Source organism: Amycolatopsis sp. NPDC004368 (genome assembly GCF_053602515.1).
On record NZ_JBSGDT010000012.1, the window covers coordinates 1 to 115343 of the forward strand.

The following is a 115343-nucleotide window of genomic DNA, read 5'->3' on the forward strand; positions in this document are numbered from 1 at the left end:
AGCAGGCCAAACTGGCCTGGATCGCCGCCACCAGCCCTCGCCTGCACCGCGCCTACCTGCTCAAAGAAGGCCTCCGCTACATTTTCACCGTCAAGAGCGAGGCCGGCAAACAGGCCCTGGAACGCTGGTGCGCCTGGGCCCAGCGCTGCCGCATCCCCGCCTTCGTCGACCTCGGCCGCAAGATCAAACGCCACAAACCCGCCATCGACGCCGCCCTGGACCACGGTCTATCCAACGCCCTCATCGAATCGGTCAACACCAAAATCAGACTCATCACCAGGATCGCCTTCGGCTTCCACCACCCCCACGCCCTCATCGCCCTCGCCATGCTCGCCCTCGGCGGCCACCGACCCCCACTCCCCGGCCGCTAACCCACGGACACGACACAAGAGCCTTTTTTGTCGGGGGTCGTCGCTAGGGTTCTGGCATGAGTTCGGGGGAACACGCCTTCGGCGAACACACGTCTTCGGAAGACACCAGCGGGGGGAACGCCATGCAGGACACAGTGAACGAGGTCGCGGCCGAAGATCTCACGCAGGGCCAGTGGTTCTGGCACGAACCGGTCCCGGGCCTGGCGGGGTGGCCGCTGCAGGTCGCCACGGCGGAGCTGCTGGACGACGCCGTGCGCATCATCACCACGGACGAGGTGCGGGAACTGGTTTCCTACCGCCGCACCCGTCGGGTACGACTGGCGGCGGCTTCCTGACGCGCGCCGGACGCCTGCCGGGGTGAAGGCCCTGGCTACCAGGGGTTCCAGTGCGAAACCCCGCAGGCAGGCGGTCCACGGGAGCGGTTCCGGTGGGCCCGGGCTGTTCGACGCCGCGCTGGTCGGGACCGTGCTTGGTCGGGCCTGTGTTCGATCGAGACCGTGGTTGGTCGAGACCGTGCTTGGTCGAGGCCGTGCTTGGTCGGGGGCGTGCTTGGTCGGGGGCGCTGTCTGATCGACGCCCGCCTGACCAGGCCATCGAGACGGTGCTTGATCGACCGGTGCTTGATCGGGGCCGCAGTTGGTCGGGGCCGCAGTCGATCGATGCCTGGCTTGGTCGAGCCCGTCGCTGACCAAAGCCGTACTCAGTCGAGCAAGTGCAGGTCCGAAGCCAACCTCACCAGCTCAGCCCGCCGATGCACATCGTGGCGCCTCAGCAGCGACGCGATGTGGTACTTCACCGTGTGCGGACTGATGTGCAGCTGCTCCCCGATCTCGTGGTTGTTCTCGCCCCGGCTGATGCCGCGCACGATGTCGAGTTCGCGGGCGCTGAACGCGGGCGTCGCCGGGGCGCCGTGGGAGCGGCGGTGCAGCAGCTCGCTCGCGATGCGCGGTTCGAACCAGCTGCCACTCGCGGTGATCTCGCGCAGGATGGCCGGCACGCGGCTCACCGACGTCTCCTTGAGCAGGTATCCTGCGGCGCCCGCGTCGATGGCCTGGGCGAGCAGCTCACCGTTGCCGTAAGCGCTGAACAGCACCACCGACAGGCGCGGATACCGCCCGGTGAAAACCCGGCACAGGTTGATCCCATTGCCGCCGTCGTGTTCCCCGATGCGCAGATCGAGGAACACCACCGACGGCTGCACGGCGTCGACCAGCTCCTCGCCGGCCCGGACCGACGTGGCTCCACCGGCGAATTCGAGGTCGGGTTCGCGGTCGGCCATGGCGCGGAGGCCGTCGTGGATCACCTCGTGGTCGTCGACGACGCAGAAGCGGATCACGACGGCACCGCCCAGACCGGGATCGTCGCGTGGACCACCGTGCCGCCGCCGTCGGCGGGGTGCACGACCAGCGAGCCGCCCAGCTGCGAAACGGCCGAACGCATCGCGCGCATGCCGAAGTGCCCGGCCGCAACACCACGCGCGGCCTCGTCGAAGGTGCCGTTGTCCGTGACCTGCAAGCTCACCACCCCCGCAGTATCGGTCACCACGCGAACCGCCAGCCGGTCACCGCCCGAGTGCTGCTCGGCGTTCGCCACGGCCTCCTGCCCGACCCGTACCAGCGCGTCCGCGACACCCCGCACCACGTCGACGTCGTCGCCCTCCAGCTCCAAGCTGCGCGGCACGCCGCGGTCCGGCAGGGCGTCGATGCGGTCCAGCACCTCCGAAGCCCGCATCCCCCGGCCCGCGACGACCAGCGCCCCCAGCTCACCCCGCAGCCGCGCCAAGCAAGCCTCGGCCGCGTGCGCGATCGCCGCGAGCCGCGTGGCCGTGTCGGGGTCCGTGGCCGAGAACCCGGCCTGCTCGGCTTCGAACCCGATCGTCACGAGCCCCCGCACCACGGAATCGTGCAGGTCGTACGCCACGCGCTCGCGCACCGACCGCTCCACGACCTCCGCCCGGTGCCGCTCGCTCAGCCGCCGCCGCAACCCCAGCGACGCGTGTCCCGCGAATTCCTCCAGCAGGTCTTCGTCGACGGGCGTGAACGCGCGCATCCGCCGGTCACCGACGTACAGCACCGCCGCGGTCTCCCGCCCCACCAGCACCGGCACCGCCATCGCCGAGACGATCCCCTCGTCGCGCGTCTCGCTCACGGGCGCCGCCTGCAGCCGCACGTCCGCCGCGTAGTTGGCCGAGCGGACGGGTTTGCCCAGCTCCCGCGCGAGGCCCCCGAGGCCCTGCCCGAGCTGCACGCGCAGGCTCCGGAACGCCGGCGTCCGGATCCCCAGCACCTGGTCGAACACGAACGTCCCCGCCCCACCGTCCGGCACGGCAAGGTACGCGACCTCCGACCGCAGCAGGTCCCGCGCCGAGGTGAGCACCGCCGACAGCACCGCGGGCACGTTCGGCCCGTCGACCGCGGCCTCCGCCACCAGCCGAGCCGCGCCCCGCAACGAGCGGTTCAGCTGCACCGAACCCGATTGCCGCGCCTGCCGCAACGCGCGCGCGATCGTCGCGCGGTAGTGCTTGCGCAGCCCTTCGTCGGCCAGCGTGGCCGGATCACGCACCGGCGAACCCGACGTGCCGACGAGCACCGCCCCGGCACCGAACGCGTCCCGCCACGGCACCACCATGCACACGCCGAGCCGCACGGCGTGGCGACGCAACTTCGACCGGATTTCCAGCTCGACCAGCGAAGCCGGCTCGTGCCGCGGCAGTGCCTGGTTCACGACCACGGGCTCGTTGTGCAGGAACCACTCCGCGGTTCCCGACAGCACGACGTGCGGCGGACCGCTGCGCCGGGCCTCGTACACGACCAGCGCGACGTCGGCCGCGAGCAGCTCACGGATCTCGTCGAGGATCGGGCGCAGGGCGTCGTCGATCGCCTGCAGGCCACCACCGTCGACGAGGTAGTCCACGAGCGCCCGTCCTCTCTGCTCGCCCGCCAGCGTCCCACACCCGCCGGGGTCCGTCACGGCCACGACCGCGCGGAAACGGCTCGGACCGGCCCTTTCACCCGGTCCGAGCCACTCACGAGCCACTCACGAAATCAGGCCTGCCGCGCCCAGCTCGAGTCCGCCGGCGCCGCCTCGACACCGCGCACGTCCGGCAGCGCCATCAGCCGCGCGTCCTCCTCGTCGTCCACCCACGCGCGCGCGATCTCGTCGCAGGTCGCGAACCACACGCCGTCGCGCGAGACGATGTGCTCGATCAGCTTCTCGTACCACATCATGTTGTGCGCCTGGCCGATGATCTGCGGGTGCACGCACGAGGCGAACACGGGGTTCGGCACGCGCTCGTAGGCGTAGTCGAAGATGTCGCGCCAGCGCCGGAAGATCGTCTCCGTGTCCTGCATGCCGGTGGACACGCCGGTGTAGGCCAGCGGCGGGAAGTCGTCGAGGTACCAGTTCACCGGGATCTCGAGCACGGAGCTGGCGGGGCCCGCGACGTTGCCCTTCTCCCAGTTGATCTGCCAGCGCTGCGGGTGGTACGGCACGAGGTCGCGCGCCATCAGGCTGGTGTCGTAGCGGAAGCCGCACTGTTCGATGATGTCGAGCGTGTTCTCGCTGTAGTCCCAGTACGGCGAGCGGTAGCCCGTGGTCCGGATGCCGAGCACGTTCTCGTACGTGGCGAACGCGAGGTCCACCAGCCGCAGCTCGGTGTCCCGCTCGATGCCCGGCGGGATCTCGTGGTAGTAGCCGTGGTGGCCGAACTCGTGGCCGGCTTCCAGCACCGCCTTGCACTGCTCGGGGAACGTGTCCACGGAGTGACCCGGCGTGAACCACGTGGTGGTGATGTCGAAGCGCTTGTACAGCTCCAGCAGCCGCGGCACGCCGACCTCGGCGCCGAACTGGCCGCGGGACATGAACGACGGGCTCGGCCGGTTGAACCCGCCCAGCCACAGCGACTGCGCGTCGAAGTCGGTGCCGAGGTTCACGGCGATCTTCTTGCCGGGTGGGAGTTGCAGGTGACCCATGGGTGCTCCTTCGTCTCGAAAGCGGGTTTCAGGCGGGCGGGTTCAGCTGGATCACGGTCTCGGCTTCCGCGTCGATCCGCTCCCGGCTGTAGAGCAGGGGGAACGCCTCCCCGCGTGCCCACGGGGCGAACAGGTCGGTCAGGTGCGGGTCGTCGAGCCGGCCTGATTGGCCGGGCGCGTTCATCGCGAGGGACGAGTCCCACTCGCCGACGTCGACGACGATCCGGAACGTGGCGCCGGCCGACTGCACGAAGTTCGGCCCGTACTCGGTGTTCCCGACGGTGTCGCCGCTGCCGCCGCGCGGAAGCGGTTGCGTGGCCAGCCGGTCTTGCGGCAGGTTGGGGAGCAACGCTTTCAGCGGGTGCTGCGCGCGGGCCACGTGCAGCCGGCCCCACGCCCACGCACTCCGGTCGGTGCCCAGCAGTTCTTCGAGGTCGGCGACGGCGGCGGGCAGGGTTTTGGCGACGAGTTCGGCGAGCGCGTCGAGCGAGGTGGAGTTCTCGACCAGCTCCAGGTCGATCCGCGCGTCGGCGAGGAGGTCTTCGGCCGGTGAGACCCGCGTGGCCGTGGCGGCGGCCTCGGCCAAGCCCACCAACGGTTCCAGTGCCTGGGCCAGCAACGCGGGCCGCAGGTGCCGGCGGTACCAGACCTCGAACAGCGCGGCGGCCGCGGAATCCGGGGCGAGCACGGCGTCCCAGCTCGTGAGCAGCTCCAGCCCGTCGACGTCGACGCTCAGCTCCCGCAGCCGCGCCACGATCCGCCGCGCGGGCACGGACAGGAAGTCGCTCTGCAGGTCGACCATGCTCTGCGGCGTGGCGTCGGTGGTCTGCGCGAGGACCTCGTCGATGCGGTGCTTGCGGTAGGGCGCGTACCAGTCGTAGGTGATGTGGCGGTCGGGCGGGTAGCCGTCGGGGAGGTTCATTTCGTTGGCAGTGGCCAGAAATCCGGCCTCGGGATCGACGGCGCCGGGCAGCTGGTCGGTGTCGTAGAAGCCCGCCCACTCGTAGCGGCCGTCGCCGGGCACGGGCAGGGTGCCGTCCCAGTTGGGGCGGATCGGTGTGAGACCGCCGGTCTGCCAGGCGATGCGGCCCGACGGGTCGGCGTAGACCTGGTTCTCCGGCGGCGCGCCCCAGCGGTTCATGGCGGCCGAGAACTCGTCCCAGTCGCCGGCGCGCATGTAGTCCATGCTGCCGAGGTAGGGCGCCATGCCGGCTTCGAGCCAGGCCGCGCGCACCGCGAAGGCGGTGTGTTTCTCCGGGTCCTGGTAGACGACCGGGCCGTGGCGGGTGAAGAGCAGCTCGGCCTCCACCGGGTCGCCGTCGCGCACGGCGATCGTCTCGGTGACGCGCCGCATCGGTTCCCAGCGGCCGTCGTAGCGGTAGCTCAGCGGGTCGGCCGGGTCGGTCTCGTAGACGTAGAGGTCTTCCTGGTCGATCGCGAAGATCGTGAGACCGAACGCGATCCGTCCATTGTGGCCGATGGAGATGCCCGGCAACGCCGGCTCGCCACCGCCGATCACGTCGAAACCCGGCGCGTTGAGGTGCGCGATGTAACGCAGCCCCGGCAGCGCGGCGGCCGCGCGGTGCGGGTCGTTGGCCAGCAACGGCCGGCCCGAGCGCGTGCGCGACCCGGCGAGGACCCAGTTGTTGCTGCCCTCCGGCAACCCGTCGCCCTGCGGGTCGTCCGGCGCCGGCGGCGCGAACACGGGCGCGGTCGTGGCGAGGTCGTACACGCGCAGCACGTCGTCAGGGATCGCGGCGAGGTCGAGACCATCCGGGACCTCGACGGGCCGCCACGGCTCGCGCCGCCGCCGCAGCTCCTCGACGTCCGCCGGCAGGTCCCGCAGCGTGCGAGCGCGGGCGACCTCCTCGCGGACGTTGTAGAACAGCCCGTGACTGCGGATGCGCGCCACGTCTTCGGGCTCCCACAACGCCGGCTCGTACCCCAGCTCCCGGAACTCGGCCGGCAACAGCTCCGGGTCCTGCCGCGTGAGCTCGACGAACGCGTTCACGCCCTCCACGAACGCGGTCGTCGCGCGCTTGGTGTCCGAGCCGTACGCGAGCCACTCGCGGTGCATGTCGCCCCGGTAGAGGAACAGCCGCGCCGCGCGGTCCCGCTCGGCGTGCTCGGCGCCGAACACCTCCGCCAGCCGGCCGAGCCCGCGGCGCCGCCAGAAGTCGATCTGCCACAACCGATCGCGGGCGGCGTTGAAGCCCTGCACCCGGAACGCGTCGTACGTGCTGGCCGCGTAGATGTGCGGCACACCCCAGCGGTCCACCACGATCTCCGCGGGCGCCGTCAGCCCCGGCAGCGTGTGGGAGGTTCGGTCAGGTACCACCACGGTTTCTCCCGTCTCGTCATCGAGTGGGAGCAGTCAAACAGCCCGGCGGGTGGCCGCGTCGGCAAAACTTCGCAGCCACCCGGGTAGGTGATGGCTAGCCGTTCGGGTAAGTCAGGCCCGGCTGACCTCTTCAATGCCTCCGGAGCCGGACGAGCCCGCACCGGAGGAGGCGGACGAGCCGGCGGCCGGGCCGCCACCGGTGCTCGAACCCGCGCCGCCACCGAGGTCGCTCGGGCCGGCTTCCGCGTTCGCGCCGCTGCGCGGCGGCAGCGGCTGCCAGTCGAGTTTGTCCGCGCCCGGAATGGATTCGACTTTGCCCGGCCCGATTTTGAAGTCCGGGTGACTCTGGATCGACTTCAGCGGAACGGACCCGACGACCGCATCCGCGGGGATGCCTGGCCGGCTGCCATCCGCGGCCTTCTCGCCCTCGAAGAGCCATTCCCTCTGCTCGGGGTACGGACGATTGACACCGATACCGTCGAAATGAGCGTTGACGTCGTGGAACTGGCCACCGGCCTTGCTCGGGTCGATGCGGTAAACCTGATAGTCGCCCGGCCGGCCGTTCAACGTGGGGTCGTGCAGCACTCTGTAGTCACCCGTCGACACGAACTGGCTGTCGTGCTTCGCGGCCAGCCCCGTGTCGGCATGTGCGTTGTTGACGTGCTCTTCCACCTTGAGCGAACCGTCCGGCTTCCAGGGCTGGAACCCGTCGTTCGCGATGGTCTGGGGCGGCCGTTCGTCGATGCGGTACACGTATTCCGGCGTCTGCTTGCCGTTGATCTTCCGGCCCAGCTTGCGCTTGAGCCGCGCGGCCGAGTCCAGCATCGGGTTCGGCTTGCCCTTGCCGTTGCGCGCCGTCTTGCCACCCAGACAACCCGGCGCCAACCCCAACGGGTCGAGCAGCAGCAGCGGATTGTCCACATAGGCGTGGTTGTTCGGCGAAGGGTTGAGCCCCAACGGGTCCGGCGTCAGGTAAGCCCCGACCGACGGGTTGTAGTACCGGTTGAGGTTGTAGTTCAGCCCGCTCTCCGCATCGTGGTACTGCCCGGGGAACCGCAGCGGGAACCCGGCCTCCTCGCCGGGCGTGACCACCGACGTACCCCACAGCGTCGTCGTGGCCGCCCACGGGATCCGCCCCTCGGCGTCGACGAGTTCCGTCGGCGTACCGGCGGCATCGGTGACCACGGTGTGGAAACTCGACTTCACCGGCGCCGCGCCGGAAAGTTGCCGCTTGGTCTGCGCCAGAACCCGGTGTGAACCAGGTGCCCAGTCCCACGTGACAACGTCGGTCACCCCGTCGTGCACCACGCTCTGCTCGGCGAGCCGCATGCCGTCCCACGAGAACCGCATCTCGGACACCGCCGCGCCGTCCTCGGCGAGCCGGCGTTTGGCGATGCGCCGGCCGAACGGGTCGTAGCTGTAGGCCCACGTCTCGCCGTCCGGGGTGGTGAGCCGGACGAGCCGGTCCTCGGCGTTCCAGGTGTAGCGCCACTCCAGCGCCTGGCCCGTCGTGGTGCGGCTGACTCGCCGGACGACCCGGCCGTGGCAGTCGTAGTCGTAGGAGGTGCGGCCGGCGCTGCGCACCAAGGTGCCCGTGCGCACGCGTTCGCCCTGCACGTCGTCGTCGCCCGGCAGCACCGCCAGCGCCAGGTTGCCCTGCGCGTCGTAGCCGTAGTGCTCGGTCCAGTTCGCCGCGTGCACGGTCTTGACCCGGCCGGCCGCGTCGAGGTCGTAGGAGCGCGCGCCACGCAGGTTGTCGGTCGTGCGGAGCACGAAACCGTCGGCACGGTAAGCGAAAGTGCGGTGCTGCCGCTCCCGCCCACCGGCCCGCACCACCTGCTGGGTCACCTGCCCGATGGTGTTGTAACCCTGCTGCAGCACAGCACCGGCGTCCGTCGTCCGCGCGATTTCCCGGCCGACCGGGTCGTAGCTGAACTTCAGCCCACCGCCGGCCGCTTCGAGCGCCAGCGGGAGGCCGTTGTCCCGGTAGCTCCACCGGGATGTCGCGCCACTCGGCGTCACGCGACCGGTCACGCGCCCGGCCTCGTCGTAGTCGAACTTCGTGGTGGCCCCGTTCACGGTCTCGGTCAGCACCTGGCCGATCCGGTCGTAGGTGTACTCGACCACGCTCTCGGGGCTGCGGGCCGACACGAGCCGGCCGGCGACGTCGTAGGTCAGCTGGTGGTCGACACCATCGCCGACCCGGCGGATCACTCGGCCGAGCTTGTCGTAGGTGTAGGCGATGCGCTGCCCGGCGCCGTTCGTCCGCTCGATCGTGTTGCCCGCCTGGTCGTGGACGTACGTGGTGGTCGAGCCGTTGAAGTCGGTCTCCGACACCAGGTTGCCCACGGCGTCGTACGCGTAGTGCCAGGTCATCCCCTGAGGACCGGTGACCGTCGTGAGCCGCAGTTCGGTGTCGTAGGCGAACTCGTACCGCACTCCCGACGGGTCGGTCCGTGCCGTGATCTCGTCGAACGGCCCGTACTCGAACACCGTTTGCGCGCCCGTGCGGTCGCGGTGGTGCACGAGGTTGTCCTCGCCGTCGTAGTGCCACTCCTCACGGCCACCGTCGGGCAGGATCTCCCACGCTTTGAGCCCCGAGACGGTCCAGCCGGTCCGCGCGACCGCGCCGAGCGGGTCGGTGACGGCAACGATCCGGCCGAACGCGTCGCGCTCGATCGAGACCCGCGCGCCGGACGGGTCGATCACCGCGGTCGTGAGGCCCGCGGCGTTCGTCTCGTAGCGCGTCGTGCCGGCGGCGTCGCGCACCGCCAGCAGTTCGCCGTGCTCGCCGTAGTCGTATGCGGTGGTCGAACCATCCGGGTCGATGTCCGCGACGACGTTGCCGCGGTTGTCGTACTCGCGATGGGACTCCGAGCCGTCGGGGCCGACCGACTTGGTGGGCCGGCTGCCCGGGGTCTCCGACACGAGCTGCACGGACGAGCCGTCCGGCCGCACCACGCTCACCCGGCCGTCTTCCTGCTCGGCGCGAACCACGTCGCCCAGCGGATCGGTGATCGCGAGAACACCACCGCGTCCGTCGTACTGGGTCTCGGTGACGCCGCCGCGCGCGTCGACGAACTTCACGACCTGGTTGAGCTCGTTGAAGTGGTATTCGGTGACGTGGCCGAGCGAGTCGGTCATCCTCGTCACGCGGGTTTCGCGGTCGTAGGCGAACTCGGAGGCGAGGAAACCGCCGGTGCCCTCGGTGCGGACCACGCGGCCGTCGGGGCCGTACACGTACCGGTAGCCGTGACCGTTGCGGTCGACCCAGCCGGTGACGCGGTCTTCGGCGTCGTAGGTGAGCAGCATCGGCCGGCCCTGGGGGTCGCGGACCTCGGTCAGCCGCCCGCCGTCGTCGTAGCCGAACGACACCACGGTGATCTCGGTGCCGTGCGCGGCGTCCTCGAGGCGCAGGTCCGCGATCCGCGGGCCCGCGAACGTCTCGACCGAGCCGACGAGCACCCGGTACCCGCCGGAGTGGCGGATCTCGGTGGGCACACCGCGTTCGTCGTAGGAGAACGTGATCCGGTTGTCCTGGAGGTCAGCCAGCACGGCGAGCGGCCGCACACCGGTCGGGTGCTGCGGGAACGCCAGCGTCCGGCCGCTTTCCGGCTGGCCGATCAGGACGACGTCGGTCTCGCGGTCCCACAGCAGTGGCCATTCGGTGCCCAGGCTCGGCAGCACGCGTTCGTTCGAATCGGCCGGTTTGGGGTAGTGCAGGACAACACCGTCGGCCGCCGCGTAGTGGATGCCGTCGTCGTCGATCTCCACGCGCTGGTCGAGCGTCGCCGCCCACCTGCGGCCGAAGAGGCGGCCCTTGGCGTAACCGGACACGTGCACGCGCTCCAGGACGAGCGAAAGGACGCCGGGCAGCTCCAGGTCCGTCTGCGCCATGACCATCTCGCCGGTGACCAGGTCGACCGGGTCACCGCCGACGCACCGCTGGGTCGCGGGCGTCGACTCGTCGACGGACTTGCCGCCCGAGCCCAGCGAGTCGGGTCCCTTCGAGCGCGGCGCGGGGGTGGTGTCGGTGCCCTTGGGCGTTCCGCCGCCGGCACCCGACGTCACCGTCGACTCGTCGCCGGTCTCCTTGGCCGGCGGGGCGTCGTTCGTCTTGGTGGGTGGCGGGATTTCGCCACCGCCCTTGCCACCGCCGGCGCTGGACGCGTGCGTCGAGTCGTCGCCCGATTTGCCCGCCTTGCCGGCCGACGACCCGAAGTCCGTACCCGAGCCGGAGTAGCCGGAGCCACCGGAGCCGCCTTCGTCGGCACCTTTCGCGCCGGCCGGCGGGGTGTAGTCCTTGCCGCCGGCACCCGAGTAGCCCGAGGTGTGCGTGCCGTCGTCGGCACCCTTCGAACCCGGCGGAGGGGTGTAGTCCTTCGGCGTGCCCTGGTAACCCGACGCCTTCGTGCCCCCGCTGTCCGCACCACCCGACTTCACCGGCGGTGCCTCCGGCGTGCCGCTGAGGCCCTTCGTCTTCGGCGGCGGCGCGACCTTCCCGCCCTTGAGCCCCTTCAAGCCCTTGCCGACGTCCTCGAACAGCGCGCCGGTCTTCTTCAACAGCGGGGCCAGCGCCTTGAGCGCCTTGACCAGTCCCGTCACCAGCTTGGTGATGTGCGCCGCGGTGTCCGCCACGGTGGTGGCGATCTGCCCGAGGACGAAGGGGGTGGCGAGCCCGAGCGAGGCCACCTCCTCCAGCGCCCAGTCGATGAGGTGGCCGATGATCTGCGCGATGGTGTCACGCACCAACGTCCGCACGGCGGCGACGATCTCGCCACCCTTCGCCACGCCCGAAGCCGCGCCTTCGCAGCCCTTTGCCGCGGCCTGCAGCGAGTTGCTCAGGTCCTGCGCCCGCGCCCGGTACGCATCGGCCGCGGCGCCCGTCCAGGACTGCAGGTCGGCGTTCACCGAGTCGGTCAGGTCCGTGGCGACCGCGCCGAGCTCCTTCGAGACGTTCTGCAGCGTCTCCGACTGTGCCTTGATCTGGTCCGCGTTGCCGGTCAGGCCGTCGAGCGCCTCCTTCAACGGCCCCACGTGCTCCAGCAGCCACCCCACACCGGCCGCCAGGGCCGCGCCGAACGGGTCCATCGCGACCGACAGCATGTCCAGACCGGTGCCCACGGCCCCCATCGCCGTCGCGGCCCAATCGCCCGACTCGATCCCCTGGGCCAGTCCGTTCGCCGACTCCAGCAGCGAAATGCCCGAATACGCCTTTGTCGAATCCTGCGTCTGGACGACCAGAGGATTGCTCACCGTGCGACCGCCTTTTCCCGGAACTCCCCGTTCTCAACCAGTATCAACGGCAGCACGAAAGGATCGGTTCACCCGGCCCGTTTTTACCTTCGAAAGGGTTCGCCCACGGTCACTCAAACCCAGCTCAGGATCCTCCGGGCAGGAATCGTGGGTACGATCGTGAACCGCGTATCCCCGTACCCCGGCCCACTTTCCCCGCTGATCCGCTCTAGAAAATGTCCGATTTCTCCCACCGGCGCAGTCATGAAGGTTGACGACCTGTGGCGGTTTTCCCACTCCGCGCGATCGGCCACGAACAGCCCCGATCGATCACTTTCGGACCGGCCGCGGCTCGCCACCCCTGAGGTCTCGCCTCGAGCAGTGCCCGCCCGCGCCTGTTGCCGCCGGGCGAGGTTCGCGGCTAATGTTCGATTATCAACATCGACTGACTCCACACCCCGGGTCGGCGAGTGCGGCCCGGAGGAGCGGCGTGCCCCCTGAGCCCGTCCGGGAGAGGCGCAGCCGGCTCCGCCAGACCGATGTTGGTTTACTGACAGCACCCACCCCGCCACTTATGTTCGCTGCACAGCACCAACGCGAGCCCGACAGTGACGTCAAGGGGCGTGGTCCGTCGTGAGCGATCAGCCGGCGAAGCAGCTTTCCGAGATCCTGTCCGGAGCCCCGACCAACTGGGGCCGCTGGGGTGCCGAGGACGAGATCGGCGCCCTGAACCTGTTGGGCCCCAGGCACCGGCACCATCGGCAACGAGGTCCAGCACCGTTGAAGGTGGTGGGCGGAACGGGTTCGCCGGTGAACCCGATCGTGGTCAAGTAGGTCGAGAAGTCAGCCCATCAGTTCCGGGTTGCGCACCTTCACCATGCGCTCGAGGCCCTCGCGCCAGGTCACCGTGGTCGGCTCACCGACGAGCGACGTCAGCTTGCGCACGTCGGCCACGGTGCCCTCGATCGCGTTGGGGTCCACGGTGAAGGTCGGCGTCTTGCCGATCAGCTCGCCGAGGTAGGTGACCCACTCCTCGATCGTGACGCGCTCGGAGCCCGCCAGGTTGACCGTCGTCGCGGGTACCCCGGCGGCGTCGAGCAGCGCGGGCAGCAGGCGGACGATGTCGTCCTCGTGGATCAGCCGGTAGGCGCCACCGTCGGCCGGCACGGGGATCGGGTGGCCGCCGGCGAGCATCAGCAGGTGGTACCAGGGCCAGCCACCGTTGTCGCCATAGGGCACGTTGAGGCGCGTGATCACGGTCGGCAGGTCGAGCGTGCGCGCGTACGTCCGGGCGACGGCTTCGGCCGCCACCCGTGTGAGCACGTAGTTCGGCATCATCTTGGTGTGCTTGTTGTCGCCGAGGAGCGCGTCCTCGGCCAGCTCGCCCCCGTCCGCCGCGGGCGCGTAGACAGCGGTCGACGAACAGTGCAAAAAGGACTTGGCGTCCCGGAACCGCGTCATGAGCAGCCCGACGGCCTCCGCGTTCGCGACCAGGTCGGCCTCGCTGTCCGCCGTCCGCGCCACCAGGAAGTTCAGCACGTGATCCACCGTCTCCGGCAGATCCCCGAAGCCCTCCCCGCTCGCCACATCCACGACGACGCACTTCACGCCCGCCGCTTCGAGCCGCGCCTTGACCTCGGGGTTCGTGAACCGCGCCGCCGCCCAGACCTGGTTCCCCAGCCCCTCGGCGGCCAAAGCGAGAGCAACCGGCAGCCCGACCTGACCCGTCGCGCCGGTGATGACGACGTTCGCGTTCTTCAGCACACCGCGATGCTTTCACGGCGTGCGCTGGGCCAGAAGGGGCGAGTGCGCCCTTTCTGGTGCCCGAAGGGGCAGGTTACCCGGCCGCACTCCCCCTGAGCTCGTCCGACGGCGGCACGAACACCGTGCTCTGGGGTCGGGCAGAGGAAGAGGAGACGATGAACCGAGTTTCCTCTTGATATCGCGCTCCCGCTGTTATTGCAAGAGTTTTCGAAAACCATGTGGTTGTTGACTTGCACCTGTTCTCTACGGGGTCGTGGCACGGTCCCGAAATTTTCAGATTTCTTCTGCGGTAGCATTCCTGCGCCAAGTCGTCACGCTGCCCTAGGTGTCCGGGAGTGTTGCGGCGTTGCTTTGTCGTTTGCTGCCAGCGCTTTTGCCGAGTCCTGGTCAGGAAGGACCTGATGTCTGATCAGCGTGTACCTGGACGCGAGCCAGTCCCGACGAGCGCCGAGGTGACGGGCCCCATCCGGGCGATCGGTCAGCCGATGCCCGCCGCTGCTGTCGCGGCGGTGGTGTGTTCCGGGATTGCCCTTGCCGTTTCGGCCGTGGTCGCCGCGCGAGTGAGCTGGGGCCTCTGGCTGTGCCTCGCGGTGATCGTGGTCGTCGTCGCGGGTGCCTTGATCCACCTCGGCCGGACCAGATCGGCGATCGCTGCGGCACGGCGAACCGTGGCGGCGGGCGCGGCGCCGAGTCCCGGCCCGCAGCAGCCGGCGACGCCGCCGGTCCTGTTCACCCACGCTCCTCGGCCGGAGCAGGTCCTCGGGAAGCTTTCCCATCGGCTGCTCGCGCTGATCGGCCGCATGATCGCGCACATCGACAACCTCGAGCACGAGACGGAAGACCCCGATCAGCTGGCGGGGCTCTTCAAGCTCGACCACCTGGCGACCCAGCTGCGGCGCCAGGTCGAGAACATCGAGGTGATGCGCGGCGAAGGCGGGCTCCTCAGCCGCGAGGAGTCGCCGCTGACGGTCAGGGAGGTCCTGATGTCGGCGTGCGCCGAGATCGAGGATTTCCCGCACGTCGATGTGCTTCCCAGCCCGGACGTCCAGGTCCACGGACGCGCGGTCGCCGAAGTCATCCACCTGCTCGCGGAACTGATCGAGAACGCCACGCAGTTCCAGAACCCGTCGGCACCGGCCGTCGAGGTGCGTGCGTTCGACGTGCAAGCCGGATTGCACGTCCAGATCCGCGACCGGGGCGTGGGGATCCCGGACAAGGAGCGCGAGCACTACAACCACTTGCTCGCGCCCTCCACCGCCATCGACCTCGACACGATCCTGACCAACGACCAGATCGGCCTGGCCGTGGTCAAGGGCCTGTCCCAGCGGTTCGGCATCGCCGTCCAGCTCAACAGGAACATCTTCGGCGGCACCGACGCCGACGTCGTCCTGCCGCACGACCTGATCCTCGCCCTGCACGCCGACCGCGCGGTCCCGGTCCCCGTCCCGGTCGCGAGCTCGAGCCAACCGCCTTCCCCGGAGCCACGGCCTTCTCCCGAACCGCGGCCTTCTCCTGAGCCACGGCCGCACCCCGCTGCCGGCAGCGCAGGTCCCGCCCTTCCCCAACGCCGCCCCGTCGCCGCCGAGCCGCGCCACGCGACTGGTCCGGACACGGCCACCGAGGCCGCTGCTCCGAGCTGGCCGGTCGACGAATTGCCGGTGCGCGATCCTTTCGCGGCACTGCCGTCCGCCGAGCTACCGCCCTTGCCTCGCCGCAGCGCGTCGGAGAGTCACCTGCCACCGCAGCTTCGCTCCGTCTCACCGCAACCGCAGGTGTACACCGGGCACAGCCCGAGCCTGCTCGCGGATGCCCGCGCCGGCCTGGCCGAGGGCATCGCCGGCGACGACACAGACACGAACGACCAAGGCCTCGCAGGCACAGTGCACGAGACCAACCCCGCTCAATCGCAAGGAGACCGTTCGTGGAACACAATGAAATGAGGTTCCTGCTCCAGCGCCTCGTGGACAAGGTTCCCGGTGCGCAGAGCGCAGTACTGCTGTCCACGGACGGGATCCGCAAGAGCTGGTACGGCATCGGCGACGACGACGCGGACAAACTCGCGGCGCTGGCCGGCAGCCTGTGCTCGCTCTCGCAGGCCTTCGGGTCCGTGTTCAGCCCGGTCGCAGACGACGGATTGCGCCAGATGGTCATCGAGCTCACGGGGTTCGTCATGTTCGTCACCGCGCCCGCCGAACGAACCGTCCTGGCCGTCCTGGCCAACCCCCAGGTCGACGCCAAAGCCGTTTCCTACGAAATGGGTCGCCTCTCGACGCAGCTGAGCCAGCAGCTCGCCACTCCCGCGCGACACGACGGCGCGGCCCAGATGGGAACGCGGTAAGGCGTGCAGAGCAGTGGTGATCACCCTGTGCCGCAACCCAGCCATCGCGCCCGCCCGTACATGCTCACCGGCGGGCGTACCGTCCCGTCCGTCGAGCTCGACCTGGAGTCGAGGGTGGCCACGACCGGCAACGTCGACCCGGAGAAGCTGAACCAGGAACACGCCAGCGCGTGGCGGCTGTGCCAGTACCCGACCGCGGTCGCCGAGATCGCCGGCAAGCTGGGCCGGCCGGTCGCGGTCACCAAGATCCTGCTCGGCGACCTGATCAAGGTGGGGGCTGCCACCACGTTCGCCGCCAACCTGATCGAACCTTCCTCAGACTATGCCTTGCTGGAAAGGGTGCTGCGTGAACTCAAGAAGCTTTGACGTGCTCCCCTCGCAGATGAAGATCCTCATCGCCGGCGGGTTCGGCGCGGGCAAGACCACTTTCGTCCGCTCCATCAGCGAGATCACGCCTCTCTCGACCGAGGAGACCCTGACCCAGGCCAGCATCGCCGTCGACAGTCTGGACGGTGTCGCCAACAAGAAGACGACGACGGTCGCCCTGGACTTCGGCCGTCGCACGATCGCGGAGGACCTGAGGCTCCTGCTGTTCGGGACACCCGGGCAGGACCGGTTCTGGTTCATGTGGAACGAGCTGTCCCGCGGGGCGTTCGGCGCCATCGTGCTCGTCGACACCCGCCGCATCACCGACAGCTTCGGCCCGATCGAATTCTTCGAGTCGCGGGGTATCCGCTTCCTCGTGGCCGTCAACCAGTTCCAGGGCACGCCGATGTACCCGGAAAGTGACGTGCGCGCCGCGCTCGAGTTGCGGCCACACGTCCCGCTCATCCGGTGCGACGCCCGAATTTTCCAGTCCACCAGGGATGTTCTGATCCGACTGGTGGAGCACATCGTCAACATGCGACGGGACGAAGACGCGGCACGCGGTGCCGCGCCGGTGCCGTCCGGATCTGGAGCTCGCCATGACGTATAACCCGCCGGCCAACCTTCGTCGCCTCGCCCCGCAGCCCGACTCCGGCGTTCTGGCCCGGATGGAGCGCTTGCGCGAGCTGGGCATCGGCTCGCTCCCGGATCCGGAGTTCGACGCGATCGCCGCCAAGGCCGCGCAGATGACCGACACGCCGTACGCGATGGTCAACTTCCTCAGCGATCAGCAGCAGTACTTCGCAGGCCTGTACTACCCACCGAGCCACCAGCAGCAGAGCGCGGCACTGCAGGCGTCCCCGTCCGCCGCGCACCCGCCGGTGAGCCGGACCATGGACCTCGACCACGGTTGGTGCCCCTACGTGGTCACGCGGAAGAAGGCGCTGCCGCTCAACGACGTCCTCGAATACCCCCGGTGGAAGGGAAACCCGGTCATCACCAAGCTGGGCATCCGCTCCTACCTCGGAGCCCCGCTGGTCGAGAGGCGTGAGACCGAGTTCGGAGTGAGCGAGGTCGTGCTGGGCACGGTGTGCGTCATCGACACGGCCAAGCACTCGTGGGGCCAGTCGGGGGTGGAGCTCATCAAGGGGCTGGCCGAGGAACTGGTGTCGCTGATCCACCAGCGCGAACGCCAGGGTGTTACCCCGCCGCTCTGAGCCCCTGCTCCGGAGCGGCGCTGCTCAAGCGAAGCTCCGCGGCGAAACGCTGTGACCACTCCGGACGCGATTCCCCCAGCGCCACCTCGGCCAACCGCACCCGCTGGATGTCGGAGGTGCCCGCTGGGGGTTCGATGTGCGGGACGTCGCGGTACAGGCGCGACACCTCGTGCGCGCCGACAAGCCCATACGCGGCGTGAATCTCCATGGCGAGATCCACCGAGCGCTTGGACAGTTTGACGTTCTCCAACTTGGCGTTCATCAGCTCCGCATCGCACGCCAGCCCACGGTCGAGCGAATCCGCGGCGTGGTAGGCCAAGATCCGCGCCGTCATCAGGTTCGACTGCATCTCGGCGATCTTGTTCCGGACCGTTTCCTTCATGCTCAACGGGTTGCCGTAGCGGCGGACTTCGCTGGTGTACCGGTCAGTGGTCTCGACCGCGGCCTGGTGGATGCCGAGCGAAACCGCGGTGAGGTTGGGCCGGCCGTAGAGGACGCTGGAGGAAAACGCCACCGCCAGCCCGTCACCTTCGGCGCCGATCCGGTTCGCCGCAGGGACCCGGCAGTCGTCGAAGCGGATCTCGCCGAAGCTGAAACCGTGCAGGCCCAGCATTTCCGGGTGCGGCGCGAGCGTGCAGCCCGGCCGCGTGGCCTCGACCAGGAAGGCGGTCAGTCCGCGCGAGCCCGGGCCCGTGCGGACGATGACTCCGTGGAGGTCGCCGACGTGCGAGTTGCCGACCCAGACCTTGCTGCCGTTGAGCACGTACTCGTCGCCGTCCCGGGCCGCGCTCGTCTCGATCGCTCCGACCTGGCCGCCGGATCCCGTCTCGGTGGTCGCGATCGTCGGAAGGCAGTCCCCCGCCGCGATCGCCGGTAGCCAACGCTGTTTTTGCTCGTCAGTGCCCCAGTGCAGGATCTTGGCCGTACCGAGCTGGGATGCCTGGACCATTGCACCCATGGCACCGCTGACCCGCGCGAGCTCCTCGATGATGATGGTCTTGGCCAGGTGCCCGAGCCCCATGCCCCCGTACTCGGGCGGAATGGTCGCGCCGAGCCAACCCTGCCTCGCGATCGCTCGTGACAGCTCGACGTCGACTCTGCGGGAGGACTCCATGTGAGGGACACGGGGGGCAACGTGGTTTTCCGCCCACCGGCGGACATCGGCGCGCAACTCGTCGTGCTCCGGCGAGGTGAAGTACAGCCCTCGCTGCGATGGGTGACTCACGCACCAACTCCCCGGGTGAGCTGCCGCACGCTGATGATGCCTCTGCTCGTCACGGCTGCCGACTCTGGCACAGCGGCCGCCGCGGCGGTACCGCCTACTTGGTGCATCACATTCCTCACGCGCGTAGCGAAGCGCCCGGGAGTCCGAGGCGCCCCAGCGACCGAGCCACGGCTTCTCCGCTGGTCGGTGCCCGTCTCCCCGGGGACGGACCCGCCCGCGAATCCGGGACCGGCGCTGTTGTCGCTGCGTGCACGAGTTGCTCCCGCCGCACGCGGCCACACGTCACAAAGATATAGTGTGCTCGCCTGACTCAGGCACTGCCGGCATAGCTCAGTTGGTAGAGCAACCGCCTTGTAAGCGGTAGGTCAGGGGTTCAAGTCCCCTTGCCGGCTCCTCCGCCTCGGTGATCGACGCAGCGATCACGAAGAGCCACTCTTTTCCCAGACAGAATCTCCCTTCGCTGGAACTCACTGCGCGCGTACCGGTGGTATCAGCCCGCCGGCACCCGGACGGCAACCTCGCCACCCGGGTGCCGTCAGCGGTCAGATGCGGCTGGCGTTGTGGAACGGCATCGACGCCAGCGGCGACAGCTTCACCGGCTGCCCGGACGTGCTGGCGTGCAGAACCTTGCCCCCGCCGGCGTAGATGCCGACGTGGCTCACGGGGTTGTAGAAGAACACCAGGTCGCCGGGCTGGAGGGCGGCCTTGGCGACGGCCGTGCCGCGAGTCGACTGGAGCCGGGAGCTGTGGGGCAGGGCCACGCCGACCTGCTTGAAGGCCCAGACGACCAGCCCGGAGCAGTCGTAGGCGTTGGGACCCGCCGCACCCCAGGCGTAGGGCTTGCCCAGCTGGGTCATGGCGCGGGCGAGGGCGGCGGCGCCGGGGCGAGCGGCAACGGCCGTGCTCGACGCGGCGGACGCCGGGGTCGCCAGGACCGGGCCGGCGGTGGCCGTCATGGCCGCGGCGATCGCGGTGGCCGCGAGGGCGGTGCGGACGAAGCGCCGGGACGTTGCCATTCGGTGGTGTGCCATTTCGGGTGGAGCTCCTTCCGGTGGGGGCGGAATTGCAAACAGGGGCACATTACGAAGCCGAAATCAGAAATGCACCAAACCGTGATAAGCGGCACAGATCAACAAATAACGTTGCCGGCAACCCCGGAAAGCAATCCGGGTCGCCGGCGGTAAAAGCCGACCCGACCAGGCAAAACGACCGCGAACCGAGCCATTTAATTCACCCCCTGAAAATCAGGAAAAGAATTTTCCGGAATCGGTTTCACGCAGCATTCCCACCGCGCGCCCGCATCCGCCACCGGCACGAACCGACACTCACCGGCTCACGTCCGCCACAGCGGTTCGGACCCCAGCTCCAGGCCGAAAACGCGCGCCCCGCCCGACCCTGCGGGACGATCGACAACGGACGTGGTGCACACCACTGCAACGGCCGGGACGCGCGGGCCGATGCTCCCCGGGAACGTCGGGCAACCCGACTCCAGCACGACGAGGAGGTGGGATCGATCATGAAGATCAACGAGCACGCCGACCAGGGGGTTCACCGCAGAAGGTGGCCGGTCCTGGAGCCTCCTCGGCCGAGCTCGAACCAGCGGCACCGCCCGAACCTCCTGCGGCGCCGCGCGTGGCACATCCTGGAGGCGCCGACGGCGGAGCAGCCGGCCGTCGACACCGGTGAAACGCTCGGGCCGCAGCCGCCCGACGACGCGACGGTGAACTTCGTGCTCGACCTCACGCTGCGCATCGGCGAGGTGCAGATGGCGAGCGGCGCGGGCGCGTCCGACGTCACCGCCACGATCCTCGCGCTGACTTCGGCACTCGGGCTGCCCCACTGCGAGGTCGACGTGATCTTCACGTCGATCACCGTCACCTGCCACCGCGGCACGGACCTCGCGCCGGTCACGGCGTTGCGCGTGGTGCGCAGCCGCAGCCTGGACTACACGCGCCTGACCGAGGCGGAAATCCTCGTGCGCAAGATCGTGCGCGGGAACATGGGCGCCGAGGAAGCGCACACCGAACTGCAGCGCATCACCTCCGCGCCGCACCCGTACCCGCGCTGGGTCGCGACGATCGCCTGGGGTGGGCTGGCCGCGTTCATCACGCTGCTGCTCGGCGGCGGCCCCGACGTGGCCGTGGTGGCGTTCGTGATCTCGTCGGTCATCGACCGGCTCGGGCGGCTGCTCAACCGCTACCACCTGCCGTTCTTCTTCCAGCAGGTCGTGGGCGGGCTCGTCGCGACGCTGTCGGCCATGGCGATCGTGAGCAGCAACGTCCTCACCACCGACCGGCCGACGCTCGTCGTCGCCGCGGCCGTCACGGTGCTGCTGTCGGGGCTGTCCACCGTCTCGGCGGTGCAGGACGCGATCACCGGCTACAACGTCACCGCCGCCGGGCGCACGATGGAAACGGCGCTGATGTCGGCCGGCCTGATCACCGGTGTGGTGCTGGCGCTGAAGATCGCCCTGATGCTCCACCTGCCGAGCACGCCGTTGCCGGAGGTCATCACCTCGACGCCGCAGCAGCTGCCCATCGTGGTCGTCACCGGCGCCGGCGCGGCCGCGTGCTTCGCGCTCGCCTCCTACTCCACGATGCGCGCGATGCTCGTCGCCGCGGCGGCCGGCGCGATCGGCGCGCTGGTCTACGGCGCGCTGATGCTCACGCAGTTCGACGCGGTCAGCTCCTCGGCGATCGCGGCGACGCTCGTCGGTTTCTGCGGCGGCCTGCTCGCGCGCCGGCTGCGAGTCACGCCGCTCGTGGTCGCCGTGTCCGGAATCACCCCTCTGCTCCCCGGTCTCTCGACCTATCGCGGTCTGTACCAATTGGCGGTGGAGCCCGGCGGCAACATCGCCACCCTGATGACCGCCGTCGCCATCGGGCTCGCGCTCGCCGCGGGCGTTGTCCTGGGTGAATACCTCGCGCAACCCGTGCGGATGCGGCTCGGCCGGCTCGAACGCAAGCTCGCCGGACCGCGGCTGGCGGGGCCGCTGGAGCCCTCGGAGCGCCGCCTGGAGTAACCGGTTGCTCACCGGCCCGTCACCCGACGTCGCGCTAGGGTTTCACTGGGGCCGCGACCCGCGGAAGACGAGGGAGCAGCTGTAGTGACGACTGAGCAGAAGACCGCACCGTCCGCCGATTTCGTCGTGGTGGCCAACCGGCTGCCCGTGGACCTGGAGCGCACCGCGGACGGCGGCCGGCGCTGGACGGCGAGCCCCGGCGGGCTCGTCTCCGCGCTCGAACCGTTCCTGCGCTCGCGCAAGGGCGCGTGGGTCGGGTGGCCCGGCGTCCCCGACGTCGACGTCGACGAGTTCGACGACGACGGCCTGGTCCTGCACCCCGTCACGCTCACCTCCGCCGAGGTCCGCGACTACTACGAGGGCTTCTCCAACGCCACGCTCTGGCCGCTCTACCACGACGTCGTCGCGCCGCCGGTGTTCGACCGCGCGTGGTGGGACAGCTACGTGAAGGTCAACCGCCGCTTCGCCGAGGCCAGCGCCGAGGTCGCGGCCCACGGCGCGACCGTGTGGATCCAGGACTACCAGCTGCAGCTCGTGCCCACGATGCTGCGCGAACTGCGCCCCGACCTGCGCATCGGCTTCTTCCTGCACATCCCGTTCCCGCCGGTCGAGCTGTTCATGCAGCTGCCGTGGCGCGCGGAGATCGTGCGCGGGCTCATCGGCGCCGACCTCATCGGCTTCCACCGGCCCGGCGGCGCGCAGAACTTCCTCTGGCTGGCCCGCCAGCTCGTCGGCCTCGAACCCACGCGCGGCGCGGTCGGCGTGCGGTCGCGGCCCGGCATGGTGCAAGTCGGCGACCGCACCGTGCGCGTCGGCGCGTTCCCGATCTCGATCGACGCCGCCGGACTCGACAACCTCGCGCGCAGCAAGGGCGTGATCGAGCGCGCCAAGCAGATCCGCCGCGACCTCGGCAACCCGAAGGCCGTGCTGCTCGGCGTCGACCGGCTCGACTACACCAAGGGCATCGACCTGCGGCTGCAGGCGCTGCACGAGCTGCTGCACGAGGGGCGCCTGCAGCCGGAAGACGTCGCCTTCATCCAGCTCGCCACGCCGAGCCGCGAACGCGTGGAGCACTACCAGCGCATGCGCGGCGAGATCGAGCAGATGGTGGGCCGGATCAACGGTGAGTTCGCCCGCGTGGGCCACCCGGTCGTGCACTACCTGCACCAGTCCGTGAACCGCACCGAGCTGGCCGCGTTCTTCTCCGCCGCCGACGCCATGGTGGTGACGCCGCTGCGCGACGGGATGAACCTCGTCTGCAAGGAGTACGTCGCGTGCCGCCACGATCTCGGGGGCGCGCTCGTGCTGAGCGAGTTCGCCGGCGCGGCGGCCGAACTGACCAGCGCGTTCCTGGTCAACCCGCATGATCTGGACGGGGTGAAGAACGCGTTGGTGGCTGCCATTACGCTCGACCCCGCAGAGGGCCGACGCAGGATGCGCGCCATGCGTCGACAGGTCCTCACCCACGACGTCGACCGGTGGGCGCGCTCGTTCCTGCAGGCGCTGGGTGCGGAGCCGGTCGACTGACCTCCCCCGTACCGCGCTGGACCTCCTGAGGAGGAGTGTTGACCGCCGAGGCGTTGCCCGCGGAGCTACGGCGCGCGATCGTGCAGATCGCCCGTACTCCGCGCCTGCTGGTCGCCTGCGACTACGACGGAACGTTGGCCCCCATCACCGCCAACCCCGACGAGGCCCGGCCGCTGCCGGAGTCCGTCGGCGCACTCAGATCCCTGGCCGGCCTGCACGAGACCACCACAGCCGTCATCTCGGGTCGCGCGCTGCGTGACCTGGCGACGCTGTCGCGCCTGCCCGCCGAGGTGAACCTCGTGGGCAGCCACGGCTCCGAGTTCGACATCGGGTTCATCCACGCCCTCGACGAGAAGGCGCGTGCGCTGCACCGCCGGCTCGAGTCGGAGCTGGAGAACCTGGTGCTCGACGTGCCGGGCGTGTCGCTCGAGGTCAAGCCCGCGAGCATCGCGGTGCACGTGCGCCGGGCCGAGCACGAGGCCGGCCGCCGCGTGCTCGCCGACGTGCACGAAGGCCCTTCGAAGTGGGAGGGCGTGTCGACCACCGACGGCAAGGAGGTGGTGGAGCTCGCGGTGGTCCAGACGGACAAGGGCCGCGCGCTCGACACCCTGCGCCACCAGGTGGGCGCCACCGCCGCCATCTTCCTGGGCGACGACGTGACCGACGAGAAGGCGTTCGCGCGCCTGTCGGGGCCGGACCTGGGCATCAAGGTGGGCGAGGGCGAGACGCTCGCGACCTACCGCGTGCCCGACACCGTCGACGTCGCGCTGGTGCTCGGCTTCCTGCTGGAAGAGCGGCGCAACTGGCTCTACGGCGAGTCGGCGCCGCCCATCGAGCGGCTGTCGATGCTGGCCAACGAGCGCTCCGTGGCCCTCGTGACGCCGGACGCCACGGTCACCTGGCTGTGCCACCCGGGCCCCGACGCGCCGGCCGTGTTCGCCGACCTGCTCGGCGGTCCCGCCGCCGGCCGCTTCTCGATCAAGCCGCACCGCAACGGCCTGCCGCTGGGCCAGCGTTACCTGCCGAACACGATGACGGTGGAGACGCGCTGGTCCCGGCTGCTCGTCACCGACTACCTGGAGCCGGAAAGCGCACCGCACCGCACGGACATCGTGCGGGTGATCTCGGGTGAGGCGGCGGCCGACGTGGTGTTCGCGCCGCGGCCGGAGTTCGGCGGCGTGCCCGTGAAGCTGGTCGCCGAGGGCGACGGGCTGCGGGTGCTGGGCACGTCGGAGCCGTTCGTGCTGCGCTCGCCCGGCGTGGCGTGGACCATCACGTCCGACGGCCTGCACGACACGGCCACCGCGCTCGTGCAGCCGACGCCGGAGAACCCGGTGGTGCTCGAACTCCGTTGCGGCACCACGGATCTGAGCGGCCATGAACTGTCCGAAATAGACCGTCGCGACCGCGCGGGCCGCTACTGGAGCGACTGGGCGGCCAAGCTCAAGCTGCCCACGGTGCAGTCGGAGCTGGTGCGCCGCTCCGCGCTCACGCTGCGCGGGCTGGTCAACACCGACACCGGCGGCGTGCTGGCGGCGGCGACGTCTTCGCTGCCCGAGGAGATCGGCGGGGTCCGCAACTGGGACTACCGCTACTGCTGGATCCGCGACGCGTCGATGACCGTGCGCGAGCTGGTGCACCTCGGGTCCAACGAGGAGGCCGAGGGTTACCTGGAGTGGCTGCACGGCGTGCTGTCGACGCTGGCCGGCCCGGAACGCCTGCACCCGCTGTACACACTGGCTGGCAGCGTGATCGGCGCCGAGGCCGTGATCGAGTCGCTGCCCGGGTACGCCGGTTCGCGGCCCGTGCGCGTCGGCAATCTGGCCAACCACCAGGTGCAGCTCGACGTGTTCGGCCCGGTCGTGGAGCTCGTGGTCACCTTGGCCGAGGCGCGCGGCGAGCTGCGCGACGAGGACTGGCAGATGGTGCGCGCGATGGCCGAGGCCGTCACGCGGCGCTGGAACGAGCCGGACCACGGCATCTGGGAAGAGCGGCACGTGCCGCGCCACCGGGTGTACTCGCGGGTGATGTGCTGGGTCACGATCGACCGCGCGGTGAAACTCGGCTACGAGTACGGCCGCGACGTGCCGGGAGCGTGGCCGGAGCTGCGCGAGCGCATCAAGGCCGACGTGCTGGAGCACGGCTGGAACGACGAGGTCCAGGCCTTCACCACGGCGTACGACGGCACCGACCTCGACGCCGCGTCGCTGTTCGTCGGCCTCACGGGCCTGATCGACCCGGCCGACGAGCGCTTCCAGCACACGGTCACCGCCATCGAGGCCGAGCTGCGCAGCGGGTCCACCGTCTACCGCTATCGCCGCGACGACGGCCTGCCCGGCGGCGAGGGCGGCTTCCACATCTGCGCCGCGTGGCTGATCGAGGCCTACCTCATCACCGGCCGGCGCAACGAGGCCGAGGAGCTGTTCACGCAGATCGTCGCCTCGGCGGGCCCCACGGGCCTGCTGCCGGAGCAGTACGACCCGATCGCCGAGCGCTCGCTGGGCAACCACCCGCAGGCGTACTCGCACATCGGGCTCATCCGGTGCGCGAACCTCCTCGCCGAAAAGTTGTGAACACCTGTCACCGGCCTAAGGCGTTAGCACAGGTCGGTGACAAGTGCCGTGAAGGTCACCTTGAGAGACGCACTGTCCCTTAAGGTGACCTTCACGAGCATTTGCACGTTCATTCGGCGCTCGAACGCAGGCCGGAGCGGAGGTGACGGGATGAAGCAGTACTACGGCGAAGCCACCGACTTCGCCCCGCTGCCCCCGCTGTTCGCCCGCCGCGTGCGCTCGGGTTCGGTGGTCACCGGCATCGCGCTGCTCTTCGGCACGGTGTTCGTGTTCGGTCTCACAGCATTCGTCAACCGCCCCCTGCACGGCCACAGCCTGCCCGACGCGCCGGTCGGCGTGATCGGCCTGTTGCTGCCGACGCTCGCGGTGGTCATGACCGCCATCGTCGTGTTGTCCTGCCGCAGCTGCCTGCGCGGCGACTACCTCGTGGTCGCGCGCGCCCGCGCCGCGCGCACGGCCCTGGTCGCCTGCTTCACGGCCACCGTCGTCACCTGCCTGCTCGCCCTCACGGCGTCCGCGCTCATCGACCTCTGGAGCGACCACGACCGCTTCGGTGCGACCGACGTGCTGGCCACCTTCGCGAACTTCGCCCTGGGAGCCCTCGGCTACGCCGCGGGCCTCTTCTACGTCCGCCCTTCGGTGACGACGCTGGAGAAGTTCAGCGACCACCCGATCTGGTGATCAGGACCACGTGAACGCTCCGGAGCTCTGCAGGCAACAAAGGGCATGCAGGTGATCCACGACGGTCCCCAGCCGGCGTTGCCGGACTCGTTCGACCGTCCTGACCTGGGCGTTCCCGATCCGGCGCCCGTGTTCGGACGGCTCTTCGACGCACATTCACGCCAGTTGCACCGCTACCTCGCGCGCCGCGCCGGCGACGACGTGGCCCACGACCTCGTGGCCGAGACGTTCCTCGTGGCGCTGCGGCGGCGGGAGTCGTACCGGCCGGACCTGGGCACGGCGCGCTCGTGGCTGTACGGGATCGCGACGAACCTGCTGCGCCACCACATCCGCAGCGAGACGCGGGCCCTGAAGGCGACCGCGCGGCTCGCGGCCACCGGCGAGCACACCACGGCCGGCCACGACGGCCGTGTCGCCGAGCAGGTCGACGCTCAGGTCCGGGCGGGGCAGCTCGCCGGCGCGCTGGCCAAGCTCAACGCCGCCGACCGCGACACGCTGCTGCTCGTGTCGTGGGCGGGGCTCGAGCCGACGGAGGTGGCCGAGGCCCTCGGCGTGCCACCTGGCACGATCCGCTCGCGGCTGCACCGCATCCGGCGCTGGCTGCGCGCCAACGCCGCTTCCACCGCGATCGTCGAGGAGGCGAACGAACTGTGAACGACGACAACGTGCGTCACCTCTGGTCCGACGCCGAGCTCGACGAAGCTCTCGACGCGCTCAACCCCCACGTCCGCACCGACCCGGCCGAGCTGGACCGCGCCCGCGCGACGCTGCTGCGAGCGGCGTCCGCCGAAGCCGGGCACCTGCCGGCCGCGCCGTCGAAATCCAAGCGCACCAAGGGAACCTGGCGCTGGATCGCCGTGGCCGCGGCTGTGGCGCTGGTGACGGGCGGGGTGGCCGTGGGCCGCGAGGTGCTGACTCCGGACACCACGGTCGCCCCGGCGGCCACCGCGACCGCGGACGTCGTGCCCGGCCCTGGCCAGTACACGCACGTGACCAACACCTACATCGACGTCGAGTGGGTGGGCGGCCTCAAGAGCGCGTTCTCGGTGCGGCAGACCGTCGAGTACTGGATCCCGGCCGATCGCTCGGGTGTGTGGAAGCGAAAGTGGACCCGGCCCATCGACGCGGCGATCCTCACCGGCCAGCCCGACGACCAGGCGTCGCTACCCGGGCCGAACACGGTGACGCAGGTCGCGGCGGGCGGCGACTTCAGGCAGCCCTTCCCCTACGCCAGCGGTGGCACCGCCGACATTCCCGAGGGCTGGGACCGGCCGACGCCGCATTTCGTCGCCTCCCTGCCCGCCGACCCCTCGACGCTCCTGAACCTCGCGCGGTCCGAGACGGGCAGCAAACCGAACTCGGCAAACTCGCCGCTGGTCCCGTTCTCCGTCTACCCCGACCCCACGTTGCCAGGCGGTTTCGACTTGTCCCACGCCCCGTTCACGGCGCCGTACGTCGGTCCAGGCGAGACCGAGACGCACCTGCTCACCCTGCTCGCCTCGGGGCTCGCGTCCCGGTCGGTGCGCGCCGCGGCCATCGGTGCGCTGGCCACGAGCGCACACTCGACCATCAAGGGCGACACGGCCGTCTACACGTTTGACTACGGCATTCACAAGCTGATCGTGAACGTGAACCTCGCGACCTCGGAACTGGTCAGCGCCGCCAACGTCGCCACCCAGAACACCTACGGGATCCGCGCCGGCACGTCCCTCAGCTCCGCCGAGCTCAGCTTCGAGGTCACCACCGACTTCGGGTCGTGATCACTTCGCGTGGTTGGCGGCGTTGAGCGCACTGGCGACGTCGCCGACCTCGAGGGTGCGGATCCCGGCGGGCATCTTGCCGGAGTCGGGTGGCACGAGGGCGTGGGTGAAGCCGAGCCGCGCGGCTTCGGCGAGGCGGCGCGCGACGTTCGGCACCCGGCGCACCTCGCCGGCCAGCCCGACCTCGCCCACGGCCACCAGCCGCGACGACAGCGCGACGTCGTGCATCGACGACGTGAGCGCCAGCACCAGGGCGAGGTCGATCGCGGGTTCGGTGATCTTCATCCCACCGACCGTGGCGACGTAGACGTCCTTGTCGCCCAGTTTCAGCCGGCCGCGTTTCTCCAGCACGGCGAGCACCATCGCCACGCGCGACGAGTCGAGGCCGCTCACCGCGCGCCTCGGCTGCGGCATGCTCGTGCTCGACACCAGGGCCTGCACCTCGCCCAGCAGCGGCCGTTTTCCCTCGACGGTGACCGTGATGGCCGTGCCCGGCACCGGGTCGGCGGTGTGGCTCATGAACAGCCCGGACGGGTCGGGCACGCCGACGATGCCGCCCTCGGTGAGCTCGAAGCAGCCGATCTCGTCGGCCGCGCCGAAGCGGTTCTTGATGCCGCGCACCATGCGCAGCGTGGAGTGCTTGTCGCCCTCGAACTGGAGCACGACGTCGACCAGGTGCTCCAGCACGCGCGGGCCGGCGACCGAGCCGTCTTTCGTGACATGGCCCACCAGCACCACGGGCAGGCCGCGCTCCTTGGCGAGCGCCACGAGCCCCGCCGCGACCGCCCGCACCTGCGTGACCCCGCCTGGCGAGCCTTCGACCTGCGGTGACGCCATCGTCTGCACCGAGTCGACGATCAGCACACCGGGCTTCACGGCGTCGACGTGGCCCAGCACCGACGACAGATCGCTCTCGGCCGCGAGGAACATCTCGTCGTGGACGTTGCCGGTGCGCTCGGCCCGCAACCGCACCTGACCTGCGGACTCCTCACCCGTGACGTAGAGGGAGCGCCCGGCCGTTCTGGCCCACTGGTAGGCCACTTCGAGCAGCAGGGTCGACTTGCCGACGCCGGGTTCGCCGGCCAGCAGCACCACAGCACCGGGCACGAGGCCGCCACCGAGCACCCGATCGAGTTCCGACACGCCGGTCGCCTTGGCCCGCGCCGTCTCGACGTCGACCTCGCCGATCGGCCTCGCGGGCGCGCTCGGCGCACCCGCGGCCACCCGCGTGATCGCCGGTTTGACCCCGCCCCGCTCTTCGAGCGAGCCCCAGGCCTGGCACTCCGGGCAGCGGCCGAGCCACTTCGCGGCTTCGTGTCCGCACTCCGCGCACCGGTAGACGGTGCTGGTCTTCTTCACCACGCGCCGAGGTTATCGGCGCGCACCGACAAAATCGGTCAGGGCTCCACGTGCGCCGGTGCGGCGACCGGGACCTCGACCGTGATCGGGCCCGCGTTGCGGAAGGTGAACGTGACGTTGATCGTCATGCCCGGCCACAGCGGCTGCTTGAGCCCCTGCAGCACGGCCGTGCCCTCGTTCAGCGCGGTGGCCGTCGCGCCGCCGTCGCCCGGGGAGGCGCTGCTGGTGGCCGTCGGTGTCGTCGAGGAGGTCGACGACGTGCCGGTCGCCGGGGCCTCGGCGGAGCTCGACGTGGTCGGCGGGGCCTGCTCGTTGGTCGACTCGACCGCGTCGTCCGGACCGATCACCAGCGTGTGACCGGCGACGACGTCGCGCGCGCCGCCGAGCTGCGCCGGCGAGTCGGTGCCGGTCGAGCTGACCGAGAGCAGCTGGTCGTCCTGGGTGCCCTGGTTGGCGATCGTGAGCGTGAGGGGCGCGGACTGGCCGGCCGAGTAGGCGGCGCCCTGCGCGGGGTACTGGATCGCGACGTTGCGCAGCGCCAGCGTCTTCACGGTCGCGTACGTGCCGTTGACCGCCGGCTGCTGCGTGTCGGTCTGGGTGATCTGACCGGCCCCGCAACCGGCGAGCACGAGCACGGCACCGAGCGCCGACACGCCTGCGCCGAACACGCGGCGATTCTGCAGCCTCACGTCGGAGTCCTTCCATCTCACGGCCTCGTCGCCCCGAAGACTAGCCGGGCGCCGTCGCGCGCGCGGAACCGGTGGGGCCAACCGGTGCACCACCGCCCAAGATCAACCGTCCAATTAGGATTTCATTACCGCTGATCAACGCCTTCCCCATCACCTGCATGAGCACGGGCCGTTGAAGTTTGTCAACCCCCGCCAAGCCGCTGACCTGCGACGACGATCCCGGGTCACTAGGTGGCCATCTGAAGACCGTGCTAAGATGGATTCAGCGAAAGGGGCAGAGGACACATGGTTTTCAAGGTCGGAGAGACCGTCGTCTACCCGCACCACGGTGCCGCACTCATCGAAGCCATCGAAACCCGCGTGATCAAGGGCGAGGAGAAGAAGTACCTCGTCCTCAAAGTCGCGCAAGGGGATCTCACGGTTCGCGTGCCCGCTGACAACGCCGAGATCGTCGGCGTGCGTGATGTCGTCGGGCAAGAGGGACTGGACAAGGTTTTCGACGTACTGCGTGCTCCCCACACCGAAGAGCCCACGAACTGGTCTCGTCGGTACAAGGCCAACCTGGAGAAGCTCGCCTCGGGCGATGTGAACAAGGTGGCCGAAGTGGTGCGCGACCTCTGGCGGCGAGAGAAGGACCGCGGGCTTTCAGCCGGCGAGAAGCGCATGCTGGCGAAGGCGCGGCAAATTCTGGTCAGCGAGCTCGCGCTCGCGGAAGGCACCGACGAGGACAAGGCGGAAACACTCCTCGACGAAGTTCTGGAAACCGCGACGGTCTGACCCCCGAGGTCATGCGGCTCCCGGCGGAGGCACCGGGCAGCCCGTTCTCTACGATCACGACCCGATGAACCAGCAGGTGCAGAGCGTCGCGTTCGTGACTGTCGCACACCACACCGCCGATGAAGAGCGTGCTCTCACGTCGGTGAACGGTGAAGTTCTTCTCAAGCACACCGTGCGGGGGCTGCTCGGCACACCTGAGCTCGATCTGGTGGTCGTGTCGGCCCCTTCGCGGTGTGCTGAGTCGTTTTCGGAGGCTCTTTCCGGGCTTTCGCGCTGCCGCGTCGTTCCCGGCGCTTCGCTCCAGCAGGTTTTCACCGCCGTCGAGCCCCTGCTGTCGCCGAATGCGGTGATTCTGGTTCACGACGCACTCCGGGCGTTCACTCCACAGCGGACTGTCCGTGAGGTACTGACCACGATCCGTGAAGGCGCGCCGGTCGTCGTTCCCGTCCTGCCGATGTCCGACACCGTGAAGACGACCCACGAGGGCCTGATCACCGCCACCGTCGACCGCGACGGCCTGCGCACCGCGCAAACACCGATCGGCTTCACCCTCACGGCGTTCCGCGCGGCTCTGGTTTCGAACTCCGACCCCAGCCTCGCCTCGGTGTCCGGCGCCGTGGCTGTGCCGGGGGACCCCGACGCCATGCGCGTCGCCGGCACCTTCGAACTCACCCTCGCCGAAGCCCTCGTGACCGGCGGCGACCAGGAGGCTCCCCTGTGACCGACTTGCGCGTGGGCAACGGCGTCGACGTCCACCCCGTCGAACCCGGCCGCGAGTGCTGGATGGCCGGCCTCCTCTGGCCCGGCGTCGACGGCTGCGCCGGCCACTCCGACGGCGACGTCGCCTCCCACGCCCTCTGCGACGCCCTGCTGTCCGCCGCCGGCCTCGGCGACCTCGGCGCCGTCTTCGGCACCGGCGACCCCCGCATGCACGGCGCCCACGGCACCGACATGCTCACCGAAGTCCACGGCTTGCTCACAGCGAACGGCTGGCGCGTCGCCAACGCCACCGTCCAGGTCATCGGCAACCACCCCCGCATCGGCAAACGCCGCGACGAAGCCCAGGCCGCGCTGTCCACCGCCCTCTCCGCCCCGGTCTCCGTCACCGGCACCACCACCGACGGCCTGGGCCTGACCGGCCGCGGCGAAGGCATCGCCGCGATCGCCACGGCGCTGCTGATCCGGGACTAGCGTTTTTTCGGGCCGGTCGTGGGGCTGGCCGGCGGGCACTCACCCCGCCCACGCCCTGGCCGCGGCCGCATCACACGCGCCGCCCGCTTCCAACACCACACCCACCGCCCGGCTTGAGTGCTCAAGCCAACAGCCCCGGCCCCGGACGCCAGCTCACGCCACACCTCCACCGCCTCCACCCACCGCGAGGCCCCACCACACCCCAACGCAAGGGACCACCACGTCCAAAAGGCGAGGAACCACCAACGCGAGACGCCACCCCGTCCAAACGTGAGGGACCACCACCCGACCAACGCACCGGGCCGTACCAACGCAGGGCCGCATGAACCCAGGCCCCTCCCCGCACCCCGATCCGAAGCCTTCTTGCGGCCGACGAGCCGTTGTCAAGGCACGCTTTCCCGCCTTGACAACGGCTCAGCGGCCGTCAACACAATCCAGCTTCGGGGTGCACGCCCAGCGCAAGTCGCCCCGCGAGGCCAACACCACCCAACCGCCGCCCGCCCCACGAGAACCAGAACACAACCCGCCCTCCCTCACTAAACTCCCCCCGTGCCCATAACCTCCCTCCTCTTCGACTTCTCCGGCACCCTCTTCCGCCTACAACAAGACCCCACCTGGCTAACCCACCTCACAACCCCCACCGGCACCCCGCTGGACCTGGAAGCCCAAACCGAACTCATGCGCCGCATGACCGCCCCAGTCGGCCAAGTCGTCGACCTCGACGAAGACCACCAACACGCCTGGCACAACCGCGACCTCGACCCCACCCTCCACCGCAAGGTCTACCTCGAAGTCCTCCGCCGCTCCGGCGTCCCCGACCAGGCCCAGGCCGAAGCCCTCTACAACCGCCTCATCACCCCGTCCGAGTGGACCCCCTACCCCGACACCGAAGCCGCCCTCAAACTCGGCGCCTCGGCCGGCCGCAAGGTGGGCGTCCTGAGCAACATCGCCTTCGACATCCGCCCCGCCTTCACCCAACGCGGCTGGGACGCCCACATCACGAGTTTCGTCCTGTCTTTCGAGGTAGGCGCCGTCAAACCCGACCGGGCGATCTTCGAAACCGCCCTCGACCGGCTGGGCGCCAGGCCGGAAGAAACCCTCATGATCGGCGACAGCGAGGAAGCCGACGGCGGCGCCCGCGCGCTGGGCTGCGCGTTCGAGCTCGTCGACCCGCTCCCGACCGCCGAACGGCCGGATGCACTTCTGCGAGCCCTGCGCAAGCACGACGTCTTTTGACGTCTTGCGACATCGCCCACACCGACCCCGTACCCTTTCAGAGTGGCCCTACACCTGTTCGACACCCTGACCCGAGCCCCGCGGGAGTTCGTTCCCGTCCGCAGCGGAACGGCGTCCATCTACCTGTGCGGGGCCACCGTGCAGGGCGTGCCGCACATCGGGCACGTGCGGGGCGTGCTGAACTACGACGTGCTGCGCCGTTGGCTGCTCCACAGTGGACTCGACGTGCTGCTGGTCCGCAACGTCACGGACATCGACGACAAGATCCTCACCAAGGCCGCCGAAGCGGACCGGCCGTGGTGGGAGTGGGCGACCACGCACGAGCGCGCGTTCGAGAAGGCCTACGACGACCTGGGCTGCCTGCCGCCGTCGGTCAACCCGCGCGCGACCGGGCACATCACGCAGATGATCACGCTCATGCAGCGGCTCATCGACAGCGGGCACGCGTACGCGGCCGATGGTGACGTCTACTTCTCGGTGAAGTCGTTCGACGGGTACGGCAAGCTGTCCGGCCAGCAGCTCGACGAGGTGCAGCAGGGCGAGACCCCCACCCGCGGCAAGCTCGACGCGCGGGACTTCACGCTGTGGAAGAGCGCGAAGCCGGGTGAGCCGTCGTGGCCGACGCCGTGGGGCGACGGGCGGCCGGGCTGGCACCTCGAGTGCTCGGCGATGTCAACGGCCTACCTCGGCCCGGAGTTCGACATCCACGGCGGCGGCGTCGACCTGGTGTTCCCGCACCACGAGAACGAGCGCGCCCAGTCCAACGCGGTCGGCGACGGGTTCGCGCGCTACTGGCTGCACAACGCGTGGGTGACGATGTCGGGCGAGAAGATGTCGAAGTCGCTCGGCAACACCGTGTCCATCCCGGCGATGTTGGAGCGCTACCGCGCGCCCGAGCTGCGGTACTACCTCGTGCAGCCGCACTACCGCTCCACCGTCGAGTACTCCGACGGCGCGGTCGCGGAGGCCGCGCAGGGTTACCGGCGCATCGAGGCGTTCCTGCGCCGCGCGGCGGCTTCCGGCGAGGTGCTCTCGGGCGCCGTGCACCCGGACTTCGCCGCCGCGCTGGACGACGACCTGGCCACGCCGGCCGCGTTCGCCGTGGTGCACAACACGGTGCGTGACGGTAACGCCGCCCTCGACGCAGGCGACACCCCCAAGGCACTCGAGCTCGCTTCCTCGGTGCGCGCGATGACCGGCGTGCTCGGCATCGACCCGCTCTCGGACCGCTGGGCCGAAAGCGGCAGCGAGACACCCGTCCGCGAGGCGCTGGGCGAGCTCGTACAAGGCCTGCTGGCCGAACGCCAGGAGGCGCGCGCCGCGAAGGACTTCGCGCGCGCGGACATCGCCCGTGACCGCCTCACTCAGGCGGGCATCGTGGTTGAGGACACCCCGAACGGTCCGCAGTGGACGGTCAGGAACTCCTGACCCGTTCCACCGCGGTGGATTAAGGACTCGGTTACACATGGCAGGGAACTCACGGCGTCAGGGCGCCGTCCGCAAGACCGGCACCAAGAAGGGCCAGGTCGTCGGCTCCGGCGGGCAGCGGCGCAAGGCGCTCGAGGGCAAGGGCCCCACGCCGAAGGCCGAGGACCGGCCCGGGCACAAGGCGTACCGCGCCGCCAACGCCGCGAAGACGCGCGAGCAGTCGCGGCAGAAGAAGGCCGACCGGCCGGAGCTGATCGCCGGGCGCAACCCGGTCGTCGAGGCGCTGCGCGCCGACGTGCCGGGCACCGCGCTGTACGTCGCCCTGAACATCGAGATCGACGACCGCGTGAACGAGGCCGTCCGCCTGGCGGCCGACAAGGGCATCTCCATTCTCGAGATCCCGCGCGAGGAGCTCGACCGCAAGACCAACCGCGCCATGCACCAGGGCCTGGGCCTGCAGGTGCCGCCCTTCGAGTACGCCCACCCGGACGACCTCATGCAGGCCGCCCGCGACTCCGGCAGCACTCCGCTGTTCGTCGCGCTGGACGGGGTGACGGACCCGCGCAACCTCGGCGCCGTCATCCGCTCCTCCGCCGCCTTCGGCGCCCAGGGCGTGCTCCTGCCGGAACGCCGCAGCGCCGGCATGACGGCTGTCGCGTGGCGCACGAGCGCCGGCACCGCCGCGAAGCTCCCCATCGCCGTCGCGACGAACCTCACGCGCCAGCTGAAGGCCTGGGCCGCCGACGGCCTGATGATCGTCGGCCTCGACGCCGACGGCTCCGTGGACATCGACGCCCTGGAACTCGCGGCCGACCCGCTGGTCATCGTCCTGGGCTCCGAGGGCCGCGGCCTCTCCCGCCTGGTCCGCGAAACCTGCGACGCCACGGTCTCCATCCCGATGGCCGCCGGCGTGGAATCCCTGAACGCCTCGGTGGCGGCGGGGGTTCTGCTGGCGGAGGTGGCTCGCCGTCGCCGAGTGGCGGGCCGGCTGAGCTGAGGTTCGTTTTCGGCTGCTGCCGGGTCGACCCGTGTTGCGGGCGGCCCGGCGGTGTCGTTTCCGGGGTGGTCTGAACCCCCGCACGACCGGTCCCACTGCCCCTTCAGCCACCACCCTCAGTGATTCCCGCCAGGATCCGCCGGGCTTCACTCCACTGCGCCACCCACTCGGGCTAAGGTCAGCTCCGGAACCGAGGGGGCCCATCACCGATGTCGTTCGTTTCGCCGCTGTTCTTGTGGTACTTCATGCCCGCGGTGCTGGTCGCGGTGCTGGTGTGCCCGCGCAGCTGGCGCAACGGCATCGTCGCGGTGGCGAGCCTGCTGTTCTACACCATCGGCGCCGGGCCGTACGTGTTCCTGCTGCTGGGGTGCATGGCGGTCAACTTCCTCGCCGGGCGGGCGCTCGAGCCGAGCCCGTGGGACGTGAACGGCAAGCGGCGCAAGCGGCTGCTCATCGGGCTGGTCACCCTCGACGTGCTGGTGCTCGTGATCTGGAAGTACGCGGGTTTTGCGACGCAGCAGATCGCGGCCGTCGCGCATTGGTTCGGGGGTGACGTCGGGGTCGCGAGCATCGTGGTGCCGATCGGGATCTCGTTCTACACGTTCCACCACATTTCGTACGTCGTGGACATTTACCGCGGAGAACGGCGCGCGTTGCGCAACCCGGTGTCGTTCGCGGCGTACATCGCGATGTTCCCGCAGCTGATCGCGGGGCCGATCGTGCGGTACCGCGAGATCGCGGACCAGTTGCCGCAGCAGCGGTCGCACCGGCTGGACGACATCGCGGCGGGCTTTCCGCGGTTCGCGCTGGGGCTGTGCAAGAAGTCGATCGTCGCCGATTCGCTCAGCCCGATGGTCGAGGCGTGCTTCTCGACGCCCCCCGACCAGATGACCTTCGCGACGGCCTGGCTCGGCGCCATCGGCTACACGCTGCAGCTGTTCTTCGATTTCTCCGGCTACTCGGACATGGCCATCGGCCTCGGGCGCATGCTCGGCTTCCGCCTGCCGGAGAACTTCGCGCGGCCGTACTCGTCGGTGACCATCACGGAGTTCTGGCGCCGCTGGCACATGTCCCTGTCCCGCTGGTTCCGCGACTACGTCTACATCCCCCTCGGCGGCAACCGCTCCGGCGCCGGCAAGACCTACCGCAACCTCTGCATCGTCTTCGTCCTCACGGGCTTCTGGCACGGCGCGCAGTGGACGTTCCTGGTCTGGGGCTGCTACCACGGCGCCCTGCTGGTCATCGAACGTCGCTTCAACTGGGGCACCACCCCCGCACGCCCGGCCGCCCGCATCGCCCGCCGCGTGCTCACCCTGGTGCTCGTGGTGTTCGGCTGGGTGCTCTTCCGCTCCACCGACCTGCCCCACGCGCTCAGCATGATCGGCCACATGCTCCTCCCGGACTTCGGCGGCCTCGGCGACGTGGTCTCCAGCGCCCTGACGAACCAGCGGCTGGTGATCTTGCTCCTGGCGCTGACCGTGTTCGTGCTCCCGGCGCACCCGGTCACGGGCCCGCTGCTGGAGGCCTCCCGCACCCGCCCGGCCACGGCCCTGCGCGTCGGCGTGATGACCGCGGGCCTGGTCTACGCGGCGATCCTGGTGGCGACGGGGACGTTCAGTCCGTTCTTGTACTACCAATTCTGATCGCGGATGGCGCCCGAACAGGAACGGTTTCGCGACCACGGCCTGACCGATCGGGACTTCGAGGTCGCAAAGCTGCCACCGTGGCTCAAAGCCCCGAAAAACCGCGCACGCATTCTCCGCGGCATCAAACAACTGCGTCACACCCTATGATTCACCGCTGCCCATAACCCCTCAACTTCTCCACCACCACCCCGATCTCCTCCGCCGGCAAAAGGCGCGGTGTTCCGACGGAACGGGCCAGCAACCACACCTGGCAAAGCCACTCCAGCTGCCGCGCGCGGTCGTAAGCCGCAGCGAGCGTTGTGCCGTAAGTGATGGTGCCGTGGTTGGCCAGCAGGCAGCCGCGGCGGGCGGACAGCGCCGTGAGCATGTGCGAGGCCAACGCGGTGGTCCCGTAGGTCGCATAGGGGGCGACGCGGATGGTCGGGCCGATGGTGGCCGTCATGTAGTGAATCGCCGGGAGTTCGTCCACCAGGGTGGACGCGGCGGTGGCGTGGCCGGAGTGCGTGTGGACGACCGCACCCACCTCAGCACCGTCGGGATCTTCCGCGCTGCGGTAGATCGCCAGGTGCATCGGGAGTTCGCTGGTCGGCTTCAGCTCGCCCTCGACGGCCGCCCCGGTCAGGTCCACGACGGGGATGTCGGCGGGACGCAGGGTGTCGTACGGGACGCCGGTGGGGGTGACGGCGATCAGGGCACCGTCGCGGATGGAGAGGTTGCCGGAGGTGCCGACGACCAGGCCGTCGGAGGCCATGCGGCGGGCGTGGTCGCAGAGGGCCGAGCGTTCTTCCTCGAGGATCATGGGGTGAGCCTGCGCGAAATCGGGCCGGTGGACAACAAGAAAAGGCGGGCCCACCGAAATCGGGTGGGCCCGCGAAAATGGACAGGGAATCAGCGAGTGGCGGGAGCCGAGTCCTCGGCCTCGGCGGATTCGAGGAAGGGCTCCGTCGCCGCCTGGTCGGCCGGGTTGAGGAGCCGGAGGGCTTCCTGCACGGCGACGTTGGTGGCGGCGAGCCGGTCCGCAACCTTGGCGCGCAGGTCGAGGGCCAGGGTGCGGGCCTCGGTGGCCTCGGTCTGCTTCCGGAGGGCGTCGGCGAGCGCGAGGTCCGTCTGCGACTGCTTGGCGGCGATCGCCTCGGACGCGGCGCGGTCGGCTTCGGCGCGGGCGGCGGCAGACGCAGCCTCGGCGGCGGCGTCGGCCTCGGTGCGGGCGCGCGTGGCGGCCTCGTCGGCTTCGGTACGGGCGCGGAGAGCGGCTTCGTCGGCCTCCGTGCGGGCGCGGTCGGCGGCCTCCGTGCGCGTCGCGATGTCCTCGTTCGCCGCCGCGGTGCGCGTGGCGATGTCCTCGTCGCAAGCGGCCGTGCGCGTCGCGATGTCTTCATCCGCAGCCGCGGTACGCGTGGCGATGTCCTCGTTGGCCGCGGCCGTCCGGGAAGCGATGTCCTCGTCCGCAGCGACGGTGCGGCGCTCGATGTCGGCGTCCGCCGCCGCCGTGCGGGCGTCGATGTCGGCCTCGGCGGCGGCGATGCGCGACGCGATGTCCGCCTGAGCCTCGGACATGAGCCGTTCGCGTTCGGCTTCCGCTTCCTTGCCGAGGCGTTCGAGGGTGCGCTGGGATTCGTGGGCGTACTTGTCGGCCTCGGCGCGGGTGGCTTCGGCGTCGGCCTCGGCGGCGGCGCGGAGGTCGGCGATCTCCTCCTCGGCGAGCTGCATCATCATGCGCACGCGCTCGGCCATGGCACCCGCGCCCGACGGGCTCGAGCTCAGGCGCACGAGGGCGGCCTTCGTCTCGGAAAGCTCGTTCTGAGTGGTGGTGAGGGCCTTGGACAGCTCGCCGGCCGTCGCGATGGCCTCGTCGCGGCTGTGGGAAGTTTCCCTCAGCTCGCGGCCGAGCGCGGTGAGCCGCTCGTCGACTTGGCGCTTGTCATAACCCCTGACCGCGACTGCGAACGGGGCGCTCTTGGGAGTGGCATCGGACTTCTCAGGCGCGACCATCGGGCCACCTTAGTGAGGGCAGGTCCGTCCTTACGTACCGCCAAACGGCTGCATTACCAAACGCGCAACGCCCGGTCACTCATGGCATTGCCGCCGAGCGGCGACAACCGGGCGAACACCGCGGAAACGCTCGGAGACCAGAGTGGACAGTCACCGGATCGATCTTCGGTCGAAAAGGCGCCCACCCGTCGAATAAAAGGCACCGCTCCGCCACGGCCGTCGATCTTCAGCCGAACCGCCCCGGACCGGGTGAACGTCCGACGCGGCTCCCCGGCAAACCGGCCGTCGGCCGCTACCGTGCGCCTAGCGCGACACGGGGAGGACGGCGCGGTGCACCACTGGCAGGTCTACGCCACGACGCCGTTCGTCGCCGCCCTGATCGGCTACGTCACCAAGCGCGCGGCGATCGAGATGATGTTCCGGCCGGTCGAATTCGTGGGTGTCAAACCGTTTCTCGGGTGGCAGGGCGTGCTGCCGGCCAACGCGGTGCGCATGGCGACCACGGCCACCACCATGCTCACCACGAACCTCGTCGACCCGAAGGAGATCTTCGCGCGCCTCGATCCCGAGCAGGTCGCCAAGGAGATCGAGGAGCCGCTCCTCGACGTCGTGGAAGACGTCACGCGCGAGGTGATGGAGACCTACCAGCCGCGGCTGTGGGAGGTGCTGCCCACCACCGCGCAGCAGCTGCTGCTCAAGCGCGTGCAGGCCGAAGCGCCGCGCGCCATCACGAAGATCATGCGTGAAATCGCCGCGAACATCGAAGACGTGCTCGACCTCCAGCACATGGTCGTTGAAAATCTCGTGCGCGACAAAGCGCTCCTCAACCGCCTGATCCGGGACATCTCGAAGCCGGAAATGCAGTTCATCGCCCGCTCGGGAATCGTGTTCGGCTTTGTTCTCGGCTGTGTGCAGCTGCTCGTGTGGACGGTCACGAAATCACCGATCGTGCTGCCGCTGTTCGGTCTCGGCATCGGCTGGTTCACCGACTGGCTCGCGCTCAAGATGATCTTCCTGCCCCGCGAGCCGAAACGTTTCTTCGGCCTCTACACCTGGCAGGGCGTGTTCCAGAAACGGCGCGACCAGGTCGCCGCCGACTACGGCGACATGATCGCGCGCGAGATCATCACCGTGCCCAACCTGCTCGAAGCCGTGCTGCGCGGCCCGAAGTCCGATCGGCTGTTCACCATGATCACGCGCGAAGTGCAGAAGACGATCGACGCGCAGGCGAGCGTGGTGAAACCGTTCGTCGCGATCGCGGTGGGCACGAGACGGTTCCAGGAAATGAAGCAGGCCGCCGCGACGCAAGCCGCGCGGCGCGTGCCGGAGACGATCCGCCACGCCGAGGACTACGCGGTGAACGCGCTCGACGTGCGCAACACGATCGTGGACCGGATGCGCCGGCTCACGCCGCTGGAATTCGAACAGCTGCTGCGCCCGGCGTTCCGGCAGGACGAATGGAAGCTGATCGCCGTCGGCGCCGTCATCGGCGGCTTGGTCGGCGAACTGCAGGCACTGGCCCTGCTGCACTGAATCCCGAGCGCCCGGCAACTGCGATACCGTTCAGCCCTGAGCGGGAGGAGCCGGGTTTGGACGCTGTCCTCGACGACCTCGCGCGGCACTGGCCGGTCTACGCCACGATGCCGTTCATCGCCGCGCTCATCGGCTACGTGACCAAGCGCGTGGCGATCGAGATGATGTTCCGCCCGCTGGAGTTCGTCGGGATCAAACCGTTCCTCGGCTGGCAGGGCGTGGTGCCCAAGCACGGGGGCCGCATGGCCGCGATCGCCACCGACCTGCTCACCACGAACCTGCTCGACCTCAAGGAGATCTTCGGGAAGATCGACCCGGTCATCGTCACACGCCGGCTCGAACAGCCGCTGTTGCGAGCCGTCGACGCCATCGCCCGCGACGTGCTGCGCGAGCACCACCCGCGCCTGTGGGAGGTGCTGCCGACGCTCGCGCAGGAAATGCTGATCAAGCAGGTGCAGGCCAATGCACCGCGGCTCGTGCGCGAGTTCCTCGAGGACGTGCGCGACAACCTCGACGAAGTGCTCGACGTGCGGCACATGACCGTCGAAAGCCTCACCCGCGACAAAGCCCTGCTCGTGCGGCTGATCCGCGAGACCTCCCGTCCCGAGATGGCGTTCATCGCCCGCGCCGGCATCTTCTTCGGCTTCGGCCTCGGCGTGGTGCAAGCGATCGTGTGGGCGTTGACGCGCCAGCCGCTCGTGCTGCCGATCTTCGGCGGCTGCATCGGCCTGTTCACCGACTGGCTCGCGATCAAGATGATCTTCCTGCCCCGCGAGCCCGTGCGGGTGGGCCGCGTGATCCTGCAGGGAAAGTTCCAGCGCCGCCGAGCCGAGGTGGCGCGCCAGTACGGCGAGCTGATCGCCGACGAGGTCCTGACCACGGCCAACCTGCTCGACGCCCTGCTGCGCGGCCCGAAGTCCGACCGGCTGGTCGCGATGGTCGAACGCGCGGTGGGCCACGCCGTCGACGAGCAGGCCAGCCTCGCGAAACCCGTGCTCACCCTGGCCGTGGGCGGGCGCCGGCTGCAGGAGATGAAGCGCGAGGCCGCGCAGCGGGCGCTGGCCGAGCTGCCGCGAACCGTCCGCCACGCCGAGGGTTACCTCACGGAGGCGATGGACGTCGCCAAGGTCATCGAGCAACGCATGCTCGCGCTGACGCCGGTCGAGTTCGAAGGCCTGCTGCGCCCGGCGTTCCGCCAGGACGAGTGGAAGCTCATCGCCGTGGGTGGTGTGATCGGATTCATCGTCGGTGAGCTGCAGGTCCTGCTCATGCTCGGCTGACTTTTCGGTGGTTGCCCACACCTCGTTCACCCGAAGTGGCTACCGTGATCCAGTGGCGTTCGAATCCTCTCAGCTGCCGGCCGTCCACGAGGCGTACCTGCCCCGTGAGCACGCACTGCACCGTCCGCGGCACGGCAAGCGCCAGCTCACGGCGCTGGTCTGCGCGCTGTTGTTCTTCACCACGCCCACGCTGCTGTGGGTGTTCGGGGTGCGCCCGACCGAGATCGAGAACCACAAGCTCGCGGGTTTCCCCAGCATCGGAGACGGTTTTGGCTTCTTCACCAGCCTGCCCACGTGGGCCGTCGACCAGCTGTCGTTCCGCGCGAGCGCCATCAACGCGGCCGACGGCATCAGCCGCGGGGTCTTCGGCGAGGACGCCCCGCTCGACCAGGGTTCGTCGTCGAACTCGGGCCCGATCCCCGCGCCGCCACTGCAGCAGCCGGGCGCGCCCAACGCGGGCACCACCGCGCCGAGCCTGCCCGGCAGCAACCAGGCCGGCTACCGCAAGGTCGTGCAGGGCCTCGACGGCTGGCTGTACTTCGGCTACGACGCCGAGGCGAAGTGCACGCCCACGCAGGACCTCGACACCACGCTCAAGAAGATCGACGAGCTGCGCACCGCCGTCGAGGCGTCCGGGCGCAAGTTCGTCTTCGTGGTCACGCCGGACAAGACGACGATGGTGCCCCAGTTCCTCCCCGACAGCTTCCCGGGCAAGGACTGCTCCGAGGCCGCCGCGCCGAACGACTGGGCCAAGATGACCACCGCCGGCCACTCGCTCGACCTGCGTCCGGCCCTCGCCGCGTCCGCCGCCCGCGTCGGCCACCCGATCTACGCCTCGAACGACACGCACTGGCGCGACGAAGGCGGCCTCGTCCTCACGCGCGCGCTCGCCGAGGCGGTGCAGCCCGGCGTCACCACGGGCTGGCAGTCCACTCCGGACGGCGAGTACGACGGCGTCGCCGACCTGCCGCTGCTGCTCGGCAAATCGGGCACCAAGTCGAACACGCAGTACACCCTCGAGCCCGACGGCGTCACCGACCGCGCGGCCGGCTTCATCTCCAACATCGACACTCCGGTGCACCGCACCTCGGCGCCCCTGCCCGGCACGATCGCCCAGCCCACGCTGATCTACGGCGACTCGTTCAGCCTCGCGTCCTCGCGTTACCTCTCCGCGGCGTTCACGAACCTGACCTACCTCGCCTACTCCACCGACAAGACCCCGCAGACGGCCGCGGTCAACGAGCTCGTGAGCTCGCGGGTGGTCGTGCTGCAGGCCGTGGAACGCAACGTCGTCGGCGGCCTCGTGCCGTTCACGAACGACGGCTTCATCGCGTCGGTGAAGACGGCGATGGCCGCCCACCCGGTGAGCTGATCACCCGGGCCGACGTCGGAACTCAGCCGACGGGCGCGGGCTTCGACACCGGCGGCGTGGTCGCGCGCACGCCCGTCCGCCGTTCGCGCACCCAGGAGATCACGCGGCACACGAGGTAGATCAGGAACGAGATCGCCGTGACGAAGGCGCTCACCGGTTTGCCCGGGGCGAGCGACAGCACGATGCCGCCGAGTGCCGAGACCTCCGCGAAGATCACCGACAGCACCGTCGCGCGCAGCGGGCTGGCCGTCACGCGGGCGGCGGCCGCGGCGGGCGTGACCATCAGTGCGACCACCAGCAGCGACCCGACGATCTGCACGCTCAACGCCGTGGCCACGCCGACCAGCAGCGCGAACACCACGGTCAACGACTTCACCGGCACCCCGCGCGCGACGGCGACGTTGCGGTCCACGCTCGCGAACAGCAGCGGCCGGTACACGCACGCGAGCACGGCCAGCACGGCGACCGCGGAGATGACCAACGCCGTGAGGTTGGTCGAGTCCACCGTGATGATCTGGCCGGTGAGGATGCCGAACTTGTTGGCCGACCGTCCCTTGTAGAACGACAGCAGCAGCACCCCCATGCCGAGGCCGAACGACAGGATCACGCCGATCACGGAATCGCGGTCCGCGTCGCGGGTGCCGAGGATGCCGAGCAGCAGCGCGGCGGCCACGGCGCCCAGCAGGGCGCCGTACTCGACGCCGATGCCGAGCAGCAGGGCGCCGGCCGCGCCGGTGAAGGCGAGTTCCGACGTGCCGTGCACGGCGAAGGACATTCGGCGCATCACGATCAGCGGGCCGAGGATCCCGGCGACCAGGCCCAGCACGGCGGCGGCGATGAGCGCTGTCTGCACTCCCGGCAGCTCGGTGATCAGCTCCCACGTCTTGGCGAAGTCGAACATGCCGTCCAAGGCTCAGCCCACTGCTTCCTGCTCGTGGTGGTGCGGTTGGTCTTCGCACAAGTGGCTCTGCGCACCCGCGATGTGGATCTGCCCGCCGACACGCAGCACCTCGACACGCGTGCCGTACAGCTCGGACAGCGTCTCGGAGTTCATCACCTCGTCGGGCTTGCCGATGCGGAACGAGCCGTTGACCAGGTACACCACCCGGTCGACGAACGGCAGCACCGGGTTGATCTCGTGCGTCACGAACAGCACGGCGGTGTCGGCCGTGCGGCGGCGCCGGTCGATCAGCTCGCTCACGGCGCGCTGGTGCGCGAGGTCGAGCGAAAGGAGCGGTTCGTCGCACAGCAGCACCGACGGGTCACCGACCAGCGACTGCGCCACCCGGAGGCGTTGCTGCTCACCGCCGGAAAGCCGCCCGATCGGCTGCTTCGCGTACGCGGTGCCACCGACGGCCTCGATCGCTTCCGCGACCCGGCGCCGGCGTTCCCGGCCGCCGAACAGGCCCGGGCCCCAGCGGTGGCCGTCGAGACCGAGGCCCACCAGGTCGACGCCGCGCAGGGTGAGGCCGTCGTCGATCGCGCGCTGCTGCGGGATGTAACCGACCTTGCGGTTGGCGCCGCCCGGGCGGCCGCCGGCGATCTCGACCGTGCCGGCCGAGAGGCTCTGCATGCCGAGCAACGCCTTGAGGAGGCTGCTCTTCCCGGAACCGTTGGGGCCGAGGATCGCGAGGAACTCGCCCTGCTCGACGTCGAGGTCGAGACCGGACCACAAGGTGCGGCTGCCGAACGCCAGGCCCGCCCCGCGGACGCGAACCGCGGGGCGAACCGTCGAGAGCGCGGCGGACATCAGCTGTTCAGAGCCCCGGACAGCGAGTCCACTTCCTTGGTCATCCAGTCAATGTAACCCGTGACGTCGGCGGGCAGCGTCTCGGCCACGTCGACCACCGCGACCCCGGACGACTTCGCGTCCGACACCACCTGCTGGGTCAGCGGCGTCACCGTCTGCACGTTGTTGATCAGCGCCTTGACCTGCTTGGACTTGATGAGCTGGGTGAAGTCGCTGACGGCGGCGGCGGGCACGTCGGTGTCGTTCTCGACCGCGTCGGAGAAGGCCTTCGGCGTCGAGTCGGTGATCTTCGCGGTTTCGAGCAGGTAGTGCGCCACGGGCTCGGTCACCACGACCTTGGTGCCCGGGTGCGCGGCGCCGAGGTCGGTCACCTTCTTCACCAGCGCGTCGACCTGGCCCTTGAACGCCTTGGCGTTGTCGTCGAAGGTCTGCTTCGACGCCGGCTGGATCGCGCCGAGCGCGGCCGCGACCTGGTCGGCAACCTTGTCGACGCCCGGCAGGTCGAACCACACGTGCTCGTTCTCGTCGCCGGTCGCGGCGATGTCGTAGGCCACCAGCTTCTTCGCGTTCGACGCCTGGTCGGCGAGCTTGCCGAAGAACTCGTCGTAACCGCCGCCGTTGGCGAGGGTGAGCTGCGCGTTCTTGGCCGCCAGCGCGTCGTCCGCAGTGGACTCGTACGAGTGCGGATCGGCGCTCGGGTCGTGGATGATCGACTTGACAGCCACCTTGTCCCCACCGACGGCCGACACGACGCTGCCCCACACGTCCGTGGCGGCGACGACGTTGATCTGCCCCGTGGACCCCGTGCCGGAACCGGTGCCGGAGCCGCCCGAGTCGGTGCCCGAACACGCGCTGAGCGCGAACACGGTCAGAACCGAGGCGGCGGCGAGCACGCTGCGGGTGCGGCGGGTACTCAGGCGGGAACTCATCGAAGACTCTCCTGGGTCGAACCGATCAGCTAATGGAAATCGTTGTCAGTTTCACCTTACCCCATCCGAAGGACAAGGGGTGCTCGACCGGGTGGCAGAGGCCCTCTCCGTCACTCAGCGGATCGAGACACTCACCACAGGGGTGTTGCTTCAGGAAAACGATCTGAACCGTTACGGTTTGCGGATGGGCCGTCCTATTCGCACCCGGAGGCAGGCGACACTGGCGTCGCTGGCGGCGGAGCTCGGGGTGTCCAGGACCACCGTGTCCAACGCCTACAACCGCCCCGACCAGCTGTCTCCCGAATTGCGCCGGCGCATTCTCGAGACTGCGCGCCGCCTCGGTTACCCCGGCCCGGACCCCGTCGCCCGCTCGCTGCGCACCCGCAGAGCCGGGGCCGTCGGGCTGCTGCTGACCGAGAACCTGTCGTACGCGTTCCGTGACCCGGCCGCGGTCGGTGTGCTCGAAGGCCTCGCCCTCGCCTGCGAGGACGCGGGGGTCGGCCTGCACCTGGTGCCCGCGAGCCCCGGTCGCGAAGACGTCGCCGCCGTGCACCGCGCGGGCGTCGACGGTTTTGTCGTCTACTCCGTGCCCGACGACGACCCGCACCTGGCCGCCGTGATGGAACGACCGGTCCCCACGGTGATCATCGATCAGCCGCGCCTGGAAGGCGTGGACCGCGTGGGCCCGGACGACGCGGCCGCCGTCACGCGCCTGGCCGAGCACCTCGTCTCCCTCGGCCACCGCCAGGTCGGCGTGCTGTGCATGCGGCTGGCGCGCGAACGCAACGACGACTTCGTGACGGCGCAGCGCCAGAGCAGCGCCCACTTCCACGTGCAGCGCATCCGCCTCGAAGCGCTGGCCACGGCGTTCTCCGCCGCGGGTGTCGACTGGGCCACCGTGCCCGTGGTCGAGCGCTTCGACCACACCGTCGACGACGGCGCTTCGGCCGCGCGCCAGCTGCTCGACGCGTATCCGCAGGTCACGGCCGTGATCTGCACGTCGGACATCCTCGCGCTCGGCGCGCTGGCCGAGGCCGAACGCCGGGGCCTTCGGGTGCCGCTCGACCTCACCGTGACCGGCTTCGACGGCATTGCCGAAGCCGAACGCCTCGGGCTCACGACCGTGCACCAGCCCGTGCTGGAAAAGGGCAAGGTCGCCGGTCGGCTGCTGCTCGGCTCGGCCGAGCGCGTGGGCCCGAAGGTGATCACGCTGCCGACCGAGCTGCGGATCGGACGCACGTCGGCGCCGCCGCGGACCGTCGAGGAGCCGTGGTTTGGGGGCTGAGCCGGCTTTCGGCGGCACTGTTTCCCGTGACTTCGCCCCCATCGCGTTGTGAGCCGCGCCGCGAGCGGGTTGCATGGGAGGGACCGCCCGCGTAGCCGGGGAAGCGTGGCCGAAAGGTGACCATGACCTCCGCTGACGAGTTGTTCCAGCGCCACACCAGCCGCGGCCCCGTGCCGCCGCCCGAGGGCGCGACGGCCGTCCCGACCCTGAAGGCCGCCGTGCTGACCTGCATGGACGCGCGCATCGACGTCTACTCGCTGCTCGGCCTCGAGCCCGGCGAGGTGCACGTGCTGCGCAACGGCGGCGGCGTGGTCACCGACGACGTGATCCGCTCGCTCGCGCTTTCCCAGCACAAGCTCGGCACCGAAGAGGTGCTGGTCGTGCAGCACACCTCGTGCGGGGTCTCCACCGTGACCGAGGACGGCTTCAAGGACGAGCTCGAACAGGCTTCCGGCGTGCGGCCGACGTGGTCGGTAGAGGCGTTCGACGACGTCGAGGCCAGCGTGCGCCGGGGCGTGGAACGCGTGCGGCGCAGCGACTTCCTGCCGCACCGCGACAAGGTGCGCGGGTACGTGCTCGACATCGACAAGGGAAGCCTGACCGAGGTCGTCTGACGCGCGTCGGTTTCAATGGTCGGCGTGGCTGTGGACGCGGACGTTCTGATCGACTGGTTCGACACGCACGGGCGGGACCTGCCGTGGCGGGAACCGGACTGCTCCGCGTGGGGCGTGCTGGTGAGCGAGATCATGCTGCAGCAGACGCCGGTCGCGCGGGTGCAGCCGATCTGGCTGGAGTGGATGGCGCGCTGGCCTGTGCCCTCGGCGCTGGCCGCCCAGACGACCGGCGAGGTGGTGCGGGCGTGGGGCAAGCTCGGCTATCCGCGCCGCGCCCTGCGGCTGCACGCCGCGGCCACGGTGATCGCGGCCGAGCACGGTGACGTCGTGCCGTCCGATGTGGACACCTTGCTCGCATTGCCGGGCATCGGCGCTTACACCGCGCGGGCCGTGGCGGCTTTCGCGTACGGCAAGCGGGCGCCGGTCGTGGACACGAACGTGCGGCGTGTGGTCGCGCGGGCCGTGCACGGCGCCGGGGACGCGGGCCCGGCGTCGAACACCCGTGACATGGCCGACGTCGAGGCGCTGTTGCCGGCCGAAGACGGGCCGGCGGCGAAGATGTCGGCCGCGTTGATGGAGCTCGGGGCGCTGATCTGCGTCGCGCGGGGGCCGCGTTGTGCCGACTGTCCCGTGTTCGACACGTGCGCTTGGCAGCACAACGGCCGACCGGAGTACGCCGGGCCGGCCAAGCCCGTGCAGAAGTTCGCGGGCACCGACCGCCAGGTGCGGGGCCTGCTGCTCGACGTGCTGCGCGGCAGCGAAGGACCGGTCGAGAAGGCGCGGCTGGACATCGTGTGGCACGAGGCCGGGCAGCGCGACCGGTGCCTCGACTCGCTGCTCGTCGACGGGTTGCTGGAGCAGACAGACAGTGGGCTGTTCGCCCTGCCGGGTGAAGACTGACTCCGCCGGGTTCTCACCCGGTACGACGAAAGTCGGCAAAATGTTGTCTTGAGCTCCGCGGCGGGTTAGCTTTCCCCCGACGTGCGCTGTTGCGGCGCTGTTCCGGCGGAGGAGATTCGCATGGGGGAAGCCACTCGCCGTGCCGTGCTCAAGAGCGGGCTCACGGTCACCGCGGCCGGCGCGTTGGGCCTGGTCGCGGCCCGTTCCGCGGCGGCCGTGACGGCACCGAAGATCCACCCGACGTCCGAGTGGAACGCGCGGCCCGCCACGGGCGCCATCGTGGTGGAGAACCACAAGCCGACGTACATCGTGGTGCACCACACCGTCGACCCGGGCAACAACACCGACTACTCGCTGGCACACGCGTTGCAGATCTCGCGCGACATCCAGAACTTCCACATGGACACCCGCGGCTGGATCGACACGGGCCAGCAGTTCACGAACAGCCGCGGCGGCTACGTGACCGAGGGGCGCCACCGGAGCCTGGAAATCCTGCGGGGCGGCCGGCAGCACGTGCAGGGCGCGAACGTGGGCAACCACAACAGCGAGTGCATCGGCATCGAGAACGAGGGCCTGTACAGCACGGTGGACGTGCCGGCGGCGTTGTGGACTTCGCTGGTGTCGATGGTGGCCTACATCGCCGACCAGTACGGCATTTCGCCGAGTTTCATCAAGGGGCACCGGGATTTCAACTCGACCGAGTGCTGCGGGCAGGTGCTCTACGACCGGCTTCCCGAGCTGCGGACGGCCGTCGGGCAGGTGCTCGGCGTGGCGGCGGCGCGGGCGGACGTGCCGGAGTGGCCGCTGCTGAAGCCGGGCGCGGTGGGGCCTCAGGTGCTGACGGCGCAACGGTTCCTGCGTTCGTCGGGGTACGACGTGCCGACCGACGGGGTGTTCGGCGCGTCCACAAAGGACGCTGTGGCGAAGCTGGCTTCGGCACACGGATTGTCGCGCGACAGCTGCACGGCGGCCCGGGCTGTGGACGAGACGGGGTTTCTCGGGTCGGACGTGTGGCCGCTCATCGTGCCGCCGGGCCGGTCCGCGGCCGCGTGGCGGGTGGCGCTCGCGCGCTGACCCCCGGCAGGTCACGCGCACCAGCGAGGGCGGTGCACGTGACCTGTCGGCCTCGCTACAGCCCCGCGAGGAACGCTTCCACGGCGCCGCGGTAGATCAGCGGCGCCTCGGCGTGGGGCAGGTGCGCTGAACGGGGCACGACCAGGTGTTTCGCGCCGGGCACCCGCTTCGCCACTTGGGCCTGCTGGCCCGCCGGCATGGCCGTGTGCTCGCCTTCGACGAGCAGCAGCGGGCAGGTGATTTCGTCCACAAAGGACCAATAGGCGCGACGGCCCCATTCGGCGGCGATCTCGTAGAGGTTCTCCAGGTCCGCGATGAGGTGGTAGCCGTCTTCGCGTTCCTCGACGCATTCGGTGAAGTAGTCGCCGGCCGTGCCGAAGAACGCGCGCACGTGGGCGAGCGATTCGAACGGCACGGGCCAGCTGTCGAAGTACCCGCGCCACGTCTCCACGGTGCGGCCGCGCTGGTCGGGCGCGAAGTCCTCGCTCACGACGGCGCGGACCAGGTCGGGGTGCTTCGCCGCGGTGGCCCACGCGTGGAGGCCGCCCATCGAGTGGCCGATCAGGACGGAAGGGCCGATTTCGGTCAGCACCTCGGCGATGTCGTCGGTGAACTGCTCGGTGGTCCACGGGCCGCGGTGCGGGGCCCGGCCGTGGCCGCGGGCGTCGAGGGCGTGGACCGAGCCGTAGCGCTTGAGCCACTGGGCGACCGGCCACCACGTGCGGGCGCGGCCCATGAGGCCGTGCAGCAACAGGATCGACACGCCCGTGGTGTCGTCGCCGCCGAAGTGGATCAAGCCTGGTCGCACTGGGTCTCCTGGAAAGTTGCCGGTCTCCTCAGTAGACACGAACACATAGGGTGAAGGGATGCACAGCCACCGACCGCTCGTCCCCCTCCTCGCCGGTGTGCTGATGCTGTCCGCGTGCACGGCTCCCGTGGCTCCGCCGCCACCACTGCACCCGTCCGCGGGCGCGAGCGGCGCGGGCGACCCGTACTACCCCGACGACGGCAACGGCGGTTACGACGCGCTCGATTACCACGTCGACGTCGGTTACGACCCCGCGAGCGGCCACCTCGACGGCGACACCACTGTGACGGCGAAGGCCACGCAGGACCTCAGCCGCTTCGACCTTGACCTGCGGGGGCTCGGCGTGGCCTCGGTCGAGGTGGACGGGAAGCCGGCGAAGTTCAGCCGGGAGAAGGGTTTCGAGCTGGTCGTCACGCCGGCGCAGCCGCTGCCCGCGGGCTCCACCTACCGCACGCGCGTGCGCTACTCCGGCGACCCGGCCAAGACGGCCCACGACGGCGGCAGCGAGATCGGCTGGAGCCACTCGGCCGACGGCGGCGCGTTCATGGTGGGTGAGCCGCATTCGGCCGCGTTCTGGTACCCGGTGAACGAAACCCCGCGTGACAAGGCGACGTTCACCGTCACCGCGCACGTGCCCGACGGCTGGACGGTGATCTCCAACGGCCGTGAGCAGGGCAGCTCCTCGGCGGGCGGCAAGACGACCACGACGTGGACCGAGCCCAACCCGATCGCGAGCTACCTCACCACCATCGCGATCGACGAGTTCTCCGTGAAGCGCTCCACCCTGCCCGACGGCACCCCGGTCGTGTCCGCGTACGCCCCGGGCGCGGAGGGCCAGCAGCCCAGCGGCGACCGGCTGCGCGACATCCTGGCCTTCCTGAGCAGCAAGTTCGGCCCGTACCCCCAAAGCGCCGCGGGCGGCATCTACCTCGCCGAGGACATCCACTTCTCGCTGGAGACGCAGACGCGCCCCACGTACGCCAATTGGGCCAATGTCCTCACCCTCGTCCACGAAAACGCCCACCAGTGGTTCGGCGACTCCGTGACCCTCAACTCGTGGGCCGACACCTGCCTCAACGAGTGCTTCGCGTCCTACGCCCAGTGGCTCTGGTCCGAGCACGAAGGCGACAACCTCGACAACCGCTACCGGGCGGCCCTCGAGATCACGCACGCCAACACCCAGTTCTGGAACCGCAAACTCGTGGACCCCGGCGTCGGCCATGAATTCGAAGCCGCGTACGACAAGGGCATCCTCGCCCTGCACGCCCTGCGCCGCCGCATGGGCGACGCCCCGTTCTCCACCCTGCTCCACGACTGGACCACCCAGCACCGCCACGCCAACGCGTCGTGGTCCGACTTCACCCACCTCGTGAACCACCTGGCGGGGCAGGACCTCACGCCTTTCCTGGACGACTGGTTCCGGACGGCGAAGCTGCCTTCGGATGCGGATCTTTATCCGGGCTCGTTGCGGGCTTGAGTCGCCATGACAACAGCTGTCCAATGCGGAATTCGCTTGATCTTTGAACTATCTGGACCAAAAAACCAGCCCGTGCGGTTGAGACTGTCACCTAGCGTCATGCATCAACTGCGCAAATAGGGTGAGAAGGTCAGCGGTGCCCAATCTTCGACGTCGAACCGTCGTGTGGGTTTGCAGCGTCGGACTGGTGGTGGCTGCCGGCCTCCTAGTGGTCTCAGGCACCCCCACGGTGCGGTTCGGCCGGACGGCCACCTCCCCGCGAGCCCTGCCGGTGCCGACGCGCGCCGAGGCAGAGGGGCTGCTCGGTCGGGCGGTCGGGTTCGTCCGGGGGCGCGACTTCGACGGCTTGTGCCGCGCGGGCGCACAGGACGAGGGGATGTGCCGGAAGCTGCTCGAGCGGGCGGATGTCTCGCACGCCGCGCCGTCGTCGGTGGCGCCGGCCGTGGAGGGCGCGACCAGCAGGCCCGACGCGGGCAACGCGCAGGGCGCCGAGGTGCTGAGCATCCGCGGTACGCGCGCGGACGGCAGCACCTACACCAGCGCCTTCTCCGCCGTGCGGGCGGTCGACGGGCAAGTCCGGAGCCAGAACACCGTCTACTGGTTCAGCACCTTCGCCGAGTCGTCGAGCTGAACCTCGACAACCGCCACCCAGGTGTGAGGGACGGCCACCTCGTACTGGGCCGCCCGGCACCCGGGACGGAAGTAGGGTGGAGTCATGGCAGTCGTGAAGATCAACGCGATCGAGGTTCCCGAAGGCGCCGGCCCCGAGCTGGAGAAGCGGTTCGCCGCGCGGTTGCACGCGGTGGACAACCAGGCCGGGTTCCTCGGCTTCGAGCTGCTCCGCCCGGTTTCCGGCGAGACGCGCTACTTCGTCTACACGAAGTGGGAGTCGGAGGAGGCCTACCAGGCGTGGGCGGCCGGGCCGGCGCGCGAGGCGCACGCGGGCGAGCGCGCCAAGCCGGTGTCCACCGGGGCCAGCCTGCTCGAGTTCGAGGTCGTGCAGGCTTCGAAGCCGGGTGAATGACGAACTCTGCAGGGCCGCTGAGCTGATCCACGGCGCCGGCGCACTGCTCGTGTGCGCCGGCGCCGGGATGGGCGTCGACTCCGGGCTGCCCGATTTCCGAGGTGACGAAGGGTTCTGGCGCGCGTACCCGCCGTACGCGAAACTCGGCCTGAGCTTTGAGGAGCTGGCCGACCCGCGCCACTTCGCCGACGACCCCGAGCTGGCCTGGGGTTTTTACGGCCACCGGCTCGACCTCTACCGCGCCACCGTGCCGCACCAGGGGTTCGCGCTGCTCAAGGAGTGGGGCGAGCGCACGCCGGGCGGAGTCCGGGTTTTCACGTCCAATGTGGATGGTCAGTTCCAGAAGGCGGGCTACCCGCACGTCGCCGAGGCGCACGGTTCCATCCACCACCTGCAGTGCCTGGGCAACTGCACCGACGAGATCTGGTCGGCCGGCGAAACGCGCGTGGACCTCGACGAAGCCACCATGCGCGCCCGCCCGCCGCTGCCGAGCTGTCCGCGCTGCGGCGGCCTCGCGCGGCCCAACATCCTGATGTTCGGCGACTACGAGTGGGTGCCCACGCGCAGTCATGCCCAGCTCGACGAGCTCACGGCGTGGCGCCGCGAACAACGCGAGCTCACCGTGGTCGAGCTCGGTGCCGGACAGGCCGTGCCGACCGTCCGCCGCTACGCCGAGCTGGCGAGCGCCGCGTCGGGCGCGCTGGTGCGCATCAACCCGCGTGAGCCGCAGGTCCGCCACGGCCGCGGCGTGTCGATCGCGGCCGGTGCGCTGCAGTCGTTGCTCAAGCTCGCCTGAGGTGCAGCAACGGGAACGGCAGGCCCTCGGAGTCCGTCGCCGAGCGGCCGACGACCTCGAACCCGTGGTGCAGGTAGAACCCGACCGCCTGCGGGTTCTGCTCGTTCACGTCGACGGTGAGCACGGGAAATTCCTCGAACGCCTTGTGCAGCAGCGTGGAACCGATTCCGGCACCGCGGTGATCGGCGTGCACGAACAGCATTTCCAGGCTGCCTTCGGAAACGCCCGAGAACCCGGCCGCGACACCGTCCACAGTGGCCACCGTGATCTCGACTCCCGGGAAGTACCCGGGCACCCGTTCGGCGAAGAACGAGACGTCCGCCGGCGTGAGGAAATCGTGCGTCGCCTCGACCGAGCTGCGCCAGATCGCCAGCAGCGCGGGGTACTCGCCGGCACCGGAAACCGGCCGCAGGGACACCGTCACGGCAACCGCACCTCCGCATACACAGCCCGGTGGTCCGTGCCGGGCACGTCCAGCACCCGATAGTCCTCGACGGCCGCCCGCTTGTCCACCAGCACGTGGTCCAGGGTGACCACCGGCACGGCGTCCACGGGCCACGTGGGCCGCAAGCCGGCGCCGCGTTCGTCGGCGGCGTCGTGGTAGCCGCGCGAGAGCACGGTCTGCAGGGCCGCGTGGTCCAGCGTCGCGTTGAAGTCGCCGGCCAGGATGCGCAGGCCGTGTTCGCCGACGGCGCGCGAGAGGTCCTTCATCTCGCGATCCCACTGGCCGGCGCTGGTGTCGGGCGACTGCGGGTGCACCGCGACCAGCTCCACCACCGTGCCGCCACCGAGATCGGCCTCGGCGCCCGGCTGCTTCTCCGCGGAGTCGCCCGTGTAGTTCTCCTCGGTGAGCGGGAAGCGCGACACGATGCCCGAACCGTCCGCGCCCGGTGCAGGGTGCAGCACCCGGTTCGGCAGCAGCCCGAACAGCCCCGCTTTGTCCAAAGCGGACACTTCCGCCGGCGTCAGCTCCACCAGGTTCAGCACGTCGACCTGGTTGTCGCGCACCACCTTCACCACGGTGGCCGCGTCGGCCCGGCCCAGGTAGAGGTTCGTCGACATCACGCGCAGCGACTTCCCCGACACGGCCGGTTGCCCGTCGGCCATCACGCGCGGCGCCACGAACACGGCCAGCAGGACCGCCATCACCAGCGCGATCGCGCCCGCCCACCATCGGCGCAGCACCAGCGCGATGCCACCCAGCAGCGCTCCGTAGATGACCGCATACGGAGTGAGCGCGAGCAGCACCAGGGTGAACCAACCGCCGTCGAACCCGACCGTGCGCAGGGCCGTGATGGCGAGCAGCGGCACCTCGAACACCAGCACCACGCCCGTGACCAGGCGGTTTCGGGGCCGGCCGCGCACCTGGCCGTTGATCACCATGGCCCGAGTATGCCGACTCGACCCCGTTTCGCGCGCCCCAGGACACCGCACCTCCACAACACCTCCACACGCCCTGACAGCGGCGGACAGGCCTGTGACAGGCGCTGTCAGCCTGCTGTGCGCGCCCTGACAGGTCGCCCGTCCACTGTGTTCTCCAGACGGCGACAGCAGGAGGAGGACCACGATGTCGTTCGCGATCAAGGCCGAGGGCCTGGTCAAGCAGTTCGGGGAAACGAGGGCGCTGGACGGGGTCGACGTGGAGGTGCCGTTCGGCAAGGTGGTGGGGGTGCTCGGGCCCAACGGCGCGGGCAAGACCACGGCGGTGCGCATCCTGGCCACGCTCATCAAGCCCGACGCCGGGCACGCCACCGTCGGGGGTTACGACGTGGTGCGCGACCCGGTGCGGGTGCGGTCGCTGATCGGGCTCACCGGCCAGTACGCGTCAGTCGACGAGGACCTCAACGGCACCGAGAACCTGGTGCTGATCGGGCGCCTGCTCGACCTGTCCCGCGCCGATGCGAGGGCTCGTGCGAAAGAGCTGCTCGAACGTTTCGAGCTGTCCGACGCCGCGAAGCGCCCGATCCGCACGTACTCCGGCGGCATGCGCCGGCGGCTCGACCTGGCGGCGAGCCTCGTCGGCCGACCCGAGGTGCTCTACCTCGACGAGCCGACCACCGGGCTCGACCCGCACGCCCGCAACGAGGTGTGGGCCGTGGTCCGCGGCCTCGTCGCCGAGGGCGCGACGGTGCTGCTCACCACGCAGTACCTGGAGGAAGCCGACCAGCTGGCCGACAAGATCACCGTGATCGACCACGGCCGCGTGGTCGCCGACGGCCGGGCCGACGAGCTCAAGCGCCGCGTCGGCGGCCAGACACTGCAGGTGCGCCCGACGTCGCTCGCCGACCTCGACGCCGTCGCCCGCATCCTGGGCGAGCTCACCGGCGTGCGACCGGCTCGCGACAACGACACGGGTCTGCTCACCGCGCCGGTGTCCGACCCGGTACTGCTGTCCACGCTCGTGCGCAAGCTCGACGAGGCCGGCATCACCTCCGACGAGCTCGCGCTGCGGCTGCCGAGCCTCGACGAGGTGTTCCTGGCCCTCACCGGCCGCGCGGGCGAACCGTCCACTGCGGACGAACAGCTCGAAGGGAGCCCCGCATGACCACGCTCGCGCTCGAACCGCCCCGCCACATCAGCCCGGTGAAAGGCGTGCAACACGCGCTTTCCCTGGCCTGGCGCGGAGTTCTGAAAATCCGCAAGAACCCTGACCAGCTGGCCGATGTCACGCTGATGCCGATCATCTTCCTGCTGATGTTCACCTACCTGTTCGGCAACGCGCTCAGCGGCTCGATCGAAAACTACCTTCAGGCCCTGGTGCCGGGGCTGATCGTGATGAACATCCTGCAGGCGAGCCTGACGGTGGGCGTGCAGCTCAACACCGACGTGACCAAGGGCGTGTTCGACCGCTTCCGCAGCATGCCGATCGCCCGCTCGGCGCCACTGGTCGGCGCGGTGCTGGCCGACCTCGTGCGCTACGTCGTGTGCCTGGCCGTGTTGATGGTCGTGGCCACGGTGATGGGCTACCGCGTGGAGACCGGCCCCGCGCAGTTCCTGGTCGCGATCCTGCTGGTGCTGGCGTTCGGGCTGTGCTTCTGCTGGGGCTCGGTGTTCGTCGGGATGCTGATGAAGTCGCCGGGTGCGGCGCAGGGGCTGATGTTCGTGTTCATCATGCCGCTCACCTTCGGCAGCAACGTGTTCGTGTCGCCCGCCACCATGCCGTCGTGGCTGCGGGCCTGGGCCGACATCAGCCCGGTGAGCCTGATGGCCAACGCGTTGCGCGGCTTGATGAACGGCGGCGCGGTCGCCGGCCCACTCGGCGGCGCACTGGCGTGGATGGTCGGCGCCGTGGTGGTGTTCTTCCCGCTGGCGACGTGGGCGTACCGCCGCCGGGTCTGAACGGCTGCACCGAAAATGGGGGCGCACGGTCCCCTTCACCACGGGGGTGGTGGAGGGGACCGTTTCGCGTTCAGGTCCCGATTTCCTCGACGAGCCAGGCAATTCCGTCGACCCGGTCCATCGCCCGCCCCTCGGCAATGAGGTCGTCGTACCGCTGCGCACCCAGCTTTTCGCGCAGCCCCGAGATCAACGCGAGCACCTCCGGGCTGCCGAGGTCGAACTCGCCGCGGATCAGGGCGCTCAGTGCCAGCACGCGCGCCGCCGCCTCGAAGCGGCCCTGCGCGTAGCGGATCTCCGCGACGACCTCGACGATCCGCGCGAGGTCGGGCATGTCCATGCGCACGCTCACCGAGCGGATGGCCGCCGCCGCGTGGGGCAGTGCCTCGTCGGGTTTGCCGTCGGCCAGGGCGATCCTGGCGTGGACCATGCCGAACCACTCGTCCTCGAAATTGCCGGGGAACGGCCAGTCGTCGCGGCTGCGCGCGATGATGTCGCCGACCGTGCGGGCTTCGGCCAGCCGGCCCTCGCGGATGAGCAGTTCCAACCGGCCGAACAGCAGGATCGTCGTGAGCTCCCGGTTTCCGGTCTTCTCGGCGAACCGCTCGGCCGCTGTCAGCTCGCGCCAGGCGCCCTCGTGGTCACCGCCGCGCGAGCGCTCCACGGCCAGGCGCCACCACTGCTGCACGACATCGTCCTGCGAACGCAGCTCCAGGGCCAGCCGCAGCCCTTCGGTGTAAGCAGCGATCGCCCCGGCGCGGTCACCGCGCTGAGACAGGCTCGTGGCGCGGAAGCTGAACGTCATCGCCAGGCCCCAGCGGTCGCCGATCTCGAGGAACCCGGCGTGGGCCTCTTCACGGGCGCGGGCGGACCCGTCCAGGTCACCTTCGTCGGCGAGCAGGAAGCTCTCGGCCCAGCGCGCCGCGGCCCGGCTCCACGGGTCGCCGCCGCCCATGGCGCGGGTGATCTCGCGCCGGGCCAGTTCGCGGTGGCCGCTGAGGAACGCGACCATCGGCAGCGCGAGCGAGAGCCACGGGTTGCCCTTCGCCGCGCCGGTGCGCACGCAGTCCTCGATCAGCTCCACGGCGCCGGCCATCGCCTGCGGCCCGTTCATCATGTTCATCATCAGCTGGCTCAGCCGCAGGGCCGCCGCGACGTCGGGCGGCAGGCGGTCGCCGAAGGCCAGCACATCGACCACGAACCGCTTGGCGCGCTCGCTCTGGCCGAGGATCGAGAGGTACCAGAAGTTGCCGTAGAGCAGGCGGGCCGCCGAGTCCACGTCCTCGGACTCGATGGCTGCCCGCAACGCGGCGGTGACGTTGTCGTTTTCGAGCTCGAAGACCGTGATCGCCGTGAGCTGATCGCGGGTGCGCAGCAGCGGCTCGGTGCGTTCGGCGAGGTCCACGAAGTAGTGGATCATCGCCACCCGCAGGCGCTCGGTCTCGCCCGAGGCGGTGAGCTGCTCGGTGGCGTACACCCGCAGCGTCTCCAGCATGCGGTACCGTCCACCAACGGCGTCCACGATGGACTTCTCGACCAGCGAGCCCAGCACGTACACCACGTCATCGGCGGGCAGCAGGTCCTCGTCGGCGCAGACGGCCGTCACGGCTTCCTCGTCGAACGTCGCGGCGAACACCGCGAGCCGCCGCGCCAGCGCGCGCTCCGCGTCGGTGAGCAGGTCCCAGCTCCACTCGACGACGGCTCGCAGGGTCCGTTGCCGCGGCAGGGCCGTGCGGCTGCCGGAGGTGAGCAGGCGGAAGCGGTCGTCGAGGCGTTCGGCGATGCTCGTGACCGGCATCGACCGCAGGCGCGCGGCGGCCAGCTCCAGGGCCAGCGGCATGCCGTCGAGCCGGCGGCAGATCTGCGTCACGGCGTCCACTGTGGACGCGTCGAGCGTGAAATCGGGCCGCACGGCGATGGCCCGGTCGAGGAACAGCCGCGCCGAGTCGAGCGCGCCCACCTCACCCGGCGGCGTGGACTCGGCCGGCACGGGCAGCGGGCCGAGCGGGCACAGCGCCTCACCCGTGATCGCGAGCGGCTCGCGACTGGTGGCCAGCACACGCAGCGCGGGCACGCGACGCAGCAGGTCGTCGGCCAGCTGCGCGGCGACCTCGATCACGTGCTCGCAGTTGTCCAGCACCAGCAGGGCTTCACTGCCGCTCAGCGCTTCGACGGCGTGCTCGAACAAGTCGGTCGGTCGCCACCGCACCTCGGTCTCGCTCGCGCGCATGTCCCGGACCGCCAACGCGGTGAACAGCGCGCCGAGCACGTCGTCGGCGTCGCGGACACCGGCCAGCGGTACGAACCACACGCGCCCGGCGGCGTGCGCGGGGTGGCGGGCGGCGGCCTCGGTCGCGAGCCGCGTCTTGCCCGCACCGCCCGGGCCGACGAGCGTGACGAGCCGGGAGCCGTCGAGCAGCTCGGCGAGCCGTTTCAGTTCTTCTCCCCGCCCGACGAAGCTGGTGAGCCGCACCGGCAGCCGATCGGTCACCGCCACGGCCGGGGCGAGCTCGCCGCGCAGCGCCTGCAGGTGGATCTCCTGCAGCTCGGCCGACGGGTCCACACCCAGCTCCTCGGCCAGCGTCGTGCGGATCGCGCCGTAGGCCGCGAGCGCGTCGGCCTGCCGCCCGGCCGAGCACAGCGCGCGGATGAGCAGACCCGCCAGCCGTTCGCGCAGCGGGTGGGCCTCGGCGGCCGCGGTCAGGTCGGCCAGCACATCGGCGTGGCGGCCCAGGCGCAGCTCGGCGTCGAAGCGGTCCTCGGCGGCCTCCGTGCGCAGTTCCTCGAGCCGGGTCGCGGGAGCGGCCGCGAACGGAGCGTCGAGCACGTCGGCCAGCGCGGCGCCGTGCCAGAGGTCCAGAGCACCGCGCAGCAGCTCGGCCGCGCGGGCGTCGCGGCCGGCCGACAGCTCACGCCGGCCCTCGGCGGCGAGGCGTTCGAAGCGGTGCGCGTCGACGGTGTCCGCGAGCAGCGCGAGCCGGTAACCGCCGGCGCCGGACTCGAGCTCGACCCCGGCCGGACGCAGCGCGCGGCGCAGGCGCGAGACGAGCGACTGCAGTGCGTTGGCGGCGTCGGCCGGTGGCTCGGTGCCCCACAGTCCGTCGATGAGCACCTCGGCGGGGACGGCCCGGCCGGCGTCGAGCGCGAGCCGCGCCAGGAGCATGCGAAGGCGCGCACCGCCGATGTCCACCGGGGTGCCGTCGTCGCAGGCCGCCCGCAGCGGACCCAGAAGCGCCACGCGCATGCCCCCAGCTTTCCAGACGGAAGCTGAGCACGGGTCCGAACGGCCCCACGGGTAACCGACGTAAGTGTGGATTTTCCGGACAAATCACCATGACTGGGCATCAAGGGCCCGACTCGGCGATACGTTGCAAACGGTTTCCGAGCAGCAAAGGAGCGTTCATGAGACTGCAGCACCGCTGGCGCCGCCCGGCAGTGACGGTCGTCGCCACTCTGGCCGCGCTGAGCCTGGGCGGCGGCGTCGCCTCCGCGGGACAGGACGGGTTCGGCTGGGGCACACCGGGCGCCGACGGCGCCGGCGACAGCTACTACCCGCAGGACGGCAACGGCGGTTACGACGTCGCCGACTACGACCTCGCCGTGACCTACGCACCGGACAGCCACCAGCTCACCGGCGTGCAGACGATCAGCGCCCGGGCCACCCAGACGCTGAGCTCGTTCAACCTCGACCTCAAGGGCCTCACCGTCGACTCGGTGAAGGTCAACGGACTCAAGGCCGAGTTCACCCGCAGCGGCGACCACGAGCTCACGGTCACCCCGCTGCTGCCGCTGCTGCGCGGCTTGCCGTTCCGCACCGTGATCACCTACCACGGCGTGCCCGCGCCGATCGACGATCCGCTCCTGGGCGAGAACGGCTGGCAGTACGCGAAGACCGGCGGTGCGTTCGTGGCCGGCGAACCGAAGTCGGCCAGCACCTGGTACCCGGTCAACGACACCCCGCGCGACAAGGCGACCTTCCACCTCGCCATCACCGTCCCGAGCGAGTGGGGCGTGATCGCGAACGGCCGTGAGCTCGGCTCGCACAAGACAGCACACGGCACCACGCACCGGTGGGCCGAGAACACGCCCGCCGCGCCGTACATGACCACGGTCGCCATCGACAAGTGGACGTTCGACAAGCGCAAGCGCAAGGACGGCACCCCGATCGTCAGCGCGTTCGCCCCGGGCACCCCCGACTCCACCAAGCAGGCCGACGCCCGCCTGCCGGAGATCCTCGACTTCCTGGAGTCGAAGTTCGGCAAGTACCCCGTGGACGCCGCCGGCGGCATCTACCTCGCCGAGCCCATCGGGTTCTCCCTGGAGACCCTGAGCCGGCCGATCTACTCGGGCCGCGCGGGCAACGTCGACACGATCGTGCACGAGAACGCCCACCAGTGGTACGGCGACACCGTGGCCGTGGACCACTGGAAGGACGTCTGCCTCAACGAGTGCTTCGCCTCCTACGCCACCTGGCTCTGGGACGAGGCCAAGAACGGCGTGAACCTCGACGACCAGTACCGGCAGCAGGTGGCCACCGCCTCCGACCGCTTCTGGAACGGCAAGCTCTACGACATGGGCCCGGGCAACGAGTTCACCTACGTGTACTCCAAGGGCCCGGTCGCGCTGCACGCCCTGAGCAAGTACCTGGGCCAGTCGTCGTTCGACAAGGTGCTCAAGACGTGGAACTCGTTGCACCGCAACGGCAACGCGAGCATGCAGGAGTTCCAGAAGTACTGCGAGTCCGTGTCCCACAAGGATTTGCAGGGCTTCTTCGACGCCTGGATCTACGGCTCGGGCAAGCCCTCCGACCAGTACCTCTACCCGGGTGATCTCAAGCCCACTGCGTGATCTGTACCTTCGGTGAAGGCCTCCCCGGTCCGCCCGGGGAGGCCTTCACCGCGTCACGAGGGGAATTCCGGCGAACAGCACCGCCGATCTCCACCGGGGTGCCGTCGTCGCGGGCCGCCGCAGCGGACCCGGAAGCGCCACGCGCATGCCACCAGCTTTCCGGACAACAGGACCCACAGTTCGGTGCGAACCCCCGGCGCCCAGACCATCAGCGCACGAGCCACCCAGACACTGAGCTCCTTCAACCTCGACCTCAACGGCCTCACCGTCGACTCGGTCAAAGTCAACGGACTCAAAGCCGAGTTCACCCGCAGCGGCAACCACGAACTCACCATCACCCCACCGCTGCCACTCCTGCGCGGCCTGCCATTCCAAGCCAAGATCACCTACCACCTCTACCCGGGCGACCTCAAAACCACTGCGTGATCTGTACCTTCTGTGAAGGCCTCCCCGATCTGCCCGGGGAGGCCCTCACCGCGTCACGAGGAGAGTTCGGCATGGCGGTCTTGCTCACGGGGTTCGCGCCCTTCGGTGGTTCGGCGACGAATCCGTCGTGGGCGGCGGTGTCGGCGGTGGCCGCGCGGCGGCACGACGTGGTCGCGGTGGAGCTGCCGGTGGAATTCACTGCGTCGTTGCCGGCGTTGCGAGCAGCGATCGAGCACCACCGCCCGAGCCTGGTCGTGTGCGTGGGAGAAGCGGGCGGACGCAGCTCAGTCACGCCGGAACGCGTGGCGATCAACCTCGTCGACGCGCGGATTCCCGACAACGCGGGCGACCAGCCCGTCGACGTGCCGGTGATCGCGGACGGTCCGGCCGCGTACTTCACGGCGCTGCCGGTCAAGGCGGCCGTGGCGGCGATCCAGGCGAAGGGCGTGCCCGCGGCCGTGTCGTACACGGCGGGCACGTATGTCTGCAACCAGGTGTTCTACGGCCTCATGCACCTCATCACCACGGACTTCCCTGGCCTGCGGGGCGGGTTCGTGCACGTGCCGTCGGCGCCGGAGCAGAGCGGGCGCAGCGGGCCCGCGCTGGCGGTGGAGCAGTCGGCCGACGCGGTCGAGGCCGTGATCGACACGGCGCTGACCATGCGGGAAGATCTGAAAGAGTCCGCCGGCACGCTCAACTAGGCACGTTCGGGACAAGCACATTCGGGACAAGCACATTCGGGATAGGCAACTTCGGGAACGGCGCCTCGTGGTCCTCCCGCAGCCGGTCGTAGAAGTCGGTGAACACCACCGCCCGCTTCACGTGCCGCGCGACCACCGACGCCACGGGTTCCGGCAGCGGCAGGTCGCCCGCGGCCGCGCGGCGCATGGCCGCCATCCGCGCGGGCCGGTCCCAGGTGCCGCACACCTCCGTGATCAGCCACTGCGTCGCGAACATGGCCAGGTAGGCCTCGTCGTGCTCCACGTTCGCCTCGGCGAACGCGCGCTCGTCGGCGCTGAGGTCGAAGCGGGTCGCGAGCGCCAGGCCGAAGTCGGTCAGGTAGATCCGCGAGCCGTCGGTGAGGTAGTTGCCGAAGTGGGTGTCGAAGTGCAGAACGCCTTGCGCCCGAAGGAAGGCAGCCGCCTCGAACAGCTGCTGCTCGACGCGTTCCGACTCGTCGAGATGCTCCTTGAGCCACAGGTGCAGCGTCGTCGGGAAGTACTCGCAGAACAGGACCACGCTCGACTCGGCGGCTTCCAGTTCTTCCAGCCGCCGGCGCACGGCTGGGGAGCCGCCCCAGTACTCGACGTCCTCTTCGAGCGGCCGGTCCGGCACGCGGCCGGCCCGCACCGGCAGCACGCGCCAGTGGTGCAGCAGCGGAAAGTACTCACACTCGCCGCCGAGCACCCAGTTCGTGGCCATGACGTGCACCGCCAGCTCCCGCCACGCCGAGCCCTCGGGTGAGCCGCCGAAGCTGTAGTGGCAGTACAGCGGCAGGTCGTAGAGGTTGGCGGTGGAGTGCGGGTACCGCCGTTCGAGCTCGGTGAGCGGCAGGTGCTTCGCGAACACCGGGACGCCGTCGATGTCGAGCCGCACACCCGTGCCGCCGATGCCCCGGGACACGACTTCGGCCGTTTTGAGGCGTTCGGCGAGCTGCCGGTCGCTCAGCAGCGACAGAGCCGTGGCCACGCGCAAGTGATTGGTCAGCCGGGAATCCCCCATGGCTTCGACAATACGGAGAAGGGCGGCTCCCCGGTGGGGAACCGCCCTTCTCGAACCGTCAAGCGATCAGTCGTTCTCGGTGTCGTGCTCCGAGGCACCGATGCTGACCGGCGGCGCGTCCGGGACCGAGGACGGGCGCTTCTCACCGCGGAAGGTGAAGTGCGCTTCGTCGTCGCGGTCCTCGGGGTTGCCGCTCCAGCCCTCGACGTCGACCAGGATGATCTGACCCGGCTCGACCTCGCCGAACAGGATCTTCTCGGACAGCTGGTCCTCGATCTCGCGCTGGATCGTGCGACGCAGCGGCCGGGCACCGAGCACGGGGTCGAAGCCACGCTTGGCCAGCAGAGCCTTGGCCTTCTCCGTGAGCTCCAGCTCCATGTCCTTGGCCTTGAGCTGCGTTTCCACACGCCCGATCATGAGGTCGACCATCTGGATGATCTGTTCCTGAGTGAGCTGGTGGAACACGATGATGTCGTCGATGCGGTTCAGGAACTCGGGCCGGAAATGCTTCTTCATTTCCTCGTTGACCTTCTGCTTCATCTTCTCGTAGCGGTTGGTGACATCCGCTCCGGAGGAGAAGCCGAGGCTCACGGACTTGGAGATGTCCGAGGTGCCCAGGTTCGAGGTGAAGATCAGGACCGTGTTCTTGAAGTCGACCGTGCGACCCTGGCCGTCGGTGAGGCGGCCGTCTTCGAGCACCTGCAGGAGCGTGTTGTAGATCTCCTGGTGCGCCTTCTCGATCTCGTCGAAGAGCACCACCGAGAACGGCTTGCGCCGCACCTTCTCGGTCAGCTGCCCGCCCTCTTCGTAGCCGACGTAGCCCGGAGGGGCACCGAAGAGCCGCGAAGCGGTATAGCGGTCGTGGAACTCACCCATGTCGATCTGGATGAGCGCGTCGTCCTCGCCGAACAGGAAGGCCGCGAGCGCCTTGGACAGCTCGGTCTTACCGACACCGGACGGGCCGGCGAAGATGAACGAGCCCGACGGGCGCTTCGGGTCCTTCAGACCGGCACGCGTACGGCGGATCGCCTGGGAGACAGCCTTGACCGCGTCCTCCTGGCCGATGATGCGCTTGTGGAGCTCTTCCTCCATGCGCAGCAGCCGGGTGGTCTCCTCCTCGGTGAGCTTGAACACCGGGATACCGGTCCAGTTGGCCAGCACCTCCGCGATCTGCTCGTCGTCCACCTCGGCGACGACGTCGAGGTCGCCGTCCTTCCACTGCTTCTCGCGCTCGCCCTTCTGGCCGAGGAGGGTCTTCTCCTCGTCACGCAGGCGGGCGGCCCGCTCGAAGTCCTGCGCGTCGATCGCGGACTCCTTGTCGCGGCGGACGTCGGCGATCTTCTCGTCGAACTCGCGCAGGTCCGGCGGCGCGGTCATGCGGCGGATGCGCATGCGGGCGCCGGCCTCGTCGATGAGGTCGATGGCCTTGTCCGGCAGGAACCGGTCGTTGATGTAGCGGTCGGCCAGCGTGGCGGCCGCGACCAGCGCCGAGTCGGTGATGGAGACACGGTGGTGCGCCTCGTACCGGTCGCGCAGGCCCTTGAGGATCTCGATCGTGTGCTCGAGCGACGGCTCGCCGACCTGGATCGGCTGGAAGCGGCGCTCCAGCGCGGCGTCCTTCTCGATGTACTTGCGGTACTCCTCGAGCGTGGTCGCACCGATCGTCTGCAGCTCACCGCGGGCCAGCATCGGCTTCAGGATCGAAGCCGCGTCGATGGCGCCCTCGGCGGCACCCGCACCGACGAGCGTGTGCAGCTCGTCGATGAACAGGATGATGTCGCCGCGGGTCTTGATCTCCTTGAGCACCTTCTTCAGGCGCTCTTCGAAGTCACCGCGGTAGCGGGAGCCGGCGACCAGGGAGCCCAGGTCCAGCGTGTAGAGCTGCTTGTCCTTGAGCGTCTCGGGCACCTCGCCCTTGACGATGCTCTGCGCGAGGCCCTCGACGACGGCGGTCTTGCCGACGCCCGGCTCGCCGATGAGCACCGGGTTGTTCTTGGTACGGCGGGACAGCACCTGCATGACCCGCTCGATCTCCTTGCCGCGCCCGATGACCGGGTCGAGCTTGCCCTCGCGGGCGAGCACGGTCATGTTGCGGCCGAACTGGTCGAGCACCAGCGACGACGACGGGGTGCCCTCGCCGCGGCCGGAACCGCTCTCGGTGGACTTCTCGCCGGTCTGGTAGCCGGACAGGAGCTGGAGCACCTGCTGGCGCACCCGGTTGAGGTCCGCACCGAGCTTCACGAGGACCTGGGCGGCGACGCCCTCGCCCTCGCGGATCAGGCCGAGCAGGATGTGCTCGGTACCGATGTAGTTGTGGCCGAGCTGAAGCGCTTCGCGCAGCGACAGCTCAAGCACCTTCTTGGCCCGCGGCGTGAACGGGATGTGCCCGCTCGGCGCCTGCTGGCCCTGGCCGATGATCTCTTCGACCTGCTGGCGCACTCCCTCGAGGGCAATGCCCAGCGACTCGAGCGCCTTGGCGGCGACACCCTCACCCTCGTGGATCAGACCCAGGAGGATGTGCTCGGTGCCGATGTAGTTGTGGTTGAGCATCCGGGCCTCTTCCTGGGCCAGGACGACCACCCGCCTCGCGCGGTCGGTGAACCTCTCAAACATGCGCACTCCCTCGACTGCTGCGTCGGCGGCCCGTTGCCGGCACGGATTCACACCCGCGTCGGACAGCACCGTGAGACCACTGTAGTAGCCATGCGGTCGCGCTTGCGTACCACTACGGCTTGCGGTGGCCCTTCAACACCCGGCCGGCGACCCTTCCGGTCACCGTCGAACATCCGGTTGCCCTGCACTTTTACTCCTTGTCGAACGTACGGCCCCTCGTTCGGATTCCGCGCCCGCCCCCCTGTCCGCTCAGCGCGAACACGTCCGGGAGCTGCCGGTTTCCACCAGGTGGGCACCCGATTGGCGCAACTGCCCCACTTCTGTAAGGTTAGGCACGCCTAATGAATCCGGCCGGTGAGGAGGGCCGCGGTGAACCAGCAGCGGTCGTTCCAGGACCGGCCGGACGCGAGTGCCGTCGGTGACTGCCTCGGGTCGTCGCTCCTGAGGGTCGGGGGGCTCCAGGAACGCGGTGAGCTGCGCCGAGACGTCCCGACCGGGTGGTTGCACTGCGCCGAGCTGCTGGAACACCCCGAGCTTTTCACCGAATGGCGTGAACGGCTCGAAAAGTGGCTGCTGCACAACCACGGCGCCGCGCCCGAGCGCACGGCCGCGAGCTACGTGATGTCGTGGTACCTGCACGTGCCGGCGTATGTCGGAGCGCTCCTGCTGCACCACGAGCGCCGCGTGCCGTCGCTCAAGCCCGAGCAGCTCGCCTTCGGCCTCGGCGACGACCGCCCGCACCCCGACGGCATGGCCGTACTGGGCGACAGCTTCTACTGCCTGCCCACCGACCCCGGCTCGGCCCGCCCGGAAGCCACGGTCGTGGCCGACGAACGCGCCCTGGCCGGCGTGCTGCGCGCCCAGTTCGTGGCGCACGCCACACGGTTCGTCCGCGCCTACGCGCCCGGCAGCCGCCTCGGCCGCCGCATGCTGTGGGCCGCGGCCACTGACGCGCTCGACAACTCACTGTGGTGGGTCGGCCGGCAAGGCGGGACCCCGGATGCGGAAGGCGCCGGGGTGGCCGATGCGGCGTTGGTGCTGGACGACCGGTACCGCCCGCTGACCTCGGCTTCCACCCTGCGGATGGCCGTGGACGCCGACGGGCACCGCGCGTGGGAACGGCGTCGCGAAAGCTGCTGTTTCTCCTACCTGCTGCCAGGCGAGGCGGAGTGCGAGGAATGCCCTCGCGTCTGTTCACGGTAAGCGCAGGTCACGCACGCCAGCCCGGGTTGCGCCCCGACGCGCCCAGCGCGCGGTCGAGTGCCGGGGCATCGGCCGGAACCGCTACCTCGGGTCCGTAGACGCCCATCGAGCGCGCCTGCTCGCCCATGGCGACGGCGGAGGCGCGCACGGCTTCGGCGGCCTCGTCCGGACAGCTCAGCGGCGTGCCGGCGGCGCGGGCGAGGTCCCAACCGTGGATCACGAACTCGCCCAGCACCATGTCGCCGACGATCGCCGCGGGCACCGTGGCCGAGCCGAGCGTCGCCAGGCCTTCCCACGCCGCTGCGGGCGTAAAGGCGTCGACGAGGGCTTCGGTCTGCTTCTCCAGCGTTGCGAACCAGTCGTCGCGCACGAGGGGGGCCTCGGCTTCGGAACCGGTCGCCGTATACGTCTCGCGCCGCCCGGCGGCGGCGAGCCAGGGGCCCCAGTAGAGCAGGTGGTTGAGCAGGCCGCGCACATCGTAGTCCGCGCACGGGGTCGCGGCGGTGAGCGGCGGCAGGGCCGCGACGCGCAGGAACTCGGTGGCGGCCGGACGCAGCAGGGCGGAGTGGTCGGTCATGCGCGAAGCCAAGCACGGCGTGCGACAACCCGTCTTGAACGAACGCGACGCACTAGCGTGAGCCCATGCGCCGGATCCCGCGCGGCATCGTCGACGAGCACGTGGCCCGCACGAAGTTCACGCTGGCGCGCCACGCGCCGGCGCCCGCGCTGACCGAGTTCGTCGACTACCACTGGGTGCTGCACTGGGACCTCGACGGACACCACGACCAGCACGTGCTGCCCAACATCGCGGTGCACGTGACCTTCTTCCCCGGTGCGTGCGGCGTCTACGGCCCTGGCCACACGTTGTTCACCCACCGGCTGGAAGGCCGCGCCCACGGCCTCGGGGTGCGGTTCCGCCCTGGCTGCTTCCGGCCGTTCCTCGGCGCGCCCGTGCGGACGCTCGCGGACCGATCGGTGCCGCTGGAGGCCGTGTTCGGCGACTCCGGCGCCGAAACCGCCGAATCGGTGCGAAATGCGAGTGGCGACGAGGAAATGATCGCTGCAGTCGACAACTTGCTGATCGCAAAGCAGGCACCGCTTCCGCCCGCCGCGCGCACGGCCGCCGCCGCGGTGGAAACAATCGCGGACGATCCGGAAATCACCCGCGCGGATCACCTCGCCGCGGCCGCCGGCTTGTCCGCACGTGCACTTCAACGGCTCTTTGCGGAACACGTCGGCTGCACGCCCAAGTGGGCGATCCGGATATACCGCCTGAACGACGCCGCACGCCGGCTCGCCGACGCCGAGAGCCCCGATTTCGCCGACCTCGCCGCACGGCTCGGGTATAGCGATCAACCGCACTTCACCCGTGATTTCCGTGCGGTGACCGGATCTTCGCCCGGCGAGTTCGCCCGTTCAGCCCGCCGCCATCCGACCGCTTGAACACGGAGAACACGTCGAACAACGACCGTTCTCCAACACGCGCCCGCTTGAACCGGACAGAAACCGGACAAGCAAAACGGCCGCCGGATTGTTTCCGGCGGCCGTCCTCGCGTTGTAGCCCTCAGTTCTTCTGGTGGTAGGCCTCCACGACCTCCGACGGGATGCGTCCCCGGTCGGAAACCGCGAAACCGTTCTTGCGCGCCCAGGCGCGAATGGCCTGGTTCTGCTCGCGATCGACCGTCGCCGGGCGGGCCGAGGCCTTCGCGCCGGCGACCGGACGCAGCGCGGCGCGCTTGCGGCCACCGGCGCGACGGGCGTGTTCCACGTACTGGGCCAGTGCGTCGCGCAGCTCTTCGGCGTTTTCCGAAGACAGGTCGATCTGGTAGGTCACACCGTCCAAACCGAACTCGACGGTCTCTTCGGCCTCACTGCCGTCGAGGTCATCGACCAGGGAGACCAGCACCTTCTGTGCCATCTGTTTCCTCCTGCGGGGCTTACGCGAATGATCTGGTTACGGGGCGAGCCCCGGGACAGAAGTCTTTGTCACTCACATTAATACCCGCTCATCCCCCGGCGTGCAAATCTCGTTTGAGATAAACCTCGCCGGTTCCTACCGTCGGGTGGGTTATTCAGGTCGAACGAGGGGGAAGAGGATCGTCTCCCGGATACCGAGGCCGGTCAGCGCCATGAGCAGCCGGTCGACTCCCATTCCGACACCGCCGCTCGGTGGCATTCCGTACTCCAGGGCACGAAGGAAATCCTCGTCGAGACGCATGGCCTCGCTATCACCCTGCGCCGCCAGGAGGGACTGTTCGGTGAGCCGCTGCCGCTCCACGACCGGATCCACCAGCTCGGAGTAACCGGTGGCGAGTTCGAATCCGCGCACGTAGAGGTCCCACTTCTCCGCGACCCCGGCCCGGCTGCGGTGTTGCCTGGTCAGAGGGGACGTCTCGAGCGGAAAATCACGCACAAATGTGGGTGCGGAGAGATCGTCGCCGACGAGGTGTTCCCACAGTTCTTCGACCAGTTTGCCGTGGCCGAGCTTGGGGTCCACCTCGATCTCGCGCGCGGCGGCGATCTTGTGCAAGCGCTCGGCGGGAGTCTCGGGTGACACTTCTTCACCCAATGCCTCCGAGAGCGACTCGTACATGCCGAGAGTCGTCCATTCGCCGGAAAGGTCGTACTCCGTTCCGTCGACGAGGGTGACGACCTGGGTGCCGAGCACGTTCTCCGCGGCCTCCTGGATGAGTTCGCGGGTCATCACGGCATTCGTGTCGTAGGTGGCGTAGGCCTCGTAGTACTCCAGCATCGCGAACTCGGGCGAGTGAGAGGAGTCGCTGCCCTCGTTGCGGAAGTTGCGGTTGATCTCGAAAACCTTCTCGATCCCGCCGACCACGCAGCGCTTGAGGTAGAGCTCCGGCGCGATGCGCAGGTACAGGTCGAGGTCGAACGCATTCGAATGCGTGACGAATGGCCGGGCCGCGGCGCCGCCGTGCAGCGTCTGCAGCATCGGCGTCTCCACCTCGGTGAATCCGCGGCGGTGGAACGACTCGCGCAGCGAGCGCACCACGCCGGCGCGAGTGCGCACCACATCGCGGGCCCGATCGCGCAGAATCAGGTCGACATAACGCTGCCGGATTCGCGTTTCCTCGGCCAGGTCCTTGTGCGCGTTGGGCAGCGGCCGCAGTGCCTTCGAGGTGAGCTGCCACTTGTCGGCCATCACGGAAAGCTCACCGCGCTTGGAAGTGATCACCTCGCCGGAGACGAATACGTGGTCACCGAGATCGACGTCACTCTTCCACGCGGCGAGCGACTCGTCACCGACCTTCGCGAGGCTGAGCATCGCCTGCAGTTCCGTGCCGTCACCCTCACGAAGAGTGGCGAAGCACAGTTTGCCCGTGTTGCGCAGAAACATCACCCGGCCGGTGACGCCGACCGTCTGACCAGTGCCGGTGTCGGGTTCCAGATCTGTGTGCGCCGCCCGGATCTCGGCGAGTGAGTGGGTGCGGGGAACCTCGACGGGGTAAGGATCGATACCCTCCGCGATTATCCGGTCGCGCTTGTCCCGGCGCACCCGCATCTGTTCGGGCAGGTCGTCTTCGGGCAACGCGTCGGGCGCGGGGGATTCCGTCATGGCCCACAGAGTACGAAGTCGCTGGTCGGCTACGCCAACCGGATTACCCTTCGAGGCACCGGCGCTGCCTTTCCCCGTATTAGTCTCGGTTCTCGTGACCGATCCCACGTATGACCAGGAACTCCACGCCCGCCGTGCGTCGTCGTTCGGGGACCACGCCGCCGCCTACGCCGAGCACCGGCCCGACTACCCGCAGGCCGCGGTGGAATGGGGTCTCGCCGGCGCCGACCACCCCGCGCGTGACGTGCTCGACCTCGCCGCCGGCACCGGCAAGCTCACGCAGGGCCTGGTCGACCTCGGCCTCACCGTGACCGCGGTCGAGCCCGACCCCGGCATGATCGCCCAGCTCGCCAAGCTGCTGCCGGGCACCACGGCGCTCACGGGCAAGGCCGAGGACATCCCGCTGGCCGACGAGTCCGTCGACGCGGTGTTCATCGGGCAGGCGCTGCACTGGTTCGATCTGGAGCCGGCGTTCGCGGAGATCCGCCGCGTGCTGCGACCGGGCGGGGTCGTGGTGGCGCTGTGGAACCACGACGACGTGACGGTCGGGTGGGTGGCCGAGTTCTCCCGGCTCGTGCGCACGGGCGTGAGCCGCTTGTTCAGGGACGACAACGAGGGCCTGTCGGCGGCCGGGTTCGGCCCCTTCGAGGACTGCGAGTTCGCGCACACGCACCGGCGCACGGTCGACTCGCTGCTGGCCACCGTCAGCACGCACTCGAACCTGATCGTCGCCGAGCCGGCCGAACGCGACGCAGCGCTGGCGGCCGCGCGCGAGCACCTGCTCTCGGTTCCGGAAGCGGGCGCGGGCGAATTCGACTTCCCGCTGGTCACCACGGTCTTCCGGGCCCGCCGTGCCTGAACGACGACGCCCCGGCGGAGCCGGGGCCAAAGGCACAGCGTCGTACCCGGTCAGGACAAGACGGCGCAGTGAAATTCACTGCGAAGGGTTTGTCAAGGCATGGGTTGTGCTTGTCGTCGCCGGTTTCCTCGAAACGGTCTGGGCTGCTGCGTTGTCGGCGACCAAGGGGTTCACACGGTTGTGGCCCACGGTTCTTTTTGTCGTCGCGTTGATCGCCAGCATGGGCGGACTCGCGTATGCATTGCGAAGCGTTCCGCTCGGCACCGGTTACGTCGTGTGGGTCGGCATCGGCGCGGTCGGGACGGCGTTGTACGGGATCTTCGCCCTCCACGACCCCGCGACGATCGGGCGCCTGGCGTGCCTGGTGCTGATCGTCGCGGGGGTCGTGGGGCTGAAGGTGCTGCACTAGGGGACGGTGATCTCCAGCGCGCCCAGCCGCGCGGGGTCACCGATCACGTCGATCGCGGTGATCCGGCCGCCGGCGAAGGTGAACGTGAGCACGATCTCCAGCCGGCCACGCGGGGCGAGCACGAGGGCGGGCACGCCGTCCACGAGCGCGACCTGCGTCCCGCGAGCTCGTTGCGAGGCCAGCAGCGCGCCCTTGCTCACGCTGCGGACACCGCGTAGCACCACCGGCGCCGGCGCGCCCGAGATGACGGCGTCGGCGTGCAGCACCACGTCGGGGTCGAGCAGCTGCAGCAACGCCTCGAAGTCGCCGCCGCGCGCGGCCGCCAGGTAGGCCTCGACGGCCTGGCGGCTGCGGGCGACGTCGGCGGTCGGCTGCTCACCACGCACCCGCCGGCGCGCGCGGCTGGCGATCTGGCGCACGGCCGCCGGAGTGCGGTCGAGCATGGTCGCGATGTCCTCGAACGGCACGGCGAACATGTCGTGCAGCACGAACGCGATGCGCTCGGCCGGGGCCAGCGAGTCGAGCACGACCAGCAGCGCGAGCCCCACGGAATCCGCCAGCTGGGCTTCTTCCTCCAGGTCGAAGTCGTCGCCGCGGTCGAAGACCTGCGCGTCGAGGGATTCTTCACGCCGCCGTTCCCGCGTGCGCAGCTGGTTGAGGCACTGGCGCGAGACGACCGTGGTGAGCCAGGCGGGCAGGCTTTCGATCTCCTGCGCGTCGACGCCGTCGAGCCGCAGCCAGGTTTCCTGCACGGCGTCCTCGGCTTCGCTCAGGGAGCCCAGCATCCGGTAGGCGACCGAGCGCAACCGCGGCCGCTGTTGTTCGAACTGCTGCGCCAACCAGGCTTTTTCGTCCACGTGTCACATTCCTCCGTCGCGCGGGTTCACCGAAGTAGACCCCATCGAACCCGGTCGCAGGACCGGAACGGAGGAAGAAATGACCACGATCCTCGTCACCGGCGGCACCGGCACCCTCGTCACCCCGCTGCTGGGCGACGCGAAGGTGCGGGTGCTCAGCCGGCACGCGGAAGGCCCCGAACACTTCGCCTGCGACCTGCTCACCGGCGAGGGCCTGGCAGCCGCGGTCGACGGCGTCGACGTGGTGCTGCACCTGGCCGGCGGCCCGAAGGGCGACGACGTGGCCACGGCGAACCTGGGGCGGGCCGCGAAGCGCGCGGGCGTCGGCCACTTCGTGCTGATCTCGGTGATCGCCGCCGGCCGCGTGCCCCTGGGCTATTTCACGCGCAAGTTCGAGGCCGAGAAAACCGTGATCGCCTCGGGCCTGCCGTGGACGATCCTGCGGGCTGCGCAGTTCCACGGTTTCTGTCTCGACGCCGTGCGGGCCGCCACGAAACTGCCGCTTGTCCCCGTGCCCGGCGGAATGCGTTTCCAGCCCGTGGACGCCCGTGACGTCGCCACCCGCCTCGCGGAGCTGACCCTCGGCGCACCCGCCGGCCGCGTGCCCGACCTGGCCGGCCCGACGATTTACCCCATGCGCGAACTCGTCGAGGATTACCTGCGCGCCAACGGAAAGCGCCGTCCGAAGCTGCCCGTGCGCCTCCCCGGCAAGGCCGGCCGGGTTTACCGCGCGGGCGAAAACCTCAACCTCGACGCGGAAACCGGCACCCGCACGTGGGAGGAATTCCTCGCCCAGCAGTGATGGTCATCGGACATTGCGTTCATAAACCAGCCGCAACCCCAGCAACGTCAAATCGGGGACGTGTTCGGTGATCGTCTCCGACTCACCGATCACCAGGGGCGCGAGGCCGCCGGTCGCGATCACCGCGACCGGCTCGTCCTCAGTGGACCGCAGTTCACGCACGATGCGTTTGACGAGACCGTCGACCTGGCCCGCGAATCCGTAGAGAATCCCGGACTGCAGGCATTCCACGGTGTTCTTGCCGATGACCGAACGCGGCGGCACGAGTTCCACCTTGCGCAGCGCGGCGGCCCGGGCGGCCAGTGCGTCCACGGAAATGTCGATGCCCGGGGCGAAGGCGCCGCCGAGGAACTCGCCCTTGGCGGAGATGGCGTCGACGTTCGTGGACGTGCCGAAGTCGACCACCACACACGCCGTGGGGTGCAGGTGGTGGGCGGCGAGGGTGTTCACGAGCCGGTCGGCACCCACTTCCTTCGGGTTGTCGACCAGCAGCGGCACCCCCGTGCGCACGCCGGGCTCCACCACGATCTTCGGCAGCTTCGGGTAGTAGCGGCTCAGCATCACCCGCAGCTCCCGCAGCACAGCGGGCACTGTGGACAGTGCGCTGATGCCCGTGATCGCATCGGCGTGCGGGCCGAGCAGTCCGCGCATGGTGAGCGCGAGCTCGTCGGCGGTCATGCGCGCGTCGGTGCGCATGCGCCAGTCGCCGACGAGCCGCCGGCCCTCGTACAAGCCGAGCACGATGTTGGTGTTGCCGACGTCGACGGTGAGCAGCAAGACAGGCTTCCTTTACCGCGGCCCGGTTTCGCCGCCGACGAGTGGGTTCAGCTTTCCGCGTGCAGCAGAGCGTCGAGCCGGCGCGCGTCGGCGGTTTCGGCCACGGGGAAGGCGATGGTGTCTTCCTCGGGCAGCGTGACGGTGCCGCTCAGCAGCCCCGAGCCCTCGGGCGCGTGGCCCGGGTCGGTGCCGCGCTCGAGGATGCGGTTGTCCTCGTCGACGAAGATCACCCGCGGCTCGTGGTTCAGCGCCTCGACGCTGTCCATCTGGCCGTAGGAAATGAGGATCACGAGGTCACCGGGGTGCACCAGGTGCGCCGCGGCGCCGTTGATGCCGAGCACGCCGCTGCCGCGCTCGCCCTTGATCACGTAGGTCTCCAGCCGAGCCCCGTTGGTGACGTCCACAATGGACACCTGTTCTCCCGGCAGGAGGTCGGCGGCCTCCATGAGATCCTCGTCGACGGTCACCGAGCCCACGTAGTGCAGGTCCGCCTGCGTGACCGTGGCCCGGTGAATCTTCGACTTGAGCATCGTGCGGTACATCGTGGACTCTCCCTATTCCCCTGCGTCCGGGTCAACACTCGGATGGTCCACAGCCCTTCCGAGCAGCACTCCCACGTTGTCGATCAGCCGGGTGCTCCCCACCCGGGCGGCGATCAACAGCCGTGCCTCACCGTCGACGGGCGCCGGCCCGAGATCGGTTCCCCTCAGCTCCAGGTAGTCCACCTCCACCTGCGGACGCTCGGCGAGCGTCCGGCGAGCCATGTCCAGCACCGCTTCGGCCCCATCGCGGCCGACGTGCGCCCCCGCGGTCAGCGCCGCGGAAAGCACCACGGCGTCCTCCCGCTGGTCCGGCGTGAGGTACACGTTGCGGGACGACAGCGCGAGGCCGTCGCGCTCGCGGACCGTCGGCACCCCGATCACGCGGGTGTCGATGTCGAGGTCCGCCACCATCTTCTTGATCAGCACCAGCTGCTGGTAGTCCTTCTCCCCGAAGAAGGCGTAGTCCGGGCGCAGCAGGTTGAACAGCTTCGCGACGACGGTCAGCACCCCGGTGAAGTGCCCGGGCCGCACGGCGCCTTCCAGCTCGTCGCCGAGCGGGCCGGGGTGCACGGTGACCATCGCGTTCTCGGAGTAGAGGTCGCTCGCCTTCGGCGTGAAGGCCAGCTCGACGCCCGCTTCGCCCAGCGTCGCGAGGTCGTCCTCCAGCTGTCGCGGGTACGCCTCGAAGTCCTCGCCCGCGCCGAACTGCAGCGGGTTCACGAAAATCGACGCGGCCACGATCGTGTTCGGCAGGCGCTTCGCGCGGCGCATCAGCTCGCGGTGGCCGGCGTGCAGCGCACCCATCGTGGGCACGAGCGCCACCTTGCGGCCGACGCTGCGCAGCGCGCGGCTCACCTGGCTGATGTGCTCGGGCGGCTGGTACGCGTTGAGCGTGCCGCGCTGGAACTTCGGTGTGGTCACGGGGTCTGCCCTTCGGCGGGGTCGTCGAGGAGGTCGGTCAGCTCGGCGGCGGTCGCCGCGTCGAGCAGGCCGGCGGTGCGGGACCGCTCGGCCGTGCGCCGGGCCAGTGCCCGGTAGGCCGGGGCGATCGCCGGCTCCGAGGCCGCGAGCACGGTCAGGTGCTTGCGGACGGTGCCGAGATCACCACGCGCGACCGGCCCGGTGAGGGCGCGGTCGCCGTGGCGCAGCACATTATCCAGTGCGGCCGACAACAGTGGTGCGACGAGTCGTTCCGAATGCCCGATTCCGGCTTCGCGGAGCAGCTCGGTGCAGTCGGCGACCAGCGTCATCAGGTGGTTGGCGCCGTGAGCCAGCGCCGCGTGGTACAGCGCGCGGGCGGCCTCGGGCACGCGCACGGGCTCGGCGCCCATCTCCACGGCAAGGGCCTCGCCGACGTTCCACGCCACCTCGTCGTCGACCGCGGCCGTGACGCCGATGCTGGCGGTGGCGAGGCGTTCGAGGTCCTCGGTGCGGCCGGTGAAGGTGAGCACGGGGTGCAGCGCCAGCACGAGCGCGCCGGCTTCGGCGGCGGGCCTGAGAACGTCGACGCCGTGGGCGCCGGAAGTGTGGACGATGATCTGGCCGGGCCGCAGCGACTCCGTCGCCACGAGGCCGCGCACCATGCCTTCGAGGGCGTCGTCGGGCAGCGCGAGCAGCACCAGGTCGGCACGACGGACGACTTCGTCGGGCGGCAGCAGGGGGACGTCGGGCAGCAGGCGCTCGGCCCGCGCCAGCGACTCGGACGACAACCCGGACGCGGCCACCACCGTGTGCCCCGCCCTGGCCAGTGCGGCGCCGAGGACGCTGCCCACCCGGCCGGCCGAGACGACTCCCACCGCGAGGCGGGCAGGTCGGTTCATGGCGTGCGCCTGTGGACGCTCATGGCTCGAAACTCCTAGGGCTCGTTCCAGTCCCGCTCTTCCGGGTACCAGACGACGGCGCGAGAGTAGTCCCGCCGCGTCCGGATCGCGGAGCTCTGGTGACGAGCTTCACCCGGTCGTTCACCTCGCTCGCGCTGCCGCACCCCTGCTGATCAGCGGTTTGTCGGCTCGGTCGAGCTACCCCCCGAGGGGGATGTCGATCATCGTGGTTCCTCCGCCGTGGCGATGCGCACCGCGTCGGCGCGGGCCGTGCGGAGGGTGCGCAGCAGCTCGTCCTGCCGCTGCTGGTCTTCTTCGCTGCGCGCGCGGTCGCTGGTGCGCCCCAGGAACGCCAGTTCCGAAACACTCGCCTGGTACAGCCCCACCGCCCGCGCCGCCGCCCGGCCCGACTCGCGTCTCGCCTGTCTGCGCCACGCCCGCCGTCCGGACAGGCTCGACAACAGGCTGACCTCCGACGGCGCGATCCACCGCTCGGCCACCATCTTCGGCAACGCGGCCGCCACGATCCGCTGCTCACGGCGCCGTTGCAGCACGATCACGTACACGACCCCGATGAACAGCGGCACCATGATCAGGAAGTACACGGTCAGGAACGCCTTCGACCCACCGAGGGTGGCCGCGCTGTTCCAGAGCGCGTGCAGGCAGACGCCCGCGACGTAGCCGGTGAGCGGCGCGACAATGCGCAGCCAACGCTGGCGCGTCCGCGCCGCCACCCCGAATCCGATGCCCGCCATCACGGCGAACAACGGATGCGTGAAGGGTGAGAGGACCCCACGGAGGAAAAACGCGGCGAGCACACCTGCGTTGGCGCCGTTGCCGAAGCCGTAGTCGGCGAACGCGCGGCCGAAGTAGTAGATGTTCTCGGTGAACGCGAACCCGGCGGCGGAGAAGCCCGCGTAGACGATTCCGTCCACGACCCCGTCGAACTCCGCGCTGCGGCGCCAGAAGATGAGCAGCACGAACGCGTCCTTGGCCGCTTCTTCGACGAGCGGGGCCGAGACGAGCGCGCTGACCTTGCTGCCGTTGCCACTGCCGAGCAGGAGATCCCCGACCACTTCGGCGCCGCTGTTGATGAGCAGCGCGGTGATCGTCGCGATGCACGCCCCCCAGGCGAAGGCCAGCAACAGCAGCTTCGCCGGCTCCGGCTCCCACCGGTCCACCCACAGGAACCCCGCGACCACCACGGCGACCGGCACGAGCGCCGCCAGCACCCCGATCGCCACGGCCCCCACCCCGACCCGCGCCGTCGCCAGCCCGAACAGGAACAGGCCACACAACGCCACGACGATCAACCCGACCACGGGCAACAACACCGTCACCCGGCGCGGCAGGCGAGCACCGGGTCTCGCGCTCTTCGTGCCCTTCGTGGTGGGGAGGGTTCCGTTCACGAGCGGTCACCATACGGGGGTGAGGTGTGTGGTGCTGGCTGTGGCTCTTCGGGGGCGCGAGGGTTCTTGCGGGCGGTGTGCGTCTGTGCAGTTCGGGGGTGGTGACCCGGGCCGGCCGCATCCCGTCCCCCGGGCTGGGGTGCTTCGGGCGGGCGGACTCTCCGGCCGAGGATGGCGCGTCCGCGAAGGGTTTCTCTCGCCGGCGAGGATCGCGTGCCGAGTGCGAGGGGCCGAAGCCGCTTGCCGCCGGTGTGTGCACGTGACCGGCCTCGGCCCGCACCGCGCTCAGACCGAGGACGAACTTGCTGGCCGGGACCTCGCGCAGCCGCCGTAGCCCACCTGCCGCAGCCGTCTCCAGGTTTCGGCTCCGGCACAACGAGCCTTCGGAGGCCGCGTGGAGCCATGTCGTCGTGATCCATGACGAGTCTGCGACCCGGCGAGTAAAGCTCTTACCCGTAAAGAAGAACCCCGGTCACCGGACCGGGGTTCTTCACTTCGACGAACTGTCAGTCCTCCGCGCGCCGGCGGCGGCGCGGGGCGGACTTCTCGGCGCCGTTCGCGGCGAGGAGTTCCGTGACCGAGCGGCCGGCGGCGTGGGAGCCGCCGGCGGGATCGGCTTCGGCCGAGCGGTGGCCGCCCGCGGGGTCGGGGTCCGGGGTGCGGCGGCTCTGGGAAGCGCGTTCGGTGACCATGCCTTCCCACGCCGGGGGTTCGCCGTCGGGGCGGCGACGGCGGCCGCCGGCCGGGGTGTCGGCGGCGTCGTCGTCCGAGCGACGGCGCCGGCCGCCGGTGCTCTTGGTGGTGCGGACGGACTCCGGGAGAGTGGGGTTGACCGGTTCCTCGACGTCGTCGGAGCTGGAGTGCGCGCCGTGGCGGGTCGAGGCGGGCGAGTCGGCCAGGGGGGACAGGTCGGCACGGGAGAACTGTTCCAGTCGCGAAGGCTTGCGCTGGGCCGGTTCCGCGCGGGGCGGCTCCGGCGTTTTCGCGACCGGCGCCACCGGCGGCAGATCGGTGCGCGAAGCGGTGGCCTCGCGCGGCTTCGGCGGGGTGTCGCCGGAGGGGTGGCCACGGTCGCCGAAGTCGGCGGAGGCGTCCCAGGCCGGCTTCCACGCGGCGGTGGACTCGCCGACCGGGCGCTCGACACGGGGTAGGTCGGGGCGCGAAGCCTCGGCCCGCGACACCGGCGGTTCGACGCGGCGCATGCTCGGCTGGGAAGCCTCGGCCCGCGAAGCAGGCCGCACGCCCGGGTGCGACACCTCGGCCCCCGACACCGGCGGCTCGACGCGACGCAGGCTCGGGAGGGACACCTCGGCGCGGGGCGCGTCCGGCCGGGGAACGTCGGTGCGCGGCACCTGGCGGGTGGACTCCAGCGCCTCCGCCGCGGAAACAGCCGGCGGCGACACCGGCGCGACGGTCCGCGTCGGCTGCGATTCGGCGGCCTGGCGACGCGCCGCTTCGGCCCGCAGCTCCGCCGCCTTCACCGCGCGCGCGGCCGCCGACTCCGGCTCGGGCGCCGGCTTGGGACGGTTCTGCTTGGGCCGCGCGAGCTGCTGCGTGCGCTGGGTGTTCAGCGCGGCCGGCGGCTTGCCGTTGGGCCCCTGCCCTTGGCCGGGGCCGTGCGGCGTCGCGGGCTTGCGCCGACGGTCGGCACCGTTCGACGACGAGCCGTTCGACGACGAGCCGGCGGACGGCGCGTCGAGCACGCGGTCCATGAGCTCGGTCGGCCGGTCGTTGCCCACCCCGACCACCGGCTTCTTCGGCGCCATCAGCTGCGCGGGCTTCTTCCCGTTGCCGTTCTTCGACTCCGAGCCGGCCGACATGAGCCGCTGGTCGTCGTTCAGGGAGCGCATGCGCGTGGCCTGAGCGGTGAGCGCGACGCGTTCGAGCAGCACCTCGCCGCCGAACAGCGACTGCAGGCTCTCGCGCAGCGCCGACACCTCGGCGCGCAACGCGTCGAGCTCCTCGCGCGACTGCGCCTCCGCGGCCTCCCTCGTCTCGGCTTCGATCTCCAGCTCGTACTCACGCCGAGCCGCGATCTCGCGCTCCAGTTCCAATTCGTATACGGCCTGCGCCTCGGCGACCGCGTCCTCGCTGTGCGCCGCGTGCTTGCGATACCTCACGGCGAGGAAGGCGCCGATCAAGGCGGCCCACAGGGCGGCGACGATGCCGAGCCGAAGAAGCTTCAGGTCGTCGCTGAGCACCAGTGCGAGAGTGGCTCCGAGGGCGAGGACGAATCCGACGACGAGCCACGGCCTGCCCAAGAGGCGGCCGCGCGAGTCGTCACCCACGCCGGTCATGTCTGACACCGTACCTTCTAGTGATCCGAACGAGACCTAGTCGGTACTTCGAGCGGCCGGTTCTGGTCGTTAACCGGTCGTCCCACGTGTCGTCGACCGCTCGTCGTCCCCAGGGGTCCGGCAGCAGTGTTCGAGCCACAAAGCCGCAGCTACGAGCAGTGCGGAGCACACCACCCCGACCACCGCGGCACGAGTGTCGAGGACACTGGCGACGAGTTCGTCACGTCGGGGAAAAACGTACGCGAACGCGGCCAGCCAACCCCCTGTCATGAAGGATCCGGCGAGCGAGGACGCCTTGGCGAGCGCTACTGAGCGTGCAATGCCGATCGATGACGTCACCCGTCCGGCCTTGATTCTCGACCTGATCGTGTAGCCCATGATCACCTCGACTACGGCGAGTACCGCGAACGTGACGCCCGCCAGAGTGGGCAGCCGGGGCAGGTCACCGTAGGCGAACTGGAAGATCACGTAGACCAGGACGAGGCCGAGAACCCCCGCCACCACCAGCTCACGGGGCCGGGTGAAGTGCATGGCGTCTACCGTACCGAGAAGACTTGACCCTCCAGTGGCTGGAGACTCCATCATGCGTCGAGTGGGTGCCACCGCGGTTTTCACGATCGGCGAACTGTCCCGGCGAACGGGACTGCCCGTCAAGACCATCCGCTTCTACTCCGACGAGGGCCTGCTCCCGCCCACGGAGCGCACCGACGCCGGCTACCGGCTGTACGACGCGCACGCGCTCGCCCGGCTCGAGCTGGTGCGGACGCTGCGTGAGCTGGGGCTCGGCCTCGCCGACGTCGCTCGCGCGCTGGAGCGCGAGTCGTCGGTGCGCGACCTGGCCGTGCGCCACGTCGAGGCCCTCGACGAGCAGATCCGCAGGCTCCGGCTGCGCCGGGCCGTGCTGCGGGCGGTGGCGAAACGCGATTCCGAACTGGAGGAAGTGAAGCTGATGAACCGCCTCGCACAGATGTCCGACGAGGAGCGCAAGCGTCTCGTCGACGAGTTCTGGGCCGAGATGACCGAAGGCCTCGACGTGGACACCGAGTTCTACGCGCGCATGGGCTCGGCCAAGCCCGAGCTGCCGGACGACCCGTCGCCCGAACAGCTCGAAGCCTGGCTCGAGTTCGCCGAGCTCATCCAGGACCCGGACTTCCGCCGCCTGATCCGCGGCATGAGCGAAACCCACGCGGCCGACCGCGAAGACGGCGCGCCCACTGAGGTCACCCAGGCCCAGCGCGACAACTGGTTCGCCTGGTCCGCCGCCGCCCGCACCGCGCTCGACGCGGGCGCCGCCCCGGACTCGCCCCAGGGCCGTGAACTGGCCGACGCCATCGCCACGACCTCAGCCGGCCCCGGCGACGACCCCGCGTCGCCGGCCTTCCGCCGCGCCCTGGCGGACAAGTTCGCCACGGGCGGCGACCCCCGGGCCGAGCGCTACTGGCAGCTACTGGCCGTGATCAACGGCTGGCCCCCGATCCCGAGCAGCCAGCCCGAGGTCGGTTTCCTGCTGGCCGCGTTGCGCGCCTGAGCACACCCGCGCGTGAGTGCGTTACCGCCGAATCGGTGAACGGCAGGCGAACGGCGGTGAGTTACCGAAGCCGCAGGTCCGGCCGTGCGCTCGGCCTTCCGCACGCACTGGTGCAGCGGCCGCCACCCCATTCGAGTGGCGGCCGCTGTGCCGGCGAGGCGCGGATTCTGCCGAGCGCGACCGCGTGAATCTGCCCGCCCGCGTGTGCCGGGCGGCACCAGCCGAAGGTCGTCTGGCGCCATCAGGCCCGGTCGCCGAAGCCGCGGGTCCGGCCGTGCACTAGACCCTTCGGCACGCACCGGTGCAGCGGCCGCCACCCCATTCGAGTGGCGGCCGCTGTGCCGGCGAGGCGCAGACTCTGCCGAGCCCGACCGCGTGGACCTGCACGCCCGCGTGCCTGACGACACCAGCCGAAGGTCGCCCACCCCATCGAGCCGAGTCACCGAAGCCGCAGGTCCGGCCATGCACTGGCCCCTCGGCCGCTGTGCCCGCGAGGCGCAGACTCTGCCGAGCCCGACCGCGTGGACCTGCACGCCCGGGTGCCTGACGACACCAGCCGAAGGTCGCCTGGCCCATCGAGCCGAGTCACCGAAGTCGCAGGTCCGGCCATGCACTGGCCCCTCGGCACGCACCGGTGCAGCGGCCGCCGATCCATCCGAGCGGCGGCCGCTGTGCCGGCGAGACGCAGGTTCTGCCGGGCCCGACCGCGTGGATCCGCACGCCCGCCGTGTACCGGGCGGCACCAGCCGAAGGTCGCCCGGCCCCATCAGGCCCAGTCGCCAAAGCCGCAGGTCCGGCCCTGCGCTGAGCCCTTCAGCACCCACCGGTGCAGCGGCCACCACCCCATCCAAGTGGCGGCCGCTGTGCCATCAAGACGCAGACTCTGCCGACGCGACCGCGTGGATCCGCACGCCCGCCGCGTGCCAGGCGGCACCAGCCGAAAGTCGCCCGGCCCCATCAGGCCCGGTCGCCGAAGCCGCAGGTCCGGCCGTGCGTCGAGCCTTGCGGCACGCACCAAGACCGCGGCCACTGTGTCAGCGGGCTCAGGCCAGCCGCAGGTCCGGCCGTAGAACGACACCTGCCTTGTCGTCCTCCGGCAGGGCGCGCAGCAGGTCCGCGACCGGGCCGCGGCCCAGCAGCACCGCGTCCGGTTCGATCTCCAGCCATGGGATCAGCACGCTCGCCCGGTCCGGCGTGCCTGGGTGCGGCAGCAACAGACGCGGGTCGTCGGACGTGACGGCGTCCACGGTGACGACGTCCACATCCAGGGTCCGCGGGCCCCAGCGCAGCTCGCGCACGCGGCCGGCGGCCGCCTCGGCGGCCTGGGCCGTCGACAGCCACGCCCAGTGGTCCCGCGCGGGGTCGTCGACCACGCACACGGCGTTGAGGAAGTCGGGCTGGTCCTCGACGCCCCACGGCTTCGTCTCGTACACGCTCGACACCGCCACCAGCGCCGGCCCGACGGCGTCCAAGGCGACGCGCAGGTAAGCCAGCCGGTCGCCGAGGTTCGAACCGAGCGACAGAACCGCGCGGCTCACCGATCGCGCCGGACGGTGACGGCGACGTCGTCGAACGTCAGCGGGATCGGGGCCGATGGTTTGTGCACGGTGACCTCCACGGCCGTCAACCGGGAATCGGCCATGACCTCGTCGGCGATCTTGCCCGCGACGCTCTCGATCAGGTCGTACGGCTCACCCGCGACGATCCCGGCGGCCAGCTCGGCGAGCTCGCCGTAGTGCAGCGTCTTGGTCAGATCGTCCGACGCGGCGGCGGGCCCGAGGTCCAGCCACGCGGTGACGTCGACGACGAACTCCTGACCGTCGCGCTTCTCGTGCTCGAACACGCCGTGGCGGCCGAACACGCGCAGCCCCGTCAACGTGATGCGATCAGCCATCGGCCCGCCCCTTCCGCCACGCGGCCGCGACGGCGACCGCGTCGAGCGACGCGCCCACCTCGTGCACGCGCACTCCCCACGCCCCGGCCGCGGCGGCCAGGGCGGAAATCGCGGCGGTGGCGTTCTCACGCCCGTCCGGCGGTCGCGGCTCACCGTCCTTTTCGGCCAGCAGCCGGCCCAGGAACCGCTTGCGCGAAGCCCCGACGAGCACCGGGAAGCCCAAGTCCAAAAAGGACTCCAGGCCGTGCAGCAGCGCCCAGTCGTGTTCGGCGTGCTTGGCGAACCCGAGCCCGGGGTCGAGCACGATCGCGCTCTCGTGGACACCCGCGGCCAGCGCTTCGTCCACTCTGGACCGAAGCTCGTCGCGCACCTCCGCCACCACGTCGGTGTAGGTGGCGAGCTTGGTCATGTCCTTGCTGTGCCCGCGCCAGTGCATCAGCACCCACGGCACCTGGCACGCGGCGGCGACGCGCCCCATGTCCGCGTCGGCGAGCCCACCCGACACGTCGTTGATCACTCGCGCCCCCGCCTCGATCGCCGCCGCCGCAACAGAAGCTCGTGTCGTGTCCACGGACAGCGCCACACCTTCCGACGCGAGTTGCCGGATCACCGGCAGCACCCGCGCCGACTCGGTTGACGCGTCCACGCGCAGCGCGCCCGGCCGCGTCGACTCACCGCCGACGTCGATCAGGTCCGCCCCGCGCGCCCACATCTCCCGCGCGTGCTCCAGCGCCTGGTCGAGGTCGAGGTAGCGGCCACCGTCGGAGAACGAATCGGGCGTCACGTTCAGCACACCCATCACCGCGCACCGCCCGGGCCGGGGCAGCCCGGAGATCACGGACGCCGCCCCTTGATCAGCTCCAGTGCCTCGGACCGCGACGTCGCCGAAGACCGCATCTGCCCCCGAACCGCCGACGTGACCGTGCGCGAGCCGGGCTTGCGGATCCCGCGCATCGACATGCACAGGTGCTCGGCCTCCATCACGACGATGACGCCGCGGGGCTCCAGCTTCCGCTCCAGCGCGTCGGCGACCTGCGAGGTCAGCCGCTCCTGCACCTGCGGGCGCTTCGCGTAGAGGTCGACCAGCCGCGCGAGCTTCGACAGCCCGGTGACCTTGCCGTCGGCGTTCGGGATGTACCCGACGTGGGCGACGCCGTGGAACGGCAGGAGGTGGTGTTCGCAGAACGAGTACACGGGGATGTCCGTGACGAGCACGAGCTCCTCGTGCGATTCGTCGAACGTCTTCGCGAGCACCTCGTCCGGGTCGGTGTAGAGCCCGGCGAACATCTCGCGGTAGGCGCGGGCCACGCGGGCCGGCGTGTCGAGCAGTCCGTCGCGCTCAGGGTTCTCACCGCAGGCCAGCAGAAGCTCCCGGACAGCGCGCTCCGCCCGGTCCTGGTCGAAGACCGGGACCGGGCGGAGGCCGTCGTCGCTACTGCTTGTCTTGTCCGTCCACGTCACGCCGCTGCTGCCCCTCGTCCGGCTGCTGGCCGTTCGCGCCGTCGGCGAACCAGCCCTGCTCACGCGGACGGTCTTCGGCGGGGCGCCACGGCTGGCTGCCCGGGGACGTCGCCGGGGTCCAGCCCGGAGGCGCCCCGTAGTTGGGCGGACCGCTCTGCGCACCGCTCGGGCCACTCGGGTGGTAGCCGCCTGCCGGACCGCCCGGCTGCTGACCACCATACGACTGGGGCCAGCGACCGGTGCCGTTCGGCCCACCATTCGGACGGCCGCCATTGGGCGGCGGGGCGTACGGGTTGGCGTTCGGGTCGGGCGGCGTCGGAGCCGCGTACGGCGGGCCGCCGGGCAGGTCACCCGCGCCCGCGGCCGTGCCGACCGGCGTCGGCGCCGGCTTCAGGACCGGCTTCTCCTTGGCCGGCGGAGGCCACGGCTCGCCGCGCTCCATCGCGAGCTCACCCGGGGTCTTGATGGGCGGCTTGTCCGACGGGGTGCGCTCACCGAACTCGTTGAACACGGTGATGTGCGGGCGCTTCTCCACGGTCGCGAAGATCCGCTCGAGGTCCTTGCGCTGCAGCGTCTCCTTCTCGAGCAGCTCCAGCACCAGGTTGTCGAGCACGTCGCGGTAGGTGTTGAGCACGTGCCACGCCTCGGTGTGCGCCGTCTCGATGAGCTTGCGCACCTCCTCGTCGATCTCGTGCGCCACCTCGAGTGAGTAGTCGGCCTGCCGACCGGCGGAGCGGCCGAGGAACGGGTCACCCTGCTCCTGGCCGTACTTCACAGCGCCGAGCCGCGCGCTCATGCCGTACTCGGTCACCATCGAGCGGGCGATCTTCGTGGCCTGGTCGATGTCGGACGACGCACCGGTGGTCGGCTCGTGGAACACGAGCTCCTCCGCCGTGCGGCCACCCATCGCGAACACGAGCCGGCCGATCATCTCCGACCGGGTCATGAGCTGCTTGTCGTCCTCCGGCACGAGCAGGGCGTGCCCGCCGGTGCGGCCGCGCGGGAGGATCGTGAGCTTGTACACGGGCTCGATGTCCGGCATCGCCCACGCGGCGAGCGCGTGCCCGCCCTCGTGGTAGGCCGTGATCTTCTTCTCCTTCTCGGAGATGATCCGGCTCTTGCGCGCCGGCCCGCCGACCACGCGGTCGACCGACTCCTCGAGCGCGGTGTCGGTGATCACGTGCCCGTTTTCGCGGGCGGTGAGCAGCGCGGCCTCGTTGAGCACGTTGGCCAGGTCCGCACCCGACATGCCCACGGTGCGCTTGGCCAGGCTCGTGAGGTCCACGCCCTGCGCGATCGGCTTGCCCTTCGCGTGCACCTCGAGGATCGCCTTGCGGCCGAGCAGGTCCGGCGCCGAGACGGGGATCTGCCGGTCGAAGCGGCCCGGGCGCAGCAGCGCCGGGTCGAGGATGTCCGGACGGTTCGTGGCCGCGATCAGGATGATGCCGCCGCGCGCGTCGAAGCCGTCCATCTCGACGAGCAGCTGGTTCAGGGTCTGCTCGCGCTCGTCGTGGCCACCGCCGAGGCCGGCACCGCGCTGGCGGCCGACCGCGTCGATCTCGTCGACGAAGATGATGCACGGCGCGTTCTGCTTGGCCTGTTCGAACAGGTCACGGACACGGGAGGCACCGACACCCACGAACATCTCGACGAAGTCGGAACCGGAGATCGTGTAGAACGGCACGCCTGCCTCGCCGGCGACGGCTCGCGCGAGCAGCGTCTTACCGGTACCAGGCGGCCCGTAGAGCAGCACGCCTTTCGGGATCTTCGCTCCGAGTGCCTGGTAGCGCGCCGGGTTCTGCAGGAAGTCCTTGATCTCGTACAGCTCTTCGACCGCTTCGTCGGCACCTGCCACGTCACCGAACGTGGTCTTCGGCATGTCCTTGTTCAGCTGCTTGGCCTTGGACTTGCCGAAGTTGAGGACGCGGTTGCCGCCGCCCTGGGCGTTGTTCATCATCCACATGAGCAGGCCCAGGACGAGGGCCAGCGGGATGGCGAAGATGAGGATCTGCGTCAGGATGCCCTGCTGCGTGACCTTGGTGTCGAACTTGACCGGCTGGCCGTTGACCTTCGCCGCCGACAGGTCGTTGTAGATGTTCACCGCGGCGTTCGCCGGGTACTGCGAGACGATCTGGTCCGTCTGGGTGCCGTTGACATCGATCTTCTGCGTCAAGGACAGCTTGACCTGCTGTTCCTTGTCCTCGATGCTGGCTTCCTTGACGTGGCCGGCGTCGATCTGGGCGTTCGCCACGGAGATCGGAGCCTGGGTGTAGCCACGATCGCTGTCGAAGATCGTGTTGTAGGCGAACAACGCCAGCAACCCTGCGACGATCCACAGCAGTGGGTTCCTGAGCACGCTCTTGCGGTTCATACGACTCGGCCCTTGCGGCCTCGACCCTCCCTGGTTGGGCGGCTCCTGTGATACCCGCCATCACGATCTTGACAACCCGTGGTGCCCCGGGCCGGTCCCACCAGGGTACCGCCCGTCCGGACGATCGACCCTTGTGAGCCTCTCGCAGGTCAACGGGCAATACGGCGCTGGGGTTCCCGAGAGCGGCCGGTTCGCGTCACCCTAGCGTGTGTCGGCGGCCACGGAAGCCACCATCTCCCCGAGGCGCGTCCGGAGCGTCATCGGGTCCGCGGGTGCCACCGTCACCCATTCGCGGCCGTCGGACCCGGCCCTGGACAGGCTGAGGTACCGGCCCGTGGCGGTGTCGAACCAGCCGAGCACGCGGGACCGCTGCCGGGCTCCGAGCTGCGTACGGCTGTTCGCCGCCAGCTGACCGCCGCGCAAGCGCGGCTGGCCGGAGATGAGCGCGTACGTCTCGTGCGGGTCGACGTTCGCGCGCTCGCTCAGCGACTGGCGCTTCGCCCGCCGGCCCTTCTCCTCCGCACCGCCGAGGCCACCGGCGGCGACGGGCACGCGGATCGGGCGCGTGTGCAACGCCTCGTCCAGCGGGAGTGTGACGGACGCCTCGGTGCCGCGGCGGCCACCGGGCAGCAGTTCGACGATCGTGGAGACCAGCCCGTCGGCCGGGGTCTCGCGCAGCCAGATGCCGTCGGCGTTCTGGATCGCGACCACGCCGGCGGCGCGCCCGTCACCTGCGGCGAGCAGCGCCACGGGGTGGGCCTGGAACTCGGGGATGTGCAGCGCGTCGAGAGTGATCGGCGCGCGGGCGAGCAGGTTCAGCCACTCGTCCACCGGCGGCTCGAGGCGGCCACGTGCGTCGCGGACGCCCCGCGCCTTGAGCTCGACGTCGACCCGGTGCCGCAGCGAAACGCGCTCGTCCTCCGTGGCGCCGTGCGAGCGCACGCGCAGGGGGTACGGCAGCTCGCCGAGCCCCGCGGACTCCCAGAGGAAGTCGAACGCCATCAGCGAGAAGAACTCTTGGTGCATGCGGTGGTGCTCACCCTCCAGGATCGATCTCTTGCTCAGCGTAGCGCGGTGCGACCCCGGCTTGCAGCACTCTGACGTGCGGTTCGGTCCTTCCGATCGGCGCAGGAGAGCACACCGGGGCCGACCCGTCAGAACGCCGCCGCGCTCTCCTGTCCCGCCGCGCTGGCCATCATCTCGCCGAGGCGGTGGCGCAGGGTCGCGGCGTCGGCCGGGGCGATGGTGATCCAGTCGCGGCCGTCGTGCCCGCGGGTGGCCTGCGTGAAGTAGCGGCCGGTCTCGGTGTCGAACCAGCTGAGCACCGGCGAGCGGCTGCGCCCGCCGAGGCGGTTGCGCGCGTTGGCGCCGATCTGCCCGCCGCGCAGCCGGGGCTGGGCGTGCAGGCGGGCCAGGGCCTTGCGGTCCTCGTCCACACTCGCGCGGCCCGACGCGTCGACCTGGTTCCCGCGGCGCTGCATGAAGTCCACGCCGGCGCCGCCCACGAGCTGCTCCAGCGGCACCGTGATCGACTTCTCGGTGCCCCTCGGCGCACCGGGCAGCAGCGAGACGATGGCCGTGGCCAGGCCGTCGACCGGGCACGGCTGCAGGTGCAGGCCGCGCTGGTCCTGCACTGCGAAGAGCCCTTGCTGCCCGACGACGCCGGCGACGGCCAGCAGCGGTTCGGCGTTGGGATCGAGCAGCTGCACGGTGTCGAGGCTCGCGTCGGGCGCGGCCAGGATGCCGAAGTACTCCTCGACGTGCGGCGCGGGCCGGCCGCGACCGTCGGCGAGACCCCGCTGCACCAGCTCGCCGAGCGTGCGGGCGCGCAGTGCGTCCCGCTCGTCGACGGTGGCGCCGTGCGAACGGATCCGCAGCGGGTAGGGCAGCTCACCCAGCGCGGCCGACTCCCACAGGAAGTCGACCTCGATCGGGGTGAGCAGCTCCGCGTTCGGCATCGACCAAACCCCCAAACCCCGTGTCTTTCAGGACATTCTGGCCCACAGGACATTCTGGCCCACCGCGGCTCGGCCCGGCGAACGAGGACGAGCCACGGCGGACGAACGCGGGCGCGCGGCCGGGAAGGCCACGCGCCCGCGGGAAGAGCGTCAGTTGTCGTCGTCCGACCAGGCGCCGATCACCGGAGGCGGCGTGGCCTCGTTGGCGCCGAACGCGTCGTCGGGGTCCGGCTCGATGAGGAAGGAGGCATGGGTGTGCTCCTGGTCCTCCTGGCCCTGACCGCCCCCGTGGCCCATGCCGCCACCCATGCCCCCGCCCATCGGGTTCATGCCCGGCGTCGGCTGGCCGCCGATGGTGCCGCCGGCCGAGACCACACCCTGCTGCTGCGCGGGCGCGGCACCGGCCTGAGCGCCCTGGCGCTCGGACGACGCACGCGTGGTCTCTTCCTCGTTGCGGGAACCACTGCGCGAACCCTGGCCGAGCTTGCCGCCGGCGAAGCCGACGCCGCCGCCGACCGCGCTGAGGCCCAGCGCCGAAGCGGCACCGCCACCGCCGCCACCACCACCGGCGGACGCGGCGGGCGCCACCGGAGCCGGGGCCGGGGCGGCACCCGTGCCGGCGGCCGAGGCGGCCACGCCGCCGTCGAAACCGGACGTGCCGTACTCGCCGGAGTTGGCCGTCACCTGCGGGCCACCCGCACCGGACGCGCCACCGGCCGAACCGCTGCCGCCGTGGCCGGAGTAGCCCGCGCGGCCCATGGCGTACGTGCCGGCGGCGAGCGCACCCGCCGAGACCGGGGCCGCGACGGTGCCGACGTTGCCGAAGTCGTTGCCGTTGAAGTGCGTGGCGGTGGGCTTCATGCCGAGCGAGTCGGGGCCGAAGCTCGGGGTCGTGTTGTCGACCTCTTTCATCGACTGCGTGTAGGCGTTGAAGAACGCGACCTGCTGCGCCTTGACGTCGTTGGCGGCGTCGGCCTGCGCCTTCTGGTCGGCGGCCAGCGCCGCCGGACCGCCGGCGAGCGCCGCGGACATGGCCTGCTTCGGGTCGTAGTCGAGGGGCGCCGGCATCTTCTTGACCTCGGCGGCGGCCGCGGCCTGCTTCGCGAGGCGGTCGGCCATCGTGTGCGCGGCGTCGGAGGCCTGCGTGCCCGAGGCGGCGATCGACACGAGCGCGCTCTGCGCACCCGCGGCGCCCTCGCCGACCCACGCGTTGCCGAGCTCGGAGACGGCGTTGAACAGGTCGTCCGACGCGGTCTTGAGCTCGGTGCCGTGCTTGGTCCAGTGCTGCCCGGTGGCCTCGGCCGTGCCCGGGTCGTTGTCGGTGATCGCGCCGTTGTAGAGCTGGTGGCTCTCCTGGGCGTTCCAGTTCGGCGGGTTGGCGATCGCGCGGTCGCCGCCCATCTCGAACCCACCGGCGCGGCCGCGCGCGGAGTCGACGATGTTCTGGGAGACGGAGTTGTCCCCGAGCTGCACCGCGGACCCGCTCACGGGCACGTTCTGCGCGGGCGGCTGCTGACCGTAGCCGCTGTCTTGGTTTCCAGCCATGACTTCGTGATCCCCCTAGGCCTTGCGGAACGGGTCGGCCGCCGACTGGTCGAACTCGTGGTAGCGAGCCATCGCGGTGAGAATGCCCTGCTCCGCCGCCTCGTACTGGCTCAGCAGATTCTGCAGGGCCGCGGAGTAGGAGTCGCCGCCGCCATCGGCGCGCTGGACGAACTTCTCGGCCATCGCCTGGCCGACGGGGTTGGCGCCGAGCTTCGGCGGCTGCGCCAGCGAGCCCGCGCTGTTGAGCAGGGCTTCGACCGCGTCCTTGCCCGTGCGGATCTTGTTGAGCGCGGTCTGCGCGGCGTCCGGGTCGATGCCGACCTGGCCGTTGACTGCGGCGCTCTTGAACGCGTTGGCATCGGCCAAGCTGCTGTTGCCCATTGCCCTCTCTCCGTTCCCCCGCGCGAGCTCCCCGCTCGCTTGGCAGTAGGTCTTCGCATAGGTTAACGCACCAGGTCGGCACCTATGACGCGATCGGCGAACCCCAGGTTCCCCGCCGTGTGTGATCGCCGCAACACCGGTTGCGCGTTACCACTCTCTTCACACGTTCGAGGGCCCCTGGGGGTTCACCGGCGGAGCTCAGGACGTGTAGACGTGCGGGTCCAGTGTCCCGATGTAGGGCAGATCGCGGTAGCGCTCGGCGTAGTCGAGGCCGTACCCGACCACGAACTCGTTGGGGATGTCGAAACCGATGTACTTCACCGGCACGTCGACCTTCACGGCTTCGGGCTTGCGCAGCAGCGAAACGACCTCGAGCGACGCCGGGTTGCGGCTCGCGAGGTTCTTCAGCAGCCACGAGAGCGTGAGGCCGGAGTCGACGATGTCCTCGACGATCAGCACGTCGCGCCCGGCGATGTCGCGGTCGAGGTCCTTGAGGATGCGCACCACGCCCGACGACGACGTCGACGAGCCGTACGACGACACAGCCATGAACTCCAGCTGGGTCGGCAACGGCAGGGCGCGCGCGAAGTCGGTCATGAACATCACGGCACCCTTGAGCACGCCCACCAGGAGTAGCTCACCCTGGCCGTTTTCGGGGTAGTCCGCGGCGATCTTGGCCGCCAGCTCCGCGATCTTGTCCTTGATCTGCTGCTCGGTGATGAGCACGGAGGCGATCTCGCCCTCGTACACGGTCAGTCCCCTCGAGTGGTGGGTGGGATGGGTGTGGTGGGTTCGGGTCCGGTCAGCGAGAGCCTGCCACGCCACCGGCGAGCCTCCAAGTTGCCCGGCAGCCAGACACCGCCCTGCCCGCGCCAGCGCGCCACGAGCGCGTCGACCGAGCGCAGGTGCGCGTCGGTGAGTTCGCGCACGCCGGAGCCCAGCAGCCACCTGCGGAGAACCCGTCTGCGCAGTGCCGCGGGCTCGGCCGCGAGCACCGTCACGTCCAGCCCGCCGGGCCCGCTCGCGCGGGTGAAGATCCCGTCGGCGACTGTGTCCAACGCCTCGGTGTCGTCGCGCAGTTGCGCGGCCGTCCGGGCGAGCGCCGCCGCGACTCCGCCGGCGAGCACGTCTTCCAGCAGTGGCAGCACTTCCGCGCGCAGGCGGACGCGCGTGAAGCGTGGATCGGCGTTGTGCGGGTCCAGCCACGGCTCGACGCCGAGCTCCGCGCAGGCGCCGCGGGTCTGCTCGCGCGTGACACCGAGCAGCGGCCGGCCCCACGGCGCGTCGTACGGGCGCATGCCGGCCAGCGACCGCGGGCCGGAGCCGCGGCCGAGGCCCAGCAGCACCGTTTCGGCCTGGTCGTCGAGGGTGTGGCCGAGTAGCACGAGCCCTTCGCCGCCGGGCAGCGCTTCGCGCAGCGCGCGGTACCTCGCGGCGCGCGCGGCGGCTTCGGGACCGCCCTTGCCGGCGACGGCCACGGTGAGGATTTCGACGACGTCGACGCCGAGCTCCTTCGCGGCCGCGGCGGCTCGCGCGGCGACTTCCGCCGAGCCGTCCTGCAGCCCGTGGTCGACGATCAGCGCCCGCGTGCGCAGGCCGCGGTGGCGGGCGACCGACGCCGTGGCTTCGGCCAGAGCAAGGGAATCCGCGCCACCGGACACGGCCACGCACACTTCCGCGGGCGGCTCGATCGTCGCCAGGAACTCCCGCACGGCCCGGCGGACCGCCTGCGCGCTCACCCGTGCAGGCGCCGCACCCAGGCCGCGGGATCGCTGATCTCGGCCCGGGTCGGCAGCGTGTTCGGCGAACGCCAGACCGCGTTGAACCCCTCCATGCCGACGGCGTCCACCACGTGCCTCGTGAACTTCGCGCCTTCTTCGTACTGGCGGATCTTCGCGTCGAGGCCCAGGAGCGCGCGCAGCAGCCGGTCGAACACGCCCCCGCCCTGACGGCGGGCGGAGAAGCGCGACCGGATGACCTCGACGCTCGGCACGACCCGCGGTCCCACGGCGTCCATCACGTAGTCGGCGTGGCCTTCCAGCAGCGTCGACAAGGCCAGCAGCCGGTCGAAGATCGCGCGTTCGGAAGGCGACTGCAGCAGCTCCGCGATGCCGGCGCCCTTGCCGCGCTGCTTGAGCGCTTCCGGCAAGCGGCCGACGAGCTCCGACAACCCGTCTGCGGAGTGCCCCGCGATGCCGGTGACGAGCCGTTCGACCTCGTCGGCGAAGTAGTCGCGCAGCCACCGCACCGCCGTGAACTGCAGGCGGTGCGTGCACTCGTGCAGGCACACCCACAGCCGGAAATCGTGCGCGTGCACCTTCATCGCGCGCTCCGCGGCAACCACATTGGGCGCGACGAGCAGCAGCTGCCCTTCGCGTTCGGGGCCACCGAAGGGGTCGTACTGGCCGAGCACACGCGAAGCGAGGAAGGACAGCACCAGCCCCGTCTGCACACCGGCGCCCGACGCCAGGATCGGGCCGAGCGGGCCGCCCTGCGCTTCGGGCAGCGCGCGTCCGGTGAGCGCTTCGAGCCCCGACGCGGCGGACCGCACCCAGCCGGGCCGGTCGACGACCGTGCCCGGCAGCAGCGGCAGGTCACGGCCGAGCCCGGTGAGCGCACGCACGTGGCCCTCGGCCTCGGCCGTGAGACCACGCAGGTCGGCGACCGCGCGGGCGGCCTCCTCCTTCGGCACCTTCGGTCCGCCGCGCACCAGCCGCGCACCGGTGGACGCCGCGAGGTCCCAGTCGACCATCGGCCGCCGTCGGGTCTCCGTTTCCTGGCTCACCTGTCCGACGCTACCTGCACCAGGGCGGTTTGCCCGGCTGAATCCGCAACCGATTCGCCTAGTGACAGCCGCACTTGCGCAGTGTCGTCGCGAGCACGTCGAGCGCGGCCTGGCCCGGGTTCTTGTCCGAGCCGTTGGACATGAACGCGAACGCGAGCACGCGGTTGTCGCTGTCGAGCACGTAACCGGCGAGGGTGTTGACGCCGGTGAGCGTGCCTGTCTTGGCCCGGACCCAGCCCTTGCCCGCGGCCGAGTTCGGTGTGCCGTAGCGCGAGGCGAGCGTGCCGGCCGGGCTGCCGGCCACCGGCAGGCCCGCGAGCAGCGGCCGCAGCTTCGGCGTGTTCGGGTCCTTGCCGTCCGGCGCCGCCGCGGCGGCCAGCACCTGCGCGAGCAGTCGCGCGGGCACCTTGTTCTGGTTCGACAGGCCACTCGTGTCCGACAGCTGCAGCCCGGTGACGTCGAAGCCGTGATCCGCCAGCACCTTTTTCACCGACGCGGCCGCGCCGGAGAACGACGCCTCGGCCCCCGCGGTCATCGCGACCTGGCGGCCCAGCGCGTCGGCCAGGACGTTGTCGGAGATCTGCAGCAGCGCGTACGCGAGATCCGGCAACGGCGCCGACTGCACCTGCGCCACGACCTTCGCGTCGGCGGGCGCCTTCGCGGTGCCGGCGGCCTGCGCGCCGAGCTTCTCGGCGATCAGCTGGGTGAGCGCGGTCGCCGGGTTGGCCGACCGGTTCGTCTCGTCGACGGAGGGATTGATGCGGCCGCCGTCGGACATCGCGGGCACGATCTCCTCGCCGTAGAGCGAAGGCGCGTCGCCGGGCTCCCAGCCCGGGGCGGTCGTGGGGCCGGTGTACGCGCTCAGGTCGACCTGGACCTTCTTCACGCCCGGGTCGGCCTTCTTGATCTGCGCGACGAGATCGTCGACGTGCGCCGCGCCCGGGTAGAGCGGCGAGTCCTTGCCGATGGGCAACGCGGTCAGCGACGGGTCACCCCCACCGACGATGATCACCGTCCCCGGCTGCGAACCTTCGACGACCTTGGTGGGGATGCGCTTCGTCGGGTCCATCGAGAGCAAGGCCGCGGACACCGTGAGGATCTTCGTGGTCGACGCCGGCGTCAGCGGCGTGTTCGAGCTGTGGTCCCACAACACGGTGCCGTCCGCGGGGTCGATCACACTCCCGCTCAGCTGCGACAGCGCCGCCGCCCCCGCGGGCCCCGCGAGCGCCGACGCGACCCCGCCCGCCGTCGGCCCCTGGCCGGAGGTTTCGGGTCCGTGCAACGCCAACGTGACCGCCGCCGGGTCGGGACTGTCACCCTTCGGCGCGTTCGGCGCCCACGGCAACCCCAGCCGGTTCGACACCTTCGGCATCGCCGCCGCCACCCCGGCGCCCGCGAGCACCAACAGCACGACCACCCCGAGGACGACGAACTTCTTCTTGCCCTTCTTGGTTTTCACCGGCGCCGACGGCTCGTCGTGGCCGCTGGGGAAGCCTTCGGCCGGCCGCTCGATCCCGACCGTGGCCTCCGCCGCGAACTGTTCCCCGGACGGCTCGATCCGCACCGGCCGCGCCTGCGTTCCCGACGCCGAGGGCACCGGGTCCTGCTCGGGGCCCTCTTGGAGGCTGTCCCACCGCGGGGCGCCGCGGGGGCCTTCGGGCGGTTCGGTTTTGTTGGTGTGGAAGACATCCCAGCGTTCGTCCCGCTGGGGCTCGGCATCCTGTGGTTCGGGCTTGTACTGCTCGGGCTTGTGCTGCTCGGACTTGTGCTCGGAGCGGAAGACGGCCCACTTGCTGATGTCGATGTATTCGGTGCCGCTCTCGCTGCCCGCTTCTCCGGCGGGCGCCGAGGTTTCCGCGGATGCTGAGGTTTCGGCGGATTCGGCGGATGCCGTGGGCGGCTTCACGGGTTCGAACATCGAAGTGGCGCCGGCCCGGCCCTCGTCAGCGCGACTTTGGTCAGCGCGACTTTGGTCAGCGCGGCCCTGCTCACCCCAGCCTTGCTCACCGCGGCCTTGATCGCTTGAGCTCTGGTCGTTCCAGTCTTGGTCGCCCCGGCTCTGATCGGCGCGGCTCTGGTCAACGCGGCCTCGGCTCTGGTCACCACCAGCCTGGTCCCGGTCGCCCGGCCGCGCCGGTCGCTCCACCGGCACCCACGGAGCTGCCGGAGGTACTCGCAACTGCTGGGTCGACCGATCGGAGGGCACCTGCTGCCCCCGGTCGGCCGCGGCCGACTGCGCGCTCTCCTGCTGGCCTTGGCTCTGCGCGTGGCCCTGTTCGCCCGGGCTCGGCTGCCCCTGGCTCGCCTGATTCCGCTGCGCCCACGGGCTCTGCTGCTGCCCCGGCCGCACCTCGGGTCCGTCCTGCTGCGGCCGTTGGCCCTCGCTTCGACCTTGCTGCTCCCGCTGGGCCTGCGGGAACCACAACCCCTGCTGCTGCCGCTGGCCTTCACCGCGGTCCTGCTGCTCGGCGCTCTCCTGCCCGGGCATCGACCGCCGGCCCTCGGCTCGGTCCTGCGGCTCCGCTTGTCCCTCGCGCTCCTGCGACCACTGTCCCTCAGCACGCCCTCGCTGCCCGGGCAACGGCCGCTGGTCTTCAGTGCGGTCCTGCTGCCCTTCGGGTCCCCTGCCCTGCTGCAGCCACGTGCCCTCGGTCCGTCGCTGCTGTTCCGAACCCTGCCGCGGTCCTTCGGCGCGGTCCGGCGGCCGCTGGCTCGGCTGCGACCGCTGCGAACCCGGGTCTTGCTGCCAACCTTGCTGCCCCTGCGACCGCCCTTGCTCGGATGCGCCCGGCTGTGGCGACCGACCTTGCTGCGTGCCCTCTTGCTGCTGCCCCCACGGAGCCCGACCCGGCCCTTGCTGGGGCTGCCCCGGCTGACCCTGGCCCGACTGCTCTTGCCCCTGCGAAGCCTGCCCCTGCTGTCCTCGCGGCTGCTCGCCCGGCCGCGGGCCGAGCCGGTCGGCAAGGTCCTGTCGCGGCCGGCCCGGCTGGCCGGACTGACCCGGCTGCCCCACCTGCCCAGACGAGCCCGACGAACCAGGCGAACCCGCCTGCCCGCCCCGTTCTCCCACCGAGCGTGGCTCCACCGGTGTGTTCAACCCCGGAATCAGCTCCGGCGGCACGTTCGGCTGGAACCACGAGCCCGGCGGACGTCCTCCGGAACCACCGGCGTCCGGTGTGACGTTCGGCACCGCCAGCTGGTCCGTGACGGTCTGGCCGGGCTTGGGGAGCGGGAAGCGCGCCGTCGGTCCGCCGGTGCGTGACGACGTGTCCTCGTCACCCTCGGGCCACCTGGGCTGGTCGTTGTCGGGCACCCACCACTCCTTCTCACCTGCCCCGGAAGGGGCCAAGGTCACATGCCGCCTAGCCGACATCCGTGGGACCCGGCGGCAGCGCGTAGTCCACACTAGTGACGTCAACGAGGTGATTACGGTTGCCGCCCACGTCGTGTGGGATACCGAGATTCGAGAAGCAGCGAGGACGGCCGTGGAGTTCGACGTCACGATCGAAATCCCCAAGGGGGAGCGCAACAAGTACGAGGTCGACCACAAGACCGGTCGCATCAAGCTGGACCGGACCCTGTTCACGGCGACGCAGTACCCGGCGGACTACGGCTTCATCGACGACACGCTCGGCCAGGACGGCGACCCGCTCGACGTGCTCGTGCTGGTGCAGGAGCCGACGTTCCCGGGGTGCCTGATCCGCTGCCGCGCCATCGGCATGTTCCGCATGACCGACGAAAAGGGTCCGGACGACAAGGTGCTGGCCATCCCGACCAACGACCCGCGCCTGGAGCACCTGCGCGACATCCACCACCTCAACGAGTTCCACAAGCTCGAGATCCAGCACTTCTTCGAGGTGTACAAGGACCTCGAGCCGGGCAAGAGCGTCGAGGGTTCGACGTGGGTGGGTCGCGCGGAGGCCGAAGCCGAGATCACGCGCTCGTACGAGCGTGAGCAGGACCGGCTGGCCAAGGAAGAGGTCGAGGGTTCCGCTCACTGAGAGCGACCACAGGCACGAGAAAGGGCCGTTCATCCCGAACCGGGGTGAACGGCCCTTTCGTTTCGACAAGCGTCAGTGCGCCAGCGCCAGCGCTTCCTGCTCCGTGCGCTGCTCCATCGCCGACTTGTCCGAGAGCGGCTTCTCCTTGAGGAACCAGACCAGGGCGAAGCCGACCGTCAGGACGATGCCGCCGACCAGGAACACCGTGCTCATCGAGCCGGCGAACCCGTCGAGGATCGGGCGGGCCAGCACCGGGTCGAGGTGGGCGAGGAACGAGGTGTCGTTCACGTCCACGCCGCCGCCGGCCATCTGCTGCGCGAACTCCGGGTGCTGGGCGAGCGCCGCGACGTACGACGGCGTCGCCATCGCCGAGCGCACCGCCGCCGCGATCCGGTCACCCACCGTGCCGAACAGGATCGAGAGGAACACCGCCGTGCCCGCCGTACCGCCGATCTGGCGGAAGAACGTGGCCGACGAGGTGGCGACGCCGATGTCCTGCGGCGCGACGTCGTTGGTCGCCGCGAGCTGCAGCGTCTGCATCGACGCACCGAGACCCAGGCCGATCACGAAGGCGATCGCCATCACCACGCCGAGCGGGGTGTCCGCGCCGATCGTCGACAGCCCGGACAGCGCCGCCGCCATCAGCCCGAGACCGGCCACGGCGAAGGCCTTGTAGCGGCCCGTCCGCGAGATCACCGCGCCGGAGCCGAGGCTCGCGACCATGATCCCGAGGGTCAACGGCAGCATCTGCAGGCCCGCCTGCGTCGGCGTCGCACCCTTCACGATCTGCAGGTACAGCGGCAGCGACATCATCGCGCCGAACATCCCCGCGCCCTGGATCACCGTGACGAGCGTGGCCACCCGGAACACCGGCCGCCGGAACAGCCGCAGCGGCAGCAGCGCGGCGTCGCCCATCCGGCGCTCCTGCAGGATGAACAGGACCACCCCGACCAGCCCGATCGCATACATCCCGAGCGCCGCGGGCGACCCCCAGCCCCACTCCCGCCCCTGCTCGGCGACGAGCAGCAGCGGCACCAGGCCCACCGTCAGCGCGCCGGAGTCCAGCCCCGCGAAGAACCCACCGACGACCGGTCCCGCCACACTCGAGATCCCGAACACGGCCATGAAGTACCCCTGGTACCTGCTCCGCTCCCGCGGCGCCGTGATGTCCGTGATGATCGCCAGCGCGAGCGACATCAGCCCACCCGCGCCCAGCCCCTGGAACGCCCGGAACGCGGCCAGCTCGTACATCGAGCTCGCGAACCCGCTGGCCAACGAGCCGGCGAGGAACAACGAGATCGCCGTCAGGTACATCGGCTTGCGACCGAACAGGTCGGACAGCTTGCCATACAGCGGCGTCGAAAGCGTCGCGGTGATCAGGTACGCCGTGGTGGCCCACGCCTGCAGACTCTGCCCGCCTGAGCACCGCGGCTATGCCCCCACCACCCAGCGCAACCGCCCCACCCAACGCACCCCACACTCAGCCGCGCACCCACCACTCACCGCGACAGACAGCCCACGAACCACCGCAACGGCCCCCGACCAAGGCAGGGCCGTATCACCCGGGCCCCCGCACCCCGATCCGAAGCCTCCCTGCAGCACACTCCAGCTTCGGGGTGCACGCCCACCGCAACCCGCCCCGCGAGGACAACACCCCCAAAACCCACAACTCACCCCTCAAGAACACCCCCCAAACGCAAACAGTCCCCCCGCACCCACCACCCCGGCACGAGAGGACCGCTCACCCAACAACCCCTCAACCCACATACCCAGGAATCGGAAAGACCTCCAAAAACTCCCGAATCTCCCCAGCAATCCCCTCCACCACCGACTCATCCTGACGAGCCGCCGCCACCACCGTCCGATCAATCCACTCCGCAACCTGCCCCTGATGCTCCGGCAACAACCCCCGCGTCGTGATCGCCGCCGTCCCCAACCGAATCCCAGACGGGTCAAACGGCTTGCGCGGATCAAACGGCACCGTGTTGTAGTTCAACTCGATCCCCGCCCGATCCAGCGCCTGCGCCGCGGGCTTCCCGGCTACGTTCTTGTTCGTCAGATCGATCAGCAACAAGTGGTTGTCCGTCCCCCCGGACACCAGGTCGTAACCACGATCAAGCAGCGCCGACGCCAGCGCAGCAGCGTTGTCCACGATCATGTGCGCGTACGTCGAGAACGAAGGCTGCGCCGCCTCCCCCAACGCCACCGCGATCGCCGCCGTCGTGTGGTTGTGCGGCCCACCCTGCAACCCGGGGAACACAGCCTTGTCAATGGCTTTGGCGTGCTCGGCATCCGACATGATCATCGCCCCACGCGGACCCCGCAGCGTCTTGTGCGTGGTCGTCGTGATCACCTGAGCGTGCCCCACCGGCGACGGGTGCGCCCCACCTGCAATCAGGCCGGCGATGTGCGCGACGTCCGCCACCAGCACGGCATCGACCTCACGCGCGATTTCCGCGAACTTCGGAAAGTCGATCGTCCGCGGAATCGCGGTGCCACCACAGAAGATCAGCTTCGGCCGGTGCTCCAACGCCAGGTCACGCACCTGGTCGAAGTCGACCCGACCGGTCTCCTTGCGGACGCCGTAGCGGACCGCGTTGAACCACTTCCCTGTCGCCGACACCGACCAGCCGTGGGTGAGGTGGCCGCCGTCGGGCAGGGACATGCCGAGCACGGTGTCGCCGGGCTGCGCGAAGGCCAGGTACACCGCGAGGTTGGCCGGAGAGCCGGAGTACGGCTGCACGTTGGCGTGGTCGACGCCGAACACGGCCTTCGCCCGCTCGATCGCCAGACTCTCGATCGGGTCGATGAACTGCTGGCCCTCGTAGTAGCGCTTGCCGGCGTAGCCCTCGGAGTACTTGTTGGTGAGCACGGTGCCGGTGGCTTCGAGCACGGCACGCGAGACGTAGTTCTCCGACGCGATCAGGCGGATCTTGTCGTGCTGGCGCCTCGCTTCGTCCTCGACGAGCCCGGCGATCTGCGGATCGGCGGCGGCGAGCGTGGTAAGGGCGGGCTGGTGTGTCATCACATACTCCGGCTCTGTACCGGCCGGGCACCCAGGCGCGCGGTGCCGGCCTCGTCGTCGCTTCCCGGTGGTGCTCCACCTCTGATGGCGCCAGTCGCAGCTGCGAACAGGAGTTTAGTGCACGTCAGACGGGCTCGGAGCCGTCCCGGTGCCGGCGCGCGAGCTCCTGGTAGATCCCCGCGTTGTGCTCCACCCACATCCGCGCGGAGTCGGTGAGCGGCACGAACTTCTTGGCCGGGCTGCCCATCGCGATCACTTCCGCGGGCACCTCGGTCCCCGGTGTCACGGTCGAGCCCGCGGCCACCAGCGACCGCTCGCCGATCACGGACCGGTCGAGCACCGTTGATCCGTTCCCGATGAGGGCCTGCTCGCCGATGGTGCAGTCGTGCACCAGGCACTGGTGTCCCACGGTCACGTTCTTCCCCACGTCGGTCAGCTCGCCGCCGGAGTGGATCACGGAGTTGTCCTGCACGTTCGCGCCCTCGCGGATGACGATCGGCCCGAAGTCGGCGCGGATCACGGCGCCGTACCAGACCGAAGCGTCCTTCTCGACGGTCACGTCGCCGATCAAGGTGGCGGTGGGGGCGATCCAGGCGTCCGGGTGGACCTGCGGGCTGGCGCCCTCGAAGGAGAACAGAGGCATGCCAGCACCCTAAGCGGCGTCAGCGATACCCAGCGAAGCAGAGCGCCTCGACGTCACCGCGCAGGCTCTCGAACGGCCGCGGCCGCACCCGCTGCTGCACCACCGCGCCGAGCAGGTAGCTCAGCAACGCCCGGGCACGCGCCCGCGGATCGTCGACGTCGAGCGGTACCAGCAGCTCCGCGAGCAGCTCGGTGATCGACGTCAGCATCGCGTCGATCGCCTGCGGGTGCTGCGCCCGCCCGGCCGCGATCCAGTACTCGAACCACAGGAACGCGCCGTTGGGCCGCTCGGCGAACTCCGCCAGGTACGCCTTGGTCACCTCGAACAGGCGCTCGCGCGGATCGTCGAACTTCTCCCCGACGGCGCGCAGGTCCGTGGCGAACGTGGTGATGTGGGCGGCCATGGCGCGGTCGATGAGCACGTCGATGTCGGCGAAGTAGTAGTGGATCGCGCTTTTGGTGAGTGGCCCCGCGTCGGCGATCGCGCGTACCGTGCAACCGGCGAGCCCGTCTCTGGCGAGCACGACACGTGCGGCCTCGACGATCTGCTCCTGCTTCTGCAGCTGGTTGGGCGACAGCTGCGCGCTGCGGCCGGGTACGGCGGTCACGGTGATCCTCGTTACGTTATTCAGGACGACAGGCCCGAATCCTAGGGCAGACGTCCCGTCCTGCCCGCTCGGGTGAAAAAGCGGATTGGCCACCCCGCTCCGCGCAGCGGACAATGCCCGGCATGGTGATCTCAGGGGACAAGGGGCTCAGCGAGGCGGCGCGCCGCCAGCTGGAGAAGGAAATAGCCGACCTGCGCGCACAACGGGCAGCGCTCGCGCCGCAGCTCGGTGAACAGGAACGCACGGGGGACGCGGCCGACCAGGCCGACGTGATCGATCGCGCCGAAGCCGCGGCACGCCTGGAGCGCCAGATCTCCGATCTCGCCGCCAAGCTCGAACACGGTGCCTACAACAGTTCCCTGCTCCCCGACGGCACGCGCGTCTCCCTGCGCTTCGCCGACGGTGACGAGGAGGTGCTCAACGTCGTCACCATCCCGGGCGAGGACCTCGACTCGGTGACCTCGGACAGCCCCCTGGGCCTCGCCCTGGTCGGCGCGAAGGCCGGCGACCAGATCACCTACCGCACCCCGCGTGGCGAAGCCACCGCCACGGTAATCGAACTGACCCCGCCGAAGGACTGACCACTTCGGACCCGCCACAGCGGACCGGGCTCGCCGAACTCGGCGGCCCGGTCCGCTTTTTTCCGCATTTACTTCTGCCGGATCGTCTCCGGTTGGTAGGCGTAGATCGCGCCCTCGTCGGTCACCACGTGCCACGTCGTGTCGCAGACGAGGTCCGTCCGGCGCTCCTGCCCGGCCGGCCACCAGTCGGCGGACAACGTCGCCGGTACCGCCGAGGCGGCACCCTTCACGCAGTTCGGGGGCAGTTGTGCTTGGCCCGGGGTGTAGCGCAGGAGCCGCTCGGACCCTGTGGTGCGGATGGCTTCCGTGATGGCCGTGGCGTCGTCGGGAATCCAGGAGGGCAGGCGGGCGCCCGGGTCGGATTTGCCCAGGCTGCCGGTGGCGTAGGAAACGTTCTTGAGGTGTGCCGGGGCGTCCGGGGTGCAGGCGGTGACGGCCGTCAGTGTGGCCGCGAGCGCCGCGAACCACAGGGCGGTCTTCCCGATTTCGTTCATGTTCTCGAGTCAAGCCACGCTACCTGGCACGGGCATCGGCTTTCCGGTCCGAAGGGTGAGCCGGATGGCCGACACCCGACTGATGGACCCACTCGGGTGGGTGGTTACTTCTCTTTCGGTTCCACGATGTAGCTGGTGATCGCGAGGGCGGTGTTGATGGCTGAGATGGTGGTGGTCAGCTTTGCTGCTTTCGGGGAGATCTCGGCTTTTTGCCCTGCGTAAAAGGCGGCGAGGGTGTCGACGCCGTGGATCAGGATGGCCTGTTTGAGCAAGGTGTCGCGCCGGTGGCCGCGCACCAGGAGGAGGTCGAAGCCGAGGATGAGGGTGCGGATGCCGAACATGCGGGCGGGTTAGACGAAGGTTTTGTCGTCCGCCATGTCGCTGCCCAATTGGTTGGCCATTTTTCGTGGGGCGAAGAGGCCTAGGGCGCCGTTGAAGATGCGGATGAGGGAGAGGGTGGTGGCTGCTGCGCGTCTGGTCGGCATGGGGGTCCTTCGGGTTTCGCGGGGTTGGGCGGGTGGTGGGGTGTGGATCTTGTGGCTGGGAGGTTATCCAGGGGTGGTGTTGGCGTTGCGGGGGTTTCGGGGTGTCGGCCTCGTGGGGTGAGTTGTGGGTTTCTGGGGTGTTGGCCTCGCACGGCGGCGTGCGGGTGTCGGGGTGTTGGCCTCGCGGGGCGGGTTGCGGGTTTCTGGGGTGTTGGCCTCGCACGGCGGCGTGCGGGTGTCGGGGTGTTGGCCTCGCAGGGCGGGTTGCGGGTTTCTGGGGTGTTGGCCTCGCAGGGCGGCTTGCGGGTGTCGGGGTGTTGGCCTCGCGGGGCGGCGTGCGGTGGGCGTGCACCCCGAAGCTGGATTGTGCTGACGGCCGCTGAGCCGTTGTCAAGGCGGGAAAGCGTGCCTTGACAACGGCTCGGCGGCCGCAGTGAGGCTTCGGATCGGGGTGCGGGAAGGGGCCTGGGTGATACGGCCCTGCCTTGGTCAGGGGCCGTTGCGGTGATTCGTGGGCTGTCTGTTGCGGTGAGTGGCGGGGTGCGCGGCTGAGCGGTGGGGTGCGTTGGGTGGGGCAGTTGCGTTGGCGAGGTGGCAGTCCGTTGCCGTGGTGCGGGGAGGGGCCTGGGTTCAGGCGGCCCTGCGTTGGTGATGGCCGGTGCGGTGGCGAGGTGGCAGCCCGTTGCGTTGGCGAGTGGTTGTTGCTCGCCGTGGGATGTGGTGGGTCCTCGCGTTGGGGACGGGTCATCCGTCGCCTTGGGTGTGGTCGGTGCGCCTGGAGAGTCCCCTTGCCGGGTGAACTTCGCCAATCGGGCCGGTGCCGGAGGCAGCCACTCAGTTTGCCCCTGAGGAAACGAAGCAGGACCCACCCGAAGTCCTCGGATGGGCCCTGACCTGCGGAGCCGCCTAGGGGAATCGAACCCCTGACCTATTCATTACGAGTGAATCGCTCTGGCCGACTGAGCTAAGGCGGCGCATCGGGAGGCTTGCGCCATCCGACGGGGACAAGTGTAGCGGAGGCCATCGGCGTCACCTTGCGGGGGCCGCGTCGTTAGGGTCCTATGACCCCGGTCTCACTTCCCGATCGGCCTAACTGGAGGACTCGGCACATGCGGCGAAGACTGCCCCGCGCGGTGGCCCTGCCCGCGGCAGCGGCGTTGCTGCTGCTCATCGCCGCGCCGGCGAGCGCGCAGGACGTCACCACGCCGATCCCGGAGCCGGTGAATCCGGCGCAGCCCCCGGCGTCCGCGCCCGTCGGGCCGCAGCCGCTCGGGCGTGCGGTGGGAGACGCGGGGACGGCGCTCGGTGTGTTGCGCCTGCTGCCGAACTCGGTGCCGACGTCGACGATTCTGCCGGGGTTCGGGCAGACGTTGCCGAAGCAGTCGGCTCTGGAGGCCGGGATGGGCCTGTCCAGCGCGTCGGCGAATTCCGAGGCGTACCTGGCGTATGAGAAGTCGATCGCGCAGGCGTCGCCGTTCGGGTTGGCCGTGGGGGGTCAGGCGCCGCAGACGCCGGGGAGTGTGGTGCAGACCGCGTTGCCGGACAATCCGCAGCCGCTGTCGGGTGGGCTGAACGCGCCGAAGAACCCGCTGCTGAACATCGGCCTGCTCAACGGCACCGCGCACGCCCGCTGGAGCGATTCGCTGGGGCCGTGCGCGGACACGATCGCCGACGCGAGCACGTCGGTGGCCAGCCTGTCGCTGTTGAACGTGGTTCCCTCGCTGCCGCAGATCCCGCTGCTGGGCCAGGGTGGTCTGAACCTGCCGCAGGGCACCAAGCTCGCCGACGGGTTCGACGCGACCAAGGGCCTGCAGAGCCTCGGCGGCCTGCTCGGTGGCGGCGGCCAGACGCCGGCCGACGGCACCGGTTCGCTGCTGAGCCTGCCGAACACGCTGTCGTCGCGGTCGCAGGTGAAGCTGGTGGACATCCCGGGCTCGAAGAACAAGGCGGTGCAGTCGTCGTCGACGCTGCAGGCCGCCGACATCGACATCCTCAAGGGCACGCCGCTGGAGCTGTCGATCAAGGTCGCGAGCCAGCCGACGCTCACCGTCACCTCCACCGGCGACGAGAAGACCTCGAAGGTCGACTACACCGCGCCCGTGCTGACCATCCAGGCCGGCGGCAAGACGCTGTACACGCTCGACGCGGCGCACCCGACCAAGGACATCCCGATCGGCCTGCCGCTCTCGGGCCTGAGCGACCAGTTCGGGCAGCTCGACTCGATCCCCGTCGTCGGCGGTCTTGTGGCGACGCTGACCAAGGGCATCCAGCAGGTCGGCGACACCGCGGGCACCGTGCTCGACCTGGGTGTGCTGCGGCTGTCGATCGCCGGTCTGGACCAGAAGGGCACCGCCGCGACCACGCCGTTCAAGGGCTACCAGCTCGGTGCGTCGGCACGGTTGTTCGACCTGCAGCTCCTGCCGACGAAGAACCTGAAGACGCTGCTGCCCGCCGGCGCCGGGGACAACCTGCCGTCGTCGCTGGCGCAGCTGTCGCTGGGTGAGCAGGTCGCCCGCGCCTACGCGCCGACCGGCGGCGTGGTCTGCGGCACGGCCACCACGGCTCCGCCCGCCGGCGGCCAGGCGCCGAAGGGACCGGTCAAGAACCTCGCCTACACCGGCACCGCCTACGACACCGTGCCGCTGTTCTGGGCCGGTACGGCGATGCTGCTGATGGGCGTGATCATGGTCGCGGCGGTCCCGAACCGCCGCCGCGTGGCCGCGCCGGTGAAGCTGAACGACACCCCGCGCAAGCCGTCACCGCACCCGCGCGACTGAATCACCGACCGGCTCAGCCACGACACGAAACCGGCCCGGTCATCTGGTGACCGGGCCGTTTTGCGAAGCGCTTCAGCCTTGGCGCAGCGTCGTGACCATCGCCTCGACGGCGATGCGCGGCTTCACGTTCAGCTCGATCGCCTCGCGGCACTTGAGCACGGCTTCCAGGCGGCGCAGCGTCGACTCGGGTGTCCAGGCCGCCGCGGCGGCGCGGATGTCGTCGGCGTGGTCGGGGTGGTTGAGCGTCGCGCCGGAGCGCGAAGTGGTGACGAGGACATCGCGGTAGAAGCCGGCGAGGTCGACCAGCGCGAGGTCGAGCGTGTCGCGCTGGGTGCGGGTGGCGCGGGACTTCTGGCGCTTTTCGAGCTGCTTCACGGCGGCTTCGGCCGCGCGCTTGGCCCCGGCGACGCCCTTTCCGACGCCGTCGCCGCCCATGGCGGTGCGCAGCTCGGAGCGTTCGTTCTCATCGCGGGCCTTGCTTTCCTCGCCGGCGTCGGCCTCCGCGGCGCTGATCAGCTGATCGGCGCAGGTGAAGACGTCGGCGGGGCGGCGCAGGCCCGTGGGGATCCGCAGCACGGTGGCGCGGCGCTGGCGGGCGGAGTCGTCCGTGGCGAGCCGGCGCGCACGCCCGACGTGCCCGCCGCACACCGACGCGGCCCACTGCGCGTGGTCGGGATCGACGCCGTCGCGGCTGATCAGGACCTGCGCAATGGCCTCGGGCGGCGGCGTCCGCAGCGTGACCAGGCGGCAGCGCGAGCGGATGGTCACGGACACGTCGTCGGGGTGGTCCGAGGGCGCGCACAGCAGGAACACCGTGCGTTCCGGCGGCTCCTCGACGGCCTTGAGCAACGCGTTGGACGCGCCTTCCGTGAGCCGGTCGGCGTCCTCGATGATCACGACCTGCCACTCGCCGGTCGTCGGGCGGCGCGCGGCGGCCTGCACCAGCGAGCGCATCTCGGCGACGGAGATCGACAGCCCTTCGGGCACCACGAGCCGCACGTCGGCGTGGGTGCCGGCCATCGTCGTGCGGCAGCCGGGGCAGGCGCCGCATCCCGTGCCGGTGCTGCACTGCAATGCGGCGGCGAACGTGCGCGCCGCGACCGAGCGGCCGGATCCCGGCGGGCCCGTGATCAGCCACGCATGGGTCATCGCGGCCGGGGCGACAGGCTCGCCCGCCACGATCTTCGCGGCCGCGGCGGCGGCCGACGACAGCGTCTCCACCGCCGGCTCCTGGCCCACGAGCTCGGCCCAGACGCCGATCGGCCCGGTCACTTGGCGTCCACTTCGGACACTTCCGGCGCGAGCTCGGCTTCGGCCACGGCACCTTCGACGACGTCGGCCGTCGCCACCGCGTGGGTGCTGTGGTCGAGCACCGGCTGCTCGGCCGGCTCCGACGGCGCGAGGCCGGACAGCCGCCCGACGAACACGGCGAGCACGGCCGTGCGAACGCGGGCGGCCACTTCGTCGTCGCTGCCGTCGGCGTCGACGACCACGTAACGGTCGGGGTCGGCCGCGGCCATCTCGGCGAGCAGGTGCTGCACGCGCCACTGGTCGTTGACGGGCACCGAGGAGTTCTGGTCGTGCTGGCCCGGTTCGGCGTCGAGCAGCACCGTGAGGTCGGGGCGCAGCTTACCGGTGGCCCAGTCGGCCAGGCCTTCGAGCTCGCCGGCGTCGAGGCCCGCGACCGTGCACAGCTGCGCGAGCGGCGAGTCGACGAACCGCTCCATGACCACCACGGACCCGGCGTCGAGCGCGGGCTGGATCTCGCGTTCGACCAGCTCGGCCCGCACGGCCGCAGCCACGAGTGCCTGGGCCCGCGCGCCGGTGAGCGACGCGTCGGTGATCAGGGAACGGAAGCGCCGTTCGTCCAGCGCGGGATCGGCGGCCAGCACCACGGGCCGGGTGCCGGTGCCGAGCCAGCGCGCGAGCCGCGACGCCTGGCTGGCCGTGTTGATGGCGGTGGTGCCTTCGAGCGCGATGAGGAACCCGTTCACGCGCCGGGGCGCGCGACGCAGGGCGTTGCGCAGATCGGAGAGGATCTTCTCGCTGCGGCGGTCGTCCATCTGCCGGTAGGCGATCACGCCGAGCAGCAACGCGAGCAGGCCGCCGCCGATCATCACCGGGCGCGTGCCGTCGATGGTGACGGGACTGCCCCACACGTTGATCTGGCGCGGGCGGACCAGACCGATCAACGCGGGCGTGACGATGGTCGAACCGAACAGCACGATCTTCAGCATCGACTGGTAGATCGCGTTGACCCGGCCGCGGATCGCGTCTTCGACCCGCGAGCCGATGATCGTGACGCCGGTGAGGAAGGCCGTGCCCGCGCAGACCCCGGTGAGCGCCACGGCGACCACCGAGATCGCGAGGTGCGGCGACAGCGCGAGGACCACCAGCGTCAACCCGGCGCCGACGATGGAGATGCCGAACAGCCGGTCGTGCGCGAGGCGCCGCGCGAGCTTGGGCGCGACCGCCATGCCCGTGGCGAGGCCGAGGAACACGGCCAGCACCAGCAGGTTGAACGCGGCGTCGCCCGCGAGCAGCGAAATCGCGTACTGGTGGGCGGACGCGATCACCGCCCCGCCCGCGGCGAACGCCCCGAAAGCGCCGATCAGGAGCCCACGAACCAAGGGCGTGCTCTTCACGAAGCGCAGGCCGTCGCGAACCATGTCGCCGAGGCCGAACTTCTCCTCGTCGGCCTTCTTGACCTTCTGGTCGGGCAGCTTGTGGACGTCACGCAGCGAAAGCTCGGGGATGCGGGTCGCGATGAGGATGGCGCTGGTCAAGTACAGCAGCCCGTTGACGACCACGACGATCTTCGCGATGTAGAGGGCCGCTGTCGGACCCTCGAACAGGTGGAAGGTGGTGTTGGCGCCCAGGATGAGCGCGTTGGCGCCGGCGGCGGTGATCACGGCGAGGCCGTAGGTCATCACCATGCCGAGCTGGTTGGCCGTCTCGACCTGGTCCGGGCGGCGCAGCAGGTTGGGCACCGCCGCGTCCTTCGACGGGATCCACATGATAGAGCAGCAGCCGACGAGGAAGTTCGCGACGAACAGCCACCACGGCGCCCCGACGATCGCGATCGACAGCAGGAAACCGCAGCGCAGGAAGTCGCAGACGATCATCACCTTGCGGCGGTCGAAGCGGTCGGCCAGCAGGCCGCCGATCGGCGCGAACAGCAGGCCGGGCAGCAGGTTGGTGAGCACCACGCCGACGAACGCGAAGTTCTGCGCGGTGTAGTTGTTGAGCAGCTTCGTGCTCAACGCCGTCAACGCCAGCAGGTTCAGCCAGTCGGCGACACTGCACAGGTACGTGACGCCCCACAGCCGACGGAATGGTCTGATCGCCAGCACCCGCCGGACGCGGTGGATCGTGGACGCCTCGGCACCCGCCGAACCACCCGATCCGGCGCCGGGTACCGACCGCACGCCTTCGCTGATACGCCCACCCCACTAGTCACGGCGGAGTCGGGAAACCCTTGTTCGGATCCCCCGACCGTGTCGTCAAGGGTAGCCCGATCGCCGATCCGGACACGGCACCGGCCCGGGTGTGGCGGTGGTGGAGCGGCGTCAGCCGAAGAGGCCCGTCACACTGCTGACCAGGCTCGACACCATGTACAGAGCGATCACCACGAACACGATCAGCAGCACGATCGCCAGGATCACGCCCGCCGCACTCGTCGAGGGGCGACCGAGGTTCGGCATCCCGATGTTCGGCAGGCCGCGCTTCTTGGCTTGCCGCTCGGCAAGCTCCGCCTCGATGTCGTCGTCGGCCACCTTCGCCTTCGGCCGCGGCCTCGGCACCTTCTTGAGAAGCTGCGGCGCCCGCGTCGGCCACGTCCGCTGCCGGGGCAACAGCCCCAACGGCACCCCGTCGGGCCTTTCCCCGACCGGCTGCGCCTGCTGCGGCGTCCGCGCGGCCTCTTCCTTGAGCGCGGCCTCGACCATCCGCTTCACGGCCTCAGGGTCGTGCTGCACCGGCCGCGCCGTCGGCAGCGGCCGCGGCTCGTCACCGGGCGCCACCTCGGCCGCCGTCACCAACCCGGCGAGCGGATCGGCGAACCGCTCCCCACGTGCGGCGCCGTCCAGCGTCCCGTCCGCCTGGGGCTGGGGGCTCGGCGTGTTCTGGGGGGCATTGAAGAAAGGAGCCCCACCGTTCGTGCTCATGGTGACCACCTCACTACGGAATGTCCTCGCCTTCCAGTGTCGGCGACACTACCGGCTCCCGCATCCGCCCAATGGCCGCAGAAACGCTCGCGCCCCCGCTGCCGACCGGACGGTCCCGCAGCAGTGTGCAGGCCACGGCCACCCCGGTCGACCGCCGAAAGCGACGTCCGAGGGTGATACCGATCACGAGATCGGACACTCTTCGTAATCGATCGTGGTCGGGGCTTCGGGGGTTTGGTTGGGGCTTGCGGCGAATTGCGGGAGGGTTCCTGGGGTCCGGCTTCGGGCGGCGGCGTGGCGCGCGGGGACGTGCCAGCTTGCGGAGGCGATTGCTAGTGCAGCGGCTGCGGGCTGGCTGCGACGTCTGTGCGGCGGCCGGTCGGCGAGAAGGTTCTGGCTGGCGAAGGCACCTGCCCGCGCCGCGCGCCGATGGCGCCAGGCCGATGGTGCTGGGCCGGCGTGGTCTCCGACGTTGGGGCGGTCTCGGGCGAGGTCGTGCCGACTGGCCAAGGCACCTGCCTGAAGCCGCCGTGCAGGCAGACGTCTCCGCCAGGCGGCACGTCACCGCGTGCCGGCCGCCGTGCAGGCAGAGACCTTCGCCCGCGCAGCACCATCCACTTGGTGGCGCCCGCGCGCCGAAGCCATCCCAGCGGGCGGTCCGCGTGGGCCCTACCCGCCGCCGGGTTCAGGCGGGTGACCTTGCCGGTCGTGCGGGTCGAAGGCGTGCCGGTAGAAGGTGCTGCCCGGCGGCGGGTTGGGCAAGGTGCTCCGGCGGGGCGGCGTTGTCCGGTTGGGCGCGGCCAACCGCACCTACCTGGACACGCAGCCCGGATTGCAGCGGCTCGAGGTCGTGGGGTGAATTCGCGAGGCAACCGCGAGCTTGGTCAACTCCAGTCGCGCTCACCTCCTCGAGCATCCGGGCGCCCGGCGCGCGGGTTCCACAGGTCAGGCATGGCTGCGCACCGCCTCGACGATCCAGGCCTCGGCCGTCCTGCGGGTGGCCGGTTGCCAGGTCATGAACCAGCCGCCGTCGGGGCGGGGGGCGGCGCGGAACTGGTAGCGGCCCTGGTCGTTGTCGACGAGGCCGAAGGCGCCGTGCGGGTACTCCGCGAGGACGGCGTCCCGCACTGCCAGGTCGACGAGGACCGTCCCCAGCCGTGGCCGGGCGGCTGCCGTGCGGATGACGTCGAGCGAGCCCCACGCCTCCCGCGGCACGAGGCCGCTGCGGTCGGTTTCGATGCGCACGGCCGGGCCCGGGCCGGGTGGCCGGTCGGGCAGACCGTCGAACACCCAGCCGGGCAGCGAGCTCAGCAACCCGGAACGCAGGCGAGCGCTGCGCCCCAGCTTGCTCATCACGGTGGTGTAGTCCTCGTCGCCGAAGAAGCGGACCTCCCAGGGCTCCGGCCGGGCCTGGAAGACGCCCGTGACCACGCCGCGGATGAAGCCGCCCCGCAACACGCGGTACAGCCCGACCGCCTCGGGCGTCACCTCGCCCTCGGGCACGAGGCCGAGCTCGGACATGCCCGCCACGAACCGCGTGTACTCCTCCACCTCCGCGATCAGCGCGGGCACCAGCGCAGGCCCGAACGACTGCCGCACCTGGTCGGCGAGGCTCATCTCCTCCGGCCGCGACGCGTCGGCGGCCGCCGAGTGATCGCACGAGCCAGGGCCACCCCGGCTGTCCGAGTCGTCGCGGGCGTGCCGAGGGCCCCGCCCAGCCGCACCCCGACCACCGTCGGCCTGCTCAGAACCCCAGGTACTGCCGGGATCTTCGGCGCTCCCCATGTCCCGGGCATGGCGCGGGCCCGGCTTACCTTCGGGATCCCGAGTGAAACGCGCCTCCTCGGAACCCTCGGAAGCCGCTGACTCCGCCCAGCTCCCTGCCGTGCCCGAGCCTCGGCCACCTCGAACGCCCTCGGCGCCCGCTGAACCCGAGGCGCCAGACCAGCCCTGCCGCTCCGGCTCGACGGCACCCCCGGGAGCGCCCGAACCCTTGTCTGCTCCCTGCCCACCCGCCGACCAGGCAGCACCACCGGACTTCGCCGGCCCGGAGCCCCGATCACCACGGGCCCTCGGCGGCTCAGCATCGCCCGAGCCCGAGCCCGAGCCCGAATCCGAACCCGCGGCCGAGCCCGGCCCTGAGCCGAAGCCCGTGGCCGGGCCCGACCCCGAACCCATGCCCTCGCCCAAGCCTGAACCCGACTCCGACCCCGAGCCAAGACCCGAGTCCGCATCCGAAGCTCGCGCCGAGCCCGAGCCCGAGCCCGAGCCCGTGGCCGGCCCCGAGGCAAAGCCTGAGCCCGAATCCGAGGCCGACCCTGAGCCGAAGCCCCCACCCGAACCCAAGCCGGAATCCGAGGCCGAGCCTGGCCGCGGGTCCGAGGCCGGCCCTGAGCCGAAGCCCCCGCCCGAGCCCGAACCCCGCCCCGAGCCCTTGCCTGAGCCCGAGGCCGGGTCCGAGCCCGAACCAAAGCCGGAACCCGCAGCCAACACCGGCGGCACCGTGAACTGCGGGTCGTAGAACTCCATCACCGAAGGCCGCTCCGGTACCTCGGCCCGGAGCGGGGCGATGACTTCGTCGATCACGTCGAAGACT

At 70.3% G+C, this 115343-nt stretch carries 100 protein-coding genes, 2 tRNA genes, 2 pseudogenes and 1 riboswitch (1 of these 105 running past the window's edge); of the genes and pseudogenes, 47 read left to right on the top strand and 57 right to left on the bottom strand.

The window, feature by feature from the left end:
* A partial coding sequence (locus ACWEOE_RS18645) for an ISL3 family transposase (RefSeq protein WP_452010492.1) occupies positions 1–371 on the top strand: 371 nt, incomplete at its 5' end.
* Between the two features lie 56 nt (positions 372–427).
* Complete coding sequence (locus ACWEOE_RS18650; protein WP_452010495.1) at positions 428–706, top strand: hypothetical protein; 279 nt, start codon at positions 428–430, stop codon at positions 704–706.
* A 365-nt stretch (positions 707–1071) separates the two neighbouring features.
* On the opposite strand, the gene ACWEOE_RS18655 is transcribed toward ACWEOE_RS18650, so the two are convergent.
* From ACWEOE_RS18655 to ACWEOE_RS18675, 5 genes are all read right to left on the bottom strand, one after another.
* Entirely contained in the window at positions 1072–1707 is a 636-nt protein-coding gene (locus tag ACWEOE_RS18655; protein ID WP_452010497.1) for a LuxR C-terminal-related transcriptional regulator, read from the bottom strand.
* The gene (locus tag ACWEOE_RS18660) at positions 1704–3341 is read right to left on the bottom strand and encodes a GAF domain-containing sensor histidine kinase (RefSeq protein WP_452010499.1); all 1638 of its coding nucleotides are present in this window, start codon (positions 3339–3341) and stop codon (positions 1704–1706) included. Before ACWEOE_RS18660 ends, ACWEOE_RS18655 begins: the two co-directional genes overlap by 4 nt.
* Before the next feature lie 74 nt (positions 3342–3415).
* The gene (locus tag ACWEOE_RS18665) at positions 3416–4342 is read right to left on the bottom strand and encodes a polysaccharide deacetylase family protein (RefSeq protein WP_452010501.1); all 927 of its coding nucleotides are present in this window, start codon (positions 4340–4342) and stop codon (positions 3416–3418) included.
* A gap of 28 nt (positions 4343–4370) precedes the next feature.
* Positions 4371–6683 carry a penicillin acylase family protein gene (locus ACWEOE_RS18670; RefSeq protein ID WP_452010503.1) on the bottom strand — a complete coding sequence of 771 codons (2313 nt, stop codon included), beginning with the start codon at positions 6681–6683 and terminating at the stop codon, positions 4371–4373.
* Between the two features lie 111 nt (positions 6684–6794).
* Positions 6795–11939 carry a DUF6531 domain-containing protein gene (locus tag ACWEOE_RS18675; protein ID WP_452010505.1) on the bottom strand — a complete coding sequence of 1715 codons (5145 nt, stop codon included), beginning with the start codon at positions 11937–11939 and terminating at the stop codon, positions 6795–6797.
* 612 nt (positions 11940–12551) lie between these two features.
* Between ACWEOE_RS18675 and ACWEOE_RS18680 the strand changes: the two genes are divergently transcribed.
* Positions 12552–12752, top strand: a complete 201-nt coding sequence (locus ACWEOE_RS18680) for a hypothetical protein (RefSeq protein ID WP_452010507.1) — start codon at positions 12552–12554, stop codon at positions 12750–12752.
* 9 nt (positions 12753–12761) lie between these two features.
* Here ACWEOE_RS18680 and ACWEOE_RS18685 read toward each other — a convergent pair whose 3' ends face one another.
* A complete protein-coding gene (locus ACWEOE_RS18685) occupies positions 12762–13682 on the bottom strand; it encodes an NAD-dependent epimerase/dehydratase family protein (RefSeq protein WP_452010508.1) in 921 nt (306 codons plus the stop codon).
* A 452-nt stretch (positions 13683–14134) separates the two neighbouring features.
* On the opposite strand from ACWEOE_RS18685, the gene ACWEOE_RS18690 reads away from it, so the two are divergent.
* Genes ACWEOE_RS18690 through ACWEOE_RS18710 form a run of 5 tightly spaced genes read left to right on the top strand, consistent with a single transcriptional unit; the run spans position 14135 to position 17603 of the window.
* Positions 14135–15622 carry a sensor histidine kinase gene (locus ACWEOE_RS18690; RefSeq protein WP_452010510.1) on the top strand — a complete coding sequence of 496 codons (1488 nt, stop codon included), beginning with the start codon at positions 14135–14137 and terminating at the stop codon, positions 15620–15622.
* Complete coding sequence (locus ACWEOE_RS18695; RefSeq protein ID WP_452010513.1) at positions 15604–16020, top strand: roadblock/LC7 domain-containing protein; 417 nt, start codon at positions 15604–15606, stop codon at positions 16018–16020. Before ACWEOE_RS18690 ends, ACWEOE_RS18695 begins: the two co-directional genes overlap by 19 nt.
* 27 nt (positions 16021–16047) lie before the next feature.
* Positions 16048–16386 (top strand): DUF742 domain-containing protein, encoded by a 339-nt coding sequence (locus ACWEOE_RS18700; protein ID WP_452010514.1) that lies wholly within the window; start codon positions 16048–16050, stop codon positions 16384–16386.
* Between the two features lies 1 nt (position 16387).
* Positions 16388–16996 carry a GTP-binding protein gene (locus ACWEOE_RS18705; RefSeq protein ID WP_452010516.1) on the top strand — a complete coding sequence of 203 codons (609 nt, stop codon included), beginning with the start codon at positions 16388–16390 and terminating at the stop codon, positions 16994–16996.
* Complete coding sequence (locus ACWEOE_RS18710; RefSeq protein ID WP_452010519.1) at positions 16986–17603, top strand: GAF domain-containing protein; 618 nt, start codon at positions 16986–16988, stop codon at positions 17601–17603. Before ACWEOE_RS18705 ends, ACWEOE_RS18710 begins: the two co-directional genes overlap by 11 nt.
* On the opposite strand, the gene ACWEOE_RS18715 is transcribed toward ACWEOE_RS18710, so the two are convergent.
* On the bottom strand, positions 17587–18828 hold the full coding sequence (locus ACWEOE_RS18715; protein WP_452010521.1) for an acyl-CoA dehydrogenase family protein: 1242 nt from the start codon (positions 18826–18828) through the stop codon (positions 17587–17589). The genes ACWEOE_RS18710 and ACWEOE_RS18715 overlap by 17 nt on opposite strands.
* A 319-nt stretch (positions 18829–19147) precedes the next feature.
* Between ACWEOE_RS18715 and ACWEOE_RS18720 the strand changes: the two genes are divergently transcribed.
* Positions 19148–19220 (top strand) — tRNA-Thr (locus ACWEOE_RS18720).
* A gap of 150 nt (positions 19221–19370) precedes the next feature.
* Here ACWEOE_RS18720 and ACWEOE_RS18725 read toward each other — a convergent pair.
* Entirely contained in the window at positions 19371–19859 is a 489-nt protein-coding gene (locus tag ACWEOE_RS18725) for an NlpC/P60 family protein (RefSeq protein WP_452010523.1), read from the bottom strand.
* Positions 19860–20344: 485 nt separating this feature from the next.
* Between ACWEOE_RS18725 and ACWEOE_RS18730 the strand changes: the two genes are divergently transcribed.
* The 6 genes from ACWEOE_RS18730 to ACWEOE_RS18755 all read left to right on the top strand — a co-directional run bounded on the left by ACWEOE_RS18730 (position 20345) and on the right by ACWEOE_RS18755 (position 28391).
* Positions 20345–21850 carry a threonine/serine ThrE exporter family protein gene (locus ACWEOE_RS18730; protein WP_452010525.1) on the top strand — a complete coding sequence of 502 codons (1506 nt, stop codon included), beginning with the start codon at positions 20345–20347 and terminating at the stop codon, positions 21848–21850.
* A gap of 84 nt (positions 21851–21934) precedes the next feature.
* Positions 21935–23377 carry an alpha,alpha-trehalose-phosphate synthase (UDP-forming) gene (locus tag ACWEOE_RS18735; RefSeq protein WP_452010527.1) on the top strand — a complete coding sequence of 481 codons (1443 nt, stop codon included), beginning with the start codon at positions 21935–21937 and terminating at the stop codon, positions 23375–23377.
* A gap of 38 nt (positions 23378–23415) precedes the next feature.
* On the top strand, positions 23416–25950 hold the full coding sequence (otsB, locus tag ACWEOE_RS18740; protein WP_452010529.1) for a trehalose-phosphatase: 2535 nt from the start codon (positions 23416–23418) through the stop codon (positions 25948–25950).
* Between the two features lie 150 nt (positions 25951–26100).
* Positions 26101–26631 (top strand): hypothetical protein, encoded by a 531-nt coding sequence (locus tag ACWEOE_RS18745; protein ID WP_452010531.1) that lies wholly within the window; start codon positions 26101–26103, stop codon positions 26629–26631.
* Positions 26632–26676: 45 nt separating this feature from the next.
* Positions 26677–27285 carry an RNA polymerase sigma factor gene (locus ACWEOE_RS18750; protein WP_452010533.1) on the top strand — a complete coding sequence of 203 codons (609 nt, stop codon included), beginning with the start codon at positions 26677–26679 and terminating at the stop codon, positions 27283–27285.
* Complete coding sequence (locus ACWEOE_RS18755) at positions 27282–28391, top strand: hypothetical protein (RefSeq protein ID WP_452010536.1); 1110 nt, start codon at positions 27282–27284, stop codon at positions 28389–28391. Before ACWEOE_RS18750 ends, ACWEOE_RS18755 begins: the two co-directional genes overlap by 4 nt.
* Here the strand turns inward: ACWEOE_RS18755 and radA are convergent, their stop codons facing one another.
* Positions 28392–29753, bottom strand: a complete 1362-nt coding sequence (gene radA / locus ACWEOE_RS18760) for a DNA repair protein RadA (RefSeq protein ID WP_452010537.1) — start codon at positions 29751–29753, stop codon at positions 28392–28394.
* A gap of 35 nt (positions 29754–29788) precedes the next feature.
* Positions 29789–30439: a hypothetical protein gene (locus ACWEOE_RS18765; protein WP_452010539.1), complete on the bottom strand. Its 651-nt coding sequence runs from the start codon at positions 30437–30439 to the stop codon at positions 29789–29791.
* Between the two features lie 285 nt (positions 30440–30724).
* Here ACWEOE_RS18765 and ACWEOE_RS18770 point away from each other — a divergent pair, with 285 nt between their 5' ends.
* The 7 genes from ACWEOE_RS18770 (at position 30725) to ACWEOE_RS18800 (ending at position 37711) form a co-directional block, all read left to right on the top strand.
* Positions 30725–31216, top strand: a complete 492-nt coding sequence (locus tag ACWEOE_RS18770) for a CarD family transcriptional regulator (protein ID WP_033294400.1) — start codon at positions 30725–30727, stop codon at positions 31214–31216.
* Positions 31217–31280: 64 nt separating this feature from the next.
* Positions 31281–31937, top strand: coding sequence for an IspD/TarI family cytidylyltransferase (locus ACWEOE_RS18775; RefSeq protein WP_452010541.1), 657 nt, complete (start codon positions 31281–31283; stop codon positions 31935–31937).
* A gap of 5 nt (positions 31938–31942) precedes the next feature.
* Positions 31943–32407 carry a 2-C-methyl-D-erythritol 2,4-cyclodiphosphate synthase gene (gene ispF, locus ACWEOE_RS18780; RefSeq protein ID WP_452010877.1) on the top strand — a complete coding sequence of 155 codons (465 nt, stop codon included), beginning with the start codon at positions 31943–31945 and terminating at the stop codon, positions 32405–32407.
* Positions 32408–32956: 549 nt separating this feature from the next.
* The gene (locus ACWEOE_RS18785; RefSeq protein WP_452010544.1) at positions 32957–33643 is read left to right on the top strand and encodes an HAD family hydrolase; all 687 of its coding nucleotides are present in this window, start codon (positions 32957–32959) and stop codon (positions 33641–33643) included.
* A gap of 42 nt (positions 33644–33685) precedes the next feature.
* Positions 33686–35071 carry a cysteine--tRNA ligase gene (cysS, locus tag ACWEOE_RS18790; protein ID WP_452010546.1) on the top strand — a complete coding sequence of 462 codons (1386 nt, stop codon included), beginning with the start codon at positions 33686–33688 and terminating at the stop codon, positions 35069–35071.
* A 37-nt stretch (positions 35072–35108) separates the two neighbouring features.
* A complete protein-coding gene (rlmB, locus tag ACWEOE_RS18795) occupies positions 35109–36068 on the top strand; it encodes a 23S rRNA (guanosine(2251)-2'-O)-methyltransferase RlmB (protein ID WP_452010549.1) in 960 nt (319 codons plus the stop codon).
* 209 nt (positions 36069–36277) lie between these two features.
* Complete coding sequence (locus tag ACWEOE_RS18800) at positions 36278–37711, top strand: MBOAT family O-acyltransferase (protein ID WP_452010551.1); 1434 nt, start codon at positions 36278–36280, stop codon at positions 37709–37711.
* Positions 37712–37862: 151 nt separating this feature from the next.
* Here the strand turns inward: ACWEOE_RS18800 and ACWEOE_RS18805 are convergent, their stop codons facing one another.
* Together ACWEOE_RS18805 and ACWEOE_RS18810 are read right to left on the bottom strand one after the other, a co-directional pair.
* Positions 37863–38513, bottom strand: a complete 651-nt coding sequence (locus ACWEOE_RS18805; RefSeq protein ID WP_452010553.1) for a class II aldolase/adducin family protein — start codon at positions 38511–38513, stop codon at positions 37863–37865.
* An 89-nt stretch (positions 38514–38602) separates the two neighbouring features.
* Entirely contained in the window at positions 38603–39706 is a 1104-nt protein-coding gene (locus ACWEOE_RS18810; protein ID WP_452010555.1) for a hypothetical protein, read from the bottom strand.
* Positions 39707–39787: 81 nt separating this feature from the next.
* On the opposite strand from ACWEOE_RS18810, the gene ACWEOE_RS18815 reads away from it, so the two are divergent.
* The 3 genes from ACWEOE_RS18815 to ACWEOE_RS18825 are packed head-to-tail and all read left to right on the top strand — an operon-like array spanning position 39788 to position 43891.
* On the top strand, positions 39788–41239 hold the full coding sequence (locus tag ACWEOE_RS18815) for a DUF445 family protein (protein WP_452010557.1): 1452 nt from the start codon (positions 39788–39790) through the stop codon (positions 41237–41239).
* Between the two features lie 56 nt (positions 41240–41295).
* On the top strand, positions 41296–42519 hold the full coding sequence (locus tag ACWEOE_RS18820) for a DUF445 domain-containing protein (RefSeq protein WP_452010559.1): 1224 nt from the start codon (positions 41296–41298) through the stop codon (positions 42517–42519).
* Between the two features lie 52 nt (positions 42520–42571).
* Positions 42572–43891 carry an alginate O-acetyltransferase AlgX-related protein gene (locus ACWEOE_RS18825; protein WP_452010561.1) on the top strand — a complete coding sequence of 440 codons (1320 nt, stop codon included), beginning with the start codon at positions 42572–42574 and terminating at the stop codon, positions 43889–43891.
* A 22-nt stretch (positions 43892–43913) separates the two neighbouring features.
* Here ACWEOE_RS18825 and ACWEOE_RS18830 read toward each other — a convergent pair whose 3' ends face one another.
* The 3 genes from ACWEOE_RS18830 to ACWEOE_RS18840 are packed head-to-tail and all read right to left on the bottom strand — an operon-like array spanning position 43914 to position 46558.
* Positions 43914–44801 (bottom strand): metal ABC transporter permease, encoded by an 888-nt coding sequence (locus ACWEOE_RS18830; protein WP_452010563.1) that lies wholly within the window; start codon positions 44799–44801, stop codon positions 43914–43916.
* Between the two features lie 3 nt (positions 44802–44804).
* Positions 44805–45641, bottom strand: coding sequence for a metal ABC transporter ATP-binding protein (locus ACWEOE_RS18835; RefSeq protein WP_452010565.1), 837 nt, complete (start codon positions 45639–45641; stop codon positions 44805–44807).
* Complete coding sequence (locus ACWEOE_RS18840; protein WP_452010880.1) at positions 45641–46558, bottom strand: metal ABC transporter solute-binding protein, Zn/Mn family; 918 nt, start codon at positions 46556–46558, stop codon at positions 45641–45643. Before ACWEOE_RS18840 ends, ACWEOE_RS18835 begins: the two co-directional genes overlap by 1 nt.
* Positions 46559–46754: 196 nt before the next feature.
* Between ACWEOE_RS18840 and ACWEOE_RS18845 the strand changes: the two genes are divergently transcribed.
* The 4 genes from ACWEOE_RS18845 to ACWEOE_RS18860 all read left to right on the top strand — a co-directional run bounded on the left by ACWEOE_RS18845 (position 46755) and on the right by ACWEOE_RS18860 (position 50443).
* Entirely contained in the window at positions 46755–47855 is a 1101-nt protein-coding gene (locus ACWEOE_RS18845; protein WP_452010567.1) for a LacI family DNA-binding transcriptional regulator, read from the top strand.
* 122 nt (positions 47856–47977) lie between these two features.
* Complete coding sequence (locus ACWEOE_RS18850; protein ID WP_452010569.1) at positions 47978–48469, top strand: beta-class carbonic anhydrase; 492 nt, start codon at positions 47978–47980, stop codon at positions 48467–48469.
* Positions 48470–48493: 24 nt separating this feature from the next.
* Complete coding sequence (locus ACWEOE_RS18855) at positions 48494–49369, top strand: A/G-specific adenine glycosylase (RefSeq protein ID WP_452010571.1); 876 nt, start codon at positions 48494–48496, stop codon at positions 49367–49369.
* Positions 49370–49489: 120 nt separating this feature from the next.
* Positions 49490–50443 carry a peptidoglycan recognition protein family protein gene (locus ACWEOE_RS18860; RefSeq protein ID WP_452010573.1) on the top strand — a complete coding sequence of 318 codons (954 nt, stop codon included), beginning with the start codon at positions 49490–49492 and terminating at the stop codon, positions 50441–50443.
* 55 nt (positions 50444–50498) lie between these two features.
* Here ACWEOE_RS18860 and ACWEOE_RS18865 read toward each other — a convergent pair whose 3' ends face one another.
* Entirely contained in the window at positions 50499–51239 is a 741-nt protein-coding gene (locus tag ACWEOE_RS18865) for an alpha/beta fold hydrolase (protein WP_452010882.1), read from the bottom strand.
* 115 nt (positions 51240–51354) lie between these two features.
* On the opposite strand from ACWEOE_RS18865, the gene ACWEOE_RS18870 reads away from it, so the two are divergent.
* The 4 genes from ACWEOE_RS18870 to ACWEOE_RS18885 all read left to right on the top strand — a co-directional run bounded on the left by ACWEOE_RS18870 (position 51355) and on the right by ACWEOE_RS18885 (position 54548).
* The gene (locus ACWEOE_RS18870) at positions 51355–52728 is read left to right on the top strand and encodes a M1 family metallopeptidase (protein ID WP_452010884.1); all 1374 of its coding nucleotides are present in this window, start codon (positions 51355–51357) and stop codon (positions 52726–52728) included.
* A 229-nt stretch (positions 52729–52957) separates the two neighbouring features.
* Positions 52958–53359 (top strand): hypothetical protein, encoded by a 402-nt coding sequence (locus tag ACWEOE_RS18875; RefSeq protein ID WP_452010576.1) that lies wholly within the window; start codon positions 52958–52960, stop codon positions 53357–53359.
* 84 nt (positions 53360–53443) lie between these two features.
* Positions 53444–53752, top strand: a complete 309-nt coding sequence (locus ACWEOE_RS18880) for an antibiotic biosynthesis monooxygenase family protein (RefSeq protein WP_452010577.1) — start codon at positions 53444–53446, stop codon at positions 53750–53752.
* Entirely contained in the window at positions 53745–54548 is an 804-nt protein-coding gene (locus ACWEOE_RS18885; protein WP_452010579.1) for an SIR2 family NAD-dependent protein deacylase, read from the top strand. The genes ACWEOE_RS18880 and ACWEOE_RS18885 overlap by 8 nt, the downstream gene beginning before the upstream one ends.
* Here the strand turns inward: ACWEOE_RS18885 and ACWEOE_RS18890 are convergent.
* On the bottom strand, positions 54535–54972 hold the full coding sequence (locus tag ACWEOE_RS18890; RefSeq protein ID WP_452010580.1) for an acetyltransferase: 438 nt from the start codon (positions 54970–54972) through the stop codon (positions 54535–54537). The genes ACWEOE_RS18885 and ACWEOE_RS18890 overlap by 14 nt on opposite strands.
* Positions 54969–55931: an endonuclease/exonuclease/phosphatase family protein gene (locus ACWEOE_RS18895; RefSeq protein WP_452010583.1), complete on the bottom strand. Its 963-nt coding sequence runs from the start codon at positions 55929–55931 to the stop codon at positions 54969–54971. Before ACWEOE_RS18895 ends, ACWEOE_RS18890 begins: the two co-directional genes overlap by 4 nt.
* 184 nt (positions 55932–56115) lie before the next feature.
* Here ACWEOE_RS18895 and ACWEOE_RS18900 point away from each other — a divergent pair, with 184 nt between their 5' ends.
* Together ACWEOE_RS18900 and ACWEOE_RS18905 are read left to right on the top strand one after the other, a co-directional pair.
* Positions 56116–57093 (top strand): ATP-binding cassette domain-containing protein, encoded by a 978-nt coding sequence (locus ACWEOE_RS18900; RefSeq protein ID WP_452010586.1) that lies wholly within the window; start codon positions 56116–56118, stop codon positions 57091–57093.
* Positions 57090–57887: an ABC transporter permease gene (locus ACWEOE_RS18905; protein WP_452010589.1), complete on the top strand. Its 798-nt coding sequence runs from the start codon at positions 57090–57092 to the stop codon at positions 57885–57887. The genes ACWEOE_RS18900 and ACWEOE_RS18905 overlap by 4 nt, the downstream gene beginning before the upstream one ends.
* Positions 57888–57957: 70 nt before the next feature.
* Here ACWEOE_RS18905 and ACWEOE_RS18910 read toward each other — a convergent pair whose 3' ends face one another.
* The gene (locus ACWEOE_RS18910; RefSeq protein ID WP_452010592.1) at positions 57958–61128 is read right to left on the bottom strand and encodes a BTAD domain-containing putative transcriptional regulator; all 3171 of its coding nucleotides are present in this window, start codon (positions 61126–61128) and stop codon (positions 57958–57960) included.
* Between the two features lie 158 nt (positions 61129–61286).
* Here ACWEOE_RS18910 and ACWEOE_RS18915 point away from each other — a divergent pair, with 158 nt between their 5' ends.
* From ACWEOE_RS18915 to pcp, 3 genes are all read left to right on the top strand, one after another.
* Positions 61287–62732: a M1 family metallopeptidase gene (locus ACWEOE_RS18915; RefSeq protein WP_452010595.1), complete on the top strand. Its 1446-nt coding sequence runs from the start codon at positions 61287–61289 to the stop codon at positions 62730–62732.
* Between the two features lie 183 nt (positions 62733–62915).
* Positions 62916–63158: a hypothetical protein gene (locus tag ACWEOE_RS18920; RefSeq protein WP_452010598.1), complete on the top strand. Its 243-nt coding sequence runs from the start codon at positions 62916–62918 to the stop codon at positions 63156–63158.
* Between the two features lie 71 nt (positions 63159–63229).
* Entirely contained in the window at positions 63230–63859 is a 630-nt protein-coding gene (pcp, locus tag ACWEOE_RS18925; RefSeq protein ID WP_452010601.1) for a pyroglutamyl-peptidase I, read from the top strand.
* Here pcp and ACWEOE_RS18930 read toward each other — a convergent pair.
* Positions 63852–64880: a hypothetical protein gene (locus ACWEOE_RS18930; RefSeq protein WP_452010604.1), complete on the bottom strand. Its 1029-nt coding sequence runs from the start codon at positions 64878–64880 to the stop codon at positions 63852–63854. The two genes, pcp and ACWEOE_RS18930, sit on opposite strands and share 8 nt — an antisense overlap.
* Before the next feature lie 66 nt (positions 64881–64946).
* The gene (locus ACWEOE_RS18935; RefSeq protein ID WP_452010607.1) at positions 64947–67493 is read right to left on the bottom strand and encodes an ATP-dependent Clp protease ATP-binding subunit; all 2547 of its coding nucleotides are present in this window, start codon (positions 67491–67493) and stop codon (positions 64947–64949) included.
* A 369-nt stretch (positions 67494–67862) separates the two neighbouring features.
* Here ACWEOE_RS18935 and ACWEOE_RS18940 point away from each other — a divergent pair, with 369 nt between their 5' ends.
* Positions 67863–68696, top strand: coding sequence for a (2Fe-2S)-binding protein (locus ACWEOE_RS18940; RefSeq protein WP_452010610.1), 834 nt, complete (start codon positions 67863–67865; stop codon positions 68694–68696).
* 7 nt (positions 68697–68703) lie between these two features.
* Here the strand turns inward: ACWEOE_RS18940 and ACWEOE_RS18945 are convergent, their stop codons facing one another.
* A complete protein-coding gene (locus tag ACWEOE_RS18945) occupies positions 68704–69273 on the bottom strand; it encodes a TIGR03086 family metal-binding protein (RefSeq protein WP_452010613.1) in 570 nt (189 codons plus the stop codon).
* A gap of 65 nt (positions 69274–69338) precedes the next feature.
* Between ACWEOE_RS18945 and ACWEOE_RS18950 the strand changes: the two genes are divergently transcribed.
* The gene (locus ACWEOE_RS18950; protein WP_452010616.1) at positions 69339–70139 is read left to right on the top strand and encodes an AraC family transcriptional regulator; all 801 of its coding nucleotides are present in this window, start codon (positions 69339–69341) and stop codon (positions 70137–70139) included.
* A 121-nt stretch (positions 70140–70260) separates the two neighbouring features.
* Here ACWEOE_RS18950 and ACWEOE_RS18955 read toward each other — a convergent pair whose 3' ends face one another.
* Together ACWEOE_RS18955 and lysS are read right to left on the bottom strand one after the other, a co-directional pair.
* A complete protein-coding gene (locus tag ACWEOE_RS18955; RefSeq protein ID WP_285971935.1) occupies positions 70261–70614 on the bottom strand; it encodes a histone-like nucleoid-structuring protein Lsr2 in 354 nt (117 codons plus the stop codon).
* A gap of 150 nt (positions 70615–70764) precedes the next feature.
* Entirely contained in the window at positions 70765–72273 is a 1509-nt protein-coding gene (lysS, locus tag ACWEOE_RS18960) for a lysine--tRNA ligase (RefSeq protein WP_452010887.1), read from the bottom strand.
* Between the two features lie 94 nt (positions 72274–72367).
* On the opposite strand from lysS, the gene ACWEOE_RS18965 reads away from it, so the two are divergent.
* Positions 72368–73132: a class I SAM-dependent methyltransferase gene (locus tag ACWEOE_RS18965; protein WP_452010620.1), complete on the top strand. Its 765-nt coding sequence runs from the start codon at positions 72368–72370 to the stop codon at positions 73130–73132.
* Positions 73133–73238: 106 nt separating this feature from the next.
* The gene (locus ACWEOE_RS18970; protein WP_452010623.1) at positions 73239–73541 is read left to right on the top strand and encodes a DMT family transporter; all 303 of its coding nucleotides are present in this window, start codon (positions 73239–73241) and stop codon (positions 73539–73541) included.
* On the opposite strand, the gene ACWEOE_RS18975 is transcribed toward ACWEOE_RS18970, so the two are convergent.
* The gene (locus tag ACWEOE_RS18975; RefSeq protein WP_452010626.1) at positions 73538–74398 is read right to left on the bottom strand and encodes a sigma-70 family RNA polymerase sigma factor; all 861 of its coding nucleotides are present in this window, start codon (positions 74396–74398) and stop codon (positions 73538–73540) included. The two genes, ACWEOE_RS18970 and ACWEOE_RS18975, sit on opposite strands and share 4 nt — an antisense overlap.
* A gap of 79 nt (positions 74399–74477) precedes the next feature.
* Here ACWEOE_RS18975 and ACWEOE_RS18980 point away from each other — a divergent pair, with 79 nt between their 5' ends.
* Complete coding sequence (locus ACWEOE_RS18980) at positions 74478–75200, top strand: SDR family oxidoreductase (RefSeq protein ID WP_452010629.1); 723 nt, start codon at positions 74478–74480, stop codon at positions 75198–75200.
* Between the two features lie 3 nt (positions 75201–75203).
* Here ACWEOE_RS18980 and ACWEOE_RS18985 read toward each other — a convergent pair whose 3' ends face one another.
* The 7 genes from ACWEOE_RS18985 to ACWEOE_RS19015 form a co-directional block, all read right to left on the bottom strand.
* Positions 75204–75977 (bottom strand): type III pantothenate kinase, encoded by a 774-nt coding sequence (locus tag ACWEOE_RS18985; protein WP_452010632.1) that lies wholly within the window; start codon positions 75975–75977, stop codon positions 75204–75206.
* A 47-nt stretch (positions 75978–76024) separates the two neighbouring features.
* On the bottom strand, positions 76025–76519 hold the full coding sequence (panD, locus tag ACWEOE_RS18990) for an aspartate 1-decarboxylase (protein WP_452010635.1): 495 nt from the start codon (positions 76517–76519) through the stop codon (positions 76025–76027).
* A 12-nt stretch (positions 76520–76531) separates the two neighbouring features.
* Positions 76532–77440, bottom strand: a complete 909-nt coding sequence (gene panC, locus ACWEOE_RS18995; RefSeq protein WP_452010638.1) for a pantoate--beta-alanine ligase — start codon at positions 77438–77440, stop codon at positions 76532–76534.
* Positions 77437–78390 (bottom strand): Rossmann-like and DUF2520 domain-containing protein, encoded by a 954-nt coding sequence (locus ACWEOE_RS19000; protein ID WP_452010889.1) that lies wholly within the window; start codon positions 78388–78390, stop codon positions 77437–77439. Before ACWEOE_RS19000 ends, panC begins: the two co-directional genes overlap by 4 nt.
* A gap of 170 nt (positions 78391–78560) precedes the next feature.
* Positions 78561–79673: a PrsW family intramembrane metalloprotease gene (locus tag ACWEOE_RS19005; RefSeq protein WP_452010892.1), complete on the bottom strand. Its 1113-nt coding sequence runs from the start codon at positions 79671–79673 to the stop codon at positions 78561–78563.
* 581 nt (positions 79674–80254) lie between these two features.
* Complete coding sequence (locus ACWEOE_RS19010) at positions 80255–82045, bottom strand: DUF6779 domain-containing protein (protein ID WP_452010640.1); 1791 nt, start codon at positions 82043–82045, stop codon at positions 80255–80257.
* 69 nt (positions 82046–82114) lie between these two features.
* Positions 82115–82576: a DUF3180 domain-containing protein gene (locus tag ACWEOE_RS19015; protein WP_452010643.1), complete on the bottom strand. Its 462-nt coding sequence runs from the start codon at positions 82574–82576 to the stop codon at positions 82115–82117.
* Positions 82577–82637: 61 nt separating this feature from the next.
* On the opposite strand from ACWEOE_RS19015, the gene ACWEOE_RS19020 reads away from it, so the two are divergent.
* Positions 82638–83573 (top strand): helix-turn-helix domain-containing protein, encoded by a 936-nt coding sequence (locus ACWEOE_RS19020; protein WP_452010645.1) that lies wholly within the window; start codon positions 82638–82640, stop codon positions 83571–83573.
* A 1043-nt stretch (positions 83574–84616) separates the two neighbouring features.
* Here the strand turns inward: ACWEOE_RS19020 and folK are convergent.
* The 13 genes from folK to dacB all read right to left on the bottom strand — a co-directional run bounded on the left by folK (position 84617) and on the right by dacB (position 97886).
* Positions 84617–85111, bottom strand: a complete 495-nt coding sequence (gene folK, locus ACWEOE_RS19025; protein WP_452010647.1) for a 2-amino-4-hydroxy-6-hydroxymethyldihydropteridine diphosphokinase — start codon at positions 85109–85111, stop codon at positions 84617–84619.
* Entirely contained in the window at positions 85108–85467 is a 360-nt protein-coding gene (gene folB / locus ACWEOE_RS19030; protein ID WP_452010650.1) for a dihydroneopterin aldolase, read from the bottom strand. The genes folK and folB overlap by 4 nt, the downstream gene beginning before the upstream one ends.
* Positions 85460–86266 carry a dihydropteroate synthase gene (gene folP, locus ACWEOE_RS19035; RefSeq protein ID WP_452010653.1) on the bottom strand — a complete coding sequence of 269 codons (807 nt, stop codon included), beginning with the start codon at positions 86264–86266 and terminating at the stop codon, positions 85460–85462. The genes folB and folP overlap by 8 nt, the downstream gene beginning before the upstream one ends.
* A gap of 35 nt (positions 86267–86301) precedes the next feature.
* On the bottom strand, positions 86302–86928 hold the full coding sequence (folE, locus tag ACWEOE_RS19040) for a GTP cyclohydrolase I FolE (RefSeq protein WP_452010656.1): 627 nt from the start codon (positions 86926–86928) through the stop codon (positions 86302–86304).
* A complete protein-coding gene (gene ftsH / locus ACWEOE_RS19045) occupies positions 86900–89299 on the bottom strand; it encodes an ATP-dependent zinc metalloprotease FtsH (RefSeq protein ID WP_452010659.1) in 2400 nt (799 codons plus the stop codon). The genes folE and ftsH overlap by 29 nt, the downstream gene beginning before the upstream one ends.
* Before the next feature lie 201 nt (positions 89300–89500).
* Entirely contained in the window at positions 89501–90325 is an 825-nt protein-coding gene (locus ACWEOE_RS19050) for an ESX secretion-associated protein EspG (RefSeq protein ID WP_452010662.1), read from the bottom strand.
* A 128-nt stretch (positions 90326–90453) separates the two neighbouring features.
* Entirely contained in the window at positions 90454–91257 is an 804-nt protein-coding gene (locus ACWEOE_RS19055; protein WP_452010664.1) for an ESX secretion-associated protein EspG, read from the bottom strand.
* A 150-nt stretch (positions 91258–91407) separates the two neighbouring features.
* Positions 91408–92802: a WXG100 family type VII secretion target gene (locus tag ACWEOE_RS19060; protein WP_452010666.1), complete on the bottom strand. Its 1395-nt coding sequence runs from the start codon at positions 92800–92802 to the stop codon at positions 91408–91410.
* A 15-nt stretch (positions 92803–92817) separates the two neighbouring features.
* Positions 92818–93183, bottom strand: a complete 366-nt coding sequence (locus tag ACWEOE_RS19065; RefSeq protein WP_285971916.1) for a hypothetical protein — start codon at positions 93181–93183, stop codon at positions 92818–92820.
* 198 nt (positions 93184–93381) lie between these two features.
* The gene (hpt, locus tag ACWEOE_RS19070; RefSeq protein ID WP_452010669.1) at positions 93382–93933 is read right to left on the bottom strand and encodes a hypoxanthine phosphoribosyltransferase; all 552 of its coding nucleotides are present in this window, start codon (positions 93931–93933) and stop codon (positions 93382–93384) included.
* A 2-nt stretch (positions 93934–93935) separates the two neighbouring features.
* Positions 93936–94922 (bottom strand): tRNA lysidine(34) synthetase TilS, encoded by a 987-nt coding sequence (gene tilS, locus ACWEOE_RS19075; protein WP_452010672.1) that lies wholly within the window; start codon positions 94920–94922, stop codon positions 93936–93938.
* A complete protein-coding gene (locus ACWEOE_RS19080; RefSeq protein ID WP_452010894.1) occupies positions 94919–95935 on the bottom strand; it encodes a zinc-dependent metalloprotease in 1017 nt (338 codons plus the stop codon). The genes tilS and ACWEOE_RS19080 overlap by 4 nt, the downstream gene beginning before the upstream one ends.
* A 91-nt stretch (positions 95936–96026) precedes the next feature.
* Positions 96027–97886, bottom strand: a complete 1860-nt coding sequence (gene dacB / locus ACWEOE_RS19085) for a D-alanyl-D-alanine carboxypeptidase/D-alanyl-D-alanine endopeptidase (RefSeq protein ID WP_452010675.1) — start codon at positions 97884–97886, stop codon at positions 96027–96029.
* 1567 nt (positions 97887–99453) lie between these two features.
* On the opposite strand from dacB, the gene ACWEOE_RS19090 reads away from it, so the two are divergent.
* Positions 99454–99969: an inorganic diphosphatase gene (locus tag ACWEOE_RS19090; RefSeq protein ID WP_452010678.1), complete on the top strand. Its 516-nt coding sequence runs from the start codon at positions 99454–99456 to the stop codon at positions 99967–99969.
* Positions 99970–100041: 72 nt separating this feature from the next.
* Here the strand turns inward: ACWEOE_RS19090 and ACWEOE_RS19095 are convergent.
* The 4 genes and pseudogenes from ACWEOE_RS19095 to ACWEOE_RS19110 form a co-directional block, all read right to left on the bottom strand.
* Positions 100042–101385, bottom strand: a pseudogene (locus ACWEOE_RS19095) (MDR family MFS transporter); the annotation flags it as partial.
* A 340-nt stretch (positions 101386–101725) separates the two neighbouring features.
* Positions 101726–102994 carry a serine hydroxymethyltransferase gene (locus tag ACWEOE_RS19100; protein WP_452010681.1) on the bottom strand — a complete coding sequence of 423 codons (1269 nt, stop codon included), beginning with the start codon at positions 102992–102994 and terminating at the stop codon, positions 101726–101728.
* Positions 102995–103016: 22 nt separating this feature from the next.
* Positions 103017–103102: riboswitch (ZMP/ZTP riboswitch) on the bottom strand.
* Between the two features lie 16 nt (positions 103103–103118).
* Entirely contained in the window at positions 103119–103637 is a 519-nt protein-coding gene (locus ACWEOE_RS19105) for a gamma carbonic anhydrase family protein (RefSeq protein WP_452010684.1), read from the bottom strand.
* Positions 103638–103656: 19 nt separating this feature from the next.
* Complete coding sequence (locus tag ACWEOE_RS19110; protein ID WP_452010687.1) at positions 103657–104244, bottom strand: TetR/AcrR family transcriptional regulator; 588 nt, start codon at positions 104242–104244, stop codon at positions 103657–103659.
* Between the two features lie 122 nt (positions 104245–104366).
* Here ACWEOE_RS19110 and ACWEOE_RS19115 point away from each other — a divergent pair, with 122 nt between their 5' ends.
* Positions 104367–104825, top strand: coding sequence for a GreA/GreB family elongation factor (locus ACWEOE_RS19115; RefSeq protein WP_452010690.1), 459 nt, complete (start codon positions 104367–104369; stop codon positions 104823–104825).
* A 68-nt stretch (positions 104826–104893) separates the two neighbouring features.
* On the opposite strand, the gene ACWEOE_RS19120 is transcribed toward ACWEOE_RS19115, so the two are convergent.
* The 3 genes from ACWEOE_RS19120 to ACWEOE_RS19130 form a co-directional block, all read right to left on the bottom strand.
* Positions 104894–105319 carry a hypothetical protein gene (locus ACWEOE_RS19120; RefSeq protein ID WP_452010693.1) on the bottom strand — a complete coding sequence of 142 codons (426 nt, stop codon included), beginning with the start codon at positions 105317–105319 and terminating at the stop codon, positions 104894–104896.
* Between the two features lie 104 nt (positions 105320–105423).
* Positions 105424–105660, bottom strand: a complete 237-nt coding sequence (locus tag ACWEOE_RS19125) for a hypothetical protein (RefSeq protein WP_452010695.1) — start codon at positions 105658–105660, stop codon at positions 105424–105426.
* A 1044-nt stretch (positions 105661–106704) separates the two neighbouring features.
* A tRNA-Thr gene (locus tag ACWEOE_RS19130) sits at positions 106705–106778 on the bottom strand.
* 135 nt (positions 106779–106913) lie between these two features.
* Here ACWEOE_RS19130 and ACWEOE_RS19135 point away from each other — a divergent pair.
* Entirely contained in the window at positions 106914–108581 is a 1668-nt protein-coding gene (locus ACWEOE_RS19135; protein WP_452010698.1) for a hypothetical protein, read from the top strand.
* A gap of 72 nt (positions 108582–108653) precedes the next feature.
* On the opposite strand, the gene ACWEOE_RS19140 is transcribed toward ACWEOE_RS19135, so the two are convergent.
* The 5 genes and pseudogenes from ACWEOE_RS19140 to ACWEOE_RS19160 all read right to left on the bottom strand — a co-directional run.
* Positions 108654–109853: a DNA polymerase III subunit delta' gene (locus tag ACWEOE_RS19140; protein WP_452010701.1), complete on the bottom strand. Its 1200-nt coding sequence runs from the start codon at positions 109851–109853 to the stop codon at positions 108654–108656.
* Positions 109850–112009, bottom strand: coding sequence for a bifunctional MFS transporter/dTMP kinase (locus ACWEOE_RS19145; protein ID WP_452010704.1), 2160 nt, complete (start codon positions 112007–112009; stop codon positions 109850–109852). The genes ACWEOE_RS19140 and ACWEOE_RS19145 overlap by 4 nt, the downstream gene beginning before the upstream one ends.
* 141 nt (positions 112010–112150) lie before the next feature.
* The gene (locus ACWEOE_RS19150) at positions 112151–112747 is read right to left on the bottom strand and encodes a hypothetical protein (RefSeq protein ID WP_452010707.1); all 597 of its coding nucleotides are present in this window, start codon (positions 112745–112747) and stop codon (positions 112151–112153) included.
* Positions 112748–113692: 945 nt separating this feature from the next.
* Positions 113693–114364: an ESX secretion-associated protein EspG gene (locus tag ACWEOE_RS19155; RefSeq protein ID WP_452010897.1), complete on the bottom strand. Its 672-nt coding sequence runs from the start codon at positions 114362–114364 to the stop codon at positions 113693–113695.
* A gap of 867 nt (positions 114365–115231) precedes the next feature.
* Positions 115232–115343: pseudogene (locus ACWEOE_RS19160) on the bottom strand (ESX secretion-associated protein EspG) (its annotated part continues 35 nt past the right edge of the window); the annotation flags it as partial.

Coding starts and splice junctions, on each gene's coding strand:
- ACWEOE_RS18650 (WP_452010495.1), top strand. CDS start 428: ATGAGTTCGGGGGAACACGCCTTCGGCGAACACACGTCTTCGGAAGAC.
- ACWEOE_RS18665 (WP_452010501.1), bottom strand. CDS start 4,342: ATGGGTCACCTGCAACTCCCACCCGGCAAGAAGATCGCCGTGAACCTC.
- ACWEOE_RS18710 (WP_452010519.1), top strand. CDS start 16,986: ATGACGTATAACCCGCCGGCCAACCTTCGTCGCCTCGCCCCGCAGCCC.
- ACWEOE_RS18725 (WP_452010523.1), bottom strand. CDS start 19,859: ATGGCACACCACCGAATGGCAACGTCCCGGCGCTTCGTCCGCACCGCC.
- ACWEOE_RS18730 (WP_452010525.1), top strand. CDS start 20,345: ATGAAGATCAACGAGCACGCCGACCAGGGGGTTCACCGCAGAAGGTGG.
- ACWEOE_RS18745 (WP_452010531.1), top strand. CDS start 26,101: ATGAAGCAGTACTACGGCGAAGCCACCGACTTCGCCCCGCTGCCCCCG.
- ACWEOE_RS18750 (WP_452010533.1), top strand. CDS start 26,677: ATGCAGGTGATCCACGACGGTCCCCAGCCGGCGTTGCCGGACTCGTTC.
- ACWEOE_RS18770 (WP_033294400.1), top strand. CDS start 30,725: ATGGTTTTCAAGGTCGGAGAGACCGTCGTCTACCCGCACCACGGTGCC.
- ACWEOE_RS18775 (WP_452010541.1), top strand. CDS start 31,281: ATGAACCAGCAGGTGCAGAGCGTCGCGTTCGTGACTGTCGCACACCAC.
- rlmB (WP_452010549.1), top strand. CDS start 35,109: ATGGCAGGGAACTCACGGCGTCAGGGCGCCGTCCGCAAGACCGGCACC.
- ACWEOE_RS18800 (WP_452010551.1), top strand. CDS start 36,278: ATGTCGTTCGTTTCGCCGCTGTTCTTGTGGTACTTCATGCCCGCGGTG.
- ACWEOE_RS18805 (WP_452010553.1), bottom strand. CDS start 38,513: ATGATCCTCGAGGAAGAACGCTCGGCCCTCTGCGACCACGCCCGCCGC.
- ACWEOE_RS18810 (WP_452010555.1), bottom strand. CDS start 39,706: ATGGTCGCGCCTGAGAAGTCCGATGCCACTCCCAAGAGCGCCCCGTTC.
- ACWEOE_RS18815 (WP_452010557.1), top strand. CDS start 39,788: ATGGCATTGCCGCCGAGCGGCGACAACCGGGCGAACACCGCGGAAACG.
- ACWEOE_RS18835 (WP_452010565.1), bottom strand. CDS start 45,641: ATGTCCGCCGCGCTCTCGACGGTTCGCCCCGCGGTTCGCGTCCGCGGG.
- ACWEOE_RS18845 (WP_452010567.1), top strand. CDS start 46,755: ATGGGCCGTCCTATTCGCACCCGGAGGCAGGCGACACTGGCGTCGCTG.
- ACWEOE_RS18850 (WP_452010569.1), top strand. CDS start 47,978: ATGACCTCCGCTGACGAGTTGTTCCAGCGCCACACCAGCCGCGGCCCC.
- ACWEOE_RS18860 (WP_452010573.1), top strand. CDS start 49,490: ATGGGGGAAGCCACTCGCCGTGCCGTGCTCAAGAGCGGGCTCACGGTC.
- ACWEOE_RS18870 (WP_452010884.1), top strand. CDS start 51,355: ATGCTGTCCGCGTGCACGGCTCCCGTGGCTCCGCCGCCACCACTGCAC.
- ACWEOE_RS18880 (WP_452010577.1), top strand. CDS start 53,444: ATGGCAGTCGTGAAGATCAACGCGATCGAGGTTCCCGAAGGCGCCGGC.
- ACWEOE_RS18895 (WP_452010583.1), bottom strand. CDS start 55,931: ATGGTGATCAACGGCCAGGTGCGCGGCCGGCCCCGAAACCGCCTGGTC.
- ACWEOE_RS18900 (WP_452010586.1), top strand. CDS start 56,116: ATGTCGTTCGCGATCAAGGCCGAGGGCCTGGTCAAGCAGTTCGGGGAA.
- ACWEOE_RS18905 (WP_452010589.1), top strand. CDS start 57,090: ATGACCACGCTCGCGCTCGAACCGCCCCGCCACATCAGCCCGGTGAAA.
- ACWEOE_RS18910 (WP_452010592.1), bottom strand. CDS start 61,128: ATGCGCGTGGCGCTTCTGGGTCCGCTGCGGGCGGCCTGCGACGACGGC.
- ACWEOE_RS18915 (WP_452010595.1), top strand. CDS start 61,287: ATGAGACTGCAGCACCGCTGGCGCCGCCCGGCAGTGACGGTCGTCGCC.
- pcp (WP_452010601.1), top strand. CDS start 63,230: ATGGCGGTCTTGCTCACGGGGTTCGCGCCCTTCGGTGGTTCGGCGACG.
- ACWEOE_RS18930 (WP_452010604.1), bottom strand. CDS start 64,880: ATGGGGGATTCCCGGCTGACCAATCACTTGCGCGTGGCCACGGCTCTG.
- ACWEOE_RS18935 (WP_452010607.1), bottom strand. CDS start 67,493: ATGTTTGAGAGGTTCACCGACCGCGCGAGGCGGGTGGTCGTCCTGGCC.
- ACWEOE_RS18945 (WP_452010613.1), bottom strand. CDS start 69,273: ATGACCGACCACTCCGCCCTGCTGCGTCCGGCCGCCACCGAGTTCCTG.
- ACWEOE_RS18950 (WP_452010616.1), top strand. CDS start 69,339: ATGCGCCGGATCCCGCGCGGCATCGTCGACGAGCACGTGGCCCGCACG.
- ACWEOE_RS18955 (WP_285971935.1), bottom strand. CDS start 70,614: ATGGCACAGAAGGTGCTGGTCTCCCTGGTCGATGACCTCGACGGCAGT.
- lysS (WP_452010887.1), bottom strand. CDS start 72,273: ATGACGGAATCCCCCGCGCCCGACGCGTTGCCCGAAGACGACCTGCCC.
- ACWEOE_RS18980 (WP_452010629.1), top strand. CDS start 74,478: ATGACCACGATCCTCGTCACCGGCGGCACCGGCACCCTCGTCACCCCG.
- panD (WP_452010635.1), bottom strand. CDS start 76,519: ATGTACCGCACGATGCTCAAGTCGAAGATTCACCGGGCCACGGTCACG.
- ACWEOE_RS19010 (WP_452010640.1), bottom strand. CDS start 82,045: ATGACCGGCGTGGGTGACGACTCGCGCGGCCGCCTCTTGGGCAGGCCG.
- ACWEOE_RS19015 (WP_452010643.1), bottom strand. CDS start 82,576: ATGCACTTCACCCGGCCCCGTGAGCTGGTGGTGGCGGGGGTTCTCGGC.
- folB (WP_452010650.1), bottom strand. CDS start 85,467: ATGGCTGATCGCATCACGTTGACGGGGCTGCGCGTGTTCGGCCGCCAC.
- folP (WP_452010653.1), bottom strand. CDS start 86,266: ATGGGTGTGCTGAACGTGACGCCCGATTCGTTCTCCGACGGTGGCCGC.
- ftsH (WP_452010659.1), bottom strand. CDS start 89,299: ATGAACCGCAAGAGCGTGCTCAGGAACCCACTGCTGTGGATCGTCGCA.
- ACWEOE_RS19050 (WP_452010662.1), bottom strand. CDS start 90,325: ATGCACCAAGAGTTCTTCTCGCTGATGGCGTTCGACTTCCTCTGGGAG.
- ACWEOE_RS19055 (WP_452010664.1), bottom strand. CDS start 91,257: ATGCCGAACGCGGAGCTGCTCACCCCGATCGAGGTCGACTTCCTGTGG.
- ACWEOE_RS19060 (WP_452010666.1), bottom strand. CDS start 92,802: ATGGCTGGAAACCAAGACAGCGGCTACGGTCAGCAGCCGCCCGCGCAG.
- ACWEOE_RS19065 (WP_285971916.1), bottom strand. CDS start 93,183: ATGGGCAACAGCAGCTTGGCCGATGCCAACGCGTTCAAGAGCGCCGCA.
- ACWEOE_RS19080 (WP_452010894.1), bottom strand. CDS start 95,935: ATGGTCGACTGGGACCTCGCGGCGTCCACCGGTGCGCGGCTGGTGCGC.
- dacB (WP_452010675.1), bottom strand. CDS start 97,886: ATGTTCGAACCCGTGAAGCCGCCCACGGCATCCGCCGAATCCGCCGAA.
- ACWEOE_RS19100 (WP_452010681.1), bottom strand. CDS start 102,994: ATGACACACCAGCCCGCCCTTACCACGCTCGCCGCCGCCGATCCGCAG.
- ACWEOE_RS19105 (WP_452010684.1), bottom strand. CDS start 103,637: ATGCCTCTGTTCTCCTTCGAGGGCGCCAGCCCGCAGGTCCACCCGGAC.
- ACWEOE_RS19115 (WP_452010690.1), top strand. CDS start 104,367: ATGGTGATCTCAGGGGACAAGGGGCTCAGCGAGGCGGCGCGCCGCCAG.
- ACWEOE_RS19120 (WP_452010693.1), bottom strand. CDS start 105,319: ATGAACGAAATCGGGAAGACCGCCCTGTGGTTCGCGGCGCTCGCGGCC.
- ACWEOE_RS19125 (WP_452010695.1), bottom strand. CDS start 105,660: ATGTTCGGCATCCGCACCCTCATCCTCGGCTTCGACCTCCTCCTGGTG.
- ACWEOE_RS19135 (WP_452010698.1), top strand. CDS start 106,914: ATGCGGCGAAGACTGCCCCGCGCGGTGGCCCTGCCCGCGGCAGCGGCG.
- ACWEOE_RS19150 (WP_452010707.1), bottom strand. CDS start 112,747: ATGAGCACGAACGGTGGGGCTCCTTTCTTCAATGCCCCCCAGAACACG.
- ACWEOE_RS19155 (WP_452010897.1), bottom strand. CDS start 114,364: ATGAGCCTCGCCGACCAGGTGCGGCAGTCGTTCGGGCCTGCGCTGGTG.